Annotated in this window: 93 protein-coding genes (2 of these 93 cut by a window edge); 35 read left to right on the top strand and 58 right to left on the bottom strand. The window is 63.6% G+C overall.

From position 1 onward, the window contains the following. The 3 genes in view from CLU88_RS03410 to CLU88_RS03400 are tightly spaced (at most 13 nt apart) and all read right to left on the bottom strand, a layout consistent with a single transcriptional unit that may run on beyond the window. Window positions 1-463: the 5' portion of an ABC transporter permease gene (locus CLU88_RS03410; RefSeq protein WP_099655394.1), read on the bottom strand. It extends 515 nt beyond the left edge of the window; only the first 463 of its 978 coding nucleotides appear in the window; the start codon lies at window positions 461-463; its stop codon lies beyond the left edge, outside the window. Continuing rightward, window positions 460-2,004: an NAD(P)/FAD-dependent oxidoreductase gene (locus tag CLU88_RS03405; protein ID WP_099655393.1), complete on the bottom strand. Its 1,545-nt coding sequence runs from the start codon at window positions 2,002-2,004 to the stop codon at window positions 460-462. Before CLU88_RS03405 ends, CLU88_RS03410 begins: the two co-directional genes overlap by 4 nt. A gap of 13 nt (window positions 2,005-2,017) precedes the next feature. Continuing rightward, the gene (locus CLU88_RS03400; protein WP_099655392.1) at window positions 2,018-3,004 is read right to left on the bottom strand and encodes a LysR family transcriptional regulator; all 987 of its coding nucleotides are present in this window, start codon (window positions 3,002-3,004) and stop codon (window positions 2,018-2,020) included. 158 nt (window positions 3,005-3,162) lie between these two features. On the opposite strand from CLU88_RS03400, the gene CLU88_RS03395 reads away from it, so the two are divergent. Together CLU88_RS03395 and CLU88_RS03390 are read left to right on the top strand one after the other, a co-directional pair. Continuing rightward, window positions 3,163-3,759: a YigZ family protein gene (locus CLU88_RS03395; protein ID WP_099655391.1), complete on the top strand. Its 597-nt coding sequence runs from the start codon at window positions 3,163-3,165 to the stop codon at window positions 3,757-3,759. A gap of 80 nt (window positions 3,760-3,839) precedes the next feature. Then, window positions 3,840-4,055 (top strand): YjfB family protein, encoded by a 216-nt coding sequence (locus tag CLU88_RS03390; protein ID WP_099655390.1) that lies wholly within the window; start codon window positions 3,840-3,842, stop codon window positions 4,053-4,055. Between the two features lie 76 nt (window positions 4,056-4,131). Here the strand turns inward: CLU88_RS03390 and CLU88_RS03385 are convergent, their stop codons facing one another. The 4 genes from CLU88_RS03385 to CLU88_RS03370 form a co-directional block, all read right to left on the bottom strand. Next, window positions 4,132-5,280, bottom strand: a complete 1,149-nt coding sequence (locus CLU88_RS03385) for an FAD-binding oxidoreductase (RefSeq protein ID WP_099655389.1) — start codon at window positions 5,278-5,280, stop codon at window positions 4,132-4,134. A 14-nt stretch (window positions 5,281-5,294) separates the two neighbouring features. Further along, window positions 5,295-6,851 (bottom strand): amidase, encoded by a 1,557-nt coding sequence (locus CLU88_RS03380; RefSeq protein WP_099658620.1) that lies wholly within the window; start codon window positions 6,849-6,851, stop codon window positions 5,295-5,297. A 19-nt stretch (window positions 6,852-6,870) separates the two neighbouring features. Beyond that, a complete protein-coding gene (locus CLU88_RS03375) occupies window positions 6,871-7,854 on the bottom strand; it encodes a tripartite tricarboxylate transporter substrate binding protein (RefSeq protein WP_099658619.1) in 984 nt (327 codons plus the stop codon). A gap of 74 nt (window positions 7,855-7,928) precedes the next feature. Next, entirely contained in the window at window positions 7,929-9,350 is a 1,422-nt protein-coding gene (locus CLU88_RS03370; protein ID WP_099655388.1) for a D-serine ammonia-lyase, read from the bottom strand. A 92-nt stretch (window positions 9,351-9,442) separates the two neighbouring features. Between CLU88_RS03370 and CLU88_RS03365 the strand changes: the two genes are divergently transcribed. From CLU88_RS03365 to CLU88_RS03345, 5 genes are all read left to right on the top strand, one after another. Then, window positions 9,443-10,402, top strand: a complete 960-nt coding sequence (locus CLU88_RS03365) for a LysR substrate-binding domain-containing protein (RefSeq protein WP_099655387.1) — start codon at window positions 9,443-9,445, stop codon at window positions 10,400-10,402. 151 nt (window positions 10,403-10,553) lie between these two features. Then, on the top strand, window positions 10,554-10,841 hold the full coding sequence (locus CLU88_RS03360; protein WP_099655386.1) for a DUF6150 family protein: 288 nt from the start codon (window positions 10,554-10,556) through the stop codon (window positions 10,839-10,841). Window positions 10,842-11,160: 319 nt separating this feature from the next. After that, window positions 11,161-11,748: a chromate transporter gene (locus CLU88_RS03355; protein ID WP_099655385.1), complete on the top strand. Its 588-nt coding sequence runs from the start codon at window positions 11,161-11,163 to the stop codon at window positions 11,746-11,748. Then, window positions 11,745-12,350 (top strand): chromate transporter, encoded by a 606-nt coding sequence (locus CLU88_RS03350; protein WP_099655384.1) that lies wholly within the window; start codon window positions 11,745-11,747, stop codon window positions 12,348-12,350. Before CLU88_RS03355 ends, CLU88_RS03350 begins: the two co-directional genes overlap by 4 nt. A 35-nt stretch (window positions 12,351-12,385) precedes the next feature. Further along, entirely contained in the window at window positions 12,386-13,366 is a 981-nt protein-coding gene (locus tag CLU88_RS03345) for a hypothetical protein (RefSeq protein WP_099658618.1), read from the top strand. A gap of 30 nt (window positions 13,367-13,396) precedes the next feature. On the opposite strand, the gene CLU88_RS03340 is transcribed toward CLU88_RS03345, so the two are convergent. The 3 genes from CLU88_RS03340 to CLU88_RS03325 form a co-directional block, all read right to left on the bottom strand. Next, the gene (locus CLU88_RS03340; protein ID WP_099655383.1) at window positions 13,397-14,563 is read right to left on the bottom strand and encodes an ABC transporter substrate-binding protein; all 1,167 of its coding nucleotides are present in this window, start codon (window positions 14,561-14,563) and stop codon (window positions 13,397-13,399) included. Between the two features lie 201 nt (window positions 14,564-14,764). Continuing rightward, window positions 14,765-15,514: a 23S rRNA (guanosine(2251)-2'-O)-methyltransferase RlmB gene (gene rlmB / locus CLU88_RS03335; protein WP_099655382.1), complete on the bottom strand. Its 750-nt coding sequence runs from the start codon at window positions 15,512-15,514 to the stop codon at window positions 14,765-14,767. Between the two features lie 308 nt (window positions 15,515-15,822). Continuing rightward, the gene (locus CLU88_RS03325; RefSeq protein ID WP_099655380.1) at window positions 15,823-16,518 is read right to left on the bottom strand and encodes an ABC transporter ATP-binding protein; all 696 of its coding nucleotides are present in this window, start codon (window positions 16,516-16,518) and stop codon (window positions 15,823-15,825) included. Between the two features lie 72 nt (window positions 16,519-16,590). Here CLU88_RS03325 and CLU88_RS03320 point away from each other — a divergent pair, with 72 nt between their 5' ends. Beyond that, window positions 16,591-17,208: an arylesterase gene (locus CLU88_RS03320; protein WP_199173410.1), complete on the top strand. Its 618-nt coding sequence runs from the start codon at window positions 16,591-16,593 to the stop codon at window positions 17,206-17,208. A gap of 143 nt (window positions 17,209-17,351) precedes the next feature. Here CLU88_RS03320 and CLU88_RS23200 read toward each other — a convergent pair whose 3' ends face one another. The 4 genes from CLU88_RS23200 to CLU88_RS03300 all read right to left on the bottom strand — a co-directional run bounded on the left by CLU88_RS23200 (window position 17,352) and on the right by CLU88_RS03300 (window position 20,369). Then, on the bottom strand, window positions 17,352-17,531 hold the full coding sequence (locus tag CLU88_RS23200) for a hypothetical protein (RefSeq protein ID WP_099655378.1): 180 nt from the start codon (window positions 17,529-17,531) through the stop codon (window positions 17,352-17,354). Window positions 17,532-17,588: 57 nt separating this feature from the next. Next, window positions 17,589-18,407, bottom strand: coding sequence for a DUF2189 domain-containing protein (locus tag CLU88_RS03310; protein ID WP_099655377.1), 819 nt, complete (start codon window positions 18,405-18,407; stop codon window positions 17,589-17,591). A gap of 140 nt (window positions 18,408-18,547) precedes the next feature. After that, a complete protein-coding gene (locus tag CLU88_RS03305) occupies window positions 18,548-19,801 on the bottom strand; it encodes a PLP-dependent transferase (protein ID WP_099655376.1) in 1,254 nt (417 codons plus the stop codon). Window positions 19,802-19,868: 67 nt separating this feature from the next. Further along, window positions 19,869-20,369, bottom strand: a complete 501-nt coding sequence (locus tag CLU88_RS03300) for a BON domain-containing protein (RefSeq protein ID WP_099658617.1) — start codon at window positions 20,367-20,369, stop codon at window positions 19,869-19,871. A gap of 202 nt (window positions 20,370-20,571) precedes the next feature. Between CLU88_RS03300 and CLU88_RS03295 the strand changes: the two genes are divergently transcribed. The 4 genes from CLU88_RS03295 to CLU88_RS03280 all read left to right on the top strand — a co-directional run bounded on the left by CLU88_RS03295 (window position 20,572) and on the right by CLU88_RS03280 (window position 24,891). Next, entirely contained in the window at window positions 20,572-22,257 is a 1,686-nt protein-coding gene (locus CLU88_RS03295; protein WP_099655375.1) for a SulP family inorganic anion transporter, read from the top strand. Window positions 22,258-22,326: 69 nt separating this feature from the next. Next, window positions 22,327-23,103 (top strand): GGDEF domain-containing protein, encoded by a 777-nt coding sequence (locus tag CLU88_RS03290; protein ID WP_099655374.1) that lies wholly within the window; start codon window positions 22,327-22,329, stop codon window positions 23,101-23,103. 10 nt (window positions 23,104-23,113) lie between these two features. Then, on the top strand, window positions 23,114-23,956 hold the full coding sequence (locus tag CLU88_RS03285) for a MinD/ParA family protein (protein WP_099658616.1): 843 nt from the start codon (window positions 23,114-23,116) through the stop codon (window positions 23,954-23,956). A 176-nt stretch (window positions 23,957-24,132) separates the two neighbouring features. Next, window positions 24,133-24,891, top strand: coding sequence for a sulfurtransferase (locus tag CLU88_RS03280; RefSeq protein ID WP_099658615.1), 759 nt, complete (start codon window positions 24,133-24,135; stop codon window positions 24,889-24,891). A 76-nt stretch (window positions 24,892-24,967) separates the two neighbouring features. Here CLU88_RS03280 and CLU88_RS03275 read toward each other — a convergent pair whose 3' ends face one another. The 3 genes from CLU88_RS03275 to CLU88_RS03265 form a co-directional block, all read right to left on the bottom strand. After that, window positions 24,968-25,855 (bottom strand): pirin family protein, encoded by an 888-nt coding sequence (locus tag CLU88_RS03275; protein WP_099655373.1) that lies wholly within the window; start codon window positions 25,853-25,855, stop codon window positions 24,968-24,970. A 100-nt stretch (window positions 25,856-25,955) separates the two neighbouring features. Next, a complete protein-coding gene (locus tag CLU88_RS03270) occupies window positions 25,956-26,510 on the bottom strand; it encodes a flavodoxin family protein (RefSeq protein WP_099655372.1) in 555 nt (184 codons plus the stop codon). Between the two features lie 81 nt (window positions 26,511-26,591). Next, a complete protein-coding gene (locus tag CLU88_RS03265; RefSeq protein WP_099655371.1) occupies window positions 26,592-27,293 on the bottom strand; it encodes a pirin family protein in 702 nt (233 codons plus the stop codon). Between the two features lie 106 nt (window positions 27,294-27,399). On the opposite strand from CLU88_RS03265, the gene CLU88_RS03260 reads away from it, so the two are divergent. The 5 genes from CLU88_RS03260 (at window position 27,400) to CLU88_RS03240 (ending at window position 32,368) form a co-directional block, all read left to right on the top strand. Then, complete coding sequence (locus CLU88_RS03260) at window positions 27,400-28,338, top strand: LysR family transcriptional regulator (RefSeq protein WP_099658614.1); 939 nt, start codon at window positions 27,400-27,402, stop codon at window positions 28,336-28,338. Window positions 28,339-28,425: 87 nt separating this feature from the next. Then, window positions 28,426-29,547 (top strand): NAD(P)/FAD-dependent oxidoreductase, encoded by a 1,122-nt coding sequence (locus CLU88_RS03255; protein ID WP_143225936.1) that lies wholly within the window; start codon window positions 28,426-28,428, stop codon window positions 29,545-29,547. Next, window positions 29,544-30,533 carry a tRNA glutamyl-Q(34) synthetase GluQRS gene (gene gluQRS / locus CLU88_RS03250; protein WP_099655370.1) on the top strand — a complete coding sequence of 330 codons (990 nt, stop codon included), beginning with the start codon at window positions 29,544-29,546 and terminating at the stop codon, window positions 30,531-30,533. Before CLU88_RS03255 ends, gluQRS begins: the two co-directional genes overlap by 4 nt. A gap of 14 nt (window positions 30,534-30,547) precedes the next feature. Next, window positions 30,548-31,285 (top strand): tRNA (guanosine(46)-N7)-methyltransferase TrmB, encoded by a 738-nt coding sequence (gene trmB / locus CLU88_RS03245; RefSeq protein WP_233205569.1) that lies wholly within the window; start codon window positions 30,548-30,550, stop codon window positions 31,283-31,285. Between the two features lie 33 nt (window positions 31,286-31,318). Then, window positions 31,319-32,368 carry a GGDEF domain-containing protein gene (locus CLU88_RS03240; protein WP_099655368.1) on the top strand — a complete coding sequence of 350 codons (1,050 nt, stop codon included), beginning with the start codon at window positions 31,319-31,321 and terminating at the stop codon, window positions 32,366-32,368. 101 nt (window positions 32,369-32,469) lie between these two features. Here CLU88_RS03240 and bla read toward each other — a convergent pair whose 3' ends face one another. Continuing rightward, entirely contained in the window at window positions 32,470-33,375 is a 906-nt protein-coding gene (bla, locus tag CLU88_RS03235) for a class A beta-lactamase (RefSeq protein WP_099658612.1), read from the bottom strand. Window positions 33,376-33,512: 137 nt separating this feature from the next. Between bla and CLU88_RS03230 the strand changes: the two genes are divergently transcribed. After that, the gene (locus tag CLU88_RS03230) at window positions 33,513-34,442 is read left to right on the top strand and encodes a LysR family transcriptional regulator (protein WP_099655367.1); all 930 of its coding nucleotides are present in this window, start codon (window positions 33,513-33,515) and stop codon (window positions 34,440-34,442) included. Window positions 34,443-34,525: 83 nt separating this feature from the next. Here CLU88_RS03230 and CLU88_RS03225 read toward each other — a convergent pair whose 3' ends face one another. From CLU88_RS03225 to CLU88_RS03210, 4 genes are read right to left on the bottom strand one after another with little or no spacing between them, the layout of a single operon-like run. After that, window positions 34,526-35,149, bottom strand: coding sequence for a TetR family transcriptional regulator (locus tag CLU88_RS03225; RefSeq protein WP_099655366.1), 624 nt, complete (start codon window positions 35,147-35,149; stop codon window positions 34,526-34,528). Window positions 35,150-35,160: 11 nt separating this feature from the next. Beyond that, on the bottom strand, window positions 35,161-36,585 hold the full coding sequence (gene adeC, locus CLU88_RS03220; RefSeq protein WP_099655365.1) for an AdeC/AdeK/OprM family multidrug efflux complex outer membrane factor: 1,425 nt from the start codon (window positions 36,583-36,585) through the stop codon (window positions 35,161-35,163). 1 nt (window position 36,586) lies between these two features. Beyond that, window positions 36,587-39,748, bottom strand: coding sequence for an efflux RND transporter permease subunit (locus CLU88_RS03215; protein WP_099655364.1), 3,162 nt, complete (start codon window positions 39,746-39,748; stop codon window positions 36,587-36,589). 21 nt (window positions 39,749-39,769) lie between these two features. After that, window positions 39,770-40,990 carry an efflux RND transporter periplasmic adaptor subunit gene (locus CLU88_RS03210; RefSeq protein ID WP_099655363.1) on the bottom strand — a complete coding sequence of 407 codons (1,221 nt, stop codon included), beginning with the start codon at window positions 40,988-40,990 and terminating at the stop codon, window positions 39,770-39,772. 171 nt (window positions 40,991-41,161) lie between these two features. Here CLU88_RS03210 and CLU88_RS03205 point away from each other — a divergent pair, with 171 nt between their 5' ends. Then, window positions 41,162-41,815 carry a TetR/AcrR family transcriptional regulator gene (locus CLU88_RS03205; protein WP_158235572.1) on the top strand — a complete coding sequence of 218 codons (654 nt, stop codon included), beginning with the start codon at window positions 41,162-41,164 and terminating at the stop codon, window positions 41,813-41,815. Window positions 41,816-41,874: 59 nt separating this feature from the next. On the opposite strand, the gene CLU88_RS03200 is transcribed toward CLU88_RS03205, so the two are convergent. Beyond that, window positions 41,875-43,479 carry an HD family phosphohydrolase gene (locus CLU88_RS03200; RefSeq protein WP_099658611.1) on the bottom strand — a complete coding sequence of 535 codons (1,605 nt, stop codon included), beginning with the start codon at window positions 43,477-43,479 and terminating at the stop codon, window positions 41,875-41,877. 112 nt (window positions 43,480-43,591) lie between these two features. Here CLU88_RS03200 and CLU88_RS03195 point away from each other — a divergent pair, with 112 nt between their 5' ends. From CLU88_RS03195 to CLU88_RS03185, 3 genes are read left to right on the top strand one after another with little or no spacing between them, the layout of a single operon-like run. Further along, window positions 43,592-44,608: a rhodanese-related sulfurtransferase gene (locus CLU88_RS03195; RefSeq protein ID WP_099655361.1), complete on the top strand. Its 1,017-nt coding sequence runs from the start codon at window positions 43,592-43,594 to the stop codon at window positions 44,606-44,608. Further along, complete coding sequence (locus CLU88_RS03190; RefSeq protein ID WP_099655360.1) at window positions 44,605-45,300, top strand: glutathione S-transferase; 696 nt, start codon at window positions 44,605-44,607, stop codon at window positions 45,298-45,300. Before CLU88_RS03195 ends, CLU88_RS03190 begins: the two co-directional genes overlap by 4 nt. A gap of 14 nt (window positions 45,301-45,314) precedes the next feature. Next, window positions 45,315-46,547 carry a GGDEF domain-containing protein gene (locus tag CLU88_RS03185; RefSeq protein ID WP_099655359.1) on the top strand — a complete coding sequence of 411 codons (1,233 nt, stop codon included), beginning with the start codon at window positions 45,315-45,317 and terminating at the stop codon, window positions 46,545-46,547. A gap of 301 nt (window positions 46,548-46,848) precedes the next feature. On the opposite strand, the gene CLU88_RS03180 is transcribed toward CLU88_RS03185, so the two are convergent. The 8 genes from CLU88_RS03180 to CLU88_RS03145 form a co-directional block, all read right to left on the bottom strand. After that, window positions 46,849-47,385 carry a disulfide bond formation protein B gene (locus CLU88_RS03180; RefSeq protein WP_099658610.1) on the bottom strand — a complete coding sequence of 179 codons (537 nt, stop codon included), beginning with the start codon at window positions 47,383-47,385 and terminating at the stop codon, window positions 46,849-46,851. Between the two features lie 160 nt (window positions 47,386-47,545). Beyond that, entirely contained in the window at window positions 47,546-48,670 is a 1,125-nt protein-coding gene (locus CLU88_RS03175; RefSeq protein WP_099655358.1) for a sulfate/molybdate ABC transporter ATP-binding protein, read from the bottom strand. Window positions 48,671-48,695: 25 nt separating this feature from the next. Continuing rightward, entirely contained in the window at window positions 48,696-49,598 is a 903-nt protein-coding gene (gene cysW, locus CLU88_RS03170; protein WP_099655357.1) for a sulfate ABC transporter permease subunit CysW, read from the bottom strand. Then, complete coding sequence (gene cysT / locus CLU88_RS03165; protein ID WP_099655356.1) at window positions 49,595-50,464, bottom strand: sulfate ABC transporter permease subunit CysT; 870 nt, start codon at window positions 50,462-50,464, stop codon at window positions 49,595-49,597. The genes cysW and cysT overlap by 4 nt, the downstream gene beginning before the upstream one ends. A gap of 27 nt (window positions 50,465-50,491) precedes the next feature. Then, window positions 50,492-51,496, bottom strand: coding sequence for a sulfate ABC transporter substrate-binding protein (locus CLU88_RS03160; protein ID WP_099655355.1), 1,005 nt, complete (start codon window positions 51,494-51,496; stop codon window positions 50,492-50,494). A 231-nt stretch (window positions 51,497-51,727) separates the two neighbouring features. Beyond that, the gene (locus CLU88_RS03155; RefSeq protein WP_099655354.1) at window positions 51,728-52,324 is read right to left on the bottom strand and encodes an alpha/beta hydrolase; all 597 of its coding nucleotides are present in this window, start codon (window positions 52,322-52,324) and stop codon (window positions 51,728-51,730) included. 69 nt (window positions 52,325-52,393) lie between these two features. Beyond that, window positions 52,394-53,035: a peroxiredoxin gene (locus tag CLU88_RS03150; protein WP_099655353.1), complete on the bottom strand. Its 642-nt coding sequence runs from the start codon at window positions 53,033-53,035 to the stop codon at window positions 52,394-52,396. Window positions 53,036-53,437: 402 nt separating this feature from the next. Next, window positions 53,438-55,195, bottom strand: coding sequence for a methyl-accepting chemotaxis protein (locus tag CLU88_RS03145; RefSeq protein WP_099655352.1), 1,758 nt, complete (start codon window positions 55,193-55,195; stop codon window positions 53,438-53,440). A gap of 408 nt (window positions 55,196-55,603) precedes the next feature. Between CLU88_RS03145 and CLU88_RS03140 the strand changes: the two genes are divergently transcribed. Beyond that, window positions 55,604-56,833, top strand: a complete 1,230-nt coding sequence (locus CLU88_RS03140) for a nucleoside recognition domain-containing protein (RefSeq protein WP_099655351.1) — start codon at window positions 55,604-55,606, stop codon at window positions 56,831-56,833. A 101-nt stretch (window positions 56,834-56,934) separates the two neighbouring features. On the opposite strand, the gene CLU88_RS03135 is transcribed toward CLU88_RS03140, so the two are convergent. The 6 genes from CLU88_RS03135 to sbcB all read right to left on the bottom strand — a co-directional run bounded on the left by CLU88_RS03135 (window position 56,935) and on the right by sbcB (window position 63,516). Beyond that, window positions 56,935-57,930, bottom strand: coding sequence for a ZIP family metal transporter (locus CLU88_RS03135; protein WP_199173407.1), 996 nt, complete (start codon window positions 57,928-57,930; stop codon window positions 56,935-56,937). 67 nt (window positions 57,931-57,997) lie between these two features. Continuing rightward, window positions 57,998-58,621: a superoxide dismutase gene (locus tag CLU88_RS03130; protein ID WP_099658608.1), complete on the bottom strand. Its 624-nt coding sequence runs from the start codon at window positions 58,619-58,621 to the stop codon at window positions 57,998-58,000. After that, on the bottom strand, window positions 58,504-59,199 hold the full coding sequence (locus tag CLU88_RS22665; RefSeq protein WP_143225935.1) for a hypothetical protein: 696 nt from the start codon (window positions 59,197-59,199) through the stop codon (window positions 58,504-58,506). The genes CLU88_RS03130 and CLU88_RS22665 overlap by 118 nt, the downstream gene beginning before the upstream one ends. A gap of 129 nt (window positions 59,200-59,328) precedes the next feature. After that, on the bottom strand, window positions 59,329-60,642 hold the full coding sequence (locus CLU88_RS03120) for a protein kinase (RefSeq protein ID WP_099655349.1): 1,314 nt from the start codon (window positions 60,640-60,642) through the stop codon (window positions 59,329-59,331). A 39-nt stretch (window positions 60,643-60,681) separates the two neighbouring features. Beyond that, the gene (locus CLU88_RS03115; RefSeq protein ID WP_099655348.1) at window positions 60,682-61,926 is read right to left on the bottom strand and encodes a cystathionine gamma-synthase family protein; all 1,245 of its coding nucleotides are present in this window, start codon (window positions 61,924-61,926) and stop codon (window positions 60,682-60,684) included. 144 nt (window positions 61,927-62,070) lie between these two features. Further along, window positions 62,071-63,516, bottom strand: a complete 1,446-nt coding sequence (sbcB, locus tag CLU88_RS03110; protein WP_099655347.1) for an exodeoxyribonuclease I — start codon at window positions 63,514-63,516, stop codon at window positions 62,071-62,073. Window positions 63,517-63,800: 284 nt separating this feature from the next. Between sbcB and CLU88_RS03105 the strand changes: the two genes are divergently transcribed. Then, a complete protein-coding gene (locus CLU88_RS03105) occupies window positions 63,801-65,192 on the top strand; it encodes a lytic murein transglycosylase (RefSeq protein WP_099655346.1) in 1,392 nt (463 codons plus the stop codon). Window positions 65,193-65,281: 89 nt separating this feature from the next. On the opposite strand, the gene CLU88_RS03100 is transcribed toward CLU88_RS03105, so the two are convergent. The 6 genes from CLU88_RS03100 to dnaE form a co-directional block, all read right to left on the bottom strand. Then, window positions 65,282-66,628 carry a sigma-54 dependent transcriptional regulator gene (locus CLU88_RS03100; protein ID WP_099655345.1) on the bottom strand — a complete coding sequence of 449 codons (1,347 nt, stop codon included), beginning with the start codon at window positions 66,626-66,628 and terminating at the stop codon, window positions 65,282-65,284. Continuing rightward, window positions 66,625-68,541 carry an ATP-binding protein gene (locus CLU88_RS03095; protein ID WP_099655344.1) on the bottom strand — a complete coding sequence of 639 codons (1,917 nt, stop codon included), beginning with the start codon at window positions 68,539-68,541 and terminating at the stop codon, window positions 66,625-66,627. The genes CLU88_RS03100 and CLU88_RS03095 overlap by 4 nt, the downstream gene beginning before the upstream one ends. 166 nt (window positions 68,542-68,707) lie before the next feature. Further along, window positions 68,708-70,018, bottom strand: coding sequence for a dicarboxylate/amino acid:cation symporter (locus CLU88_RS03090; RefSeq protein ID WP_099655343.1), 1,311 nt, complete (start codon window positions 70,016-70,018; stop codon window positions 68,708-68,710). Window positions 70,019-70,582: 564 nt separating this feature from the next. Beyond that, a complete protein-coding gene (clpA, locus tag CLU88_RS03085) occupies window positions 70,583-72,928 on the bottom strand; it encodes an ATP-dependent Clp protease ATP-binding subunit ClpA (RefSeq protein WP_099655342.1) in 2,346 nt (781 codons plus the stop codon). Between the two features lie 59 nt (window positions 72,929-72,987). Beyond that, window positions 72,988-73,356, bottom strand: coding sequence for an ATP-dependent Clp protease adapter ClpS (gene clpS, locus CLU88_RS03080; protein WP_099655341.1), 369 nt, complete (start codon window positions 73,354-73,356; stop codon window positions 72,988-72,990). Window positions 73,357-73,510: 154 nt separating this feature from the next. Next, window positions 73,511-77,047, bottom strand: a complete 3,537-nt coding sequence (dnaE, locus tag CLU88_RS03075; RefSeq protein WP_099658607.1) for a DNA polymerase III subunit alpha — start codon at window positions 77,045-77,047, stop codon at window positions 73,511-73,513. A gap of 183 nt (window positions 77,048-77,230) precedes the next feature. Between dnaE and CLU88_RS03070 the strand changes: the two genes are divergently transcribed. Further along, the gene (locus CLU88_RS03070; protein WP_099655340.1) at window positions 77,231-78,031 is read left to right on the top strand and encodes an outer membrane protein assembly factor BamD; all 801 of its coding nucleotides are present in this window, start codon (window positions 77,231-77,233) and stop codon (window positions 78,029-78,031) included. Here CLU88_RS03070 and CLU88_RS03065 read toward each other — a convergent pair. Continuing rightward, the gene (locus tag CLU88_RS03065) at window positions 77,994-80,090 is read right to left on the bottom strand and encodes an ATP-dependent DNA helicase (protein WP_233205360.1); all 2,097 of its coding nucleotides are present in this window, start codon (window positions 80,088-80,090) and stop codon (window positions 77,994-77,996) included. The two genes, CLU88_RS03070 and CLU88_RS03065, sit on opposite strands and share 38 nt — an antisense overlap. A gap of 262 nt (window positions 80,091-80,352) precedes the next feature. Between CLU88_RS03065 and CLU88_RS03060 the strand changes: the two genes are divergently transcribed. Continuing rightward, window positions 80,353-81,150, top strand: coding sequence for a PP2C family serine/threonine-protein phosphatase (locus CLU88_RS03060; RefSeq protein WP_099655339.1), 798 nt, complete (start codon window positions 80,353-80,355; stop codon window positions 81,148-81,150). A 130-nt stretch (window positions 81,151-81,280) separates the two neighbouring features. Here CLU88_RS03060 and CLU88_RS03055 read toward each other — a convergent pair whose 3' ends face one another. The 5 genes from CLU88_RS03055 to CLU88_RS03035 form a co-directional block, all read right to left on the bottom strand. Then, the gene (locus CLU88_RS03055; RefSeq protein ID WP_099655338.1) at window positions 81,281-82,000 is read right to left on the bottom strand and encodes a hypothetical protein; all 720 of its coding nucleotides are present in this window, start codon (window positions 81,998-82,000) and stop codon (window positions 81,281-81,283) included. Further along, the gene (gene zapE / locus CLU88_RS03050) at window positions 81,997-83,094 is read right to left on the bottom strand and encodes a cell division protein ZapE (RefSeq protein ID WP_099655337.1); all 1,098 of its coding nucleotides are present in this window, start codon (window positions 83,092-83,094) and stop codon (window positions 81,997-81,999) included. Before zapE ends, CLU88_RS03055 begins: the two co-directional genes overlap by 4 nt. Window positions 83,095-83,213: 119 nt before the next feature. Further along, a complete protein-coding gene (gene lpdA / locus CLU88_RS03045; protein ID WP_099655336.1) occupies window positions 83,214-84,641 on the bottom strand; it encodes a dihydrolipoyl dehydrogenase in 1,428 nt (475 codons plus the stop codon). A 102-nt stretch (window positions 84,642-84,743) separates the two neighbouring features. Beyond that, the gene (odhB, locus tag CLU88_RS03040) at window positions 84,744-86,006 is read right to left on the bottom strand and encodes a 2-oxoglutarate dehydrogenase complex dihydrolipoyllysine-residue succinyltransferase (RefSeq protein ID WP_099655335.1); all 1,263 of its coding nucleotides are present in this window, start codon (window positions 86,004-86,006) and stop codon (window positions 84,744-84,746) included. A 60-nt stretch (window positions 86,007-86,066) separates the two neighbouring features. Then, complete coding sequence (locus tag CLU88_RS03035) at window positions 86,067-88,943, bottom strand: 2-oxoglutarate dehydrogenase E1 component (RefSeq protein ID WP_099655334.1); 2,877 nt, start codon at window positions 88,941-88,943, stop codon at window positions 86,067-86,069. Between the two features lie 257 nt (window positions 88,944-89,200). Between CLU88_RS03035 and CLU88_RS03030 the strand changes: the two genes are divergently transcribed. Together CLU88_RS03030 and CLU88_RS03020 are read left to right on the top strand one after the other, a co-directional pair. Beyond that, on the top strand, window positions 89,201-90,271 hold the full coding sequence (locus CLU88_RS03030) for an AI-2E family transporter (protein WP_099655333.1): 1,071 nt from the start codon (window positions 89,201-89,203) through the stop codon (window positions 90,269-90,271). An 826-nt stretch (window positions 90,272-91,097) separates the two neighbouring features. Further along, window positions 91,098-91,478, top strand: a complete 381-nt coding sequence (locus CLU88_RS03020) for a PilZ domain-containing protein (RefSeq protein ID WP_099655331.1) — start codon at window positions 91,098-91,100, stop codon at window positions 91,476-91,478. A gap of 88 nt (window positions 91,479-91,566) precedes the next feature. Here CLU88_RS03020 and CLU88_RS03015 read toward each other — a convergent pair whose 3' ends face one another. Continuing rightward, window positions 91,567-93,258 carry a long-chain fatty acid--CoA ligase gene (locus CLU88_RS03015; RefSeq protein WP_099655330.1) on the bottom strand — a complete coding sequence of 564 codons (1,692 nt, stop codon included), beginning with the start codon at window positions 93,256-93,258 and terminating at the stop codon, window positions 91,567-91,569. A gap of 208 nt (window positions 93,259-93,466) precedes the next feature. Beyond that, window positions 93,467-97,564: an ATP-dependent RNA helicase HrpA gene (gene hrpA, locus CLU88_RS03010; RefSeq protein WP_369827585.1), complete on the bottom strand. Its 4,098-nt coding sequence runs from the start codon at window positions 97,562-97,564 to the stop codon at window positions 93,467-93,469. Window positions 97,565-97,910: 346 nt separating this feature from the next. Between hrpA and CLU88_RS03005 the strand changes: the two genes are divergently transcribed. The 3 genes from CLU88_RS03005 to argA all read left to right on the top strand — a co-directional run bounded on the left by CLU88_RS03005 (window position 97,911) and on the right by argA (window position 101,737). Continuing rightward, on the top strand, window positions 97,911-98,156 hold the full coding sequence (locus CLU88_RS03005; protein ID WP_099655328.1) for a hypothetical protein: 246 nt from the start codon (window positions 97,911-97,913) through the stop codon (window positions 98,154-98,156). Continuing rightward, window positions 98,149-100,275 carry a peptidase M41 gene (locus CLU88_RS03000; protein WP_233205359.1) on the top strand — a complete coding sequence of 709 codons (2,127 nt, stop codon included), beginning with the start codon at window positions 98,149-98,151 and terminating at the stop codon, window positions 100,273-100,275. The genes CLU88_RS03005 and CLU88_RS03000 overlap by 8 nt, the downstream gene beginning before the upstream one ends. 115 nt (window positions 100,276-100,390) lie before the next feature. Further along, window positions 100,391-101,737 carry an amino-acid N-acetyltransferase gene (argA, locus tag CLU88_RS02995; protein ID WP_099655327.1) on the top strand — a complete coding sequence of 449 codons (1,347 nt, stop codon included), beginning with the start codon at window positions 100,391-100,393 and terminating at the stop codon, window positions 101,735-101,737. A gap of 112 nt (window positions 101,738-101,849) precedes the next feature. Here the strand turns inward: argA and CLU88_RS02990 are convergent, their stop codons facing one another. Further along, on the bottom strand, window positions 101,850-102,716 hold the full coding sequence (locus CLU88_RS02990; protein ID WP_233205358.1) for an HDOD domain-containing protein: 867 nt from the start codon (window positions 102,714-102,716) through the stop codon (window positions 101,850-101,852). A gap of 171 nt (window positions 102,717-102,887) precedes the next feature. Then, complete coding sequence (locus tag CLU88_RS02985; protein ID WP_099655325.1) at window positions 102,888-103,835, bottom strand: LysR family transcriptional regulator; 948 nt, start codon at window positions 103,833-103,835, stop codon at window positions 102,888-102,890. 227 nt (window positions 103,836-104,062) lie between these two features. Here CLU88_RS02985 and CLU88_RS02980 point away from each other — a divergent pair, with 227 nt between their 5' ends. The 3 genes from CLU88_RS02980 (at window position 104,063) to CLU88_RS02970 (ending at window position 107,357) form a co-directional block, all read left to right on the top strand. Next, a complete protein-coding gene (locus CLU88_RS02980; protein WP_099658604.1) occupies window positions 104,063-104,677 on the top strand; it encodes an FMN-dependent NADH-azoreductase in 615 nt (204 codons plus the stop codon). Between the two features lie 308 nt (window positions 104,678-104,985). Next, window positions 104,986-106,077 (top strand): ABC transporter substrate-binding protein, encoded by a 1,092-nt coding sequence (locus CLU88_RS02975; RefSeq protein ID WP_233205357.1) that lies wholly within the window; start codon window positions 104,986-104,988, stop codon window positions 106,075-106,077. Then, window positions 106,077-107,357 carry a GGDEF domain-containing protein gene (locus CLU88_RS02970; protein ID WP_099655324.1) on the top strand — a complete coding sequence of 427 codons (1,281 nt, stop codon included), beginning with the start codon at window positions 106,077-106,079 and terminating at the stop codon, window positions 107,355-107,357. Before CLU88_RS02975 ends, CLU88_RS02970 begins: the two co-directional genes overlap by 1 nt. Window positions 107,358-107,456: 99 nt before the next feature. On the opposite strand, the gene CLU88_RS02965 is transcribed toward CLU88_RS02970, so the two are convergent. The 3 genes from CLU88_RS02965 to CLU88_RS02955 all read right to left on the bottom strand — a co-directional run bounded on the left by CLU88_RS02965 (window position 107,457) and on the right by CLU88_RS02955 (window position 111,980). Beyond that, complete coding sequence (locus CLU88_RS02965) at window positions 107,457-109,799, bottom strand: bifunctional diguanylate cyclase/phosphodiesterase (RefSeq protein WP_099658602.1); 2,343 nt, start codon at window positions 109,797-109,799, stop codon at window positions 107,457-107,459. Between the two features lie 187 nt (window positions 109,800-109,986). Next, window positions 109,987-110,784, bottom strand: coding sequence for a MetQ/NlpA family ABC transporter substrate-binding protein (locus tag CLU88_RS02960; protein ID WP_099658601.1), 798 nt, complete (start codon window positions 110,782-110,784; stop codon window positions 109,987-109,989). A 104-nt stretch (window positions 110,785-110,888) separates the two neighbouring features. Further along, window positions 110,889-111,980: a DUF6817 domain-containing protein gene (locus tag CLU88_RS02955; RefSeq protein WP_099655323.1), complete on the bottom strand. Its 1,092-nt coding sequence runs from the start codon at window positions 111,978-111,980 to the stop codon at window positions 110,889-110,891. 304 nt (window positions 111,981-112,284) lie between these two features. Between CLU88_RS02955 and ybaL the strand changes: the two genes are divergently transcribed. Then, a complete protein-coding gene (gene ybaL / locus CLU88_RS02950) occupies window positions 112,285-114,021 on the top strand; it encodes a YbaL family putative K(+) efflux transporter (RefSeq protein ID WP_099655322.1) in 1,737 nt (578 codons plus the stop codon). Between the two features lie 7 nt (window positions 114,022-114,028). Here the strand turns inward: ybaL and CLU88_RS02945 are convergent, their stop codons facing one another. Together CLU88_RS02945 and CLU88_RS02940 are read right to left on the bottom strand one after the other, a co-directional pair. Next, on the bottom strand, window positions 114,029-114,676 hold the full coding sequence (locus CLU88_RS02945; protein ID WP_233205356.1) for a DUF1566 domain-containing protein: 648 nt from the start codon (window positions 114,674-114,676) through the stop codon (window positions 114,029-114,031). 160 nt (window positions 114,677-114,836) lie between these two features. Further along, window positions 114,837-115,343, bottom strand: the 3' portion of a protein-coding gene (locus CLU88_RS02940; RefSeq protein ID WP_099655321.1) for a methionine ABC transporter permease. It continues 159 nt past the right edge of the window; only the last 507 of its 666 coding nucleotides appear in the window; the start codon falls outside the window, past its right edge — the gene reads right to left on this strand; the stop codon is at window positions 114,837-114,839.

Raw genomic sequence — 115,343 nt, 5'->3', positions numbered from 1 at the left:
ACACCATGATGAGCATCAGCGCCACCCAAAACGCAGGCAATGAGAACCCCACAATGCTGCCCGCCATGAGCCCTTTGGACAGCGGATGCTCGGGCCGCATACCCGCCCACAGCCCCAGCGGCACGCCCAGCACCACCGCCAGCAGCAAGGCGGCCACGGCCAGCTCCAGCGTGGCGGGCAGGCGGTGCAGGATAAGGCGCACCGCGTCTTCCTGGTACACAAAGCTCTTGCCCAGCTCGCCACGCACGGCGCCTTCCACAAACGCCAGGTACTGCTGCCACAGGGGCTTGTCCAGCCCCAGGCGGGCAATGGCCGCCAGGCGTTCGGCCTGGTTCATGTCGTCGCCCACCAGGATGTCCACCGGGTTGCCAATGGAGTGCAGGCCCACAAAGACGATCATCGTCATCACCCACACCACCAGCGCGGCCTGGGCCAGGCGGCGCAGCAGCCAGCCCAGCGTCATGCCTGTGCCACCGGTTCAGCCGCACCGGCTGGCACGGCTTCGTCGTAGGGCGGGAACTCAGCGGGTGTCCATTCCGTGCCGTCCAGCTCGGGCTCGGCATAGGCCTGCATGGCGCTGTAATGGGTTTGCACGTCCTGCGCCAGCAGGCCTGCCGCCAGCCCACGGGCCAGGCGCTGCGCACCATCGCTGATTTGCGGAATGTCGCCAGCGCCCGCGCCTTGCGACAACGCTGCGGCGTAGTTGAAGCAATGCACGCGCTCCAGCCCCGGCAAGGCTCCCGGCGTGCGCGGCTGGAACTCAAACACCGGCCCCAGGTCGGGCGAACCCGCCAGCTCGGCATCTGGCACACCATCGACTGGCGTGAACCGATCACCCCAGGTGCGCACATGGGGTGCCAGCCGCGCAAACTCAGGCCGCTGGCCCCAGTCGGTGCGAAAGCCGGTGCAGAAAATCACAAAGTCGGCGGCCAGTGGGCCTTTGCCGGTGTCGATGCGCAGCACGCCGTCGCTGCGCTGCTGCACGCCGGTCACGGGGGTGTTCAGGTGGAAATGCGCGTTGGTATGGCGCGATACCCGCAGTGTGCTGCCATGGGGTGGCGGCACTTGCGAGATGTTGATGTACCGCCGAAAGCGCCACTTCCACTCGTCAGGCAGGGCCCAGAAGCCCTGGGACATGCCGGGGTTGCCTGCCCCCTTGCCTTTGTTGACGCGCGGCAGCTCGGCGCGGCGGATCAGCAAATCCACGCGTGCAGCGCCATGCTCCAGCGCCGTGGCGGCGGCGTCCATGGCCGACGAGCCACCGCCAATCACGGCCACACGCAGGCCGCGCAGTGCTTCTCCATCCCACTCGTGTGAGGAATGCACCCAGCGCTCACGCGGCACCTGGGTGGCCCAGTCGGGCAGCCAGGGGCCACCCAGGCCGTCGCGCCCGGTGGCCAGCACAGCATGGCGGGCCAGCACGGTGTAGGGCCGGGGCGCTGCGCCAGGGGTTTCGTCCCGCAGGCTCAGTTGCACCACGCCGTCGCCACGCGGTTGCACATCTTGCAAATGCTGGTGGTTGCGCACATCCAGGCCCAGCACCTGGCGGTACCAGCGCAGGTAGTCGGCCCATTGCAGGCGCGGAATTTTGTCGAGTGCTTGCCACTGCTCCAGGCCAAACTGGGCCTCGAACCAGGCGCGGAAGGTCAGCGCGGGCAGGCCCAGCGCAGGGCCCGTGAGCTCTTTGGGGCTGCGCAGGGTTTCCATGCGCGCCGTGGTGGCCCAAGGGCCCTCAAAGCCAACGGGTGCCTTGTCAAAAATGCGGGCTTGTACCCCCAGGTTGCGCAGCGACGCAGCCAGCGCCAGCCCGCCCATACCGCCGCCAACGATGGCCACGTCCAGCACCTCTTGCCCATCGACCGTGCGCGCAGGCACCCAGGGCTTGGCGGGCAGGCACAGCCACTGCAGATCTTGGCGCAGCCGTGCCTCCAGGGCCGGCAAACCAAGGGCGTCGCCAGACACGGCGGTCGTGGCGGAGGGTTCAGAGGGGGACGGTAATGTCATAGGGTCGTCACAGTCAAAAGTTGTCGGTCAATTCAAGCGCCGCTGGCTTGCCTTGCAGCAGCCGCGCCTGCTCCGCAGCGCTGTGCTGCACAAATCCCGGCACGGCCTGGGCGGCCAGCAGCAGCGCGTTGGCCAGCGCCTGCACGGGCTCGCTGATGGGGCGGCCCGCAGGCACCACCACGCCAAAGTCAAACGGTATGGACAAGTCCAGTGGCCGCACCACCACCCCTTCGGCGGGCGCGCCCATCGCGGTCAGCGGCTCCAGCACCGCCACGCCCAGCCCGGCGCGCACCAAGGCCTGGGCGTTGATGGAGGAGTTGGTTTCAATGAAGGGCTGCTGCAGCGCGGCATCTGCTGCGCCCGCAGCCTGGGGCCACACTGCGTTGAGCCGGTGGCGCAATCGGTAGGGGTTGCTCATGGTCACGATGCGGCGCTGCGCCAGGGCCGCCAGTGGCACCACGGGCAACGCGGCCAACGGGTCATTGGCCGCAATCACTGCTACGCAAGGCGCCTGGCCCAACCACAGCACCTGCAGGCCCTTGTGTTCCAAAGGCAGGCTGCTGGCGCCCAACTGCACCACGCCGTTAAGCACGTCTTGCACCACCTGTTCGGGCGCCGCCGAACGCAGGCGCACCGGCGTCACTCCGTTGCGGGCCTCCAGCGCCCGCAAGGCCTGCGGCATCAAGCCCACGGCCAGTGCCGAGGTAGCAGCCAGCACCAAGGGTTGCGCGGCACTGCCCCGCGCGATGTCTGCAGCGCGGGCCCGGATGTGCCGCAAGCCCCCCAAGGCGCGCTCCACATCGCCATACAGGAGGTAGGCCTGCTCGGTGGGGGTGACACGGGGGCCACTGCGCACAAACAGGGCGTAGCCAATCTCCGCCTCCAGCTCTTGCACCAAACGCGTGATGGCGGGCTGGGAGCGGTCGAGCAAGCGGGCGGCGCCTGTCACGCTCCCGGAGGTCATTACAGCCGCGAAGGCTTCAAGTTGGCGAATTTCCATAGCACATGAATAAGATTTACGCATCATGATGCATCAAGCATGCCAAATACAAATACTAAAACCGCATGTGCATATGCGAAGAAGTGCGCTGTGGTGTTCCGCCCGCCCGCAGCGGCACCAGCGGGGCAGGCGTGGTGGCGCTTTACACTCAGGCCCCCATGCCCCAGACTCTGGCCGCCCCGGCCCACAGCGAACTCATCATCAAGAAAAGCCGCTTCATCGGCTGCGTGCAGCCCATGCCTGACCGGGCCAGTGCGCAGGCCGTAGTGGATGCGCTATGGAAGCAACACCCCGGCGCGGCCCATGTGTGCTGGGCACTGCTGGCTGGCGGGCAGTCGGCTGCGGTAGACGATGGCGAGCCCAGCGGCACGGCCGGTCGCCCCATGCTGGACGTGATGCGCCACCAGGACCTGGAAGGTGTGCTGGCCACCGTGGTGCGCTACTTTGGCGGCGTGAAGCTGGGCGCTGGAGGCCTGGTGCGGGCCTACACCGACTGCGTGGCCCAGGCGCTGCTGACCGCCCCCAAGGTGGTGCTACAGGCCATGGCCACACTCGAATGCAGCGTGCCCTATTCGCTAGAGGGGCTGCTGCGCCGCGAAATTGACGCGGTTGGGGCGGAGCTGCTGCGGGTGGACCATGGTTCACTGGTCACACTGCAGTGGCGGCTACCGAAAAGCCAGGCCGCTGCTTGCCAACAGCGCATCAATGACAGTGGCCAAGGCCGGGTGGGATGGATTGAAGCCCGCGAGATGTAACAACGCACCAGCCCCCTCAAAAAGAGCTCAATACCGAGCACCTACCTGCCGATAACCAACCACTAACCCAAGGAATCACCATGGACGTGGCACTAACCAACAGCATTGTCAGCACCGCCACTTCGCTGGCCAGTGCCAAAACATCAGATGCATTGAACATGGTGGTGCTCAAAAAAGCACTGGACATTCAGGCGACATCGGCCAGCACCATGCTCAATGCCATGCAGCAATCGATGCCGCAGCCCGCCCTGGCCACCAGCGGCACACTGGGCACCCAGGTCAACACTTTTGCCTGAGCGCGCTGCGCCAAGCAAGGCGTAACGCAAAAAGGGGCCACAGGCCCCTTCCCCCATTCTTGGCACAGTGTCAAGGCTAGCGCAGGCGCGCGGGTGACAGGCCTTCAACGGAGACACCTTCGCGGACCAGGCTGTCGGCCAGTGGCTCGGCGCGCAGCAGTTGCCGTGCCAGCAGCGATGCACCTGCGGCGCTTTGAATGCCGTAGCCGCCCTGCCCGGCCAGCCAGAAAAATCCCGGGGCATGGTTGTCCCAGCCAATCACCATGTCCCCGTCAGGCACGAAAGAGCGCAACCCAGCCCAGGTGTGGGATGGGCGGCGGATCTGAAAGGTGGTTTTCTCTTCAATGTGGTAAATGCCTGTGGCCACATCCAATTCTTCAGGCACCACATCGTGCGGATGGGTCGGGTCGGCGTTAGCGGGGGAGCCCAGCAGCTGGCCCGCATCGGGTTTGAAGTAAAAGCTCTCGTCCACGCTCACCACGGCGGGCCATTGGTGCGCATCCATCCCCTCGGGCACCGCAAAGGTGAAAGCGGTGCGCCTGCGCGGCTCCAGCCCGATGGGGGGCACGCCCGCAAGACCGGCCACCACATCGGCCCAAGCGCCCGCAGCATTGACGATGGTTTTGGCCTCCAAGACTCTGCCATCGGCCAGCGTGACTTGCCAAACATCGCCCTGGCGTTGCAAAGCTGTGACCTCTGCGTGGGTCAGCACCTGCCCGCCCCGCTGGCGCAGCCCCCGCAAGTAGCCCTGGTGCAGGGCGTGCACGTCAATGTCGGCGGCTTCGGGCTCGCTCATGCCTGCAGCCACGGCTTCGGGCTTGAGGCAGGGCAGTTGGGCCAGCAAGGCCGCCTGCTCCACCCACTCGACGTTGGGCGAGGCAGCCCGGGCCTCGTCATAGGTCTGGCGCAGCAAGTCCAGCTGGTCCGGCCCTGCCACATACACCACCCCACGCGGCGAAAGGATGGGGTCGTCACCAAATTCCGGCGGTGGCGCGTCGTAGAACGCGCGGCTGGCCCGGGTCAGCGCCTGGATGTTGGGCGTGCCGTAGGTGGCCATGTACAGGGCCGCTGAGCGCCCCGTGGTGTGGTAGCCGGGCTGGGATTCGCGCTCGAGCAACAGCACGCTCGCGCCCTGCCCCTCTTCTTGCACCAACTGCCAAGCCACCGAAGCACCCGCAATGCCTGCACCGATGACGATGTAATCTGCCTTTTGTAGGGTTTGCATGGTCTGCCCCCCATTCAAACCGCAGACACCAGCGCAGCCGAGGCCGCACGGTCGTCGCGGGGCAAGCTGCGCGCATCACGCGGGTCGGGCGCCCCTGTGGCGATAGAGGTCAATGCGGGCTCGGCACGGGTGGCCCGCAGTTTGGCCAAATCGGGCCTGGGGCGTGCCAGCCCGGCAATGCCCTTGAAGGCTTTTTCTAGCGCGTGCCCCACGCCCAGCGTGTGCCGGTCTGCTCGGAAGCGCCCCACGATCTGCAAGCCAAACGGCATGCCCTGCGCATCCAGCCCGCAAGGCAGGCTCAGCGCGGGGTGCGTGGTCAGCGTGGTGACATAGGTCAGCGCCAGCCAGCGGTAGTAGTTGGCCTGTGGCTCGCCGTTGATGTGGCTGGCAAACAGTTGCGTCCAGGCAAATGGGGAAACCGGCGTGGTGGGCGCCAGGATCACGTCGTAGTGCTCATACAGCTTCTGAAACCGCGCCAGGATGCGCGTCTGCTCCGCCTGCGCCCAGGCGCTGTCCAGCAGCGTCATGGCAGCACCCATTTCGTAATTGGCGCGGGTGTTGGGGCCCAGGCTGGCAGGGTCGCGTTCGTAAGCATCCCGCGTGCTGGCCACAAAGGCTTCAGCGCGCAGCACATCAAAGCAGCGGTGCACGTCGCCCAGGTCCACGTCAATGGCATCGCAGCTCGCAAACAGGTGCTTCATGGCCTGCACTTTGTTGCGGAAGACGCTGCGGATGCCGTCGTCCACCGCACAGGCACCAAAGTCCTCGGTATAGGCCACGCGCAAGCGGCTCAAATCTACGGTTTCGGGCAGCAGGAAGCTGCTCGGGTCCAGCGGGTAGCTCAGCGGGTCGCCCGCCGACATGCCTGCTGTGGCGGCCAGTTGCAGGCAGGCTTCTTCCACCGTGCGGCCCATGGGGCCGACGACCGAGATGGGCGTCCAGCCCAGCAGCTTGCGCGAGCTGGGCACCACACCCGGCGAGGGCCTGAACCCCACCACGCCGCAGATGGATGCGGGAATGCGCAGCGAGCCGCCTGTGTCGGACCCTGTGCACACGGGCAACAGGTCGCAGGCCAGCGCAGCCGCAGAGCCGCCCGACGAGCCGCCTGCGTTCAAATTGGGGTTGAAAGGGTTGCCCGTGGCCCCCCACACCGTGTTGCGCGAATTGGCACCCGCTCCCATTTCAGGAATGTTGGTCTTGCCTGCCACGATGGCGCCCGCCGCACGCAGGCGGGCCACCAGCACGTTGTCCTGCGCGGGGATATGGTCGCGGTAAATCTCCGAGCCGTAGGTGGTCAGCAGGCCAGCTGTGGCTTCAAGGTCCTTCACGCCCAACGGCAAGCCGTGCAACAGGCCCAGTGGTTCGCCGCGCAGCACCGCTTGCTCAGCCGCCTTGGCTTCGGTGCGGGCACGGTCGTAGCAAGTGGCCGTGATCGCGTTGATGTGGGGGTTGATCGCCTCGATGCGCTCGATGCAGGCCTCCAGCAATTCAACGGGCGACACCTCGCGGGTGCCGATGCGCTCGCGCAATTCGTTCGCGGTTAGCTCAACCAAAGGGCTGTGTGTGGTCATGTCAGGCGTGTCGCTTTCTTCAGTCTGCTGTGATGCTGGCACGCTGGGCAATGGCGCGCATCAAGGGCAGCTCTTTGTCAATCAATTCGCCCAGGGCTCTGGACGAGCCATAGGCGGGCTCAAAGCCCATGCTCAGGAGCTTATCGCGGGTTTCCGGGTCAGACACCACCTGTGCCAGCGTCAGCTCCAGGCGCGACTTGACAGCTGGTGGCAGGCCACGCGGCGCCACCACGGCCAGCCACGTGTCCATGTCCAGGCCGGGATAGCCGCTCTCCGCCAGCGTAGGTACCTTAGGCAGCAAGGACGTGCGCTTGGCGGTGGTGACGGCAATGGCTTTGACCTTGCCGTCCTTGAGGTGCGGCAAGGCGGCTGAGACCGTGTCCACGGTGAAGGGAATTTGCCCGCCAATCAAATCCGTCATGGCTGGGGCGCTGCCCTTGTAGGGCACGTGCTGGATCTTCACGCCCGCAGCGTGGAAGAACATTTCACCCGCAAACTGCGAGGTGGTGCCCGCGCCAAACGAACCATAGGAGTACTTTTCAGGCGCGGCCTTGAGCGCTGCCACAAACTGCTTCACATCGGCCACCGGCACATCTTTGTTGGCCAGCAGGATCAGGCCCGTGCGGCCGGTGATACCGATGGGCTCAAAGCTTTTGACAGGGTCGTAAGGCAGCTTGGGGCGCACCGCAGGGTTCACCGTGAAGGTGGTGCCCGAGCTGATCAGCAGCGTGTAGCCGTCCGGGGCCGCCTTGGCCACATAGGCGGCGCCAATGGTGGTGCCACCGCCGCCTTTGTTGTCTACCACCACGTTCTGGCCCAGCTTGTCGCCCAGCTTCTTGGCAATCACACGGCCCAGCACATCGGTGGCACCGCCTGCAGGAAAGGGCACCACCAGCGTGATGGGTTTGGTGGGATAGTTGCCCTCTTGCGCCATGGCGGGGGCCCATGCTGCAGCCCCCATGGCACACATCATGGCGGACAAAAGCAGCTTCTTGCGGTTCATGGCGTTCTCTCCAAAGGTCACAAAAGTAAAGGAAAAAGTAAAAATCAAGTGATCGAAACAGGGGGCGCACCCCATCAAAACGGCAGCGTGCCGCGCCCTGCCAGCACAGCGCGCCCGCGCTGCACAAAGCCCTGGTACTGCGCATCGGGCACCAGCAGCCCACCGGTGGTCCACACCAGGTGCGTGGCCTGGTGCAGCACAGCATCCACGCCCGTGCGGCGCAACCAGGCCTGCCCGGCCGTGGTTCCCACCAGCATGCCGGGGCCGCTGAAGCCCGCAGCTGCAGACGGCTCGATGCGTTCATTCAAAGCATCCAGCACCTGCACCAGGTGCGCAAACAAAGTGTCGTCGGCCACGGTGAACACACCCGACAGCAAGGGCTGCATCAGCGCTGCGGCCAGCAACGAGGCGCGCGGCACGGCCAAGCCGTCGGCTTCGGTGCGGTTGCTCAGGCCCCAGTCGTACACCGACGGGTGCTGCCCTGGGCCCTGCGTGGCATCTGCCAGCATCTGCACCATGAAGCATGGCGACTGCACGGGCTCGGCAAAAAAGCAGTGCACGTGTGGCCCCAGCAGTTGGCGCAAGCCAAACGCAATGCCCGCAGGCGCACCGCCCACACCGCAAGGCAGGTACACGATGAGCGGGTGCTCTGCATCCACCGTCATCCCTTGCTCTGCCAGTTGGGTCTGCAAATGCAAGGCCGCAGCGCTGTAGCCCAGCAACAGCGAGAAAGACTGTTCATCGTCCACAAAATGGCACGCCGGGTCGGCGCTGGCCTGGGCGCGACCTGCCGCCACGGCACGCTCGTAGTCGCCCTGGTGCTCCACCACCTGCACACCCCGCTGGCGCAAGCGGTCTTTTTTCCATTCTTTGGCGTCGGCCGACATGTGCACGGCAGCCTTGAACCCCAGGGCCGATGCCACCACGCCAATGCTCAACCCCAGGTTGCCCGTGGAGCCCACCGCCACCTGGTAGCGCCCCAGTACCTCGCGCGCGGCCGGGGTCGCCAGGGTGCGGTAATCACCGCCTTCCTCAACCAACCCGTGCTGCAGCGCCAGTTGCTCGGCAAACTCCAGCACCTCGTGCATGCCGCCCCTGGCTTTGATGGAGCCCGCCACAGGCAAACGGTGGTCAGCCTTGATAAACAAGCGCCCTTGTCCCTCGGCCATTCCGATGGCGGCCTGCAGAGCATCGGCGGGCAGCAAGGGCGACTCCACCTGGCCCGCCGTCTCAGCCAACTCGGGAAACACCTGCGCCAGCAACCCGGCAAAGCGGGCCAACCGGGCGGCGGCTGCTTTCGTATCATCCAGACTAATGGTTCTCCCTAGTGCCGAAAGCACGGGCGCAGGGTGGGCCTGCACAGCGGCATTGGTCCAAAGCGCAGGCTGGGCGTTGCGCAGGCGTGCTGACAGCAAGGCATCTACCGCAAGGATAGGGTTCTGGCGAAGGTCTGCGGGCAAGGAAGGCACTGCAGGCGGGCACTCAAGGGATGTCATGCGCACTTGTGTCATTGTTAACTGACTGCATTTTTAGTGGGTCACGCCGCTGTCACAACGCATTTATATTGAGAAAGACATTAGTATTAATAATGGACATTCGACTCTCCCCTTCCCTGCTGGCCTGGCTGCGCAGCTTTGATGCCGCTGCACGCCATGGCAGCTTCACCAAAGCTGCGGCAGAGCTGTGCATCACCCAGGGTGCGGTCAGCCAACAGGTGAAACAACTAGAAGAATGGCTGCGTCGTCCGTTGTTTTTGCGCACGCCGCGGGCCCTGGTTCCCACACCCGAGGGCAAATGGCTGGCGGTGGTGCTGCGCGAAAGCTTTGACGCCATTGAAAGCACGCTGGCGCAAATGCGCCAGCCAGCAGAGGCCACCACCGCAACGCTGAGTTGCTCCCCCTCGTTCGCCATGAGCTGGCTCACCCCTCGGCTGGGCGACTTCTTTCGCCAATACCCCCGCACCGGGCTGCGCGTGTTTGGCGAATTCCATACGCTGGACCGCACCCGCATGGTGCGCGACGGCATCGAAGCAGCCGTGCGGTTTGACCTGGGCCTGTATCCCGACCTGAATGCCTCGGTGTTTCTGGACGAATGGCTCATTCCCGTGGCCAGCCCCGACTTCCTGGCGCGCCACCCCACCATCCACACCCCCGAAGACCTGCGCAGCGACTGGCTGCTGCACGACAGCAGCGCCTGGGAAGGCGCCGAGACCTACGAAGAATGGCAACACTGGTTCACCCAAAGGGGTGCCACGCCGCCCCCATGGGCGGGCGGGCAGCAATTCAACCTGTCGCAACTGGCCCTGGGGGCGGCGCTGGCCGGACAAGGCATTGCCATGGGCCGCGCGGCGCTGGTGCTGCAAGACGTGAAGGCTGGTCGGCTCGTGCCGCTGCTGGGCCGCAGCGTGCTGTCTCGCGCCGCCTACTCGTTTGTCACCTCCAGCCACCCCAGCCCCGCCATGCAACAAGTGCGCGATTGGCTGGAAGAAGAAGCCAAGCGCTTTTGCACTGAGCGGGAGATGCTGCTGCCTGCGGTGCAGGGACCATGAGACCTCAGGGACATGCACACCGATAAAGCATCAAGACGTAACGCCTGTCTGCCAGGGCTGATTTGGCTGGCATTTTTGGATACCCTCGGGCCCCAACACGGCGAGCCTGCGCAGGGGTCGCCAGACCGCATACCACCAACAAGGGACTGACATGGCGCAAATACTGGTTGTGAAATACGAGAGCCAAGCCGATGCCAAGGTGTTTGAGGCCCCCTATGAAAGCCAGGCGGATCTAGCGGTGCTGGAAGTACCCTACGAGCAGCAAGCCACGGGCGACGCCGTATGGCATCTGGTGAACTACGAAAGCCAGGCGACCTTCAAGATCTTCAAGGTCAAATACGAGGCACAGGCCGATTTGCGCATCTTCAAGGTGAAGTACCTTGAGCAAGCAGGCTGGCGGGTGCAAGAGCACAAGCTGCAAGGCACCTTGGGTAAGTAACAAGCCCTGCGGATCGGCGGAGCTAAGTTGTTGCTCCACCCGCGTTCTCGGTGCGCCCCACGCACTGCTCCGTATTGCTTGGCATGCACCAACGCGTGCCCCGCCCTTTCCGGTCTGCGATGGCAAGGCCCGCCTGGCGCAAGGCGGCCGCGCGTACCATGGCGTACTGAGAATCACCCTGCAGCAAGCGGTGCGGACTCTGCCGCCCCGGCAGGTGCCGGTTTCGCACAGACACTTGCGGGATGCCCCAGTGATTTACTCCTGATTTGATAGCTGCTAGCGCTTTTAAATAAAGCGCTGGCGGCAGTTTTTATGCTAAATGCCATTTATGACCGAAGCCGCCGACGCCAGCGCACGCCCACAGCCCCGCAACTGCTCTGACCTGTTTTGGTCCTTTACCTGGTTGGCGCTGCAGGGCTTTGGCGGCGTGCTGGCCGTGGTGCAACGCGAGCTGGTCGACAAAAAACGCTGGATGACCAACGAAGAGTTTGTCGAAGACTGGGCCGTGGCGCAGATCATGCCGGGCCCCAATGTGGTGAACCTCTCCATCATGATTGGCGAGCGCTACTTTGGCTGGCGCGGTGCACTGGCGGCGCTGGCGGGCATGCTGGCGTTTCCGATGGTGCTGGTGTTGGCCCTGGCCGTGGTTTATGCGCAGTTTGCCGATCACCCTGCGGTGGCAGGCGCGCTGCGCGGCATGGGCGCGGTGGCGGCTGGGCTGATTGCAGGCATGGGCCTGAAGCTCTCGTCCACGCTGAAAAAGCATCCCCTGGGCTTGTGGGTGTGCGTGGGGTTGGCGGCCCTCACGGTGGTGGCCATGGCGGTGCTGCGCTGGCCCCTGTTCTGGACACTGCCCACCGTGGGCTTGCTGGCCTGCGTGCTGACCTGGAGAAAGCTCACCCCATGACATCCACCGCACCCGCCTTGGCCGCGCTGTCTGCGCTCGACTGGTTTCACCTGTTCATGTACTACATGTCCCTGTCGTTGCTGGCCGTGGGGGGCGCCATCAGCACGGCGCCAGACATGCACCGCTTTTTGGTAGACCGCAACGCCTGGCTCACCGACACGCAGTTCAACACCTCCATCGCCATTGCCCAGGCCGCGCCCGGCCCCAATGTGCTGTTCATCGCCCTGCTGGGCTGGAACGTGGGCCTGAATGCAGGCGGCCCGGGCATGATGGGCTGGGCCCTGGGCCTGCTGGGCATTGTGGTGTGCATGGTGGGCGTGATGTTGCCCAGCAGCGTGCTGACCTGGCAGGCCACGCGCTGGGGCCACCGCAATCGCAACCGGCGCAGCGTGCGGGCCTTTAAACAAGGCATGGCGCCGGTGGTGATTGGTTTGCTGCTGGCCACCGCCTGGGTGCTGACACGCACCCAGGGTTCGTCACTGCACAACTGGCCCTTGTGGGCCCTGACCGCCATGGCCGCCCTGCTGGTGTGGCGCACCAAGCTCCACTTGCTGTGGATGCTGGGGGCCGGGGCGCTGCTGGGCGCCATGGGCTGGGTGTAGCAACGGCGCCCCTCCCGCAAACGGATACCGCCATCATGATCGTCCCTGACTTTTGGGCTGAAGCCCGCCTGCAACAGCCCCTCGGCAAGCGCCAAGCCACAGTGCGCCGCTGGGGATGGTCTGACACCAGCGAGGCCGACGCGCAAGCGATGGCCGATGCACGGGCCGCGCAGGCCATGGCGGACCTGCAGGCTGGCCACACCGTGGCGCGGCGCGAGCGCAAGCAGGCCTACAACGGCGCGCAGGGCCTTCCCATCCGCGAAGAGGTGCTGGCGCGCCACGGCAGCACCGTCATCACCCGCAATGCCTATGGCGCCCATTGCCTGAACACGCCGGATGTGGTGTTTGCCGATGTGGACTTTGCCACCCAGGCGCCTGCGCGACTGACCTGGCTGCTGTTTGCGCTGCTGGCGCTCGCCGTCGTAGTTACCACCCGAGCCTACGTGGGCGGCTGGGTTTGGCCGATGGCCGTGGTGCTGGGTGGGCTTGTGTCGGCGCCTGCGGCCCAAGCCTTGTACCGGTTGTGGATGGGCTACCAAGGCGGGCACGAGGCCTTGGCACGCAAAAAGCTCAAAGCCTTTGTGGCCGAGCACCCAGATTGGAACCTGCGGCTGTATCGCACACCCGCGGGCCTGCGCCTGCTGGTCACGCACACCGTGGCAGAGCCCGCCGACGGATTGGTGCAGGCCTTTTTTGCCCAAGTGCAGGCCGACCCGATGTACGTGCGCATGTGCAACAACCAGCATTGCTTTCGCGCCCGTGTGAGCGGCAAACCCTGGCGCATGGGCATCGACAGCCCCATGCGCCCCCGCCCAGGCGTGTGGCCGGTGCGGGCCGAAGCCATGCCCCAACGCACCGCCTGGACGCAGGCATACGACCGCAAAGCCCAAGCCTACGCCGCCTGCCGGTGGCTGGGCGATGTGGGCAGTGGCACGGTGCACCCCGAGGTGCAGCCCGTGGTGGCACTGCACGACGAGCTGAGCCAGGCCCTGCAGCCGAACATGCCACTGGCTTGACGGCCAGATTGGACAGTGGCTGCAACAGGCTTAGCTGATGCGGCGGGCGTTCTCTGCGTAGACGGCCAGGTACAACGCGTCAGAGCCCACAAAAGGCGCCTTGCCACCAAAGCCCACGCTGAAGTCACCAAACGACAGCGCACGGATATTGGCCAAGCCACTGCGCAGGCGGTCACGGGTGGGCTCCTTGCCCGCGTTCTTCAGGCCCTCGATCATCACTTGCGCGTTCAGCCAGCCTTCCAGGCTGCTGGTGCTGTTGAGGTGAGCAGGGTTGGCTCCCGTGGCCTTCATCGTGGACTGGAACTTGCGCACCACCACCGATTTTTGAGAATTGGCGTCGGGGAACACCTGCACCAGCGCCAGCCCGCGGGTGGCGGCAGCCAACTTGGGCAGCTCGGACGACACCACGGCCACAGACAACCCTGCCAACGGCACGCCCTGGGCCTTGGCTCGAAACGCCAGCACAAACGCCGTATTGGCCGTGCCGGTGGTGGCCAGCAGCACTGCACCGGGGCGGTCTGCGGCCACTTTGTCGGCCAGATCGGCCGCATTTTTGCCATCGACCGCCAGGGCAAATTCACCCGAACGCTCGACCTTGGCATCGTCCAGCGCCTTGGACATGTCCTTGAGCACTTCCTTGCCAAAGGGGTTGTCCAGGTACACCACGGCAATGCGCTTGAGGCCCATCTCCACCACTTGCTTGACCAGGCGCAGGGATTCTTCGCGGTAGCTCGGGCGCAGGAAAAACACGTTGCGCTGCTCGGCCGAGCGCAGCGACGTGGCGCCCGTCACCGGCCCCACGGTGGGAATGCCCTTGCTTTCCACCATGGGCAAAATGGCAGCCGTGTTGGCCGTGCCCAAGGGCGAAATCAGGGCGAAGATGGACTGCGCTTCCAGCATGCCCGTCACGTTCTGTGCGGTGCGGCTGGCCACATAGGCGTCATCCTTCACATCCAGGCGAATTTCACGGCCATGCACGCCGCCTGCGGCGTTCACCTCGGCAAAGGCGGCTTTCATGCCTGCCACTTGCTCAGAGCCTGCAATGCCCAGCGGGCCGGTGAGTGCGATGGAGCAACCCAGCGTGACATGCTTGGCAGACAGGGCCTCTTCTGCCGCCAGAACGGAGTGAGACCAGGCGGGCAAACCCGCAGCAGCCACAGCTTGGGTGGCTCGCAAAAGAAAGTGACGACGACTCATGTGCAGTTAGCCTGGATAGTGCAAAACGGCCCAGAGTAACCAGAAGATCAACGAATGAGAGTCGACTAGGCGACAATTCGTTACACAACCCACACAATGTGAAAGATGGTGAACAGGGGTTTCGGGACATGGGTCAGGCACGCCCCGCGCTGCGGGCGGCCTGCAGGGGCGTCGCCCTTGTCGCCCTGCCCCGCCGTCACATCAAAGCGATCGCTGGCGCAGTGCCTCGTACAGGCACACCCCACTGGCCACAGACACGTTCAGGCTCTCCACCGCCCCCTTCATGGGGATGCTGACCAGCTCATCGCAGGTCTTGCGGGTGAGCTGGCGCATGCCGTCGCCCTCGGCCCCCAGCACCAGGGCCACGGGGCCCTTGAGGTCGACCTGGTACACGGTCTTGGGCGCATCGTCACTGGTGCCAATGCACCAGATGTTGCGTTCCTTGAGCTCGCCCAGCGTGCGGGCCAAGTTGGTGACCATGAAGTAAGGCATGGTCTCTGCCGCCCCGCTGGCCACCTTGGCCACTGTGGCGTTGATGCCCACCGCATGGTCCTTGGGGGCGATGACGGCATGGGCACCCGCGCCATCGGCCACGCGCAGGCAGGCGCCCAGGTTGTGCGGGTCGGTCACGCCGTCCAGTACCAGCAGCAGGGGCTGCTCGATGCCTGCGGCTTCCAGGTTCTCCAGCAGTTCGTCCAGCGAGGTCACCTGCGCCACGGGCTCCACCCGTGCCGCCACGCCCTGGTGGCCGTGGCTGCCCGCGAGCTTGGCGATGCGGACGCTGTCGGCTTCGATCAGGCGGGCACCGGCTTCCTTGGCACGGTCCAGAAACTGCCGCATGCGCGCGTCACGGCGTGTGGACTCGTAATAAATCTCGATGATGGATTGGGGCGCCGTCTTCAGGCGCACACCCACGGCGTGAAAGCCGAAAAGAACTTTGGGGGAGGACATGCAGGGATTATCGTTGCGCGGCCACCAGTGTCCCAAGTTGGAAGTTCGTTAATGAAATAAAGAAGCCGAAATCTTCGTCAGGCAAGGCGCAAATCACAGCGATAGCCGTAGCTATCGCGAGGATTTGCAGCGCAGCGTGGCGGCGATTCTCGGCGTCTTTATGAAACGAATCTCCAACTTGGGACGCTTGGCGCCCCAGCCGCAGGCAGAAAAACTGCCAAGGGCTTGTGTCATACGACCCAATTGCTATCAATTCAATAGCTGCTAGCGCTTATTCAATAAGCGCTAGCAGCCAATTTTCTTTGAAATCAATCCTCAACCACCCGCCCGGCGTCGATGGTGATCCGCCGCCCGCACTGCGCGGCAATCCCCCGGTCGTGGGTCACCAGCACCAGTGTCGTGCCCTGCTCGCGGTTGAGCTCAAACATCAGCTGCATGATGGATTCGCCTGTGGCGAAGTCCAGGCTGCCCGTGGGTTCGTCGGCCAGCAGCAAGGCCGGTTGCACCACAAACGCACGGGCCAAGGCCACGCGCTGCTGCTCACCGCCCGAGAGCACCTTGGGGTAGTGCCCCAGCCGTTGCCCCAGGCCTACGCGCTGCAGCATCTCGGTGGCGGCCTTGCGGGCATCGCGGCGCTCGGCCAACTCCAGCGGCAGCATCACGTTCTCCAGCGCCGTGAGGTTGCCCATGAGCTGAAAGCTCTGAAATACAAACCCCACCTTTTGTGCCCGCAGTGCGGCACGGTCGTCTTCGTTCAGCACAAACAGATCGTGGCCGTCCAGCCGCACGGTGCCCCGCGTGGGGGTGTCCAGCCCGGCAATGATGGACAGCAAGGTGCTCTTGCCCGAACCCGACGCGCCCACGATGGCTGCGGTTTCCCTGGGCGCCAGGCGGAAATCGATATCCCGCAAAATGTCGAGCGTGCCGGTGGAATCCGTCACCGACTTGAACACATGCTCCACCGCAATAATGGGTGTCACGGGCGATGAGGGGGATTCGGACATGAAAGGCTCTTTACTTTGATTCGCAATCTGCATCGGCGTCACTTTATCCTGACCACGGCCTCCGCCCTTGCCATGGGGATTTCCAGCCCGGGGGTTTTTGCCCAAGGCGCCCCCAAAGCGGCGGCAGGCAAGCCCGCCGTGATTTTGGTGGTGGGCGACTCATTGAGTGCGGAATACGGCCTGCCACGCGGCAGCGGCTGGGTGGCCTTGCTGGAAAAACAATTGGCGCAAGAGAAGATCAGCGCCAAGGTCATCAATGCCAGTGTGAGCGGTGAGACCACCTCGGGCGGCCGCTCGCGCATTGCCGCACTGCTGCAACAGCACCAGCCCAGCCAGGTGGTGATTGAGCTGGGCGGCAACGATGCGCTGCGTGGCCTGCCGCTGCAAAACACACAAGACAACCTGGGCTTCATGGCCCAGTCGGCCCAAAAGGCCGGGGCAAAGGTGCTGTTGATAGGCATGCAGGTGCCGCCCAACTACGGCACCGACTATGCCAACCGCTTTGCAGCGGTGTTTGAGGGGGTGGCCAAGGCGCACAAAGCGGCGGTGGTGCCGTTCTTTCTCAAAGGGGTGGCCGATGGCGCAGACCCTACGCGCTTGTTTCAGGCCGACCGCATCCACCCCAAGGCCGAGGCCCATCCACAGATGCTGGCCAATGTGTGGCCAGAGCTGAAAAAGCTGCTGCGCTGAGCGCCATGGGCAGGCACTGACAAGCAAAAACAGAGAGCCCGTGCGCTGCCTTTTTTGGAAAAGGCAGCGCACGGGCTCTTTAGTGGGTCATTCCATTGCCAGGCTTCTGAGTGGGACATCAGCCAAGCCATGAATGCCCGCCATTAACTGGCCGTAGGGTCCGCCGGTGCAGAAGGCGCTTGAGCGGCCTGGTCACCGGCATCTGGCCCAGCGTGCGGATCGTCAGGCCGGCGCTGTGTTTTGGCTCTCAGCTTCTCTTCTTTCTTTTGTTTCTTAGCGAGTTCGCGCTGGCGTTTTTCGTATCCGTAGTTAGGTGTTGCCAAGGTGTTTGCTTTCTGAAGTAGAGGTCCACTGTAACAGCTAGCCCCGCGCGCTGAGCCTCAAACCGGCTCTGGCGCCGCGTTCGTATCGACTGACAAGCGTTTCACCGCCGCCCGGTAAGCGTGCCAACTGGCATGCCCCAGCAAGGGCCCAACCAGCACCAAGGCCACACTGCCCGCCCACAGCGATGCCGCCACCAAAACAGTGATCAAAGCGCCCCACAACACCATGGCCAAGGGGTTCTCCAGCACTACGCGCATGCTGGTGATGCCTGCGGTCAGTGCATCGGTGTCACGGTCCAGAATCATCGGAATGGACACCACCGAGGTAGAGAACACCAGGGCAGCAAACACCCCGCCCACCACGGCATACACCGCCACAAAACTCCAGTTTTCGGGGTTGAACACCGCCTGCAAGACCCCGGTGGTCGACGGCATGCCTGTGTTGAAGAACACCGCAAACACCACCAGCGATGCCCGCCCCCAGAGCAGCTCCAGCACCACCAGCACCAGTACCAGCATGCCCATGCTGCCCATGTGGCTGTCCCAGCAGGTCAGGGATTCGCTCAGCTGCGGCGCCAGCCCGGCCTCACGCCTGCGGCTGGTGTCGTACAGGCCCATCGCCAAAAAAGGCCCCAGCAGCAAGCAGCCGCTGGCAATCGACATGGTGTACTCCGGTTTGGTGCGAAACACCCACCCCAACACCAAGGCCATGAACCAGAAACACAGGCCGTAGAACACCGCAATGCCGGGTGCGGCCTTCAAATCGTGCGCGCCGCGCGCCAGCCAGCGAAAAGGGTCCGCCAGCGTCAGCGGCTGCAAGGTGATGGGCGCCGTGTCGCGGGCGGTGGAGACCTCAGTAACGGATGTGTCGGGCATGAGGAGTGCAGCGAAGTGGAAAGACCCACCCCACACAAGGCGGGGAGCGAAACAGACGCCACCACACCGTAATCCAGCCCACCACCGCGCGCCACTGAGGAAACTACCACCCCGCCCTGCGCGTTTTCAATGCGGCCTGCTCAACCTGCGTGCGCAGTGCGCTCCATCACCGCCAGGGCTTGAAGCAGGTCCTGGCGCAAATCTTCAGCAGCCTCCAGCCCAATTGCAAACCGCACCAGCGTGCCAGGTTGCAGATGGGGCGTGGCCCCCTCGCGCATGCTGCGCAGGTGGTAAGGCACCACCAGGCTCATAGGGCCGCCCCAGCTGTAGCCCAGCTTGAACAGCTGCAAAGCATCGCAGAAAGCATCCACCTGGGCTTGGCTGTAGCGGGCGTCCACCATCACGCTGAACAAGCCCGCCGCAGCGCCCTGCCCCGCCTGGGCTCCGCCACACAAGGCCTGCCAGTGGGCATGGCCAGGCGAGCCAGGCAGCGCCGGGTGCAGCACCTGCGCAATGGCCGGTTGCGATTGCAGCCAGGTGGCCAGTTCACGCGCAGAGCGGTCGTGGGCGGCATAGCGCAACGCCACGCTGGGCAGCGAGCGCAAAACGGCCTCCACATCGTTCAGCCCCACCCCCAGCCCCAGGCGCATGTGGGTGAGCTTGATCTTCATGTGCAAAGCCGCCGAGCGGGTCATGACGCTGCCCATCAACACATCGCCCCCGCCACTGGGGTACTTGGTTAGCGCATGCGCCGAGATGTCAACCCCCAGGCTGCCATCCCCCAGCAAATCAAACGGCGCAAAAGCCAGCCCCGCGCCCCAAGTGTTGTCGAGCGCCGTGGTCACGCCCCGGGCCCGGCAAATACGCACCTGTTCGCACAGGTCCGGGAATTCCATGGTCACAGACCCTGGGGCTTCCAGCCACACCAAGCGTGTCGAAGCGGAGATTCGCCGGGCCAGGTCCTCAGGGTCCAGTGGGTCGTAAAACGCATGCGAGATGCCGTAGCGTGCCAGCTCGACGGCCGCGAAATCCTTGCCAGGCCCGTAAGCGTTGTCCGGGATCAGCACCTCGTCGCCCGTTTTGAGCAACGCCAGATTCACCGAGGCAATGGCAGCCAGCCCACTGGGCACCAGCACGCATTCGCGCCCACCTTCCAGGGTGCACAAGCGCTCTTCCAAAATGAAGGTGGTGGGGGTGCCGTGCAGGCCGTAGGTGTAGCCCGTCTTGTCCTTCCACTCGCGGCTGCGCATGGCAGCCACGTTGGGGAAAATCACGGTAGAGGCCTTGAACACCCCCGGCTGGGGGGCCGCAAAATCTGCGGGCGGCTGGTAGCGGTGGTGAACGATCTGGGTGGAAATATCAGGGGCGCGGTCTTCTTGCTTCATGCCGCGCATGGTAGCGCTTCAGCACCTTGGCCCAGGGCCTCGTCAACGGAGGCACTGGGCGTCGGGTATGCAAGCATCAGCCTGCAGAAACCACCAGCAGGTTGGTCACCGAAGTCACGCCCTTGACGCTCTTGGCAATGGTTTGGGCGCGGTCCTTGGCGGCCAGGCTGGGGGCGGGGCCATTCAGCGTGACGGCGCCCCCCTGTGTGTCCACATTGATCTTGATGGCGCTCAGATCAGGGTCTTTGGCCAGCCCCGCAGACACCTGGGCCGTGATGGAAGCGTCGTCCACCTTCTCCATCGCGGTGTTGGCAGCTTGCTTGGCCGAATCGCCCAGGTCCTTCGCAGCCACTTCGGCCCGTTCAGCGCCCTTTTCCACTTGCACTTCGGCCTTTTGCATGGCGGCTTCGGACTTAGCTCGGGCATCGGCGGCGGCTTGCTCTGTCTTTTCTACAGCGGAATCCAGGCGTTGGCCCACGGTGGGCTCTTCGGTTTTGCTGCAGGCCATCAGGCCCAAGGCCAGCGCGCTGACGGCCAACATCGACGCCACGCGGGTGGCTTTGGAAGTCACACCCATGGTCTGGACGGTGGGTTGGTTCATCTCGGTGGTTTGCATCAGAAATCTCCTTGCGGATAAAGACATGGCTGAACTGTAGGCAGCTGGCCTGCCCCGTCGGGTCAGACGGCTCGCAAAGGCGTGTAGGACAAAACACTGCAATCCCAGCGCGCTTTGTCACGCCCAGCCATCTCCAAAGGCCCCACAGCGCGACAATCACTGCATGCCTCGCATTTCTTTCAGCTCCTGGTTGCCTTTTCTAGCGTGGCCCCGGCCCAGCGCTGCGTTGCTGCGCGGCGAATTCTGGGCGGGCATGACGGTGGGCCTCATGCTCGTGCCCCAGGGGGTTGCCTATGCAGCGCTGGCGGGCATGCCGCTGGTCACGGGCATTTATGCATCGCTGTTGCCTGCCTTGGTGGCGGTGCTGTTCAGTGCCTCCACCCGGCTGGGCGTAGGCCCCACGGCACTGACGAGCCTGCTCATTGGCGCATCGCTGACCGGGCTGGCCGAGGCCGGCAGCGCCCAGTGGGTGCAAATGGCCGTGTGGATTGCACTGCTTTGTGGGGCCTTGCAGTGCGTGATGGGCTTGGTGCGCTTTGGCTGGGTGGTCAATGTGGTCACCTCGCCCGTGCTCAGCGGCTTTACACAGGCCGCTGCCTTGCTGATTTTGTCTTCGCAGCTAGGGGCACTCACCGGCTTGCGGGCCGACTTCAGTGCGCTGCTGCACACGCCTTCTCTGGGGCTTTTTGACCTGACGGCGGCGGCATTCGGCTTGGGCGCTGTGGTCGCGCTGTGGCTGGCCAAGCGGCTCAAACCCACCTTTCCGGCCGCCATCGTGGTGGTGGGCCTGGCGGGCGGCATCAGCTGGATCAGCGGCTACGCCGATGCGGGTGGCGCAGTGGTGGGGCACCTGCCGCAAGGGTTGCCAAGCTTGCAGTGGCCCGGGCTTTTGCCTTGGACAGACTTTTCTTCGCTGCTCATGCCTGTGCTGGTCATTACCCTGGTGAGCTTTTTGGAAACCGCCTCCAGCGCCAAGGTCGAGAGCCAGCGTTCCAGTGAGCGTTGGAACGAAAACCAGGACCTGATTGGCCAGGGCCTGTCCAAAATCAGCAGCGGGCTGTGCGGCAGCTTTGCCACCAGCGCATCGTTTTCTCGCTCGGCCATCAACCTGTATGCAGGCGCGCAAAGTGGTTGGGCCACCGTGTTTTCCATCCTCGTGGTGCTGGTGGTGCTGTTGTGGCTTACTCCGGCGCTGTACTACGTGCCGCAATCGGCCCTGGCGGCCATTGTGGTGACGGCGGTGTTCAGCCTCATCAAACCAGCCACCTTCACCCGCCTGTGGCGGACGTCGCGGGTGGAGTCGGTCATCGCATTGGTCACCTTTGCCTTGACCCTGGCCACCGCACCACGCATGTATTGGGGTGTTTTGGCCGGTTTGGTGATGAACCTGTGCCACTTTCTGTACCAGCGCCTGCACCCCCGCATCATCGAGGTAGGCCTGCACCCGGACGGTAGCCTGCGCGACCGCCACTTGTGGAACCTGCCCCCCCTGGCGCCCGAACTGCTGGCGCTTCGCATGGATGCAGAGCTGGACTTTGCCTCTGCAAGCGCCCTGGAGCGCTGGGTGATGGAGCACTTGAGCGCCCACCCCGAGATCAAGCACCTGTGCCTGATGGCCCAACCCGTCAACCGCATTGACGTGACCGGCCTGGAAACCTTTGCCCAACTGCATGCACAGATGCTGGCGCGGGGTGGTTGCCTGCATGTGAGTGGACTCAAGTTGCCGGTCGAGGCGGCACTGCGCAAAGCGGGCCTGCTGCCAGCGGCCGCCGGGTTGGTCACCTACCGCACCGATGCCGATGCCCTTGTCGCCCTGCAGCAACTCCCACCCCGGGTAACACCTCTGTGATCGTGCAGAAATTGCAATCGCACGACCGACCCCGCTGATACACTCAATCAACTTTAGAAGCAACCATTTGTGTCTGACTCGGCGGCCCCTCACCTCGTAGACCTGCGCGATCTGCGCCTGGATACTGCCCATGCCCTGGTTGCCCAAGTAACCGGCAGCAGCGCAGCGCCCAGCCTGGACCGTTCACACCCCCGTCAATACCTGCAAAGCGTCATCGATGGCCTGTGCGAACTTTCGCTGAAAGACCCGCTGACGGGCTTGGCCAATCGGCGCCATTTTCGGGCCGTGCTGGAGCGCGAGATCGACCGCGTGACCCGTTCAGGTGAAGCCGCCTTGCTGTTGATGCTGGACATCGACCACTTCAAAAAGGTCAACGACACCCACGGCCACCTGGCTGGCGACATGGTGCTGCAGTCTGTAGCGCGCACCTTGGCAGCTTGCGTGCGCCCCATGGACACCCTGGCCCGATACGGTGGCGAGGAATTCGCCGTGGTGCTACCCGCTTGCCAATCTGCGTTTGGCACCGTGGTGGCCGAGCGCATCCGCCGCGCTGTGGCCAACACACCGATTCGCATTTCCCCGTCGATTGAACTCAACGTCTCCGTGAGCATTGGCGGGGCGTTTGCCCTTCAATGGATTCGCTCCACCACATTGCTGTGGATTGACCGCGCCGATCACCAGCTCTATCAGGCAAAATCGGCCGGACGCAACTGCGTGAGCATCGAGGAGCAGCCCGACAGCACGGTCAGTGCCGAAGAGAAGAGCTTGTTGTTTGGCCCGCTGTATTCACCTTCTGGCTGGGGCGATCTTCCGCCTCCCCTGGATGCAACAGGCAGCGCCTACTGAAAGTTAGATGATGAGCGACGCGCTGTCCCCCCAACCCACTACACCCAACGCCACGCCGCAGCAGGCTGCTCCTGCGGCGGGTGCACGCATCATCGCCGTTACCAGCGGCAAAGGCGGTGTGGGCAAAACATTTGTGTCCGCCAACCTGGCCGCAGCGCTGACCCGCCGAGGCCAGCGCGTGCTGGTGCTGGACGCTGACCTGGGCCTGGCCAACCTGGATGTGGTGCTGAATCTTCACCCCAAGATCACACTGCACGATGTGTTCACCGGCAAAGCCAGCCTGGACGAAGCCGTGATCAAGGCGCCCGGCGGCTTTTCTGTGCTGCTGGCAGGCTCGGGCATGGTCGAGTACTCGCGCCTCACGCCCGAAGTGCGCAGCCAGTTTCTGAACGTCATCCAGGCGCTGACCCCACAGTACGACGTGGTGCTGCTGGACACTGGCGCGGGCATTTCCGATGTGGTGCTGTTCTCCATCTCCCTCGCCTCTGAAGTGCTGATCGTGGCCACGCCCGAGCCCACCTCACTGACGGACGCCTACGCCGCCATCAAGGTGCTGGCGATGCAGCAAAAGCGCCAGCATGTGCGCATCGTGATCAACCAGGCGGCACGCCCTGGCGATGGCCGCGCCATCACCAGCCAGTTGCAACAGGTGCTGGACCGTTTTGTCAGCACCCAATCGGGCCGCCCGGTGCGGCTGATTCACATGGGCGACATCCCAGCCGACCCCTCGGTGCGCGACGCCGTGATGCGCAGGCAACTGCTGCTGCTGAACACCCCAGGCTGCCCCGCGGCCCTGGCGATCTCGCAACTGGCCAATAAGATCGAAACCGCGCTGCTGACGCAGACTGCATAGTCCGGCGCCAGCCTACGCGCTGGCCGGGTGGAGTTACTGCGGCCTGCGCTTGTTGGCATACAGCCCTTTCCCGCGGGCTCGCTCTGGCTTAGTGGCCAATGCCCATGGCGAAGTGCGATAGAGCTCAGCAAACCTCTTTCAAGATTCACTTTCGTACCCAACACCCGCCTTTTGCCGTGACTGCTGTCCTCAACATCTCCTGCTACAAGTTTGTGCCCCTTCCTGACGCAGAGGTGCTGCGCGAGCAGTTGCACGCCCGCGCAGTGGCTTTGGGCTTGAAGGGCACGATTTTGTTGGCCGAAGAAGGCATCAACTTCTTTTTGGCGGGCGATGCCGCTTCTGTGCGGGGCTTTGTCGACACCCTGCGTGGCGACGAGCGGTTTGCGGATCTGGACCCCAAGGAGAGCTGGTCAGACACGGTGCCGTTTCGCAAGATGCTGGTCAAGGTCAAGCGCGAGATCATCCGCATGGACCACCCCACCATCCGCCCCGCGCAAGGCCGCGCCCCGGCCGTTGCCCCCGCGACGCTGCGCCGCTGGCTGGAGCAAGGCCACGACGACGATGGCCGCGAAGTGGTGACCCTGGACACCCGCAATACTTTTGAGGTGGACGCAGGCACTTTCGACAACGCGATTGACTGGCGCATTGGCAAGTTCACCGAGTTTCCCGCAGCACTCCAAGCCCACAAGGCCGCCCTGCAAGACAAGACCGTGGTGAGTTTTTGCACCGGGGGTATCCGCTGCGAAAAAGCCGCCATCCTGATGCAAGAGGAAGGCCTGGAGCATGTGTACCAGCTCGAGGGCGGCATCCTCAAGTACTTTGAGCACACCGATGGTGCGCATTACCACGGCGGCTGCTTCGTGTTTGATGAGCGGGCTGTATTGGCCACCGACCTCTCGGCACCAGAATCGGCCGATATCGCTATCAAAAAATGAGCTGCTAGCGCTTTATCAGAAAGCGCTAGAGGCATTTTTTGGCAAAAAACAATTGACTGTGTGAGACACACGCCCGTCAGGGCTTGAAGCGGTGTGCTGGCAAGGGGATGAATTCTGTCTCACCAGGCACCTGCCCCATGCGTTGCGCTTCCCAGTCGCTGGCGGCCTGCACGATCCGCTCCTTGCGGGACGAGACAAAATTCCACCAGATATGGCGGCGTTCCGCCAAGGCATCGCCGCCCACCAACATGCAGCGCACGGGCGCAGAACCCGCACGCAAGGCCAGGGGGCGGTCGGTGGGCAAGACCGCCATGGTGTGCGGCTCCAGCGTCTCATCGGCCACAGCCACGGCTGCGTCCACCGCATACAGGCCCAGCTCCTGCGCCATGCCTGCAGGCAGCCTCAATTGGCCGTTGGCAGGCAACTGGATGTCAAGGTACAACGCCGGGGCCAAGCTGGCCACAGGCGACTGCGCCCCCCAGGCCTGCCCCACCAGCACCCGCACCGTAGCGTCGTCCACTTGCAACTGCGCAATGGCATCGGCAGGCGTGTGCACAAAACTTGGGGCAGCTTCCTCTTGCTCCGGTGGAAGCGCCGCCCACAGTTGAATGCCGTGGTTCACATAGGTGGCGTTGGCCAGGGAGTCCGGGCGGCGCTCGGAATGCACGATGCCGCGCCCTGCAGTCATCCAGTTGATGGCGCCCGGCTCAATCTGCTGCACGCAACCCAAACTGTCGCGGTGCAGGATGGCGCCCGAAAACAGATAAGTCACCGTGGCCAAGCCGATGTGCGGATGGGGGCGCACATCGTGCTCGGACTCCGGCACCACCGTGGCCGGGCCAAAGTGGTCAAAGAACAAGAAGGGCCCCACCGACTGGCGCGCCATGGCAGGCAGCAGCCTGCGCACTTTAAAGCCGCCGCCCAGGTCTTTGTCATGGGGGTGGATGCGTTCAATGGAAGTCATGGCGGCCCTTTAGTTCAGAGGTGAGGCGTTGCGTTGAGGCGGAGTACGGTGGCTGGGCGGCACCACGGCCGCCCAGCCACGCACTCACGTCAAAGACGAATCAAGCCTTGAAACGCGCCGCGATGTCGGCCACGCGCTTGCCGAACAGCTTGGCGGTGTCCAGGTCACCCTGGGGGATTTCAGCGACGGAGGCATCGGAGGGAGACTGCACCAGCAAGCCCACCGAGCCGCCCAGGTTGTTCACATCATTGCGCGTAGCGGCTTTGGCATTGGCAGGCATCAGGCCCAGGCTCACCCACAGGCCGCCGTGCTGCGACGCCAGGGTCTGCAGGTACACCAGCGTCACTTGCTTGTCGCCATTGAAGCTGGCGCTGTTGGTGAAGCCGGCAAACACCTTGTCTTGCCAAGCGCGTGAAAACCAGGCTTTAGACGACGCATCGGCAAACTTTTTGAACTGCCAGCTGGGGCCACCCATGTAGGTGGGGGTGCCAAAGATGATGGCATCGGCAGCATTGAGCGTGTCCCAGCCCCCTTCGGGCAGGTTGCCGTCGGCATCAATGGCCAACAACTGGGCGCCAGCCCCTTCGGCCACCAGTTGCGCCACGCGCTGGGTGTGACCATAGCCGGAGTGATAAACCACAACGATTTGAGACATGAAAGCTCCTGTGATGAAAAACGACTGACAACGAAACAAACTTCAAAGCGGGCCCTGCGCAATGAAGGGCCCATGCAGGCGTCAACCCTCCAGGTCGAACACCAGCACCTCAGCGTCCTGCCCTGCGGACAGGGTGACAAACGGCTCGTCCACCAGCATGGCGGCATCACCGGTGCGCAGGCATTCTCCATTGGCCTGCACTTGCCCGCGCACCACGTGCACATAACCCTTGCGCCCGGTCTTCAATGGCAAGGTGGCCGTTTCTGCGCCGTCAAAAAGGCCAGCATACAGCGATGCATCGGCGTGGATCGTGACAGAGCCCAAGGCTCCGTCAGGCGACGCCACCAAGCGCAAGGCCCCGCGCTTTTCAGCCGCAGAAAACCCGGTTTGCTCATAGCCTGGCGCAATGCCGCGCACATTGGGCTCAATCCAGATCTGCAGGAAGTGCGTGGTTTGCCCCTCGGCATGGTTGAACTCGCTGTGCATCACGCCCGTGCCCGCACTCATGCGCTGCACGTCGCCCGGCGGAATGCCTTTGACATTGCCCATGCTGTCTTTGTGGGCCAGCTCACCAGAGAGCACATAGCTGATGATTTCCATGTCGCGGTGGCCATGGGTGCCAAAGCCGGTGCCAGGGGCAATACGGTCTTCGTTGATGACGCGCAGGTTGCCAAAACCCATGTGCTGCGGGTCGTAGTAGCCTGCGAATGAAAAGCTGTGGAACGACTGCAGCCAGCCATGGTCGGCGTAGCCTCGGTCTTGGGATTTACGAACAGTCAGCATGGGGATTGCTCCTTTCAATGCCTCCACTGTAGGCCTCGCCTGCGGCCTTCTGGCTCTGATCGATTGATGGCATCATTCAAAATGCTTGAACAAAAATAAGCCCACCATGCAAAACGCACGCGATGTCCTGACCCCGGACAGCTTGACCATGCTGCAAGTGATTGCCGAGGCGGGCAGTTTTGCCGCCGCAGCGCGCCAACTGGGGCTGGTGCCCAGCGCACTCACCTACCGGGTGCGGCAGATTGAGGATGCGCTGGATGTGCTGCTGTTTGACCGCAGCGCCCGGCAAGCCAAGCCAACCGAGGCCGGGGCCGAGTTGCTGCGCGAGGGCAATCGCCTGTTGCAAGACATCGATGCGGTGGCCAACCGCGTGCGCCGCGTGGCCACGGGCTGGGAGCCACAGCTCACACTCTCCATCGACGGCGTGATCTCCCCCCACACCATGCTGGAGCTGGTCGATGCGTTCTACGCCATGTCGCCCCCCACCCGGCTCAAGCTGCGCGACGGCATCATGACCGGCACCCGCGAGGCTCTGACCTCTGGGCGGGCCGATCTCGCCATCGGCGTGTCTGGCATGGCCTCAGATGTCGCGGGTTTGCAGCAAGAGTTGTTGGGCGACTTGCTGTTCATCTATGTCGTGGCCCCACACCACCCCCTGGCCAACATGCCCGAGCCGATCACCGATGCCGTCATGCTGCGCCACCGCGCCGTGGCCGTGGCCGACTCGGCCTTGCGGGGCGGCATGACCATGGGCTTGCTGGGCGGGCAAGACGTGCTGACAGTGGACACCATGCAGGCCAAGGTGCAGGTGCAATTGCGGGGCCTGGGTGGCGGCTTTTTGCCCGAACCCATGGTGCGCCCCTATGTGGAAGCAGGCCGCCTGGTGGCCAAGCGCGTGGCGCGCCCTGAGCGCTATGTGCGGCTGCACTACGCATGGGGCGGCCCTGGCTTCACTGCGCCGGGGCGGGCCTTGCAATGGTGGCTGCAGCAACTGCAAAGCCCCGCCACGCGCAAGGCTCTGCTGGAAAACCACCACCATTTCTGACCCGAAACACCCTGGCACGCGTGTAGAGTGGGCCTTGTTGGATTTCATTGTCGACCGTCTTCTTACGCTGTCACCGAAAGGCAACCCATGAGCAAAACCACCCCTCGCCCCGCCAAGCGGCCCCGACGCACCGACACATCCTCCCCGGCCACAGCCGCCACCCCTGGCCGAGGCGCTCGCCACTTCGCCATCATTGGCGCAGGCATGGCAGGCATTGCCTGCGCCCGCACCTTGGTCCAGGCTGGCCACCAGGTCACAGTGTTTGAGCAGGCTGCCGCCCCCGGCGGGCGCACGGCCACCGTCGATAGCGCCTTTGGCTCGTTTGATGCTGGCGCCCAGTACTTCACGGTGCGCGACCCGCGCTTTGCGCGCGCCATCGACACCGTGCCCGGCCTGTGCAAGCCCTGGAGCGCCAACAACGTGCGCGTGCTGGACGCTTCGGGCCGCGTCACCTCGCCCGGGCTGCTGTCGCGCGAAGCGCACTGGGTGGCCAGCCCCGGCATGCAGTCGCTGGTGGCCACCTGGGCCCAGCCGCTGGAGCAAGCCGGGCGCGTCCAGCTGAACGCGCAAGTCCATCGCATTGAAAGGGATTCGTTGAACCCCACCGGCTGGCAGGTGCGCACCGAGGGGCCCGGCGGATCACAGCATGTGTACGCAGGCTTTGATGCCGTGCTGCTGAGCCAGCCCGCCACCGCATCGCAAGCCTTGCTGGCCAAGTCGGCCATTGACAGCACCTTGACCCCATCGCTGGCCAAGGTCGCCATTGCGCCCTGCTGGACACTGATGCTGGCCTACCCCCAGGCAGTGCGCCCGGATCTGGCTACGTTGGGCCCCCAATGGAACGTGGCCCGCAGCACCCACCACCGCATTGCCTGGCTGGCGCGTGAATCGTCCAAACCCGGCCGAGGCTCTGTTGAGCGCTGGACGGTGCAGGCCAACCCCGCCTGGTCGGCAGAGCACCTGCAAGACAGCGAGGCCCGCGTGCAGGCCAAGCTGCTCAAAGCCTTTGCCGAAGTGACCGGCCTGCGCGCCGAGCCTGCCCACGCCGCCCTGCAGCGCTGGACCTATGCCCAAACCACCCATGCACTGGGCAAAAGCCATGTCTGGGATGCCAGCCTGGGGCTGGGTGCCTGTGGTGACTGGTGCCTGGGACATCGCCTGGAAGACGCTTTCATCTCCGGACTGGAGCTGGCGCTCGCCGTGAAATGACCCTGGCTGGAGGCACGAACGCTGCAAATGCCCGGGGCTATGTGGGGCGCTTTGCGCCCTCGCCCACCGGGCCATTGCATGCGGGCTCTTTGGTGGCCGCATTGGCCAGCTGGCTGGATGCGCGCGCCGCCCAAGGCCAATGGCTGGTGCGGCTGGAGGATATCGATACCCCGCGCTGCATCCCCGGGGCCGACCAGACCATCCTGCACCAATTGGAGCGCTGCGGCCTGCACCCCGATGCCCCGCCGGTTTGGCAATCACAACGCGGCGCGCTGTACCAAACTGCACTGGACGCCCTGTGCGCCCAGGGGTTGGCCTACCCCTGCGCCTGCTCGCGCAAAGAAATTGAAGAAGCCCACACCGCACGCGGCCATGCCAAAGAGCGGCATGCAGCGCTGCCCTACCCCGGCACCTGCCGCACCGGGCTGCATGGGCGCCCGGCCAGGGCATGGCGCTTCCACACGGAGAGTTTTATCGAAAAACGCCCTCCAGGGCTCGCAGAAAAAGCGCAAGAAGCTATCAATTCAATAGCATCCAACACGCTGATCTGGCATGACCGCAGGCTGGGCCAGCAAGCCCAGGATGTTTGCCAAGCCGTGGGCGACTTTGTGCTCAAACGGGCCGATGGCCTGTGGGCCTACCAGTTGGCCGTGGTGGTCGACGATGCCGAGCAAGGCATCACCCACATCGTGCGGGGCGAGGACCTGGCCGACAACACGCCGCGCCAAATCCTGCTGCAACAAGCACTGGGCCTGCCCCCCCCCACCTACCTGCACACCCCGCTGGTGCTGGGTGCCAATGGCGAAAAGCTCTCCAAACAAAACGGTGCAGCGGCACTGGACCTGAGCGACCCACTGGCCGCACTGCGCCAAGCCGCGCAGGCCCTGGGTTTGCCTGCGCTGGCACATCCACACAACATTTCTGTAGCAGATGCCTTGGCGCTGTGGGCCAAGGCCTGGCCGCGAATCTACAATGGCGCATCGTGATCGAACAGAACAATATTTCCCTTGACGCAGAGCCCACCGCTTTGCCCACGTCCACAGCGGGCGCTGCCCCCGCTGGTGTGGCCTATCCCAAAACCATCAAGAGCTTCGTGCGCCGCGCTGGCCGTACGACCACAGGCCAGGCCAAGGCCTTTGAAGACCTGGGCCCCCGCTTTTTGCTGAACTACCAAGCCGCGCCGCTGGATGCCCCCGCCGCCTTTGGCCGCGCCGCACCTTTGATCCTGGAAATCGGTTTCGGCATGGGCGAGGCCACCGCCCACATTGCCCGCGTGCGCCCCGATGACAACTTTCTGTGCTGCGAAGTGCACGAACCCGGCGTGGGTGCGCTGCTCAAGCGCATTGGCGAGCACGACATCACCAACATCCGCATCCTCCAGCACGACGCCGTGGAAGTCATTGACCACATGCTGCCCCTGGGTACGCTCGATGGTGTCCATGTCTTTTTTCCAGACCCCTGGCACAAGACCAAGCACAACAAGCGCCGACTGATCCAGTCGCCCTTGGTGGCCAAGCTGGCCGCCCGCCTCAAGCCCGGTGGCTACCTGCACTGCGCCACCGACTGGCAGCCCTACGCAGAGCAAATGCTTGAAGTGCTGGGCCAGGAGCCCTTGCTCGTCAACACGGCCGAAGGCTACGCCCCGCAACCTGCGTACCGTCCACTCACCAAGTTCGAAAACCGCGGCTTGCGTCTGGGGCATGGGGTGTGGGATATCGTGTTCACACGCCGCAATTAATGCCCTGACACGGCTGTACGTACTTCCTTGACTATGAAGCCCATACTGCAACACCTGGTTGAAATGACCGGCCACCGCGATCACTTGCGGCTTGAAGTGTCGGTGCTCTCCACCCTGCAAAAGCTCAGCAGCATCAAGGAAGTGCGGGCGCTGGAACTCTTTACCGACCAGGGCGAGCCGCACATCCGGCCACGCACCTGGGTACAAGAGGGGCAGCTGGTATCCACCGACTCCGAAGCCGCAGCAGACCCCCGCAAGGAGCCGCTGGAACGCTACCCCGAGCTGTTTGAATGCGTAACCAAGCAAGGCGACAGTGCCCTGGCCAACCCACGCCCCGGTCGCCACACCCTGTGGCTGCCGGTGTGGATGCATGAAAAGGTCAGCACCTGCCTGGAAATCACGCAGTCGCGCCCCTTCTCGGCTCACAAGCTCGATGTGCTCAAAGGCGTGTTCCTGGTCTACCAGAACTACCAGAGCCTGCTCGACTACTCCGAGCGCGATGCGCTCACAGGCCTGTTCAACCGCAAGACGTTTGACGAGCAATTTGCGCGCACCGCCTCGCCAGGCCTGAGCAGCAACCGGCCCAAGAACGCGGAGTCCATGATTGGGGAAGAAGTGCTCACCCAAAGCGAGCCGGTGCAGAACTGGCTGGCAGTGGTGGACATTGACCACTTCAAGCTGGTGAATGACCGGTTTGGCCACTTGTACGGCGACGAAGTGCTGATCCTGATTGCCAACATCCTGCGCACGTCTTTCCGCTCGCATGACCGCATCTTCCGCTTTGGCGGCGAAGAGTTTGTGGTGCTGCTGCGCAACACCACCCTGAGCAAAGCCCACAAGGTGTTCAATCGCTTCCGCGAGACGGTGCAAGAGCACCACTTCCCGCAAGTAGGGAACGTCACGGTGAGCCTGGGCTTTGTGGGCACTTCGCGCGGCTCCCCGGTGGAAATCCTGGGCCAGGCCGACCAAGCCCTGTACTACGCCAAAGAACACGGCCGCAACCAGGTTCGGTTCTATGAAGACCTGATTGCCTCAGGCGAGCTGGCCACCAAGGTGGCCAACGACGACGTAGAGCTGTTCTGATCGGCGGGCCCGTTTGGGCTCGCCTTGGTCCTTTTCACTTTCCACGCTCTGCACCCGCCCGGCAGGACAACACCCGCTGCGCTTGGCAGTGCTTTGGGCCCTTACACGGCTGACGCCGCCAATGCGGCCAAGGCGCTGCGCGCCACCTCGGCAATGGCGGCCTCGCGTTGTTCGGGCTTGGCCTTGGACTGCGTGAGGTAGCAGGTCAGCAGCACGGGCGCACCACCACCCTGGGGCCACAGCACGCCGATGTCGTTGGTAGTGCCGCTGCTGCCCGCCGTGCCCGTTTTGTCCCCCACCCTCCAGCCCGGTGCACCTGCCCGCAGGCGCTTGTCGCCCGTGCTTGTTTCTACCAGCCAGCGCTGCAGCGTGGCGCGAGACGCGGGCGTGAGGGCATCGCCCAGCACCAGCTTTTGCATGGTCTGCAGCATGGCCAGTGGCGTGGTGGTGTCGCGTGGATCGCCTACAGCGGCTTCGTTCAGCGTGGGCTCGTTGCGGTCCAGCCGCGTGACCGTGTCGCCCAGGGTGCGCAGGTAGGCCGTGAGCGCGCTGGGGCCACCATGGCGTGCCAGCAGCAGATTGGCGGCGGTGTTGTCGCTCAGGCTCACGGTGGCAGAGCACAGCTCGCCCACCGTCAGGCCGCCACCGGCCCCGGCCTTGGGGCCACTCACCGGCGAATAGTCCACCACCTCGCTGGCCGGGTACTGCACCCGGGCATCCAAGCGCTCTTTGCCCTGGTCAACCAACGCCAGCATCCAGCCCGCCAGGGGCAGCTTGAAGGTGCTGCACATGGCAAAGCGCTCGTCCTGCCTCCAGCCCAGCGCCAGGCCGCTGCCCGTGTCCAGCAGGGCAGCGCCCAGCCGCCCTTGCGCGTTGCGCTCGATCTGGGTCAGGGCCTGCTGCCACTGCTGCGCCACGGCCGCACCGGGTGTGCGCGCTGCAGCACAACCCCACAGGGGCATCAGTGCAGCCGTTGCCAGCCCCCAGGAAAACTCTCGTCTTTGCATCGCCATCATTCACCTCGTTTGAGAAAGATGCGAACGATACGGGGGATGCAACGCACCCACCAGCGGCAATAATTGCACCCAGCCCCCAGAAAAACTTATGCATACCCTGCACCTGCGCCAGCAGTTGCCACCACGCCATGCACTTGCCTCTGAACGCCCTGCGTGCCTTTGAGGCATCTGCCCGGCACCTGAACCTGACCCGTGCGGCGCAAGAGCTGCATGTGACGCAAACAGCGGTGAGCCAGCACATCCGCAACCTGGAAGAACGCCTGGGCAAGCCCTTGTTTCGGCGCCTGCCGCGTGGCCTGGCCTTGACCGACGAGGGCCAGGCGCTGCTGCCCACCTTGAGCGACGCCTTTGCCCGCATGGAAGCCGCGCTGGAGCAGATCCGCGACACCCGCCCGCGCGAAGTGCTGACAGTGGGCGTGGTGGGCACCTTTGCCGTGGGCTGGCTGCTGCCCCGGCTGCGGCATTTTCAGCAAAGCTGCCCGTTTGTGGACTTGCGCCTGCTCACCCACAACAACCGGGTCGATATGGCGGGCGAAGGGCTGGACTACGCCATTCGCTTTGGCGACGGTGCCTGGCACGGCACGCATGCCGAACGCATTTTGCAAGCCCCGTTGTCGGCCATGTGTACGCCCGCCCTGGCCCAGGGGCTGCAGCAACCCGCCGACCTGGCCCGGCTGCCCCTGCTGCGCAGCTACCGCGCCGACGAGTGGACCGCCTGGTTTGCAGCGGCGGGCCTGCCCTGCCCGGTGCTGCGGGGCGCGGTGTTTGATTCGTCCCTGACGCTGGCCGAAGCCGCCGCCCAAGGCGCCGGGGTGGCCCTGCTGCCGGTGGCCCTCTTCACACGCGAGTTACAGCAAGGCCGGCTGGTGCAACCCTTTGCGCTGGAGCTGCAGCGCGGCGCCTACTGGCTCACCCACCTGCAGTCGCGCAGCGCTACGGCTGCCATGCAGGCGTTTGCACAATGGCTGCTGGCGCAAGCCCATTCGGCCAGCGCAGGCCTGCCCGCGCCCGATGCGGCGGTGCCTGAAGCAAAGCAGGCGCCCTTTGAAGACCATTAACCAAATAGGCCTCTAGCGCTTGACAAATAAGCGCAAGCAGCTACGCTTTTGATAGCAAAACATCTTTGAAAGGCTGTGGCCCGTCAGCCCACAAACACCCCTGCCAAGTGCGTCTGCAGTGCGCTGGCACCCACGGTTGCCAGGCCAAACGCCCCTGGTTGGCGCAACCACTGCTGCATGAGTCCCTCCACCAAAGCGAACACGCCCAGGGCCGCCACCGCAGGCTCAATGCCGGGGCGCAGCGCGCCTTGGGCGGCGGCCTGGGCCAATGCGTTTTGAAAGCACAGCAGGCCCGCCTGGCGGTGGGCCTGCTGCACCTCCACCAACCGCTGGTGGCCCTGCCCCACGCTCCACGGCCCCAAGATGCACAGCAAGCGCTGGGCTGGCACGGAGGCCTCCAGCCAGGCCAAAGGCGCTGTGCCCAGGCGCACCAGCGCCTGCCGCAACGCCAAAGGGCTGCCCGCCTGCACGGCACTGGGCAAGGGCCGCACCACCTGCCAGGGCAGCTGCGTTTCGTCCAGCAACGCCTCCAGCAAGTCGCTCTGGTCCCTGAAGTGCCAATACACCGCACCACGCGTCACGCCAGCGCGGTGGGCCACCTCTTGCATGGCGCTGTGCGCCCAGCCACGCTCCGCAAAAAGCTGCGCGGCAGACTCCAGAATGCGCTGGCGGGTGGCCTGCGCCTGTTCCTGCGTTCTGCGGGCCATGGGGGCGTGCGCTACAGGGTGGACGCACTGCCCGACCAACCGCCCCCCAGCGCCTTGTACAGCGTGACGCCATTGGTCAGCTGGGCCAGGCGGGTGCCGATCAGGGTCTGGCGCGCGCCGTACCACGAGCGCTGGGCGTCCAGCACATCCAGGTAGCTGTCCACGCCCCGGTCAAACCGGGCTTGCGACATCTGCAGCACCTCGCCACTGGCCTGCACCAGGGCATTTTGGGCCTGCAGCTGGTCGCCCACGGCGCTGCGCTGGGCCAGCGCATCGGCCACTTCGCGGAAGGCGGTCTGGATGGCTTTTTCGTACTGCGCGAGCGCAATGCCCTGCGCGGCTTTGGCGCTGTCCAGGTTGGCCTGGTTGGCACCGCCATCAAAAATGGGCAGGCTGATCTGGGGGATGAAGCTCCTGCTGCCCGAGCCCGCCTTGAACAGGCTCGACAAGTCCGCACTGCTGCTGCCCGCCGTGGCGGTGAGGCTGATACGCGGGTAGAACGCAGCACGCGCCGCCCCGATGTTGGCGGTGGCGGCCTTGAGCTGGTGCTCGGACTGCAACAAATCGGGCCGGCGCAACAGCAGATCGGACGGCACCCCCGCAGGCAGCGTGGGCAAGGCGTTCAGCGTGTCGGCCAGCACCTGGGGCGCCAGCGCCTCGGGCACGGGCGTGCCCAGCAGCAGCGCCAGAGCGTTGCGGTCTTGCGCGACCTGGCCGGTGTAGCGGGCCACATCCACGCGGGCGCTTTCCACACTGGTTTGCAGCTGGCGCAGCGTCAGGGCTGAGGCAGCGCCCAGCTCAAACCGCGTCTGGGTGAGGCGGTACGACTCGCTTTGGCTGCGCAGGGTCTCTTGCGCCAAAGCCAGGCGCTCCAGGTCGGCAGCCCAGGTGAGGTAGGCGGTGGTCACCTCGGCCACCAGGCTGATGTGCGTGGTGCGGCGGGCCTGCTCGGTGGCCAGAAACTGCTCCAGCGCCTGGTTGCTGAGGTTGCGCACGCGGCCAAACAGGTCCAGCTCATACGCACTCACGCCCAGGTTGGCGCTGTACTGGTGGCTGGTGATGGCCGTGCCTGCTCCCGACAAGCTGGCCGGGGTGCGTGCTGCTGTGCCGCTGCCCGTGGCGTTCACCGCGGGCAGGGTTTGCGCATCTTGCACGCGGTATTGGGCGCGGGCCTGTTCGATGTTGAGCACGGCCACACGCAGGTCGCGGTTGTTCGCCAGGGCCAGCTCAATCAGGCTGCGCAACTTGGCATCGGCAAAGAACGTGCGCCAGTCGACGTCGGCGGTGGCACCGCTTTGTGGGGTGCCGTCGTCGGCCGCATCCGGGTAGGCCGCAGGCACGGGCGCAGCGGGCTGCTCATAGGTGGGGGCCAGGTTGGCACAGCCGGTCAGCACCAGGGCGGCGGCCAGCAGGGACAAGGTCAGGGAACGGGGCATTTCAGTGGCCTTCCGACAAAACAGGGGTGGCAGCGTGCACATTCGCACCAGAGGCGGGCTTTTGGCGCCCAAACAGCTTTTGCACGATCACGAAGAACAGCGGCACGAAGAAGATGGCCAGCACCGTGCCGGTGACCATGCCACCCACCACGGCCGTGCCCAGCGCGTTTTGCGCACCGGCGCCCGCGCCCTTGCTCAGCATCAGCGGCAGCACACCCAGGATGAACGCCAGCGACGTCATCAGGATAGGCCGCAGCCGCATGCGTGCCGCCGTGATGGCCGACTCGACCAGCGAGTGGCCCTGCGCATACAACTCCTTGGCAAATTCCACGATCAAGATGGCGTTTTTGGACGCCAGCCCCACCGTGGTCAGCAGCCCGACCTGGAAGTACACATCGTTCATCTTCCACGTCAGCACCGCGCCCGCCAGCGTGCCCAGAACGCCCAGCGGCACCACCAGCAGCACCGAGAACGGAATCGACCAGCTCTCGTACAGCGCCGCCAGGCACAAGAACACCACCAGGATGGACACGGCATACAGCAGCATGGCCTGGCCGCCCGCCTCGCGCTCCTGGCGCGACACACCCGTCCACTCAAAGCCAATGCCCGCGGGCAACTCGGCCGCATGGCGCTCCACCAAATCCAACGCCTGGCCGCTGGACATGGCGCCTGGCAGGGCCATGCCCAGGATTTCCACCGAGGGCACGCCGTTGTAGCGCTCCAGGCGGGGCGAGCCGGTGATCCACCCCGAGGTGGAGAACGCGCTGAACGGAACCATGGTGCCGCTGCTGTTGCGCACAAACCATTTGCCAATGTCCTCGGGCGCCATGCGGTGCGGCGCATCGGCCTGCAAGAAGACCTTCTTCACCCGGCCCTTGTCCAGAAAGTCGTTGACATAGCTGCTGCCCCACGCCACCGAGAACGTGTTGTTGATGTCGGCCATCGACAGGCCCAGCGCGCCTGCCTTGTGCTCGTCAATGTCCAGGCGGAACTCGGGCGCGTCTTCCATGCCATTGGGGCGCACGGCCACCAGGCCCTTCTCTTGCATCAGCGCGCCCAGCAGCTGGTTGCGTGCGGCCATCAGGGCGTCGTGGCCCAGGTTGGCGCGGTCTTGCAGCATCAGGTCGAACCCGCTGGCGTTGCCCAGCTCAGACACCGCAGGCGGCGCAAACGCGAACACCGAGGCATTGCGGATTTGCGAGAGTGCACCCATCGCCTTGTTGGCCACGGCCTGGGCCTTGAGGCCCGGCGCCGTGCGTTCGCCCCAGGGCTTGAGCTTGACGAAGGCAAAGCCCGTGTTCTGCCCACTGCCCGCAAAGCTGAAGCCCGCCACGGTGAAGATCGAGTCCACCGCGTCTTTTTGCTCTTCCAGAAAGTGGTGCTGTACCTGGTCCAGCACCTTTTCGGTGTTGCTTTGCGTGGTGCCCGGCGGCAGTTGCACGATGGCAAACAGCGTGCCCTGGTCTTCCTCAGGCAAGAAGCCTGCGGGGATTTTGGTGAACACAAAGCCTACGGCCACCACCAAAATGGCGTAGCCCACCATCCAGCGGCCACCGCGCTTAAGCATGCGCTGCACCAGGCTTTGGTAGCCACGGTTGCTGCGGTCAAAAGCACGGTTGAAGGCGCCAAAAAACCCTTTTGTGGCCAACCCGTGCCCCTTGGGAATGGGCTTGAGCAACGTGGCGCACAAGGCGGGCGTGAGGATCATGGCCACCAGCACCGACAGCGTCATCGCCGACACGATGGTGACGGTGAACTGGCGGTAGATGACGCCCGTGGAGCCACCAAAGAAGGCCATGGGCACAAACACGGCGGCCAGCACCAGGGCCACCCCCACCAGCGCGCCGGTGATCTGGCCCATGGATTTGCGCGTGGCTTCCAGGGGCGACAAGCCCTCTTCGCTCATTACCCGCTCTACGTTTTCGACCACCACAATGGCATCGTCCACCAGCAGGCCAATGGCCAGCACCATGGCCAGCATGGTCAGTGTGTTGAGCGAATACCCAAACGCAGCCAGCACGCCAAAGGTGCCCAGCAGCACCACCGGCACCGCAATGGTGGGGATGAGCGTGGCGCGGAAGTTCTGCAAGAACAGGTACATCACCACAAACACCAGCACCACGGCCTCGACCAGGGTTTTGACCACATCCTGGATGGAGATGCGCACAAACGGCGTGGTGTCGTAAGGCTTGATGACCTTCATGCCCTGCGGGAAGAACTTGCCCAGCTCAGCCAGCTTGGCGTCCACCGCCTTGACGGTGTTGAGCGCATTGGCACCGGTGGCCAGCTTGATGGCCAGGCCCGCAGCGGGCATGCCGTTGAAACGGGCCACCGTGGCGTAGCTTTCGCCGCCCAGCTCAATGCGCGCCACATCGCTCAGGCGCACAGCGGCGCCGTTGGCCTGGGTGCGCAGCAAGATGCCTGCAAACTCATCGGCCGTCTTCATGCGCGTTTGCGCCGTGATGGTGGCATTGAGCTGCTGGTTGGCCGTGGATGGCAGGCCGCCGAGCTGCCCGGCAGACACCTGCGCGTTCTGCGCCTGGATGGCGTTCTTCACGTCCAGCGGCGTCAGGTTGAAGCTGTTGAGCTTGCTCGGGTCCAGCCAGACGCGCATCGCGTATTGCGAGCCAAACAGCGTCGTGTCGCCCACGCCTTCTACGCGGCTGATCGGGTCTTGCACGTTGGCAGCTACGTAGTCGGACAAGTCCGAGCCGTTGAGCTTGCCGTCTTCCGACACAAAGGCCAGCACGTTCAGGAAGTTGTTGGCCGACTTGGTCACGCGCACGCCCTGCTGCTGCACCTCTTGCGGCAGCAGCGGCGTGGCCAGGGCCAGCTTGTTTTGCACCTGCACCTGGGCAGTGTCGGGGTCGGTGCCGTTCTCAAACGTCAGCGTGATGGTCACGCTACCCGAGGACTCACTGGTCGAAGCGATGTAAGAGAGCTTGTCCAGCCCCTTCATCTTCTGCTCGATGACCTGGGTGACGGTGTCTTCCAGCGTTTTGGACGAAGCGCCTGGATAGGTGGCCGAGATGGCGATGGCGGGCGGCGCAATGGTGGGGTATTGGGCGATGGGCAGTGTCAGCACTGCCATCACCCCTGCCAGCATCGTGATGATGGCAAGCACCCACGCGAAGATGGGGCGGTCGATGAAAAAACGGGCCATGGGATTCTCTTTGCGGGGTGTTCAACGGGCGCTGGAGGGGGCAGCTTCGGCGCTACTCGCGGCGGCCATCTTCTGCACGGCTTCCGTCTTTTTGAAGGCGGCGGGGGTGTAGGGCTGGGTTTGCACCGGCTGGCCAGCACGCGCTTTTTGCTGGCCTTCCACCACCACGGTGTCGCCCGCCTTCAGGCCATCCGTCACCAGCCACTGGTCACCCACGGCGCGGTCGGCAGTCAGGCTGCGCTGCTGCAACTTGCCTTCTCCATCCACCACAAAAACATAGGGCTTGCCGGTGGTGTCGCGGCCCACAGCGGGCTGGGGCACCAGCAGGGCTTGCTCCAGCACGCCCTCTTCCAAAACGGCGCGGGCATACATGCCCGGCAGCAAGTCGGCACGGGGGTTGGGGAACTCGGCGCGCAGCGTGACAGCGCCCGTGCTTTGGTCCACCGTCACGTCCGAGAACTGCAGCTTGCCGGGCTGCGCGTACACGCTGCCGTCCTCCAGCACCAGGCGCACTTTGGCGGTGCCACTCTTGAGCGTGCCCGCATCCATCGAGCGCTTGAGCGCCAGCAGCGTGCTGGTGGACTGCGTCACGTCCACGTAGATCGGGTCCAGCTGCTGCACCGTGGCCATGGCACCGGCCTGGTTGGCCGTGACCAGCGCGCCGGGCGTGACGCTGGAGCGCCCGATGCGCCCGCTGATGGGCGAGGTGATGCGGGTGTAGTCCAGGTTGATGCGCTGGGTTTGCAGCGTGGCGCGGGCGGCGCTGACCTCGGCCTCGGCCTGCAGCAGCGACGCGGCAGCGTCGTCGGCATCCTGTTGGCTCACGGCCTTGATGGCCGACAGCTCCTTGAAGCGCCCGGCCTTCAGGCGCACCGTGACCAGGTTGGCCTCGGCCTTGGCCAGGGTGGCCTGGGCGCTATCGACATTGGCACGGTAGGTGGCGGGGTCGATCTGGTAGAGCACATCGCCCGCCTTCACATCGCTGCCTTCCTTGAAGCGGCGCTGCAGCACCAGCCCGGTGATCTGGGGGCGCACCTCGGCAATCAGCGCCGGCGCCACACGGCCAGGCAGCTCTGTGGTCAGCGGCAGGCGCTGGGCTTGCACGGTGATGACCCGGACCTGGGGCACGCCCCCCTCGCCAGTGGCCGGGGGCTGGGGCGCTTCGCCGCAGGCGGCCAGTGCCAGGGCGGAAACGGCGGCTAATACGGCCACGGGTCGTTGAATAGCAGGATGCAAGCGCATGAACAAGGCTCCTCGGCCCAGGCGCTTTGGCACGCCCGACCTGACAAATTGAAAACACGATTTAACTGTACCGAACGGTACGGTATTGCCGATTATCAAGTTGACACATTCAGTCTGTCAAGCAAAAATGGACTCATCGGTACGGTTAAGCGTTATTCACAGGAGTACGGCATGAAAGTTCGCACGGAAGCACGCCGCGAGGCGATTCTGGAAATCGCCTCGCAGGTCTTTCTGGAGTTCGGGTTTGAGCGCGCATCCATGGCCGAGATCGTTCGCCGCATCGGCGGCTCCAAGTCCACCATCTACGGCTACTACCCGTCCAAGGAGGCGTTGTTCCAGGCCGTGACGCAGGCTGCGGGCGAACAGCACATCCAGGCGTCTTTTGCAGAGCTTGCTGCGCACGACATGCAGCAAGGCATTGCCGAGGTGCTGGGCCGGTTTGCCGAAAAACTGGCCCACTTCATGTGCAGCGCAGAGCTGATTGCCACCCACCGCATGGTGCTGGCCGAGGCCGGACACTCCAACATGGGCGAGCTGTTTTACGAGGCGGGCCCCAAACGCGGCATGGGGGAAATTGCGGCGTTCTTCGCCCGCGCCATGGAGCACGGCCACCTGCGCCCGGAGGCCCCCATGGTGGCCGCGCAGCAGTTTGGGGCGCTGGTGCAGTGCGAAATCCAGCTGCGCTGGTACTACAAAGACCTGCCACCTCTGCCGCCCGAGGAGATACAGGCCCTGGCCGACCGCGCTGTGGCAACCTTCTTGCGCGCCTATGCGCCGCAGGCGGCAGGCAGCAAGCCCAAAGCCAAGAGTAAAAAGACGGCCTAGCGCTTTACCTACAAGCGCCAGCAGCTATATATTTAATAGCAATCGGCATGCAAAACCCGTCACATGTCGCGCTGCGCAGGCTCCAAAAACTCCTGCGCGTAGCGCAGGTGCACGCCCTCGGACACGAACACGTCGAACAGGTCCGGGTCGATGTGCCCGCCATCGCGCATCTTGGCCATGATGCCCAGCGCCTGCGACAGGCTCATGCCGCTCTTGTAGGGCCGGTCAGCGGCCGTCAGGGCTTCAAACACATCGGCAATGCCCATCATGCGGGCCTGCACTGACATCTGGTCGCGTGTCAGGCCCTTGGGGTAGCCGCGCCCGTCCATGCGCTCGTGGTGGCCGCCCGCGTATTCGGGCACGTTCTTGAGGTGGCGCGGCCAGGGCAGCGTCTCCAGCATCTTGTTGGTGGCCACGATGTGGTGGTTGATGATGTCGCGCTCGGCCTGTGTCAGCGTGCCCGAGCGGATGGTGAGGTTCTCGACCTCTTCGGCCGTCAGGAAGCTGGTCTGCAGCCCCTGCGGGTTGCGCCACTGGCGCTGTGCACCTAAGTCGCGCACGCGCCGCTGGTCTGCCGCCGACATGGCCTCCCCCCCAATATTGGCCTTGCGCAAAAAGTCACGGTCGGCGTCCAGCGCGGCCAACTCTTGCTGCAAGGTCTGCTGCGCCTGGGCTTCGGCCGCCGCATCGGCTACTGGGCGCAGGGCCAACTGGCGCCGCAGTGCGGCCAGCTCGGCATCGCGCTTGAGCACTTCAAAGCGCGTGTCCACCGTGCCAATGCGGTCGTACAGCGTCTGCAGCTTGGTGGCTTTGTCCACCACGTGCACAGGCGTGGTGATCTTGCCGCAGTCGTGCAGCAGCCCGGCCATCTTCAGCTCGTAACGGTCGCGGTCGGTCATGGCAAAGTGGGCCAGCGGCCCGTCTTGCACCGCGTGGGCGGCTTCGGCCAGCATCATGGTCAGCGCGGGCACGCGCTGGCAGTGGCCGCCGGTGTAGGGCGACTTTTCATCGATGGCCAGGTTGATGAGGTTCACAAACGACTCGAACAGGCGCTCGAGCTGCGACACCAGCAGCCGGTTGGTGAGCGCAATGGCGGCCTGAGAGGCCAGCGACTCGGCCAGGCTCTGGTCGGCCTGCGAGAACGCCATCACCTCGCCCGTCTCCGGGTCGCGCGCGTTGATGAGCTGCAGCACGCCAATCAGCTCACGGTCGTGGTTCTTCATGGGCACCGTCAGGAACGACTGCGAGCGATACCCCGTGCGCGCATCAAAAGCGCGTGTGCCGGAAAAGTCGAAGCCCTGCTCGCTGTAGGCATCGGCAATGTTCACTGTGCGGTCGTGGATGGCCGAGTGCGCCGCCACCAGCGAGTCATTGGGGGCCCCATCGGTGGTGCGCAGGGGCAGCAACGGCAGGTCAATAGGTTTGCCCGTGGTGCCCCCCAGGCGTATGCCCAGCGAGTCGGTGCGCAAGATCTCGAACTTCAGGGCCGACTGGTCTTCCGTCACGCTGTACAGCGTGCCGCCATCCGCCCCGGTAATGGTCTTGGCGGCTTCCAGGATGTTCTCGAGCAGCCGCTCAATGTGCCGCTCGCGCGACAATGCCGCCCCAATGCCATTGAGCTGCTCCAGCCGGCGAAAAAGATGGATAGTGGATTCCTTGCTCATGCGATTCACCTGGCGGCAGCGTTGGTAACCCGACATCGTAACGAAAGGTGACGGCTATCATCCTCCGGTTCATCCATCTTCGCCACCTACTCGCGTTCTACCCGCCCATCTCGTGGACCCGGTCACTCCCCGCTTCATCACCGCCGCCCTCTACCAGTTCGTCGACTTGCCCGACTTTGCCGCACTGCAAGGGCCCCTGCAAAGCCTGTGCGAGGCCCACGGCGTGCGCGGCATGCTGCTGCTGGCGCACGAAGGCATCAACGGCACCATCGCAGGCACCCCGGCAGGTGTGCACGCCGTGCTGGCCTGGCTGCGCAGCGACAGCCGCTTCGCCGCCCTGCAGCACAAAGAGGCGCCCGCCAGCACCCTGCCGTTCTACCGCATGCGTGTGCGGCTTAAAAAAGAGATCGTCACCCTGGGCGTGCCTGGCCTGAACCCCGCGCGCAACGCGGGCACCTACGTCAAGCCCAGCGACTGGAACGCCCTCATCGACGACCCGGCCGTGGTGGTCATTGACACGCGCAACGACTACGAAGTGGGCATAGGCACCTTCGAGCGCGCCATCAACCCGCACACCAAGAGCTTTTCCGAGTTTCCGGACTGGGTGGCGCAACAATCGCAGCCCGGCGGCGTGCTGGCAGGCAACCCCAAGGTGGCCATGTTTTGCACTGGCGGCATCCGCTGCGAAAAATCCACTGCCTTCCTCAAGTCGCAAGGCTTTGATGAGGTCTATCACCTCGAAGGCGGCATCCTCAAATACCTGGAGACCGTGCCTGAGGAGGCCACCCGCTGGCAGGGCGACTGCTTTGTGTTTGACGAGCGGGTCTCCGTAGGCCACGGCCTGGTGCGTGGCCCGCACCAGCTGTGCCGCTCATGCCGCATGCCGCTGGGCGAAGCCGAATTGGCACACCCGCACTACGTGCCAGGCGTGAGCTGCCCCTATTGCCACGGCACCCGCACGCCCGAGCAAGAACGCGCCCTGGCCGAGCGCGAGAGGCAAATGCAGCTGGCGGCCCAGCGCGGCCAGGAACACATCGGCGCACGCCAGCCCGGCAGCTCTGCACGGCCGAGCACGCAAGAAGTCAAAGAAGGCAAAGACGACGCAGGCGGCAGGGAAGACGCTGCATGACCGCCCTGCCCGTTCTCTACTCCTTTCGCCGCTGCCCCTACGCCATGCGCGCCCGACTGGCCCTGGCGGTGAGCTGCCAGGCGTGCGAACTGCGCGAAGTGGTCCTCAAGAACAAGCCCCAGGCCCTGCTGCAAGCCTCACCCAAAGGCACCGTGCCCGTGCTCGTGCTGCCAGATGGCCAAGTGCTGGAGCAAAGCCTGGACATCATGCTCTGGGCCCTGGCGCAACACGACCCCGACGGTTGGCTGTCCCCCATCGAAGGCTCGCTGGCCGACATGCAGGCACTGATCGCCGAATGTGACGGCCCCTTCAAACAGGCGCTGGACCGCTGCAAATACCCCAACCGCTACCCCGGCGCCGACGTGAGTGCCGCGCGTGCCACCGCCGTGGCTTGGTTGAGCGTGCTGGACACCCGCCTGGCCACCCGCCCCCACCTGTTCGGCCATCGCGCGGCCTTGGCAGACATGGCCATCGCACCGTTTGTGCGCCAGTTTGCGGGCATTGATGCAACGTGGTGGCAAGCGCAGCCCTGGCTCCATTTGCAGGCATGGCTTGCGCATTGGCAGGCCAGCGAGCTGCTGGAGAGCGTGATGCACAAGCTGCCTGCGTGGGTAGATGGGACGGAGGGGGTGCTGTTTCCCCATCCTGTGGCAACTTTCGCCCCCAGCGACAGCGCCGGGTTCCATCACTGACCAGTCACGCCGAGATGGTTGCATACGTTCTCGTTGGCATGCTGTGTGCACACCTGCTGTGCTTCTCCGTCATGTTTTTGCTCATCAGCAAACGCCTGCACGGCAAGAAGATGGGCATGGACTTTTTTGCCCTGGGCAACCTCCTGCTGGGATTGGCCTATGTGCTCCAGCTGGTGGAGGGCGGCCCCGCCTGGAGCGTGATGAGCGTGGTCAACCACACCCTCACACTGGCCTCTCCCATTGCCTACGGGCTCGGGGTCATGCGGTTTTTTGGCTACCCCGCCCCCCTGTTGCGGCCGTTGATTGCATTTGCCATCGCGTACGCCACCTTGCAGGTGCTGGTGCAGTGGAGCTTGGGGCCTGTGGCGCGCTACGCCTTGCTGTCAGGAATGTCGGCGCTGCTGTTCCTGGTGATGGCGCTGACGGCCCTCTACGGTGTTCGCACGTTTGCCAAACATTTGCATTGGGAGATGGCATTTTTTGCGATCCTGATCGGCGGCATCTGTGTACTCAACGCCATCAAATGCGTGAAGGTTCTGGAGGGTGGCCTGGACGCATTGCAAATGGACAGCCATTTCCAGATGGTGTTCTACATCTACATGTCGTCCCTGGCCACCGTGGTGCCGCCCTCCATCGTTTGGCTGGTGCTGCGGCGCCTGACCGATGATTTGAGCCACATGGCAGCGCGTGATCCGATGACGCAACTGCTCAACCGCAGAGGTCTGTCCGAAGCGCTGGACCGGTATTTCAATCTCCGCCAGGCGACTCCGGCCTTCTTGATGCTGTTGGATGTCGACCATTTCAAACGCATCAACGATACCCATGGCCACCAGATCGGAGACGCCGTACTGTGCCGCGTAGCAGAAGTGCTGCGCACCACAGTGCGCCGTGGCGATCTGACAGGCCGTATCGGCGGCGAAGAGTTTGTCGCCATCTGCACAGGCAGTGACGGTGCGGGTGTCCTGCAACTGGCAGAGCGTGTGCGCAAGGCGGTTGAAAATCAAACCATCGAAATCAGCGGCTCTGACCAACCGCTGCGCTGCACGGTCACGATCGGGGTTTCAGGCGATTTCTCCAGCCTCCCGGAACTGGAGGGCGCCATGCGGTCCGCCGATGCAGCGCTTTACCGGGGCAAGGCCGCAGGACGCAATCGGGTTGAGTCGGCTGGCACTTCCGCCCCCTTTCTGACTCCGGGCGCAAGCCCATTCACTGCGGGCCAGATGGAAGCGGCAAAAGCAGCGGAATAGCCCAGACTGCCCCCGTGCACATTGGTGGCACCGTGTGCCCTTGACAGCCCGCAACTACAGGCAGCGTGCCCGCGGCATTGCAAAGCTGGTCGTTGGCACCAGGCCTGCGAAGCAGCTCAACCAGCCAGGCATTGGCGCCGCTGACAAACCAGCCTCCCTTCTCGACCCGCCTGCTGTCCACCGCTGCAATGCCAGCCCAGGCTCACCCATCAGCACGCGGAAGGATGCCGTTGAGCGTGCGGACAAAAACAAAAGGCGCTCTACAGAGCGCCTTTTGCCAAGTCGGTACCCGCCAGACTTTTCAAGCCGCCGAGTACCCTGCAGCACTGCGGCGGTCCCCCTTGAAGCCGCGCACCAGCAAAGCCAGCAGCACCAGCCCAAAGCCGACAAAGCAGATAAACGACCAGTTGGCGATGGAGCCACCCAGGAAGGTCCAGTCAATGGCGGTGCAGTCGCCCGAGCCACGGAAAATCATGGGAATGGCGCGGCCGATGGGGTAGTTTTCGATCATGCCGTAGAAGTCACGGCCGCAGGTGGCGACTTCGGGCGGGTACCACTGCAGCCAGCTTTGGCGGGCGGCAACGAAGGCGCCGAAACCCGAGGCCACCACGGCCAGAACAGTCCAGCCCATCCACCAGCCTTTTGCGCCCCTGGCGCTTGCCAATGCGGCGAAGACAGCTACCAAAATAAGAGCATACCGCTGCACGATGCACATGGGGCAAGGCTCCAGGCCCACCACGTGCTGTAAGTACATGCCAAAGGCCAGCATTGCCACGCAGGCCACGCTGATCAGTGCCAGCACGCGGCGCGGGGCCTGATCGATCCAGTTCAACACCATCATTCTTATCCTTGTGGCGTATGGTCCTTCAATCGCCTAACGTCGTTGGGGCGCCTTGCCGTGCCAAAGCACTGCCTGCGGCGCCTCGCCTAGTTATGCGGTCGAATCCCCATCCGCTGAAAGCCACTGCATCGCGAGCAGCTTTCCTAAGAAAACCGGCTCAGATCCCCGCAGCGTGATCCAAAAATACGCGGGCGCGGCGCGGTGTCACCACCAGCGTTTCGCCCTCTTTAAAGCCCTGCTCCTTGAACTGCTGCGCAGGGATCTGCGCTTCGATCAGGGAGTCTGGGGACGCATTGTCCGCTGGTTTGTGGTCTTGGGAGGGAATAAGTTCCAACCGTGCGATGGGGCCCACCACAATGGCGCGGCTCAGCTGGGCCACGATGCCACGGGGGCGGCCTTCGGCGTCCAGCCCGGCGCCCGGTGAGTAGCGCTCCACATCCAGGTCGTGCGGGCGCACGTAGGCAAACGCCTTGGCGTTTTGTGCCTGGCTGTGCTCGGGCGAGTCGATCTGCATGCCGTCCAGGTGCACCAGCCCTTCGTGGGCGCGGCCGTGGAACAGGTTCACATCGCCCAGGAAGCCATAGACAAACGGGCTGGCGGGCTGGTCCCACACCTGCTGGGGCGAGCCGCTTTGCTCGATGCGGCCCTGGTTGATGACCACCACGCGGTCGGCCACTTCCAGGGCTTCTTCCTGGTCGTGGGTCACGAAGATGCTGGTCACGTGCAGTTCGTCGTGCAGTCGGCGCAGCCAGCGGCGCAGTTCCTTGCGCACCTTGGCATCCAGGGCGCCGAAGGGCTCATCGAGCAGCAGCACCTTGGGCTCTACCGCCAGGGCGCGGGCCAGGGCAATGCGCTGGCGCTGGCCGCCGGACAGCTGCGAGGGGTAGCGGTCGGCCAGCCAGTCGAGCTGCACGAGCTTGAGCAGGTCCATCACCTTCTGCCTGATCTGCGCTTCGCTCGGGCGCTCGCCACGGGGCTTCACGCGCAGGCCAAAGGCCACGTTCTCAAACACGGTCATGTGGCGGAACAGTGCGTAGTGCTGGAACACAAAGCCCACGTTGCGCTCGCGCACATGCACGTCGGTGGTGTCTTCGCCGCTGAAATGGATGGTGCCGACGTCAGCTGTCTCCAGCCCCGCGATGATGCGCAGCAGCGTGGTCTTGCCACAGCCCGAGGGGCCCAGCAATGCGATGAGTTCGCCGGAGGCAATGTCCAGGCTCACATCGCGCAGGGCATGGAAGTCGCCAAACTGCTTGCTGACGTTGCGGATTTCAATGCTCATGGTGTTTCTTCCTTCAGCAGGCGATTCAACGGGCGGCGTCGGCAGGACGCTCGGGCGGCAGGTCGGTCGCCGCCTTCATTGCCTGTTCGTTGCGGTGTTCGGCAACGGTCTTGATAACGAGGGTGACCAGGGCCAGCAAGGCCAGCAGCGAGGCTGCGGCAAACGCCGCCACCGACTGGTATTCGTTGTAGAGAATCTCAACGTGCAGCGGAATGGTGTTGGTCTGCCCACGGATGTGGCCGGACACCACCGACACGGCACCAAACTCGCCCATGGCCCGTGCGTTACACAAGATCACGCCGTACAACAGCCCCCACTTGATGTTGGGCAGCGTCACATACCAAAAGGTCTGCCAGCCCGTGGCCCCCAGCACAATGGCGGCTTGCTCCTCGTCGTTGCCCTGTGCCTGCATCAGCGGAATGAGTTCGCGGGCGATGAACGGAAAGGTGACGAACACAGTGGCCAGCACAATGCCGGGCACGGCAAAGATGATCTTGATGTCATGCGCCTGCAGCCACGGGCCAAACCAGCCCTGCGCGCCAAACATCAGCACATAAATCAAGCCCGCCACCACGGGCGACACCGAGAACGGCAGGTCCACCAGTGTGGTCAAGAACGCCTTGCCCTTGAACTCGTACTTGGCAATGCACCAGGCCGCCGCCACGCCAAACACCAGGTTCAGCGGCACGGCAATCAGCGCGGTGATCAGCGTGAGCTTGATGGCCGACCACGCATCGGGCTCACGCAGACCTTCCAGATACGCGCCAAAGCCTTTGCGCAGCGCCTCAGCAAACACCGCAGCCAGCGGCAGCACCAAAAAGAGCAGCATGAAGGCCAGAGCGAGGGCGATGAGTGTGTAGCGCACCCAGGGCGCCTCGGTCGTGCCCGCTTGCGCGCGGCGAATGGTTCGGGAGTTGCTGCCGCTCATGCTGGTGCCCCCGTGTGCCGGCGTTGCCAGGCCTGCAATGCGTTGATGACCAAAAGCAAGATGAATGAGATCACCAGCATGACGACGGCTACGGCGGTCGCGCCTGCGTAGTCGTACTGCTCCAGCTTGCCGATGATGATGAGCGGCGTGATTTCAGAAACCATGGGCATGTTGCCTGCGATGAAGATGACCGAGCCGTACTCGCCCACCGCCCGCGCAAACGCCATGGCAAAGCCGGTGAGCAGCGCAGGGGTGATGGAGGGCAGGATGACCTTGGTGAAGGTCTGCAGGCGCGTGGCGCCCAGGCAGGTGGCGGCTTCTTCCAGCTCCTTCTCGGCGTCTTCCAGCACGGGCTGCACGGTGCGTACCACAAACGGCAGGCCGATGAAGATGAGCGCAATCACGATGCCCGCAGGCTTGAACGCCAGCTGGATGCCCATGGGCTCCAGAATGCTGCCCACCCAGCCATTGCCCGCCAGCAAAGCCGTGAGCGAGATACCCGCCACAGCGGTGGGCAGCGCAAAAGGCAAGTCCACCAGCGCGTCCACGATTTTCTTGCCCGGAAACTTGTAGCGCACCAGCACCCAGGCGATCAGCAGGCCAAACACCAAATTGACCAGCGCCGCCAGGAACGAGGCGCCGAAGGTCAGCCGGTACGACGCCATCACACGCGGCGCACTGATGGCGGCCCAGAACTGCTCCCAGGTGAGCGTGAAGGTTTTGAAGATCAGTGCCGACAGCGGGATCAGCACGATGATGCTCAGATAAAACAGGGTGTAGCCCAGAGACAGCCCGAAGCCGGGCAGCACGCGTTTGGGCGCACGCCGACCGGCCGGGGCTGCGGCCACAGCATTCGCAGTGGTCATATGAAGAGGTAGTGAGGTGCGCGGGCCTTACTTGGCACCCGGGGTGTAGAGCTTGTCGAACTGACCGCCGTCGTTGAAGTGCACTTTTTGCGCTTCGGTCAGCGAGCCAAAGTACTTGGCCACGGTGAATTGCTTGAGGGGCTTGAAGGTGTCGGCGTATTTCTTGAGCACGGCCTCCGAGCGGGGGCGGATGGCGTGCTTGGCGGCAATTTCCTGGGCCTCTTCAGAGTACAGGTAGTCCAGGTAAGCCTTGGCCAATGCGCCGGTGCCCTTCTTGGCCACAGTGCGCTCGACCACTGCCACGGGGTTCTCGGCCACCACGCTCACCGACGGGTACACCGCATCGACCTTGCCCGCGCCAAACTCACGGTCGATCGACACGACTTCGGACTCGAACGTGATCAACACATCGCCCTGGTTGCGCTGCAGGAAGGTGGCCGTGGCATCGCGCCCGCCCTTGGCCAGCACGGGCACGTTCTTGTAGAGCTTGCCCACAAATTCGGCGGCCTGCGCCTCGGTGCCGCCCTTTTCACGCACGGCGCCCCACGCGGCCAAGTAGGCGTAGCGGCCGTTGCCGCCCGTCTTGGGGTTCACCACGATCACCTGCACGCCGGGCTTGATGAGGTCTTCCCAGTCCTTGATGTTCTTGGGGTTGCCGTTGCGCACCAAGAACAGCATGGTCGAGGTGGTGGGCGATGCGTCGTGCGGGAACTTCTTGGTCCAGTCTTTCGCCACCACGCCGCTGTCGGCCAGAAACTGCACGTCGGTGGTGGTGTTCATGGTGACCACGTCAGCCGCCAAGCCGTCGTTCACGGCACGCGCCTGGGCGCTGGAGCCTGCGTGCGACTGGTCCACCTTCACGTCTTGCCCCGTGGTCTTCTTGTAGTGGGCGATGAAGGCGGCGTTGTAGTCCTTGTAGAACTCACGGGCTACGTCGTAAGACACATTGAGCAGCGCGTTCTGGGCGCCAGCCACGCCACTGACAGTCAGGGCCAAAGCAGCCAAAAGGGTCTTGAGTTTCAAAGAAGTCATGTCGCGTCGCTCAAAAAAGCTGAAGGTGTCACATTGTGTACAACAGCCTCTTAAAACTCAAAAGAATATATTCTTTTAAATTAATCAAACTGTGGAATATAGAAAAGCGTACAGCCGGTGCACCGTGACGCGCCCGGGGCCTGTGGAGCACACTGCGCCACTGTCGCCTCCCAGGGTTTAGACAAAATATGCCCCTAGCGCAATCAGATAAAGCGCTAGCAGCTATTCATTTCATAGCAAATTGGCAGCCGCAGACTCGGGTACTTGGGCAGGCGATGCAGACCACTCAGTACCCCCGCCACCCTGGTCCGTCAGCGATTGCAGCAGCGCCCGGCCCAAAGGCCATTCGCCGTGCCCGGATTCCACGTTGATATGGCCTGCGTTCTGCATGCGCACAAACTCGCTGCCCCATGCTCGGGCGTAGGCACCGGCCAGGCGAATCGGGCAGTACGGGTCATTGCTGCTGGCCACCAGAATGCTGCGGTACGGCAACGCTGCGTAAGGCACAGGGGCAAAGTCACTGAGGATGGCACGGCGTTCGGGGTCTGCCGGGGCCACCAGCAGCGCACCGCGCACCCGCGCCGCAGCCTCGGGCCCCATGTGGGTAGTGGCAATGCAGCCCAGGCTGTGCGCCACGATCACCACCGGCTGCTCCTGCGCCAGCACGGTTTTCTCCAGCTGCGCGACCCAGGCGGCACGGGTGGGCGTGATCCAGTCGTCTTGCACTACACGGCGCGCCTCAGGCAGGCGGTCTGCCCACAGGGTTTGCCAGTGCCCGGGGCCGGAGTCGCGCCAACCGGGCACGATGATGATGGGTGTGGAGGTCACAGCGTGAACTACCCCGGCCACTTGCAGCCGCCTTGAAAGGCGGGCCACAGAGGCGACGGAGCCCTTTATTTACTTGTTGGGCTGAGGGGTGATGCGCAGGTAGGGGCGCACGGCTTTGAAACCCTTGGGAAAGCGCTGCGCGATCTCGGCCGGGTCTTGCAGGCTGGGCACGATGATCACGTCGTCGCCATCTTTCCAATTGGCGGGGGTGGCCACCTTGTGGCTGTCGGTGAGCTGCAACGAGTCAATCACACGCAGGATTTCGTCAAAATTGCGCCCCGTGCTGGCCGGGTAGGTGAAGGTGGTGCGAATCACCTTCTTCGGGTCGATGATGAACACGCTGCGCACCGTCACCGTGGTCGAAGCGTTCGGGTGGATCATGTCGTACAGGTCCGCTACCTTGCGGTCCGCATCGGCCAGGATGGGAAAGTTCACCGTGGTGTTCTGCGTATCGTTAATGTCGTGCACCCACTTCTGGTGCGAATCCACGGGGTCCACACTCACCGCAATGGGCTTGACGCCACGCTTGGCAAACTCGCTGGCCAATGCCGCTGTTTTGCCCAATTCGGTGGTGCACACCGGCGTGAAATCGGCAGGGTGCGAGAAAAGCACCACCCAGGAACCACCCGCCCATTCGTGGAAGCGGATCGGGCCAGCGGTGGATTCCTGTGTGAAGTCAGGGGCGGTGTCGCCCAGGCGCAGCGTGGTCATGCAAAGCTCCTTCGTGAATGGAGCCTGATTTTGGGACTGCGTCTATAAAACCCAAACGAATATATAGCTTTTACTTAATCACCAAATGATCTTTTGATTTGTGTGCACAAGGAGATGACTGGGCAAAGAAGTGGAGCCTTTGAATATCAATTTCACCATTTCAAAATGATTGGAGAAGCTGATTTTCTTGATATTCATCAAGTCTGCTTGTGTGGGGAATTCACCATGGCAGCCAGCCCCTCTGCGCGCTGACACGCCCCTCTGCCCGTACCCACGGCCCATCTGGAGGCGAAAACAAAAAAGCACGCCCTCAGGCGTGCTTTGGTAGCGGCTGGCGCGATGGCGGCAGGAAGGCAATGCCCTCCCCCGCGCCCTTTCACGTCCAACTCCGCTCAGCTCAACTTAGAAGCTCTCCCACTCATCATCATTGCCCCCGGCCTTCGCTGCCTTGGGCGCTGGCGCTTGAGGGGCAGCCAGGCTCGCCGCTGGCTTACTTTGGGCTGGTGCTTTGGCCGTTGTCGCCTTGGGCTTGCTCAGCGCAGGCCGGGCCGCACTGCTGCCAACGGGCTTGAAGCTACTGGTGTTGCCTGGACGCGGGGCGTTGTAGCTGCTGCTGGCATCGTGGGCCAGTTTGAACACCGCCACGGCGTTGACCAGCTCGCTCGCCTGGCTGTTGAGGCTGCTGGCCGCTGCTGCCATTTCTTCCACCAAGGCCGCGTTTTGCTGGGTCGCCTGGTCCATTTGCGTCACGGCTTCGCCCACTTGGCCTACCCCTGCGCTTTGTTCGCTGCTGGCCGCGCTGATTTCTCCCATGATGTCGGTCACGCGCCTAATGGCCGTGACGACTTCGGTCATGGTGCTGCCTGCTTTGTCTACCAGCAGGGTGCCTTGTTCTACCCGCTCTACGCTGGCCATGATCAGGCTCTTGATTTCTTTGGCCGCTTCTGCGCTGCGTCCTGCCAGGTTGCGCACTTCGGTGGCTACCACCGCAAAGCCTCGCCCTTGTTCGCCTGCACGGGCGGCTTCCACGGCAGCGTTCAGCGCCAGGATGTTGGTCTGGAAGGCGATGCCGTCGATCACGCTGATGATGTCTGCAATCTTGTTGCTGCTGGCGTTGATGCCTTTCATGGTCTCCACCACTTCGGCAACCACTTCTCCGCCTTGGGTGGCAACGGTCGATGCGCTCATGGCCAGTTGGTTGGCGGTGCGGGCGTTGTCTGCGTTTTGGCGCACGGTGGAGCCGAGCTCTTCCATGGAGGCTGCGGTTTCTTCCAGGGCGCTGGCTTGTTGTTCGGTGCGGGCGCTCAGGTCGTTGTTGCCCGAGGCAATCTCGGCGCTGGCCGAGGCTACGCTTTCTGAGTTCTGGCGCACGACGGAGACGGTGCGCACCAGGCTTTGCTGCATGCGTTGCAGGGCTCCGAGCAACTGGCCGGTTTCGTCGGTGGAGGTGACTTCGATGTGGGCGCTGAGGTCGCCTGCGGCCACTTGGTCGGCCACTTCTACGGCGCGGGACAGGGGGGCGGTGATCGAGCGGATGAGCCACAGGGCGGCGGCAATGGCCAGGGCGATGGCCAGCGCGGCCACGATCAGCAGGGTGTTGCGGGCTGTGGCGTAGGTGCTTTCGGAGACTTTTTTGGCTTCGGCAGCACCATCGGAATTCAGCTTGACGAGTTTGTCCAGCATTTCACCGCTGGTCACATACAGCTTGGCGGACTCGCCTTCAACGATTGCCTTGGCCTGGTCGTTTTCGTTCTTGCGCGAGTGGGCCAGTGCCGTGTCATTGACGCTGATGTATTTGGCCCAGTTGCTGGCAAATTCTTCGTAGAGCTTCTTCTCTTCAGGGCTGCTGATGAGAGCTTCATACGTCTTTCGCAACTGGGCCATTTTTGCGCGGCCTGCCAGCAGTTGCTGGTCGATCTTGGCCATGGCGGCCTCGTCGGTGTTCATGATGTGGGTCAGCACAATCAAGCGCAGTTCGGAGGTTTGCGCATCGATGCTGTTGACCACCTCTACACTGGGCAGCCAGTTGTCACTGATGTCTGCTGTGGCCGCGCGCATGGCAGACAGCTGGGCCATGGCGGCAACGGCCAAACCCACCAGCATCAACACCAACAACGCAAACGCGCCAGACAGGCGGGTGGAAATCTTCAAGTTTTTCATGGAACCCTCTTTTAGACGACTTGAAACCTTGCGTTCATCATCCTGTGCCAGCTTCGACGCATGCATCACATGCCCCAAAACCGCGCTGTTGGCGAAGACCGCGACGCTCCTTGGCTACTAGGCGCTTGAGCTTGCAGCTCGCAACGCCGTCGGGCAATCTCATTTTTGCGATTACGCCCGAATTTGCTGCCAGAAGCAACAACGCGAATTTATCACAAAATCAGCAAAAATGATAAAAACAACCAAATTTTGATTTCAGGCAAATCCGAGAGTTGGCCCATGTTGCTTGCCACACCCACGCACAGCCGCAGCCAGCCCGGGCTTGGAACCTCCCTTAAACTGCCTCGCATATCGCTGCGCCCGGCCCTTCCCAGCAGCCTCTAAATCCAATCCTTCCGATCACTTCACATGCTCAACACCCTTTGGCTGGGCTTTTTCCTGACAGCAGCCATTGCCGCGCTGGCCCAGTGGCTTCTGGGTGGCCAAGCCCAGGTGTTTGCGGCCATGGTCGAGTCGCTGTTTGCCATGGCCAAGCTCTCGGTGGAGGTGATGGTGCTGCTGTTTGGCACGCTCACGCTGTGGTTGGGCTTTTTGCGCATTGCAGAAAAGGCCGGCATTGTGGATGTGCTGGCGCGCTGGCTGGCGCCCCTGTTTGCCCGCCTGATGCCCGAGGTGCCACGTGGCCACCCTGCCCTGGGCTTGATGACTTTGAACTTTGCCGCCAACGCCCTGGGGCTGGACAACGCCGCCACCCCCATGGGGCTCAAAGCCATGCGCGCGCTGCAAGAGTTGAACCGCGAGCCCGCAACGGCCACCAACGCGCAGATTCTGTTCCTGGTGCTCAACGCCTCATCGCTCACGCTGCTGCCCGTCACCATCTTCATGTACCGCATGCAGCAAGGGGCGCACGACCCTACGCTGGTGTTTTTGCCCATCTTGCTGGCGACCTCGGCATCCACCCTGGCGGGGCTGCTGGCCGTGGCCGTGGTACAGCGGCTGCCGCTGTGGCACCCGGTGGTGCTGGCGTATTTGCTGCCGGTGGCGCTGGTGCTAGGCGGCTTCATGGCGCTGCTAAGCACCCTGAGCGCAGCGGCGCTGGCGCAGTTGTCCTCGCTGCTGGGCAACCTCACGCTGTTTGGGCTGGTGGTGGCGTTTGTGGCGATTGGCGCCTGGCGCAAGGTGCCGGTGTACGAAGCCTTTGTGGAGGGCGCACGCGAGGGCTTTGATGTGGCCAAAGGGCTGCTGCCCTACCTGGTGGCCATGCTGTGTGCGGTGGGCGTGCTGCGGGCATCGGGGGCGCTGGGGTATGCGCTGGAGGGGATTCGCTGGTGCGTGAACACCCTGGGGGTGGATGCACGGTTTGTGGACGCGCTGCCGACCGCACTGGTCAAGCCGTTTTCAGGCAGCGCGGCGCGGGCCATGCTGATCGAAACCATGCAGACACAGGGCGTAGACAGCTTTGCCGCGCTGGCTGCGGCCACCATCCAGGGCAGCACCGAAACCACGTTTTACGTGCTGGCGGTGTACTTTGGGGCCGTGGGCATTCAGCGCGCCCGGCACGCCGTGGCCTGTGCGCTGGTGGCCGAGCTGGCCGGGGTGGTGGCGGCCATTGCGGTGTGCTACCAGTTTTTTGGTTGAAGGCCCACTACGATTCAAGCCAAATTGGCCTGTAGCGCTTACCAATCAAGCGCAAGCAGCTATTAAATAAATAGCATTCATCGCCACGCTGATGTGAGACATCACCCCAGCGCGGTGTCCAGCAGCATCATCAGCACAAAGCCCCACATCAGCCCGCCCGTGGCCCAGGCCTCGTGCCCCTTGCGGTGGGATTCGGGAATGATCTCGTGGCTGATGACAAACAGCATGGCCCCCGCAGCAAAGCCGAGGCCCCAGGGCAGCAGGCTGGCCGAGTGGCTGATGACCACCGCCCCCAGCACGGCCCCCAAGGGCTCGACCAACCCCGAGGCCATGCCCAGCCCCACGGCCAGCGTGCGCCGGTAGCCCGCAGCCAACAGCGCCACGGCCACCACCAGCCCCTCGGGCACATCCTGGATGGCAATGCCGGTGGTCAATGCACCGGCGCGCAAGGCATCGCCGCCAGCGTAGGCCACGCCAATGGCCAGCCCTTCGGGCAGGTTATGCAGCGCAATCGCAAACACAAACAGCCAGGTGCGCCGCAGCGTGCGCGAGGCCTGGCCCTCCACCCCTTTGATGAAATGCTCGTGCGGCAGCCACCGCTCCAGGCACAGCAGTGCCGCAGCGCCCAGCAAAATGGCAGCGCCTATGGTGCCCCCAGCAGCCCAGCCCCCAGCACCCGCCGCGCGGGCGGCTTGCAGGCCCGGCAAGATCAGCGAGAACGAGCAGGCCGCCAGCATGACGCCCGCGCCAAAGCCAAACAAGGTGTCTTGCACGCGGGCAGACAACTGCTGCGAGAACCACACCGGCACGGCCCCCAGCGCAGTGGCCAAGGCCGCCAACAGCCCGCCCAGCAAGGCATCTCGCACCAGTGGCTGCGTGGCCACCATGCGCCAGCCATGCAAGGCCAGCACCACCGCCCCCAGCAGCACGATGCCCAAGCCCAGGCGCTGGCGCCAGTGGCCCTGCCAGCGCAGATAGGCGGGTTGCACGGTGCCATCACCGCCCTCCCCGGCCGCCCCCGCCTCCACATAGGCTGGGGCGGGGCTTGCAGCCACCGGTGCTTGGGATGGCGCGTGGGAAGCATGCGGTATAGACATGGTGGTGGTCTCGCAAAAGGTCAGAAGACGGGCGCGATGGCAAGGGCCATGCAAAAGCGGGGCCCTCTCAGGCCCGCGCCTGCGCGTAGCGGCGGGCCACCTCGGGCCAGTCGATGACGTTGTAGAAAGCGGCGATGTAGTCGGCGCGCCGGTTCTGGTAGTGCAGGTAATAGGCGTGCTCCCACACGTCCAGCCCCAGGATGGGGGTGTTGCCCGACATCAGGCCAGACATGAGCGGGCTGTCCTGGTTGCCCGTGCTCTCCACCACCAGCATGCCCTGCGGCGACACACTGAGCCAAGCCCAGCCGCTGCCAAAGCGGCTGATGGCAGCCTTGGTGAAGGCGTCTTTGAACGCATCAAACCCGCCCAGCTCTGCGTCGATGGCACGGGCCAAATCGCCCTGGGGCAAGCCACCGCCGGTGGGCGACATCACGCACCAGAACAGACTGTGGTTGGCATGGCCGCCGCCGTTGTTGCGCACAGCGGGCTGCAGCGCCTCGGGCAGCAGCACCAGGCGCGACACCAGCTCGTCAATCGGCAAGTCGGCATGCGGTGTGCCTTGCAACGCGGCATTCAGGTTGTTGATGTAGGTCTGGTGGTGACGCGTGTGGTGGATCTCCATGGTGCGGGCATCCACATGCGGCTCCAGAGCGTCGTAGGCATAGGGCAATGGGGGCAGTTCGTAGGGCAAAGGGGTCTCCTCAAAAGCGATGAAAAGTGAGAGGGGGATGCGTCGCAACGCAAAGAAGGCGTGTGGGTGGGCCACAGTGCCCACGGAAGCTCAATGCGTGCGCGTGTGGGGATGGGGTGGCTGGCCTGCAGCAGGCGCACTACATCGGCCTGCGGGCCGTGCTGGGCCACATGGCGCAGCAGTGCAGCGTGTGTCTCGCGGCTGTGGCGCCAGGCGGCTTGCTGCAGCGCGGGCGTGGCGGTGGGGTCTGCCATCCAGGCCAGCAGCGTGGCGTGGGCGTGGCACAGCAGGCGTGCGGACTCACCGGGTGCTGCCGCCTCCTGCGAAAGATCGGCCAGGTTCAGGTGCGAGACCACCAATGCGGCCACGCAATCGTCCTCACGGCCTGCGGGTGGTTGGTGTGCAATGCCCAGCGCCACAGCCAGGGCCTGGCGTTGGTAGCCGAGCGCCATGCGCCATTGCTGCATCTGCAAGGCAGCGCCTGCGCGGCGCATGAGGCGCTCCCAATCGGCCAGCGTGGCGCTGGTGGGCACTGGGGCCCATGGGAGGGCTGAAGAAATCGAGGCTTGGAGGTCCATCACGCAGCTCCTGTTGGAGCCTTTTGCGTTGGACGGGGTGTGGCGTACTCAGGCAGTTAAATGATAACGATTCTCAAAAACAATGTCTACGGCAGGGCGTTAGCCACCCGCCGCATTTCGGCAATCTATTCAGTCCTGCGGCGCACTCAACTCCCACGCGCCCAGCTGCTTGCTGGTGGCCACCAGGCGCGACACCAGCACCTTGATGAACGCCTTGTCAAAGCGCGACTGCAGATCGGCAGAGGCTTCCATCAGCGAGGGGTTGCGCACCTTGAGCACCAGCACATCCGTCTCGGCCACAGCGGTGGCGCTGCGGATCTTGTGCTCGGGCTGCAAGTACGTCATTTCGCCCAGCGTCACACCCGGGCCCAGCGTGCTCAGTTGCCAGCCCTCCCGGGTGATGCTGACGCGCCCCTCCACCAGCACGTAGAACGAGTCGCCGGGCTGGCCTTCAAACAGGATGACTTTGCCCTTGGGGGCCCAGCGCCAACGGCCCAGGCGCATCAGCTCCCACAGCGCCACGTCGTGGAAGTCCGCAAAAAACGGCAGGGCCCGCAGCAGCGCAAAGCGCTGCGCTTCAGAGTCTTGCGAGCGCTGAGCGGGCAGCGCGTGCTGCACGGCCAGCAAGGCGTTGGCAAAGTCAGCCCACGTGGCAAAGCGGTCTTGGGGTTGCTTGGCCAGGGCGCGCAGTAGCACGGCGTCCAGGTGCTCGGGCAAATCGGTGCGCAGCAGGCGCGGTGCGGTGGGCGCTTCGTGGGTGATGCGGTAGAGCGTGGCGAAGTCGGTTTCGGCATCGAACGGGCGGCGCCCGGTTAGTAGCTCGTACACCACCACGGCCAGCGAGAACATGTCGCTGTGGTGCGTCAGGTCCTGCTCTTGCACCTGCTCGGGCGACATGTACGAGGGCGAGCCCACCAACCCGGCCAGTTGTGTGGCATCGCTGCGCACCGCCAGGGCAGCGCCAAAGTCGGTGAGTTTGACCTCGCCCTCCTGGGACAGCAGCACGTTGGCGGGCTTGATGTCGCGGTGCACCAGGCCTTCGCGCTGTGCATGCTCCAGTGCGTTGCAGCACTTGTAGGCAATGTCGAGCACCTGGGCCACGGGCAGCAGGGTGTCGGGCGTGGTGAAGGCCGACAGGGGCTGGCCGTCCACATACTCCAGCACCAGGTAAGGCTGGGTCGCCTGCTCGTCCGCATCGAGCAGGCGAACGATGTTGGGGTGCCGCAGCCGGGCCGTGAGCATCACCTCGTTGCGCAGCAGCTTGCGGTAGCGCTCGGCATCGTCGGGCTTGCGCAGCAGGTGGGCATGCACCTCTTTGATGGCCACCTGGCGGCCCTTGAAACCGTCCACCGCCAGGTACACCACCCCGGTAGCGCCCCGCCCCAGTTCGGCCTGCACCTGGTACTTGCCAATGTGAAAGGGCAAATCGGTGGGATGGCTCATGGGGTCAGCCTGCGGCAAGTGGTGTGAATCAAGGGGCGATCAGCCCGCCAGGGCCTGCTCAAAATCGGCCAGCAGGTCTTGCGCATCTTCCAGACCCACCGACAGGCGGATCATGCCGTCGCCAATGCCCATGTTGGCGCGCACCTCGGGGCCCGCCTCCCAGAAGATGGTGTGGGCCACCGGAATGATGAGCGTGCGCGTGTCGGCCAGCCCCGTGGCCTTGATGGGCAGGCGCAGGCGGTTGCACAGCGGCAGGCACTGGGCGGCGTCCTTCAGCTCGAACGACAGCAGCCAAGAGCCGGACTTGAAGTGCTTGCGCGCCTGCTCGTACTGCGGGTGCGAGGGCAGCAGCGGGTAATGCACCTTGGCCACGGCCGGGTGCTGCTCCAGCCACTGGGCCAGGGCCAAGGCCGTGGCACTGGTGCGGTCCATGCGCAGGGCCAGGGTTTCTGCGCCCAGCGCGATCTGGTGGGCGCTGTGCGACGACAGCGTGCCCCCCATGTCGCGCAGGCCCTTTTTGCGCACCTGCTGCAGGCCCCAGCCCTTGGCATCGCCCTTGCGATAGGCCGCGAAGATGTTGGGGTATGTGGCCCAGTCAAACAAGCCCGTGTCGGTGATGGCGCCGCCCAGCGCATCGCCGTGGCCACCGATGCTCTTGGTGAGCGAATTCATCACCAGCCCAGCCCCCACGGTGGCGGGCTGAAAGAGGTAGGGCGAAGCCACGGTGTTGTCCACCACGTACAGCAGGCCTTTGCTGCGGCACAGTGCGCCGATGCCTTCGAGGTCAGGGATTTGCGTGCCGGGGTTGGCAATGGTCTCGACAAACACCATGCGGGTGTTGGGGCGCACGGCGGCTTGCACCTGGGCGGTGTCGGTGGCGTCCACCGTGGTCACTTCCACGCCCAAGTCGGCCAGCGTGCCAAACACGCTGTTGGTGTTGCCAAACACAAACTTGCTGGCCACCAGGTGGTCGCCTGCCTTGAGCAGGGTGAGAAACACCGCGCACAAGGCGGCCATGCCGGTAGAGAAGACGATGGTGCCCACGCCGCCTTCCATTTGGGTGATCTTGGTCTCCAGCGCTGCCGTGGTGGGCGTGCCCTGGCGGGCGTAGTTGAAGCCCCCCTTGGCCGTGCCCTGGAAGACCGCAATCAGGTCTTCGACCGTGTCGTAGCCGTACTGCACCGACGAATGGATGGGCTGGTGCACGGCCCCCTTTTCTGCGCCGCCCCAGCGGTCGGCGTGAACGATTTGCGTGGTGAAGTTGGGTTTGTGCGGTGTCGTCATAAAAGCGTGCAAAGAGAGTTCTGTGTGCAAAGCCCAGCGGCCGATACTGGCGCGCCGTGATGCCAGCGCACCCGTAGAACTGGCTCTGCCAGGCCACTGGGTGCGCCCCCTGAGGGGGAAGGCGCGCAGCGCCTCAGGGAGGCTCTACCGTTCAGGCGCAATGTGTTCGGCGTAATCGTACAGCGCACCCAGGATGTCCTGCGTGCGATCGTCGTCGGCGGTCTCGGAGAGTTGGTCGATTTCGGTGAACAGCTGCTCTACCGTGCGCGCCCCGCCCTGCCCATCAAACAGGCAGGCGGCGCGGTGGGCTTCCCAGCGCTCCTGCTCTTCTGGCGTGAGGGTTTGCGGAAAGTTGCGCGCCCGGTAGCGCCAGACCAGCTCGGCCAGGCGTGGGTCATCAAAGCCCGTGCGGGCCGTGGCCAGCTTGGCGCCTGACATTTCGCGCAGCTCGTTCAAATAGCGCCGGTCGTTGTTGCCCACAAAGCCGCCATACAGGTCCTGGTCCACATCGGGCGTGGGCTCGGCAGGCCGGGCAAACACGGCGGGCCAGATGCCGCTCATGTCGGGCAGGCTGCGCGCCACCTCGGCATGCTCTGCCGCCTTCGCCAAGTCAATGCCCCAGCGCTGCGCCAGCGCGGGCGTGAGGGTGTTCACATTGCCCACCACCATGGGCGACTTGTTGAGGTGGATGGTTTTGATGGGCAGGCGCGTGACGCCTTCGGGCAGGTCAGCAGCGCGGGTGAACATGCGCAGGCGCAGGTCGTCCACATTCAGCGCGGCCAGCTCGCGCGGGTCGTGGGCCAGGTCCCAGGCGATCAGCTCGTTCTTGTTGGTGGGGTGGCTGGCCAGTGGCCACATCACGCCCAGGCAGCCGCGCTCGGTCGGGAACATGCCCGACACATGTAAGAAAGGCCGCGCCGTGATGGCCGTGGCGGGCAGGCGCAGCTCGGTGGCCACGCGGTCTTTTTTGTGCAGCGCCAGGGCAAAGTCAAACAGCTTGGCGTTGTGCTGGCGAATCAGGCGCGCCAGCGCAATGGTGGCGCGCACGTCCGACAGCGCATCGTGCGCGGCCTCGTGCAACAGGCCGTTGGCTTTGGAAAGGTGTTCGAGCTTGAAGCTGGGTGCGCCGTCTTCCTTTTTGGGCCAGTGGATGCCGTCGGGCCGCAGCGCGTAGGTCATGCGCACCACGTCCAGCAAGTCCCAGCGGCCGCACTGGTTTTGCCACTCGCGTGCATAGGGGTCGATGAGGTTGCGCCAGAACATGAAGCGCGTGATCTCGTCGTCAAACCGGATGGTGTTGTAGCCCACACCGATGGTGCCGGGCTGGGCAAACTCGGCCTCAATGCGGTGGGCAAACTCGCGCTCGGGCAGGCCTTTTTCCAGGCAGAGCTGGGGGGTGATGCCGGTGATGAGGCAGGACTGTGGGTCGGGCAGGTAGTCGTTGGCCGGCTGGCAGTAGATCATCAGCGGCTCGCCGATCTCGTTGAGGTCGGCATCGGTGCGGATAGCGGCGAACTGCGCCGGGCGATCGCGCCGGGTGTTGGCACCAAAGGTTTCGTAGTCGTGCCAGAGAAAGGTGTGTGAAGCCATGGTGGTCGCAGTGAAACGGTCGCAATACAGTTGCTGAAGCGGTCGCAGAGGGCAGGCGCGGTGCAATCCGCGCACCAGGCCCCAGCCAGTGCAGGGGCTTGGCGAAAGCGCCAACTGTAACCCGATTTCAAACCATTTTGGCACCTAGCGCTTATTGGATAAGCGCTAGCAGCTATAAAACATATAGCAGATAACCCGTATTGCACGCCCGCCATGCACACACAGCGATACATCCCGAAGGCATGCACGGGGCCGCAGCCCAAGGCAACGCGGGACAATGCTGCATGCACCGCACACACCTTACTTCCTTGGCGGCCCAGGCCGCTGGACGCACCCACCCAGCGCGCCTGGGCTGGACGGCACTGGCCTGCGCACTGGCCTTCACACAAGCACTGACGGGCTGCGCCAGCGGGCCAGGCAGCGCCCCCAACCTTGCCACGGCGACAACCACCGTGACGCCCCCCGTGCCAACCCCAACGCAAGCAGCAGCCCAGCCATCGGCCCAGTCGGCCACGCCCCTGAATGTTGCCGACGCAGAACACGCGCAGGGCTTTGCCCGCTGGCGCGAGGCATTTGCGCCCCAGGCGCTGGCCGCAGGCATACGCCCCGAGACCGTGCGCGACGTGCTGGGCCAGGCCCAGTGGCAGCCCCGAGTGATCGAGCTGGACCGCTCACAGCCCGAGTTCAACCGCACCCCTTGGGCGTACCTGGACAGCGCCGTGTCGCGCCAGCGCGTGACGCAAGGGCAAGCACAAATGGCGGCGCACCGCGCACCGCTGGAGGCGGCAGCCAACCGCTACGGCGTGCCCGCCAGCATCCTCACCGCCTTTTGGGGCATAGAGAGCAACTACGGCGGCAATTTCGGCAACTTCCGCGCCGTGGATGCACTGGCCACCCTGGCCTACGAAGGCCGGCGCCAGGCATGGGCGCAGTCTGAGTTGCTGGCCGCGCTGCGCATCATCGACCTGGGCGACATTGCGCCCGAGGCCATGGTGGGCTCTTGGGCAGGTGCCATGGGGCACACGCAGTTCATCCCCTCGGTGTTTCTGGCCCACGCTGTGGATGCCGATGGCGACGGGCGCCGCGACATCTGGGGCAGCATCCCGGACGTGCTTGCGTCCACGGCCAAATTTGTGGCGGCCGAAGGCTGGCAGCCGCGTGAAACCTGGGGCACCGAGGTGCGCTTGCCAGCAGGCTTTGACCATGCCCGGGCCGAACTGACAGTGCGCCAAAGCACTGCCCAGTGGGCGGCAGAGGGTTTGCAAACCCTGTCTGGCAGCCCACTGCCAGACATGGCATCGGCCGCCGTGCTGGAGCCTGCGGGCGCACGCGGCCCGGCGTTCTTGGTGGGGCAAAACTTTCGCACCATCCTGCGCTACAACAACTCCACCAGCTACGCACTGGCCGTGGCCCTGCTGGCCCAGCGACTCGATGGTGGCCCCGGCGTGGTGGCCGACTGGCCGCGCGACCTGCAACCCCTGTCGCGCGAGCAAACGCGCCAATTGCAGACGGCACTGAACGCACGCGGCTTTGACACCGGCACGCCCGACGGGGTGCAAGGCCCCGCCACCCGCGCCGGGCTGCGCAAGTACCAACAAAGCCAGGGCCTGGTGGCCGATGGCTATCCCACGCTGGAGCTGCTGCAGGGCCTGGTGAACAGCACGCCTGCCAAGTAAGCAGCGAAGGAGCAGCACGGCCCTGCCCCCCTTTGGTCCGATCTGCAGGGCTGGTGACAGGACACCAGGGCACCAAGGCTACAGGGCGATCAAGTGCCCAGGCCGTATTTGCGAATCTTGTCGTGCAAGGTGGTCTTGGGCACCCGCAGCGCTTCGGCCGTGCGGGCCAGGCTGCCACCCTGCTGGCGCAGGGCTTCGGCGATCAGGGTGCGCTCAAAGGCCTCCACCGTAGCCGCCAGCGCCTGGGGCTGTGCTGCGTCACCGGCATCGCACGCCGCCCCGGCAAAAGGCGCTGCGCCTGCAGCAATGCCCAGCACAATGCGCTCGGCCACGTTGCGCAGCTCGCGTACATTGCCGGGCCAGTGGTAGCCCAGCAGCTGGTGCAACTGGCCTGCGGGCAGATCGGGCACTGGGCGCTGGTGGCGGGCGGCAGCACCCATCACAAAGTGCTCCAGCAGCAGCGGCACGTCTTCGCGCCGCTCGCGCAGCGGGGGCAAGTCCACGGTGGCAACGCTCAGGCGGTAGTACAGGTCTTCGCGAAATTTGCCCTGGCGGCACAGCTCCAGCAAATCCACTTTGGTCGCAGCCACCACGCGACAGTCGATGGGGATGAGCGCGTTGGAGCCCAGGCGCTCCAGCACGCGCTCTTGCAGCACGCGCAGCAGCTTGATCTGCATGGCCAGGGGCATGCTTTCGATTTCATCGAGAAACAGCGTGCCGCCACTGGCGTGCTCAATCTTGCCGATGCGGCGCTTGCCCGCCCCGGTGAAGGCCCCGGCCTCGTTGCCAAACATTTCGCTGTCAAACAGCGTATCGGGCAGCCCGCCGCAGTTGATGGCCACAAAGTGGCCTTTGCTGCGCGGGCTGGCGTCGTGCAGGCAACGGGCGGCCAGCTCTTTGCCGGTGCCGGTTTCGCCGTGGATGAGCACATCCACCGTGCTGGCCGCCAGGCCCGCCAGCACCTCGCGCAGGCGTTGCATGTTGGGCGCACGGCCCATCACCAGGCGCTCGATAGCATCGCGCTGCGCGAGCTGGCTGCGCAGCTGGCGCACCTCCAGCACCAGGCGGCGCTTGTCGAGGGCGCGGCGCACGGCACCCACCAGCTGCTCGGGGGCAAAGGGCTTTTGGATGAAGTCGTGCGCGCCGTCCTTCATGGCCTGCACAGCCATGGAGACATCGCCATGGCCAGTGATGAGCACCACGGGCAGCTCCGGGTCCATGCCCATCAGCTCTTGCAAAAAGGCCATGCCGTCCATCTTCGGCAAGCGGATGTCGCTGACCACCACACCTGGGTAGTCACGCCCCAGGCGCAACCGGGCCAGCTCGGCGCTGGGGGCGCTTTCGGTGGCAATGCCTTCAAGTTGCAAGGCTTGTTCGCAGCCCAGCACGATGTCGGGGTCGTCCTCAACGATGAGGACCTTGAGGTCGGGGGTCATGGGCGGTCTGGAGCGGTATCAGCGTCTGGGCGAGGGGCTGCGGGCAAGGCCAAGTGGAACACAGCGCCGCCGTCAGGGTGGTTGGCCCCACTGAGCGTGCCGCCCGATTCGCGCACGATGCCCGCAGACAAGGCCAGCCCCAGGCCCAGCCCGTCCCCCGAACCCTTGGTGGTGAAAAATGGCTCGAACAGATGGGCCAGTGCCTCTTCGGTGAGGCCCGGGCCCAGGTCACGCACCTGCACATGCACCTGCTCGCCCCCCGTTGAGGCCAATTGCTCGCAGCGAATTTCGACACGCAAAGTGGCACACCCTGCCATCGCATCCAATGCGTTGTTGATGAGATTGACCAGCACCTGCTCCAGGCGGTTGCCATCGCACCAGGCCACAGGCTCTGGCTCGGCCATGTCCAGCTGCACCTGGGCGCTGGTCTGCTGGATGCGCGGCTCCAGCACCGCCAGCGCGTTGGTCAGTGCAGCGCGCAGTGGCACGGGCCGTGGCTCGCCGGTCGATTTGCGGGCAAAGGCCCGCAGCTCGCCCGTGATGCGGCCCATGCGGTCGGCCAGTTGGGCAATGCGCTCCAGGTTGACGCGCACCGTGGGCAAATCGCCCCGCTCCAGAAACCGCACGCTGTTGCCCGACAGGGTGCGCAGCGCCGTCAGCGGCTGGTTCAGCTCGTGCGCCACACCGGCAGACAGCTGGCCAATCACCGCCAGCTTGCCCGCCTGCACCAGTTCGTTCTGCGCGGCGCGCAGCGTGCCTTCGGCGCGAATGCGTTCTTGCACTTCAGACTGCAGGCGCTCGTTGGTGCGCGACAAATCGGCCGTGCGCTGCTGCACCTTGCGCTCCAGCTCATCGTGTGCGGCCTGCAGCGCCTCGCGCGCAGCCAGGCGGTCGCGCAAACGGTCGCGCTCGTGGCGACGGCGCTGGTTGAACATGAACCCCAGCAGCGCAACAAAGGCGGCACCGATGGTGGCGATCAGGGCGTCGCTTTGCGCCGCCTCATCGGCCCGCGCCAGGTGCGAGAACACCGTGAGCGTCCAGGGGGTGCCGGGCAGCGCGCGCGACTGGGTCAGGAAGCGGCCCGTCACCGGGTACACCGAGGCCATTTCGGTGCCCTCGCGCGCCACGCGCACCAGCCGCGCGCCCTGGTCCAGGTCGCTCAGCACCTTCATGCCCAAGGGGGTGAGTGCCTTGCGGTTGTATTGCAAGGTCTGGTCAAAAGCCTTGCGTGTAGCTTCGTCCAGCGGGCGCAGCGCGGTGAACTTCCAGTCGGGCACCGAGCCCAGGATCACCACGCCGTTTTCATCGGTCACGATGACCGGCGCCTCGACGGTGGACCAGGATTGCTCCAGCTGGTCCAAGCTGACTTTGGTGACGGCCACCCCCACGGTGCGGCTGCCATCCAGCAAGGCGGACGCCAGGTAGTACCCCGGCTCGCCCCGGGTCGTGCCAATGCCAAACAGGCGCCCAGTGCCGGTGCTCAACGCGTCTTGAAAGTAAGGCCTGAACCGCAGGTCCTCACCCATGAAGCTGTCAGGCCTGCGCCAGTTGCTGGTGGCCACCACCTGGCCCTGCAGGTTGATCACATAGATGGAAAGCGTGCCAGCGCGCTCATTGAGCTGCTCCAGGTAGGCATTGACGCTGTCTGCACGACGAGGCAGCGATGTGTCTGATGGGGTGGACAGAAGCGACAACACGTCTTTTTGCAGCTCCAGCGTGCCGGGCAGAAAGGCGTATTTGCTGATCTCACGCTGCAGGCTGGCGGTGTACAGCTCCAGCCGGTGCAAACCCGTGGCCTGGATCTGCGCCTGCCCCATGCGCTGGGCCAGCAGGTAGGCCATGCCCCCGCAAAGCAGCACACCGCCCAAAAGCAGCAAAACGGTGAGACGGCGCAAGGATCGTGGCGATGGCATGAAGGGGTGAAATGGTAGCAGTGCAGGTGCTGCACGCAGGGCACGGCGGTGGTGGCAAAGCCATGGACACGCCCAACAAAAAAGGACTGGCACAGGCCAGCCCTTCAGATGCGATGAGAACCTGAGCCAACAGGTGGCGGCCGCGTTGCTACAGCCGCCTCTGTCGTTACGTTGCAGGCTGGGCGGCGGCCTCGTCGTCACCAACGGCAGGAATCATCTCCTCGCGCTCGGCCAAGGTGTCGGGGACGGGGTCAATGGCTTTCTCCCACTTGGCCACCACCGCCGTGGCAATGGCGTTGCCCATGACGTTGGTGAGCGTGCGCCCCATGTCCAGGAAGTGGTCAATGCCCAGAATCAGCAGCACACCGGCTTCAGGGAGATGGAACATGGGCAGCACCGCCGCCACCACCACGAGCGAAGCGCGTGGCACACCGGCAATGCCTTTGCTGGACACCATGAGCACCAGCAGCATGGTGATTTGCGTGGACAAAGGCATGTCAATGCCATAGGCCTGGGCAATGAAGATGGCTGCAAACGTGGTGTAGATCATGGAGCCATCCAGATTGAAGGAATAGCCCAGGGGCAGCACAAAGCCCGTGACCTTGGGTTTGACGCCAAATTTTTCCAGTTGCTCCATCAGCTTCGGATACACGGATTCGCTGCTGGCGGTAGAGAAACCAATGAGCATGGGCGTGCGGATCAGCTTGAGCAGGCGGAACACATCGCGCCCCAAGACCAGGTAGCCAGCAAACACCAGCACCACCCACAAGGCCGCCAGGGCCAGGTAGAAGCTGAGCATGAACTTGCCAAACACCCCCAACATGCCCAGACCCTGGGTGGTGATGGCGCCAGCCACCGCGCCGAACACGCCCACGGGGGCAAAACGCATCACGTAGTCGGTCACCTTGAGCATCACATGGACCACCTCGTCCAACGTGGCCACCAGGGTGCGTGCGGCCTGGTTGTGCAAGTGCCCCAGCGCCATGCCAAAGAACAGCGAGAACACCAGGATCTGCAGGATGGCGTTGTTGGCCATCGACTCCACAATGCTCTTGGGGAACACCTGGGTGATGAAGTCACGCAGGTTCAAGGCACCGGTCTTGAGCTGTGTGGCGGTGCCCACCTCGGGCAAAGGGATCGACAACGAACTGCCCGGCTGGGTCAGGTTGGCAATGACCAAGCCCAGCGCCAGGGAGATCAGGGATGCCCCCATGAACCACGCCAGAGCGCGCGTACCAATGCGCCCCACGGTGCGCGAATCGCCCATGGTGGACATACCCGCCGCCAGGGTCGCAAACACCAGGGGGGCAATGATCATCTTGATCATGCGCAGGAAGATGTCGGTCAGCAGGCCAAAGTAGCCTGCGATTTCCTTGGCAGCCTCAGGCGTGGGCGCCCAGGTGTGGCAGGCGTACCCGACCAATACCCCCAAAACCATGGCCAGGATGACCATCGTGGTCAAACGATTGAGTTTCATGCGATCTTCTATGGATTGAAAAAGGAAATACCCCGCGATGCGGCGTTTCCTGGTTCAGAAATCGCCGCACTCAAGGAATGGGCTAAGACTGCATTGCAAATAGTGCGAACGGCACACACGCACCACAACGCAAGCTGTGGCGAGACCCCGTCAGGCGATTTGGGCAATCGCGCACCCCAGGGGATGGACGGACCTTCCCGATCAGACGGATGGGACCACCGTGGGTGGCATGTTGCATGGCTTGTCTCCGATGGGTAACTGGCCACGTCTCGCGCAGCCTGCCCTAGCCTTTGCATGCAATGTGCCAATGCCTGCTACCGATCCAAGTCATTGATTTGCAAAGACAAAGCACATGGCGGCCGCCCAAAGGCATTCGAAAAACCGAACAACAAAACGCACCACCGTCCGAACCATCGAACAACCGCGCAGATCGGAGTGCATCCATCACCCCGCACAACGGGTTGCACCATGCGGGCAGGGGCGAGGCAAAAAAAAGCCGACCCATCGGGTCGGCTTGTGGAGGAGCAGGACACAGATGCCCGTGCGGCACCTGCGTCTACCGGGTCAATCGGCGGTCGCTTCCTCAGGCTCTGCAGGCTCCGCCTTGGCTGAGCGCTCCTTTTTCGGCAAGGGCTGGATGTCCAACAAGACTTCGGGTGTCTCCACACCTTTTTCGTCGGTCTTGGTTTCGATATCCACCGTCAAGCGACCACCTTCCGTCAGGCGACCAAACAACAACTCGTCGGCCAGCGCACGGCGAATGGTGTCCTGGATCAGGCGCTGCATGGGGCGAGCACCCATCAAAGGATCGAAGCCCTTCTTGGCCAGGTGCTTGCGCAACTGGTCGGTGAAGGTGACCTCCACCTTTTTCTCTGCCAACTGGGTTTCGAGCTGCAGCAGGAACTTGTCCACCACGCGCAGGATGATCTGTTCGTCCAGCGCCTTGAAGTTGACGATCGCATCCAACCGGTTGCGGAACTCAGGCGTGAACAGGCGCTTGATGTCGCCCATTTCGTCGCCCGCCTGGCGCGGGTTGGTAAAGCCAATGGTCGCCTTGTTCATGGTCTCGGCGCCCGCGTTCGTGGTCATGATGATGAGCACGTTGCGGAAGTCGGCCTTGCGGCCGTTGTTGTCCGTCAGCGTGCCATGGTCCATGACCTGCAGCAGCACATTGAAGATGTCCGGGTGCGCCTTCTCGATCTCGTCGAGCAGCAGCACCGCGTGCGGCTTCTTCGTGATGGCTTCGGTGAGCAGGCCACCCTGGTCGAACCCGACATAGCCCGGAGGCGCGCCAATGAGGCGGCTCACAGCATGGCGCTCCATGTACTCCGACATGTCGAAGCGGATCAGCTCGATCCCCATGATGTAGGCCAATTGCTTGGCCGCTTCGGTCTTGCCAACGCCCGTGGGGCCGCTGAACAGGAACGAGCCAATCGGCTTGTCGCCCTTGCCCAGGCCCGAGCGCGCCATCTTGACCGACGACGCCAGCACTTCGAGTGCCTTGTCCTGGCCAAACACCACGCTCTTGAGGTCGCGCTCCAGTGTCTGCAGCTTGCCACGGTCGTCGTTGGAGACGTTGGCAGGCGGAATGCGCGCGATCTTGGCCACGATCTCTTCGATCTCGGCCTTGCCGATGGTCTTCTTGCGCTTGCTGGGCACCATGATGCGCTGCGCAGCACCCGCCTCGTCGATCACGTCAATGGCCTTGTCGGGCAGATGACGGTCGTTGATGTACTTGGCACTCAACTCCGCTGCAGCCTGCAGGGCCGCCGCGGCGTACTTCACGCTGTGGTGCTCTTCGAAGCGCGACTTCAGGCCCTTCAGAATGTCGATGGTTTCTTGCACCGTCGGCTCGACCACGTCCACCTTCTGGAAGCGGCGCGACAGCGCGGCGTCTTTCTCGAAGATGCCTCGGTACTCGGTGAACGTGGTGGCGCCAATGCACTTGAGCTGCCCGCTGGACAGCGCAGGCTTGAGCAAGTTGGACGCATCCAGCGTGCCACCCGAAGCCGCACCCGCACCAATCAGGGTGTGGATTTCGTCAATGAACAGCACCGCGTTGGGCTTGTCCTTGAGCGCCTTGAGCACGCCCTTGAGGCGCTGCTCAAAATCGCCACGGTACTTGGTGCCTGCCAACAAAGCGCCCATGTCCAGCGAGTACACGACGGCCTCGGCCAGAATTTCCGGCACATCGTTTTGCGTGATGCGCCATGCCAAGCCCTCGGCAATCGCCGTCTTGCCCACGCCTGCTTCACCCACCAGCAGCGGGTTGTTCTTGCGGCGGCGGCACAGGATCTGAATGGTGCGCTCCACCTCGTAGTGGCGGCCGATCAAGGGGTCGATCTTGCCGTCCTTCGCAGCCTGGTTCAGGTTCTGCGTGTACTGCTCCAGAGGAGAGGCTTTTTCGGACCGTTCGCTACCGCCCTCTTCGCTTTCTGCAGGGCTTTCGGCCTTGGTGGGCTCTGGCGGCTCGCCCTTTTTGATGCCATGGGCGATGAAGTTCACCACATCCAGGCGCGTAACACCCTGCTGGTGCAGGTAGTACACGGCGTGTGAGTCCTTCTCGCCAAAAATGGCGACCAGCACGTTGGCACCGGTGACTTCCTTCTTGCCATTGCCCGTGGACTGCACGTGCATGATGGCGCGCTGGATCACGCGCTGAAAGCCCAGCGTGGGCTGGGTGTCCACCTCGTCGGTGCCAGCCACCTGTGGGGTGTTGTCTTTGATGAAGTTCGACAACGAGGACCGCAGGTCATCGATGTTGGCCGAACAGGCACGCAGCACTTCGGCGGCGCTAGGGTTATCAAGCAGTGCAAGCAGCAGGTGCTCCACGGTGATGAATTCGTGGCGTTGCTGGCGGGCCTCGACAAAGGCCATGTGCAAGCTGACTTCCAGTTCTTGGGCAATCATTTGAGAACTCCTTTGTGCTTGCGGGGTAGGAATAACTTTAGTTCAGGGTCAAAGACCTGTTATTCAACAGGCTCACTGACACATTGCAAGGGGTGGCCCGCTTTTGCGGCGGCATCCAGCACCTGCTCCACCTTGGTGGCAGCCACGTCGCGCGAATAAACGCCGCAAACGCCTTTGCCATCGAGATGGATCTTGAGCATGATTTGGGTGGCCTGCTCACGGTCTTTGCTGAAGAATTCCTGCAGCACCACAATGACAAACTCCATGGGGGTGTAGTCATCATTGAGCATGACCACCTGGTACATCTGCGGGGGCTGGGTCTTTTGGGTGCGCCGCTCAAGCACGACCGAACCGCCGTCATCCCGCGCTGGCCGAGAAACAGGCGGCGCGGTGGGGGGAGAGGGTGGTTTTGTTGCCATGAAATTCATTCTAGCGATCCCGAAGCCCGGTTGTCGCCTAAGAAATCTGATGATTGGCGTCTATTTTTCAAGGCCTGGCTGCAAATATTGCGGCGGCCCGTCCAGCGTGCCGCCGTCCTTTTCAAAAGGATCACCTCACGGTGAATCACCGCCCCAATCACGGCTATTCGTACACCACCGTAGTGGTGCCGCTGCCAGCCTGCGCACTCCAGGCGGCCAGCGCAGCATCAGTGGGGAAAAACCGGCTGCCCTCACCCAGTTGCAGCTCGGCAACGGCCCCTCCGGCATCAGACTGGCAACGCACGCCCATGCGAACGCGCAGCCCATGCAAAATGTCGCCCGACTCAGTTTCCTCCTTGTGGGGCGGAAACTCTGACACCAAACGGCGTACATCCGGCTGGGCGTCGCCCATAGCAATGTGCAGGTATTTGCCAAAACGGCACCGTGCACCGGCCAGGTCCCACACCTGCTGCACCTTCACGCGCAGCCCGCCGCTGAAGTGGTCCATTTGCAGGCGCCCCATCATCACCACGAACTCGTCTTCCTTGAGTTGATTGCGGTAGGTGTTGAGCAGTGCTTCGTCTGCCGAGGCTTCGATCATTCCCGACTTGTCGTCCAGTTTGAACAGGCCCAGCTTGCCGCGCTGGCCATTGATGACCCGGAAATCACTGATGATGCCTGCCAAGACCTGCGGCTCACGGCTGTCCAGCAACTCATCGATCTGGGTGCGCACAAACTTGCGCACCTCCCCCGCCACCTCATCGAACAGGTGGCCTGAGAGATAGAAACCCACCGCTGTTTTTTCCTGGGTCAGTCGCTCTTTGATGCCCCAGGGGATTGCGTCCACCAAATCGGGCTCTTGCGTGCTGGAGCCATGGGCGTCGTCGCCCATCATGTCGAACAGACCACCTTGGTTCACGTTGGCCAGCGTGGCCGCAGCAAAGTCAAAGGCGCGGTCAATCGACGCCACCAGCGAGGCCCGGTTCATGTTCATCGAGTCAAAGGCCCCAGCCTTGATCAGTGCCTCCAGCGTGCGTTTGTTCAGCCGACCTTTGTCTACGCGCACACAAAAATCGAACAAACTCTTGAAAGGCCCCTTGGTGTTGCCCTGTGGCCCCTCTCCGCGCCCTTCGCGCGCGGCCACCATGGCCTCGATGGCTTGTTGACCCGTGCCCTTGATGGCGCCCAACCCGTAACGAATGACCTTGTCGGTCACTGGCTCGAACCGGTAGAAGCCGCGATTGACATCAGGCGGCTCAAAGCTCAGCCCAAAGTTTTTGCAAGCATCTTCGTACAACACCTTGAGCTTGTCGGTGTCGTCCATTTCAACGGTCATGTTGGCGCAGAAAAACTCAGCGGTGTAGTGCACCTTGAGCCAGCCGGTGTGATACGCCAACAGCGAATAAGCAGCAGCGTGCGACTTGTTGAAGCCGTAGCCCGCAAACTTCTCCATCAAGTCGAACACTTCGTCAGCCTTGTCCTGGCTGATGTTCTTTTCCGCAGCCCCCTTGCGAAAGATCTCCCGGTGCTCGGCCATTTCCTCGGCCTTCTTCTTGCCCATAGCACGGCGCAGCATGTCGGCGCCGCCCAGGCTGTAGCCACCCAACACCTGGGCGGTCTGCATCACCTGCTCCTGGTACACCATGATCCCGTAGGTTTCGGCCAGCACCGGCTCGACCAACGGGTGGGGGTACTCCACCGGCTCCTTGCCGTGCTTGCGGTTCACGAAGGTGGGGATCAGGTCCATAGGACCCGGGCGATACAGCGCATTGAGCGCAATCAAGTCCTCCAGACGGCTCGGGCGGGCTTCTTTGAGCATGCCCTGCATGCCCCGGCTTTCAAACTGGAACACGGCCTCGGTCTTGCCTTCGGAAAAAAGCCGGTAGGTGGGGCCGTCGTCGAGCGGAATGTTCTCGTAGGCAAAGCCCTCCTGGCCCTTGTGGCGCTTCATGATGAACTCGCGCGCAATCTCCAGGATGGTGAGCGTCGCCAGCCCCAAAAAGTCGAACTTCACAAGGCCAATGGCCTCCACATCGTCCTTGTCGTACTGGCTCACGGCCGACTCGCTGCCGGGCTGCTGATACAAAGGACAAAAGTCAGTGAGCTTGCCCGGCGCGATCAACACGCCCCCGGCGTGCATGCCGATGTTGCGCGTCATGCCTTCGAGTTTTTGCGCCATCTCGATGACGGTTTTGACGTCTTCTTCCTTGCGCACACGCTCGTAGAGCATGGGCTCCAGTTCCAGCGCGTAGTTGTTTTTGTCGCCCTCTTTCTTCACCTCGGGCGGGTACTGCAAGGTGTAGGACATGCCCGGCTTGCCAGGCACCAGCTTGGAGATGCCATCGCAGAAGGTGTAGCTCATGTCCATCACCCGGCCCACGTCGCGGATCGCGGCCTTGGCGGCCATGGTGCCGAACGTTGCAATCTGGCTCACGGCATTCTTGCCGTACTTTTCCTTCACGTAATCGATCACCCGGTCACGGTTGCCCTGGCAAAAGTCGATGTCGAAGTCGGGCATCGATACCCGCTCGGGGTTCAGGAAACGCTCAAACAGCAGGTTGTATTCCAGCGGATCCAGATCGGTGATCTTGAGCGCATAGGCCACCAGCGAGCCCGCACCCGACCCCCGGCCCGGCCCTACAGGGCAGCCATTGGCCTTCGCCCACTGGATGAAGTCGCCCACGATGAGGAAGTAGCCTGGGAACCCCATCTTGAGGATGGTGCCCAGCTCAAATTCCAGTCGCTCCACGTAGCGCGGGCGCTCCTTGTCGCGCTTGGCCTCGTCAGGGAACAAGTGTTTGAGGCGCGCTTCCAGGCCCTCAAACGATGCGAAGCGGAAGTACTCTTCTGCAGGCATGCCGTTGGGCGTGGGAAACGCTGGCAACTGCGGTTTGCCCAGCACCAGGGTAAGGCTGCACCGCTTGGCTATTTCTGCGGTGTTGGCGAGCGCCGACGGCACATCCGCGAACAATGCCTGCATCTGCTCAGCAGACTTGAAATACTGCTCGCGCGTAAAACGCCGTACCCGTTTCGGATTGGCCAGAATTTCCCCACCAGCGATACACACCCGGGCCTCATGGGCCTCGTAGTCCTCGGCGGTCAAAAACTGAACGGGATGCGTGGCCACGACAGGCAAGTTCAGCCGAGCGGCCAATTGCACGGCAGCCACCACATGGCTTTCATCGTCCACACGGCCTGCGCGCTGCAACTCAACGTAGAACCGGTGGGTGAAAATACCCGCCAACCTCAACGCCAGGTCGGCAGCGCCCGCCTCGTCGCCCTTGAGCAAAGCCTGGCCCACAGGCCCCGCCTGCGCACCTGACAAAGCGATCAGCCCATCCGACAACTCCTGCAGCCACGCCCAGGTGGACACCGCCAGATTCTTGACAATGTTCTTGGTCCAGGCGCGTGCCAGCAATTCCGACAGATTCAGGTAACCCTGCTTGTTTTGCACCAGCAGCAGCAACCGTGTGGGGTCCGCGCCCGCCTCACCCTCCAGATATATTTCGGCGCCCAGCACCGGCTTGACACCCTTGCCGCGCCCTTCTTTGTAAAACTTGATGGCGCCGAAAAGATTGTTGAGATCGGTGATGGCAAGGGCGGGCTGCCCGTCTGCCGCTGCGGCCTTGACGACCTCATCGATGCGGGTGGTACCGTCAACGACGGAGAACTCTGTGTGCAGGCGCAAGTGAACGTACATGCCCTCCATTGTAGAAAGGCGCCCACGCTTCCATTCGCCAGCGCCGAGGAATTTGAGGGGACAAATGAGGCCATTACAATGCCGCTTCAATCTGTGGCCCCCGGCAGGAGGATTGCATTGGCAGTCCGCCCCGCCCCACTCGTGGAAGACTAGGTTCTTCTAATTGCCTGAAAGCTGCTTGCGATGCGTCTTGCCCCACTGCCTCTTTGCTCTGTCCTGCTAGCGTCCCTGGTGCTGGCCGGTTGCTCCAGCACCCCGGAAGACAAAACCGCCGGCTGGAGTCCGAACCGCATCCACTCGGAAGCGAAAGATGAAATGAGCAGCGGTGCCTACGACAAGGCCGTGCCGCTGCTGGAGAAACTCGAAGGCCGGGCCGCTGGCACCCCCCTGGCGCAGCAAGCGCAATTGGACAAGGCCTACGCCCAATTCAAGGGAGGCGAAAAAGCCCAGGCCATCGCTACCCTGGATCGCTTCATGAAGCTACATCCCGCCAGCCCCGCGCTGGACTACGCGCTGTACCTGAAAGGTTTGGTCAATTTCAATGACAACCTGGGTCTGTTCTCCTGGATCTCTCGCCAGGACCTTTCAGAACGCGACCAAAAGGCGGCCAAGGACTCCTTCGAGTCTTTCAGTGATCTGGTCACCCGCTTTCCCGAATCCCGCTATGCGCAGGACTCTCGCCAGCGCATGACCTACATCGTCAACTCGCTGGCCCAGTACGAAGTGCATGTGGCACGTTACTACTACGAGCGCGGCGCCTATGTGGCAGCCGTGAGCCGGGCACAAGTTGCACTGGCCGACTACAAGGATGTCCCCGCACTGGAAGAAGCGTTGTACATCCTGGTTCGCTCTTACGATGCCCTGGGCATGACCCAACTGCGCGATGACGCTCGCCGCGTCATGGCCACGTCTTACCCCCAAAGTAGCTATTTGCGCGAAGGTGGCTTCAAGACCAAGTCAGATCCTTGGTGGAAGTTCTGGTGATCTCGGCCAGCGCCTGCAACGCCTCTTGAAACGATTCGGAGGTTTCCAGGCGCCGCATGGGCGGCAGCACCGCCACCAACCGCTTGCCGTAGCCCTTGGTCAGTAAGCGTGGGTCGCACACCACCAAAATGCCATGGTCCGACTCGCGCCGGATCAACCGGCCAGCACCCTGCTTGAGGGCTACAGCCGCCTCGGGCAAAGCGTAAGTTTGAAACGCTCGGCCACCCGCTGCCTCAATGCGCTGGGTGCGCGCCTCTACCAGCGGGTCCCCCGGTGGAGGAAAAGGCAGCTTGTCGATGACCACCAACTGCAGCGCATCGCCGGGCACATCAAAGCCCTCCCAAAAGCCCATGGACGCGATCAGGATGCAGCCTTTTTGCCCCTGCGCCTCGCCCGCCCGAAAACGCTCCATCAATCTGCGCTTGGGCCACTCGCCCTGCACCAGCACCTCTAGCAGTGCCCCATGCTTGGCCAGTTGTTCACGCAGCGTGGATGCGATGACGCCCAGCGCCCGCAGCGTGGTGGTGAGGATGAGGGTTCGTCCGCCCAAAGTCGCTGCAGCCTGGGCTGCCAAGGCGGCTACCGACGGGCCGTGCTGGGGAACTGACGGCGAAGGAAAGTCCTGCGGCACAAAAAAACCTGCCTGGGTGCTGTAGTCAAACGGGCTCTCCACCCGCAAGATGCGAGCGCCCTCCAGCCCGCAATGCTTCACAAACCAGGACAACTCGGCATCGTGCCCCAGCGTCGCTGAAGTAAACACCCAGGCGCGTGAGGGGCCCCGAGCTGGCGCAGGCCATCCATCCTCATCCACCGCTTCTTGCGCGGTGGCCAGCAAACGGGTGCGCATGGCTTCGGCAATGTCCAGCGGCGACTCCACCAAGCGCAAGCCGCCTCCCGCCTCCAGCCAGCGCACATAGCCCTCCGGGCAAAGCCCCTGAAACCTGGACAACCGCAACAGCAGCGCCGCCCCCCGCTCGGCCAGCCGGGCCATATCTGGTGCGACCTCACTGAAGGCCTCAACAGCGTTCTGCGCCTGTGCGCACACCTGCTCCAGCCCCTCCATGGCCGCTTGCCAGCGTGGCAGATCCAGGCCCTCTGGCGCACCATGCCACCAGCCGCGCCTGGATGGCATTGTCCCGTCTGCCCCGGCGACTGCGCTCCATCGGCGCGCGGCCTCTTCCAGCGCAGCGTGCAGGCCCAACCAATCAGCAAAGCCCCTCGCATGCTGCAACCCTGCAGCCAGCACATCACGCGCAAATTCCTGGATTTGCCCGGATGTCAGTTGCATCCCCAAAAACTGCACACCGGTGTCGCTCAGTTGGTGTGCTTCGTCAAAAATGACCACGCGCACCGAGGGCAGCAGCTCGGCAACGCCCGACTCTCGCACAGCCACATCGGCAAAGAACAGGTGGTGATTGACCACCACCACGTCAGCCGCCATGGCTTCTCGACGCGCCAGATTCACATGGCACTCTTTGGCGCTGGGGCACTGCGAGCCCAGGCAGTTGTCACGGGTGGAGGTGACCAGTGGGATCACTGGCGAGCGCTCATCCAGGCCCGTGAGTTCAGACAGATCACCCGAGCGGGTGCTGCGCGACCAGTCTTCGACCTTCGCCAGCACCCGCACCATTTGTCCACCTTGCACGGCCATGTCGTGGCGCGCCAGCGCCATGCGGTGCAGGCACAGGTAGCTGCTTCGCCCTTTGAGCAATGCGATGCGCGCCGGAATCCCCAAAATCTCCAGCAATCTGGGGATGTCGCGCGAACAAAGCTGATCCTGCAAAGCCTTGGTGGCCGTGGAGACCAAAGCCCGCTCGCCACTGAGCAACACGGGCACCAAATACGCATAGGTTTTGCCAACGCCCGTGCCTGCCTCTACCACCAATGCGCCACCTGACTCAATGGCGCCAGACACCGCCAGCGCCATCTGAACCTGCCCCGCGCGCGGCCGATACAAAGGGTCCGCCCGGGCCAGCAAGCCATCGCCCACGAATACGGACTCCACCACCGCGCCCAAAACCGAAGGGGAAGACAAAGGCGCAGCGGAGTCCTGTGGCATGGCTCAACAAAAAAAGTGGAAAGGCTGAAGACACTGGGGCATTCGAAACATGCCCAACGCAGCGGCCGCGCAAGCGGAGCAAAAATCTCCAGACCCCGCACCGCCCTGCGCAGCCTGGCGCCACAACACAAGGCATCCCAAACAGTGCGCAAAGCTGTGCGGCAGCCCCGCCATGGCAAAAACGCCACAGGCAGGCGGATAATACGCGGCTCAGCGCTTCATAATGACCGGCAGCGTTCTACCACGCACCACAATCCCCAGCATGACCAAAGCGTTCCGTCTCATCGCATCCACCGGCATCCACAAAGGTGACCGGGAATACCAGCAAGACCAGGTGGCCTTGATTTCACACAATCGGCACAACGGCTGTGTTTTGGGCGTGGTGGCCGATGGCATGGGCGGGCGCAGCGGGGGCCGCAAAGCCTCCGACCAGGTCATGATGACGGCCCGTCAGCTGTTTGAGCGCTACTCCCCAGAGACAGACGACCCTGCCGCCATGCTCAAAGCCATGGTGGAAGAGGCCCACATCGTCATCCGGCTGACGGCCATTTCAGCCGAGCAAGAGCCTCACAGCACCATCGCTGCCTTCCTCATCAACCCCCGTGGTGACTGCCACTGGGTGCACGCAGGCGATTCGCGCATCTACCACTTTCAAGGCGGGCGGCTCATCCACCGCAGCAGCGACCACTCTTATGTGCAGGCCCTGGTAGACCGGGGCGAGCTGACCGAAGCCGAGGCCAACAACCACCCTCACTCCAACATCCTGGTGGGTTGCCTGGGCACCGAGAGCGATCCACCCGCAACACCCCACATGATTTCGCAACTGCGCCCTGGCGATGTCCTGCTGGCATGCAGCGACGGGGTCTGGCACTACTTCTCGCCCACCGAACTGGCCTCGGTGGTGGAGTCCTTGTCGCCACGTGAAGCCACGGAGTTTTTGATTGAAAAAGCCCGCTCACGTGCCCGTGGGGGCGGCGACAACCTGTCGTTGGTGATTGTCAAGATCGAAGCCTTGGCTGAAGAGAAAAAGCACGCCAGGCTGGTAAGCACCACCCCCTGATTCCACCCCAACCGTCACAGCCACCCAACGGCCCGGCCAGCTCTCTGGCGGGCCGTTTTGCTTTGCGTCGCTCAAGGCAGGGCCATCAGCAAGGGCCACCGGTCATTCGGCCCCGCCCAATGGCTCACCTTCACGGTGGCGTGGGCAAAGATGCTGCGGGCTTGTGCCCATCCGCGGCGGATTGGGCCTGCTCTTTGTCTCGCCGGGCCCGGCGCGCCTCTGAGGCTTTTTCCGCATCCAACTGCCGTTGGCGGGCCTTGGCTGCGCGCTCGGCACTTTCTTTTTCACGGGCTGATTGCTCAGCGGCCTGCGAAGACTGGCGAGCCCGCTGCTGGCTGGCCCTTTCCTGGGCCTCACGGTCACGCAGCACCACCGTGCCTGGAGATTTCTCTCGGGCCGCTGGCTTCCCCCCCTGGGGTGGGTTGCGCACCGTGGCAGAAGCTGCAGACGCAGCGCCTGCAGGCCCTGCGGCATCGGCAGCAGAAGACTGCTTGTCTTCAATCTGGCGCAGACGCTCCTGGGCCTTTTCCTTGCGCTCCGCATCGTTGATTTGCACCTCTTGGGCCCGCAGCCGTGTTTCCACCTGACGCCACTCGTTGCGGGCATCGCGCAAGCAATCCTCCACAGCAAAGAGGCGGTAGCACTTCACCTCTGTCTGCTTGCGCTGTGCTAGGTTCTGCTTGCGCTCTTGCTCGATACCCGAACGCTGTGCCGCCCGCTGAGCGGATGCTGCGCGCAACGCCTCATGCGGGGAAAGGTCTGCTTCACGAGGCTGGGCTGCCGCCTGGCCTGCAGACAACACGGCGACGCACGCCGCAAGGCCCCATACCGATGCAATGGTCTTTTTCATGTCAGCCCCGTATCCACCAAACGCCGCTCCAAGTCCAAAAATTCTTTGGACTGCATTTCGTTGAGCCGCGACACTGTGCGCGGAAATTCATGGGCCAAAGGGCCCTCGGTGTACAACTGCTCAGGAGCCACTGCGGCTGACAGGATGAGCTTCACCCGCCGGTCGTACAGCACATCCACCAGCCAGGTAAAGCGCCGTGCGGGCGACGCCATGTTCACTGGCATGTAAGGCACGCCCGACAACAACACCGTGTGGAACTGCGTGGCGATCTCCAGATAGTCGTTCTGCGAACGTGGCCCACCGCACAGGGTCTGGAAGTCAAACCAGACCACCCCGCCCGCCTTGCGCCGCGCGCGGATCTCGCGGGCTTCGATGTGCAGCACCGGGTCTTCGTCGTGCACCTCGGCCAGCTGGTTGAAGGCATCGTCCATCGCCGCGTCGGCCTCAGGGCCCAAAGGCGTGTGGTACAGCTTCACATGCTCCAGCGTACGGCGCCGGTAGTCGGTGCCGTTGTCCACGTTGATCACCTGCATGCGCTCATTGAGCAGCGCAATCGCCGGAAGGATGCGGTCACGGTGCAAGCCGTCTGGGTAAAGACCATTGGGCTCAAAGTTCGAGGTGGTCACAAACCCCACGCCGTTCTCAAACAACGCCACCAGCAGGCGGTGCAGGATCATGGCATCCGTGATGTCGGCCACGTGGAACTCGTCAAAGCAGATGAGCTTGTAGCGTTTGGAGATGCGTTCGCCCAGCACATCGAGCGGGTTCACCGTGCCTTGCAGCGCCGCCAACTCCCGGTGCACTTCCCGCATGAACTCATGAAAGTGCAGACGCACCTTGCGCTTGAGCGGCACCGCATTGAAAAAGCAGTCCATCAAAAAGCTCTTGCCCCGCCCCACCCCGCCGTACATGTACACGCCCTTGGGAATGTCCGGCCGGTTCACCAGCTTTTTGAACGCATTGGAGCGTTTGGCCTTGTAGGCGCTCCAGTCGTCGGCACAGCGCTGCAAAGCATCGACCGCACGTAGCTGTGCTGGATCGCTTTGAAAACCCTTGGCGGCCAGCTCGGCCAGGTACGCCTGTTTGACACTCACGGTGTTGATGCCTCAGAAAAGGCTAACCCCCGCGATGGCGCGAGGGTTAGCTATTAAATCAATAGCTGCTAGCGCTTATATATAGAGCGCTAGAGGCCATTTTGACTGAAACTCTGGAATCAGAAGTTCAGCGTGCGCTTGTCCACCGCCAGGGCTGCTTCCTTGGTGGCTTCGCTCAAGGAGGGGTGGGCATGGCAGATGCGCGCGATGTCTTCGGCGCTCGCCTTGAACTCCATGGCCACCACGGCTTCAGAGATCAGCTCGGAGGCCATCGGGCCCACGATGTGCACGCCCAGGATTTCGTCCGTGGCTGCATCGGCCAGGAACTTGACCATGCCCGTGGTATCGCCCAGCGCGCGGGCGCGGCCGTTGGCCAAGAACGGGAACGTGCCAGCCTTGTACTTCACGCCGTCGGCCTTGAGTTGTTGCTCGGTGCGGCCCACCCACGCGATCTCGGGGCTGGTGTAAATCACCCAGGGGATGGTGTTGAAATTGACGTGGCCGTGCTGGCCAGCAATGCGCTCGGCCACAGCAACGCCTTCTTCCTCGGCCTTGTGCGCGAGCATCGGACCCCGCACCACGTCACCCACAGCCCACACGCCAGGCAAGTTGGTCTTGCAATCGCCGTCCACCACAATGGCACCGCGCTCGTCCAGGGCCAGGCCCACGGCTTCGGTGTTCAGGCCAATGGTGTTGGGCACGCGGCCAATGGAGACGATCAGCTTGTCGGCGTCCAGCGTCTGGGCTTCGCCCTTGGCGTTGGTGTAGGCGATGCTCACGCCCTTCTTGCCCGTCTTGATCTCGCCAACCTTCACGCCCAGCTCGATCTTCAGGCCTTGCTTGTCGAAAGCCTTCTTGGCTTCCTTGGCAATCTGCTCGTCCACCGCGCCCAGGAAGGTAGGCAGGCCTTCCAGAATGGTCACGTCAGCACCCAGGCGGCGCCACACCGAACCCATTTCCAGGCCGATCACGCCAGAGCCGATCAGTGCCAGCTTCTTCGGCGTGGCACCAATGCGCAGCGCGCCGTCGTTGGACAGCACCAGCTCTTCGTCAAACGGCGTGCCAGGCAGCGCACGGGCGTTGGAGCCGGTGGCGATGATGATTTGCTGGCCAACCAAGGTTTCTTCAGCGGCACCCGCCACCTTGATCTCGTAGCCGCCTTCGGTGGCTTTGACAAACGAACCGCGGCCATGGAAGAAGCTGACCTTGTTCTTCTTGAACAGGTACAGGATGCCGTCGTTGTTCTGCTTCACCACGGAATCCTTGCGGCCAATCATCTTGGTCACATCGATCTTCACATCGGTGGCCGTGATGCCATGGTCGGCAAAGTGCTTGTTGGCATGCTCGAAGTGCTCAGACGATTGCAACAGCGCCTTGGAGGGGATGCAGCCCACGTTGGTGCAAGTGCCGCCTGGCGCGGGGCCGCCCTTGTCGTTCTTCCATTCGTCGATACAGGCCACGTTTTTGCCCAGTTGGGCTGCGCGGATGGCGGCGATGTAGCCGCCGGGGCCGCCACCAATCACGATCACATCAAATTGCTTGCTCATAGGAAATCTCTTTGATTCAGTTGAAGAAAAACCCACCGATGAGAGCGCCGCGCAGTGCTTGCGCCCAGGCTTCACAGGTGGGTTTCAGGTCTCAGGGCTCGATCAGATGTCGAACAGCAGACGCGATGGGTCTTCCAGCGCTTCCTTCATGGCAACCAGGCCCAGCACGGCTTCACGGCCGTCGATGATGCGGTGGTCGTAAGACATAGCCAGGTAGTTCATCGGACGGATCACGATCTGACCGTTTTCGACCACGGCACGGTCCTTGGTGGCGTGCACGCCCAGGATGGCCGACTGTGGGGGGTTGATGATGGGGGTGGACAGCATGGAGCCGAACGTACCACCATTGGAGATGGAGAAGGTACCGCCGGTCATTTCTTCAATGCCCAGCTTGCCATCCTTGGCCTTTTGGCCAAATTCAGCGATCTTCTTCTCGATGTCTGCAAAGCTCATCTGGTCTGCATTGCGCAGGATGGGCACCACCAAGCCACGGGGCGAACCCACGGCGATACCGATGTCGAAGTAGCCGTGGTAGACGATGTCGTTGCCATCGACCGAGGCGTTCAGCACAGGGTACTTCTTGAGGGCATGCACAGCCGCCTTCACGAAGAAGGACATGAAGCCGATCTTCACGCCGTGTTCCTTGGTGAACGCGTCCTGGAACTTCTTGCGCATGTCCATCACGGGGGCCATGTTCACTTCGTTGAACGTGGTCAAGATGGCGTTGGTGGATTGCGACTGCAGCAGACGCTCGGCCACGCGGGCACGCAGACGGCTCATGGGCACGCGCTGCTCGGGGCGATCGCCCAGGCTAGCGGGCGCAGGAGCGGCCACCTGAGGCAACACCTTCGTGGGCACACCGGTGGGAATGGCGCTGGGTGCAGCCGCAGCTGGCTTGGCACCACCGGCCACAGCCGCCAGCACGTCACCCTTGGTCACGCGGCCGTCCTTGCCAGAACCAGCCACATCGCCTACCGACAGATTGTTGTCGGCCAGCAGCTTGGCTGCTGCAGGCATGGCCACATCGGCCTTGGAACCACCGGTGACTGCAGCGGCGGCGGCCACAGGTGCAGCAGCGGGTGCCGCGGGGGCTGCAGCTGCCGGAGCAGCTGCGCCCGCCTTACCTTCGGTGTCGATGCGGGCGATCAACTGCTCAGCCACGACGGTAGCGCCGTCGCCTTGAACAATCTCAGACAGCACGCCAGACGACGGTGCTGGCACTTCCAGCACCACCTTGTCGGTTTCGATTTCGATCAGGATTTCATCGGCAGTGACGGCCTCGCCTGCTTTTTTCTTCCACGTCAGCATGGTGGCTTCGGCCACGGATTCGGACAGCTGAGGGACTTTGACTTCTACGATAGCCATATCAATTCTTTCGGGAATGGGGTTTTGTTCTGACAGTTTTTAAAAATGGGCTGGCTGGCCTTACTTGGTCAGTACAAAACCCTTGAGCTTGGCAAACGCGCCGTCCACCAGAGCCTTTTGCTGCTCTTGGTGCAGGTGCGAATAACCCACGGCAGGCGATGCCGAAGCAGCGCGGCCGGAGTAACCCAGCTTCTGGCCTTCGAGCATGTTCTCGTGGATGTTGTGCTGGATGAAGAACCAGGCACCCTGGTTCTGTGGCTCGTCCTGGCACCACACGATGTCGGTCGCGTTGGGGTACTTCCTCAGCTCGGCAGCAAAAGCCTTGTGCGGGAAGGGGTACAACTGCTCGACACGGATGATGACCACATCGTCGGCTTCCTTCTCGGTACGCTTCTTGACGAGGTCGTAGTAGACCTTGCCCGAGCAAGCGATCACGCGCTTGACCTTGGCGGCCTTTTTCTCGATAGCGTCATCCTGTTCAGGAATCACCGTCTGGAACCCACCCTTGGTGAACTCAGACAGCGGCGAGGTCGCATCCTTGTTACGCAGCAGCGATTTGGGCGTGAAGATGATCAGCGGCTTGCGCAGATCACGCACCATCTGGCGGCGCAGCACGTGGAAGATCTGGCTGGCCGTGGTGGGCTGCACGATCTGCATGTTGGCATCGGCGGCCAGTTGCATAAAGCGCTCCAGGCGTGCAGAGCTGTGCTCTGGACCCTGACCTTCATAGCCGTGGGGCAACATCATGGTCAGACCATTGGCACGGCCCCACTTCACCTCGCCAGAGGCGATGAACTGATCAATCACAACCTGTGCACCGTTGGCAAAGTCGCCAAACTGGGCTTCCCAGATCACCAGGCTGTTGGGGTCAGAGCCAGCGTAGCCGTACTCAAAGCCCAACACGGCTTCTTCGGACAGGATCGAGTCGATCACGACAAACGGAGCCTGGTTCTCGGCCACGTTTTGCAGCGGCACGTAGGTGCCGGTATCCCACTTTTCGCGGTTCTGATCGTGAATCACGGCATGGCGGTGCGTGAACGTGCCACGGCCCGAGTCTTCGCCCGACAGGCGCACAGGGTAGCCGCTGGCCACCAGCGAAGCAAAGGCCATGGTTTCGCCCATGCCCCAGTCCACATTCACATCGCCACGGCCCATGGCTGCGCGGTCGTCGTACACCTTCTTCACCAACTGGTGGGGGGTCACTGTGGCAGGAATGGTCGTCAGCTTTTCGGCCAAGCGCTTCCACTCTGTCAGAGGGATGGCAGTGTCACCAGCGTCAGTCCACTTCTTGCCCAGGAAGGGCGACCAATCCACAGCGTACTTGCTCTTGAAGTTGGTCAGCACAGGGTCCACCGTGTGCTTGCCGGCATCCATGGCAGCGCGGTAGGCCTTGACCATGTCTTCGCCCAGCGTAGCGCCCAGGCCCTGAGCCGCCAGCTTGTCGGCATACAGCTTGCGCGTGCCGGGGTGCTGGGCAATCTTCTTGTACATCAGCGGCTGGGTCAGTGCAGGGGTGTCCTGCTCGTTGTGGCCCAGTTTGCGGAAGCAGGTGATGTCCACCACCACGTCCTGGCGGAACTCCATACGGAACTCCAGCGCCAGTTGGGTGGCCAACACCACGGCTTCTGGGTCATCACCATTGACGTGCAGAACCGGGGCCTCGACCATCTTGACGATGTCGGTGCAATACACGGTCGAGCGCATGTCGCGTGGGTCGGACGTGGTGAAACCGATCTGGTTGTTGATGATGATGTGCACCGTGCCGCCAGTGGTGTAACCACGGGTCTGGGCCAGCGCCAGAGTTTCCTGGTTCACACCTTGGCCGCCGAAGGCGGAGTCGCCGTGCACCAGCACGGGCAGCACTTGGCTGCCCTTGGGGTCGCCACGGCGGTCCATGCGAGCGCGCACTGAGCCTTCCACCACAGGGTTCACGATTTCGAGGTGGGAAGGGTTGAACGCGAGCGACAGGTGCACCGGACCACCGGCTGTGGACACGTCCGAGCTGAAACCTTGGTGGTACTTCACGTCACCGGCAGGCAATTCTTCGGGTGCGGTGTGGTCGAACTCGGCAAACAAGTCCTTGGGCATCTTGCCCAGGGAGTTCACCAGCACGTTCAGACGGCCACGGTGGGCCATACCGATCACGATTTCCTGCACGCCCTTGGCGCCAGCAGACTGGATCAGTTCGTCCATGGAGGCAATGAAGCTCTCGCCACCTTCCAGGGAGAAACGCTTTTGGCCCACGTACTTGGTGTGGAGGAAGCGTTCCAGGCCTTCGGCCGCAGTCAGGCGGTCCAGAATCTGGCGCTTCTTGTCGGCAGTGAAATTCGGTTTGCTGCGGATGCTTTCCAGCTTTTGCTGCCACCAGCGCTTCTGGTTCTGGTCCGATGTGTACATGTACTCGGCGCCCAGCGTGCCGCAGTACGTTTCGCGCAGCGCATTGAGCAGCTCGCGCAGGGCCATTTTGTCTTTGCCGAAGAACGTGTTGCTGGTGTCAAACACGGTTTCTTGGTCGGCATCGGTGAAGCCGTAGAACGACGGCTCCAGTTCGGGAATCTGTGGGCGCTCAGTGCGCTTGAGGGGGTCCAGGTCGGCCCAGCGTTGGCCAACGTTGCGGTATGCGGCGATCAGCTGTTGAACGGCAGTGCGCTTGCGGCCCATTTCGGCGTCGGCGCTGGCGACCACCACTTTGGTGCCACCGGCCTTGGCGCGCTCGGCAAAGGCATTGACCACAGGCAGGTGCGGAACGTCCTTGGCATTGCTACCGTCTACCGCAGGAACATGCTGCAGCGCATCAAAATACTCGCGCCAGTTGTCAGGCACGCTGCCAGGGTTGGCAAGGTAGTTTTCGTACATCTCTTCAACATAGGGCGCATTGCCGCCGAAGAGATAGGTGTTGCCTTGGTAGGCTTGATAGACGGATGTCGTATCGCTCATATTCCGCTGACCTCCGCTTTCCTTGGGAAAGCATTAGCTGGTTAAGAAACCTTCCGCGACACGGCTGAACCGATTGGCGGATGCGACTGTGGCTGGGGAAGGGCCTAGGGTTGCGGGCGCCATTGTGCCACCGAACACGGCATTAACCAAGATCAAGCCCAAAGGCGTCCCGGCGCGCCAGCCCATTCATCAGCAACGGTGTCGTACATTGCGGGTTTTGCACTTGTGCTTTTGATCACCCTGCCCCCAAAGGCTCTATGACCCAACACCCGCTCCAGCAAAAAACCTTTCTGCTTTTGCTAACGCTCGTCACCGTTGCGTTTGGCGCCATCCTCTGGCAATTTCACGGTGCGATCTTCTGGGGCATGGTGCTGGCCATTCTGTTTGCCCCATTGCACCGCAAAATGCTGCGGCGCATGCCCCGGCGCGAGAATCTGGCTGCCCTGTGCACCCTGGGCCTGTGCTTGGTGGTGGTGATCTTGCCCATGTCGCTGATCACGGTTTCGCTGGTCCAAGAGGCCAACGCCATCTACGAACGGCTGCGCTCTGGGCAACTCAATTTTGGTGCGTACTTCCAGCAAATCGTCGCGGCCTTGCCGACCTGGGCCGTCGGGCTGCTGGAGCGTCTGAACCTCACCAGCGTGGCCCAGATTCAACAAAAGCTGTCGTCTGTGGCCGTACAGGCAAGCCAAATCATCGCCACCCAGGCTGTCAGCATCGGACAAAACACCCTGGAGTTTCTGGTGGGCTTCGGCATCATGCTGTACCTGCTGTTTTTCCTGCTGCGTGACGGACGCAGCCTGGCGCTGCGCATTGGGCAAGCCACCCCTCTGGACAACGAGCACAAGAAACAGCTCGTCACCAAATTCACCACCGTCATTCGCGCCACCGTCAAGGGCAACATCGTGGTGGCTGCATCACAAGGTGCCTTGGGTGGCTTGATCTTCTGGATTCTGGGCATCCAGGGCCCCGTGCTGTGGGGCGTGCTGATGGCCTTCTTGTCCCTGCTGCCCGCCGTGGGCGCTGGCCTGATCTGGGTGCCCGTCGCCATCTACTTTCTGGCCACTGGCGCGGTTTGGCAGGGGGTCGTGCTCACGCTGTTTGGCGTGTGCGTGATCGGGCTGGTAGACAACATCCTGCGCCCCATTTTGGTCGGCAAAGACACCAAAATGCCCGACTACGTGGTGCTCATCTCCACATTGGGCGGGATGGCCATGTTTGGGCTGACAGGCTTCGTGATTGGCCCCACCATTGCAGCCCTTTTCATGGCCAGCTGGGATTTGTTCGCTTCTTCAGAAGAAAGCCAGCAAGCCCCACCTGCCGCCTGAGACTCACTCAGAGCGGCTAACTAAACTCCCCCGGCGTCGTTGCCTCGCCTTGTCGTACTGCCTGCGGCGAAACGCCTAGCCAGAGCCGCTTCGCTTAGCTTTGTTAGCTGCTCTCAGTCCCTGTGACCACCGCCATGCCCACGCCCGTGGCCACGGTGGTCATCATGGTCCCCTCGGTCGTGGCCACGACCACGCCCAGGCCGCTCGTCGTGGTGGTCATTCCGATCCCCGCGGGACGGGCCGCCATAGTGGGGGCCACGGGGCGGCTGACGACGGGGCGGCTCCTGCACAAAGTACACGGGCTGGCCACAGGCGTTGTAGCGCGCGCAGTGCTTCCCCCAGTTCTTGGCATGCCCAGGCGGTACGTACATGTAAATAGGCGCACGCTGAACCGGCATTTGGGGACGGTGGATGATCACAGGCTCGGCATAGATCAATGCCGGGGGCGCTGCATTGCCAATCTGGATGCGGCCATAAACGCCTGGAACGATCTGCCCATCCACGGTCGCATTCACGTAGGCCTGTGCGCTTGCACCACCCGCAGCCAGCAACAACGCGATAGATACGCCAACGACGGGCCCTGTGCGGCTGAAAAAACCCATGATTTACTCCAATGATTTCAATGCATCCCGTTTGTAACCAGCTCTGAGGCAGGGCATGGCAAAAGCCCTCCTTTTTTTGTAACAACAGGGACTTTAGTGGCCTTCTGAGCGCGCTGGCCACTTCTGTGCAAAGGCCCAGGTTCCATACAACCCTGGGAAAAGTGCTGGAGGACGGTAGAGCTTTGCATTAGGATGGTTCGACCCCTAGGCCCAGGAGACCGCACATGCCCCACGAACGCCGCCACTACGTGCGCGTGCAATTTGACGCACCAGCGCTGTTGACCATCGCCACCGCAGCCTTCAGCGTGCAAGTTCTTGACCTATCGCTCAAAGGCGCACTGGTGACCCTGCCCGACAACGCCATGGTGCCCGCAGGCATGCCCTGCCAGCTCACGGTGCCGCTGGCAGAAACTGGCGACCACATCTCCATGACCGCCGGCATTGCCCATGTGGACGGCAACCATGCTGGGCTGCTGTGCCGAAGCATTGACCTGGACAGCGTCACCCACCTGCGACGCTTGATTGAATTGCAGCTGGGTGACCCCGCCCTGCTGGAGCGAGACTTGGCAGAGCTGATCCAGGTCTCGGTCAGCTCAGGCAACTGACCCACTTCACACCTGACAAGCGCTTGCCATTGGCTCTGGCAAACCCGTCATTTCACCCAACGCCAAGGCAAGAGCAGCGCGAGCCTCATCAACTCGGCGCTACCTCACGCTCTTGAAGGGTGCGCCACATCACCTTGCCGCTGCCGCTCTTGGGCAGCGCATCCACAAACTGCACAATGCGCGGCACCTTGTAGACCGCCATGTTCTCGCGGCACCAGTCCATGATCTGCTGCTCGGTTGTACCTTTGTGCGATGCGCGCAGCACCACTACCGCCTTCACCGTCTCCCCCCGATAGCTGTCCTTGCTCGCGATGATGCAGGCCTCCTGGATGGCAGGGTGGCGGAACATCAGCGCCTCCACCTCGGCAGGCCACACCTTGAAGCCGCTGGCGTTGATCATGCGCTTCAAGCGATCGGTCAGAAAAAAGTAGCCCTCTTCGTCCATGCGCCCCAGATCACCTGAGCGAAAGAAACGCTTGCCCTCGAACTCGATAAAAGCCGACGCTGTGGCATCCGGTCGCTTCCAGTAGCCCTCAAACACCTCGGGGCCGTGGATGATAATTTCGCCCTGCTCACCCACAGCCAGCTCCTGCAGCGTGTCGGGGTCGATCACCCGTGCATCGGTGCTCATGAACGGAATGCCCAGGCACTGCTGCTTGGGGTGGTCGGGCGGGTTGGAATGCGATGGCGCCGCCGTCTCCGTCAGGCCGTAGCCTTCTGCGTACCGCAGCCCATACTGCTCCAGCAGACGCTGCGCCACCGCTTGCGGCATCGCAGCCCCACCGCCGCCGATGTAGACCAGGCTCGACAAGTCGTAGCTCGCAAAGTTCGGACTGCCCAGCAAGTCAATGACCATGGTGGGGATGTTGGTCCAGTTCGTCACCTGGTAGCGCGAGATCAGGCGCCCAGCCAGGTCCCGGTCCCAGCGCGGCATGACCACGATGGTGGCAGCACTGTAGATGGATGCGTGCATCACACTCACCATGCCAGTGATATGAAACATGGGCACCACGGCCAGCGTCACGTTGTCCACCGAGCCCGTGCCCCACAGGCTGCTGGCCACAGCGTTGTGCATGATGCTTTTGTGCAAGTGCATGCATCCCTTGGGCAAGCCCGTGGTGCCGCTGGTGTAGGGCAGCAGCGCCAGGTCATTCGGCCCCACCACCAGCTCAGGCGGCGCATCGGCACAGGCCAGGGCCTCCGTCCAGTCATGGGCCTGGCCTCCGTCCAGCACTGGCAAGGGGTGGCGCGTGCCCAGCCATTCGCGCCAAGCCTCAGGCGGAGCATCGGCGCCCGCCACATCCACATCAAACGCATCACTGAACTGCGCGACCACCAGGTGCGCGAGGCGCTCAGCGGGCGGCAGCGCGTTGCTGGCTTTGGCCAGTTCTGTCGCCAAGTCGCCGGTGGTGAAGGCTACCTTGGTGTCCGGGTCGGTGATGTAGTGCTTCAGCTCCTCAGCCCGGTTCATCGGATTGACGGGCACCACCACCGCATTGGCCCGCAAGATGGCAAAGTGAGCCATCACCAGTTGCGGGCAATTCTGCATGCACAGCACCACGCGATCACCCCGCTGCACGCCCAACGCAGCCAGCCGGGCTGCCATGCGCTCGGCGCCCTCCATCAACTGCCGATAGCTCAGCGACCGGCCAAAAAAGACCAGGGCCGCCTTGTCTGGATAGCGGCGCGTGCTGATCGCCAAGTTGTCCCACAGAGAGGTTGATGGGAGAGTGATGGACTTGGGCAGACGATGGGGCCAGAACTGGTAGTGAGGGCGCATGGATTACAGATCTCCTTGAGCCTTCAAGCCTAGAGGCCTCGCCAGCGGGGAGCAATGGGGGATGCCCCGCGCCTGCGTCGCCAAGGTGACCGCAAGCGATACTGCGGCCTGCGTCAGCACTTGCCGCACGCGCGCACTGCGGTCTTCGCTGTGGTCAAACAGTGGCGAAAAGCAGAGCGCCCCCAGGCCACAGAAAACCGACGCAAGATCAGCTCTGTATCTGCGCCCACAGCTTGTCCAGCCGCTTCACGCTCACCGGCTGGGGCGTGCGCAGCTCTTGCGCGAAGAAGCTCACACGCAGCTCCTCCAGCAGCCAGCGCAGCTCTTGCATGCGCGCATCGACCACACCCTTGCGCTCGGCCACCAGGCGCCAATAGCGCTGCTCTTGCGGGCGCAGCTCGGCCAGCTTGGCGGTATCGCGGGCGGGGTCGGCGCGGTATTTGTCCAGGCGCAGGGTGATGGCCTTGAGGTAGCGGGCGTAGTGGGCCAGCTGCGCCCAGGGGGCCACGGCGATGAAGTTCTTGGGCACCAGGCGTTGCAGTTGCTGCAGGGCGTCCGTCGTCGCGTCAGGTGCGTTTTTGGTGTCTTTGATCTTGCGGGCGGCAGCCGCGTATTCGGTGAGGATGGTGGCTGCCAAGCGGGCGACTTCGTTGGCGATCAAGGTCAGGCGCCCTCGCCCTTCTTCCACGCGGCGTTTGAAGTCGAACTCATCGGTGGGCAGGGGGTCGAGCAAGAAGGCGCGGTCCAGCGCCACGTCGATGATCTGGGTGCGCAGCTCTTCCTGCGTCCCCAGCGGCATGTAGGCCACGGCCATCTTCTGCAGGTCGGGGATGTTCTTTTCGAGGTACTTGAGCGCGTCCTTGATCTGCAGCGCAAACAGACGGCGCAGGCCCGCGCGGTGTTTGGCGGCGGCCACTTCGGGCTCGTCGAAGACCTCGATGGTGACACCATCGCCGCCATCAATCAGCGCCGGGAAACCCACCAGCGTCTGCCCGCACTTCTTGATCTCCATGAGCTCAGGCAGCTCACCAAACGTCCAGGTCGTGTAACGCTGGCCTGCCGGGGCTGATGGCGCAGCGCTCGCCGGTTTTGCCGAGACGGAGTTTGCGCCTTTTACTCCTGATTTGATAGCTTCTTGCGCTTTATTATCAAGCGCTGGGGGCATATTTGATTCAGATTTCTCGCTGTGTGCAGCCACAGCACCCAACTTGAGACCTGCCAGCGCCTGGAACGCACCGCGCGCCTTGGCACCCCATTCGGCCTTGAGGGCGCCCAGGTTGCGGCCATGGCCGAGCTGGCGGCCATGTTCATCGACCACGCGGAAGTTCATGAACAGGTGCGGGCTGAGCATGTCGAGCTTGAAGTCTGCGCGCTTCACGTCGAGCGAGGTCTCATCGCGCACCTGCTTGAGCAAAGCGTCCGTCAGGCTGCCGGTGCCAAAACGCTCGGGCGCGTTGAACAGCTCAGCCAGCCGCGTGGCCGACTCGGGCAGCGGCACGAAGCGGCTGCGCGGGCGCTGGTGCAGGCTTTTGAGCAGGGCCTGGATCTTGTCCTTGAGCATGCCGGGCACCAGCCATTCACAGCGCTCGTCACTCACTTGGTTCAGAACAAAGAGCGGAATGGTCACGGTGATGCCATCGCGCGCATCGCCGGGCTCGTGCAGATAGCTGGCAGCGCAGTCCACGCCGCCCAGGCGCACGGTCTTGGGAAACGCATTGGTGGTGATGCCTGCGGCCTCGTGGCGCATCAGCTCGTCTCGGGTGAGCTTGAGCAGCTCGGGCCGCTTTTTACTTTCCTCGCGGTACCAAGCCTCAAAGCTGTGGCCGCTGCACACCTCGGGCGGCAGTTGTTGGTCGTAGAAGGCGTAGATGAGCTCATCGTCCACCAGCACGTCCTGGCGGCGCGACTTGTGCTCCAGCTCTTCGACCTTGGCGATGAGCTTTTGGTTGGCGGCCAGGAAGGGCAGCTTGGTCTCCCAGTTGCTGCCGACCAGGGCCTCGCGGATGAAGATCTCGCGTGCGGCGTAGGGATCGACCTTGCCGAAGTTCACACGGCGGTTGTTGTAGACCACGATGCCATACAGCGTGGCGCGCTCCAGCGCCACCACCTCGGCCGACTTCTTTTCCCAGTGCGGGTCCAGCAGCTGCTTCTTCAGCAAATGGCCGCCCATCTGCTCCAGCCACTGCGGCTCGATGGCGGCAATGCCCCGGCCGAACAGGCGCGTGGTCTCGACCAGCTCCGACGCGATGATCCAGCGCCCGGGCTTCTTGTTCAGGTGCGCGCCAGGGTGTTTGTAGAACTTGATGCCCCGCGCGCCCAGGTACCAGTCTTCCTCGTCACTCTTGGCGCCCACGTTGCCCAGCAGCCCGGCCAGCATGGACAGGTGCAGTTGCTCATAGCTCGCAGGCTGGGTGTTGATCTGCCACTTGTGCTCGGTCACCACGGTGAGCAGCTGGGTGTGGATGTCGCGCCACTCGCGCAGGCGGCGGATGCTGATGAAGTTCTGGCGCAGCAGCTGCTCGTACTGGCGGTTGCTCAGCTTGTGGGTAGCGGCTGGGGCGGCAGTGGCTGGAGCAGGCGCTGCCGCAGGGCTGCCACCGCCACTGCGCTGCGCCACGGGCAAAAAGGCCTGTGATGGCGCCTTGTGCGCGGCCATGGCCTTCTGCGCGCGGGCCGATGGCAGGCTCGGCGCCCCGCCACGGGCCTCGTTGATCCACTTCCACAGTTTGAGGTAGCCGCTGAACTCGCTCTTGTCGTCGTCGAACTTGGCGTGAGCCTGGTCGGCCTGTTGCTGGGCTTCCAGCGGCCGGTCGCGCACGTCCTGCACGCTCAGGGCACTGGCAATCACCAACACCTCATCGAGCGCCTTGCGATCGCGCGCCTCGATGATCATGCGGCCCACTCGGGGGTCGAGCGGCAGGCGCGACAGCTCCGTGCCCATGGGGGTCAGCTCGTTGGCATCGTCCACCGCACCCAGCTCGGCCAGCAACTGGTAGCCGTCGGCAATCGCACGGCCCGAGGGCGCCTCGATGAACGGGAACTGCACCACATCGCCCAGGTGCAGCGACTTCATGCGCAGGATGACGCCTGCCAGAGATGAACGCAGGATTTCCGGGTCGGTAAAACGCGGGCGGCCGTTGAAGTCGGCCTCGTCGTACAGGCGAATGCAGATGCCGTTGGCCACCCGGCCGCAGCGGCCCGCTCGCTGGTTGGCGGCGGCCTGGCTGATGGGCTCCACCAGCAGCTGCTCCACCTTGCTTCGGAAGCTGTAGCGCTTCACGCGCGCTGTGCCTGCGTCAATCACGTAGCGAATGCCCGGCACGGTGAGCGAGGTTTCGGCCACGTTGGTGGCCAAAATGATGCGGCGGCCCGTGTGGCCATCAAAAATGCGGTCCTGCTCGGCCTGACTGAGGCGCGCAAACAGCGGCAGCACCTCGGCGTTGCGCATCACGGGCTGGTGCGAGAGGTGTTTGCGCAGGTGGTCGGCAGCCTCGCGGATCTCGCGTTCACCGGGCAAAAAGACCAGGATGTCGCCCGCCGCATTCCCCTGCCACAGCTCGTCCACGCCATCGGCAATGGCCTCGTTCAGGCCGTAGTCGCGGCTGTCTTCAAACGGGCGGTAGCGTTGCTCCACCGGGAAGGTGCGGCCCGACACCATGATGACCGGCGCTGGCCCCTTGGCGCTCTCGAAATGCTTGGCAAACCGGTCAGCATCGATGGTGGCCGAGGTGACGATGACTTTCAGATCAGGCCGGCGCGGCAGGATCTGGCGGATGTAGCCCAGCAGGAAGTCGATGTTGAGGCTGCGTTCGTGCGCCTCGTCGATGATGATGGTGTCGTAATTCTTGAGCAGAGGGTCGGTCTGCGTCTCGGCCAGCAAGATGCCGTCGGTCATGAGCTTGACGGAGGCATCGCGGCTGAGGCGGTCCTGGAACCGCACTTTGAAGCCCACCACGTCCCCCAGTGGCGTTTTCAGCTCTTCGGCAATGCGCTTGGCCACGCTGCTGGCGGCAATGCGGCGTGGCTGGGTGTGGCCAATCAGCTGCCCTTTCTGTCCCGGCTTGGCATTGCATTTGCCACGGCCCAGCGCCAGCGCAATCTTGGGCAGCTGGGTGGTCTTGCCCGAGCCGGTTTCGCCGCACACGATGATGACCTGGTGCTGGGTGATGGCCTCCATGATCTCGTCGCGCTTGCCCGACACGGGCAGGGATTCGGGGAATTCGATGCGCAAAGGGGCTGCGGACTGGGCAGCAGGCGGGGCGGAAGCGGGGGAAGACTCGGACAAACGCGGATCAGAAGAAGACATAGCCCCGCATTATCGGCAGCGCGCCCCTGTGCCAAGGCGCCCTGCCCTTCCGTTTTGTGCGTTTGGCGCGACATTTTTAGCCCCGCTCGGGCCATTTGGCTTGCAGGCGAGGCACCGCGCCGCCACAATCGCGCCTTCTTTCAAGCAAAGCCAGCCACCCCGGTTCGGCGCTGAAAGCCCTGGAGGTCCCGATATGTCTGCCAACTTCTTCGCACACACCTGACCACAGTCCACCGCCCCGGCTGGACTGTGCACACTCAGTTCAGCCAAGGCTCAGCGCTTTACTTTGCGCTCCACAAGCCCTGGCTATATCGCCGGGGTTTTTTGTTTGTGGAACGCACAACGTATGAGTGCAAAAAAACTGTCTCGGGCCTACGCCCAGGGTGAAATCAAAAAGCTGCGCCGCATGAAGCAGCCCCTGGTGCTGAAACTCGAAGCCTCGGGCCCGCCCCGAAACCCTGTGGCCGCCGCCATGGCCCAACGCAGCCTGTCCAGTGCAGCGGGCAAGCACATCCGAACCCGTGGGGCACAGCGCCGTGCGGACAACGTCGCCTTGCGCAAGGCGATTCAAAACCAGATATTCAATGACTGAAACGAATCCGTACTCCAACGGGTCGCTCTTGCACGGAGCCCACGGGCTGCAGGGGCGGCTCACCCAGGGCTTCGGCCCTCACCAGCCCGCAGGGGCTGCGCAGGCAAAGGCAGGTGCTGCGGCAGCCCAAGCTGTCCAGAGTCCATCCGACCCATCTGGCCAGCCCGTCTCGCACAACCCACCCACCACAGCCACGCTGGCCTTGCGCCAGCAAACCCTGGCCCATGCCGTCGTGCAGCTCAAATCAGAGTTGTTTGGCATCGACGAGGTGATTGACCGTGTCATCGACGCCATCCGCGCCTGGTACGTGCTGCCACAGCTTATCAGCCGCCCGGTCATCGTCTGCCTGTGGGGACTGACGGGCACGGGCAAAACCCAGCTCACGCGGCGCCTGGCCCAGCTGCTGGGCTTTTACGACCGCTTTGTTGAAGTGCAGATGGATGGCTTCAGCCACGGCGCCAGCTACCGCAGTTCCACCATCTCGGGCATGCTGGGTGACTCCGGCATCCACGAAGGCGCACCGGGCATGCTGGTGCTGGACGAGTTCCAGCGCTTTCGCACGGTGGACATCAAAGGTGGCGACGTGAAGGTAGAGCGCTACCAGGACGTGTGGACGCTGCTGTCAGACGGGCGCCTACCACCGGCGCTCAGCGCGCTGTCCAACATCGAACGCAAGCTGGCCGATGCCCAGTACGACGCGGAGCGGGCCGAAGATGACGAAGACGAAAAACGCGCGGGCAAGGCGGCCTACCGCTTTCAGCTGGACGCGTGGGACGCGCAGGAACTCAAACGCATGCTCAAGCTGCAAGAGCCTCTGGGCGAGATCATGCAGTGGCCGCCCGGCAAGGTGCAGTCGCTGTACACCCGGTTCCAGCAGTCCAGCCAAGCCTGGGAGACGGACTACAGCAAGCTGCTGGTGTTTGTCTGCGGCAACCTGGACGAGATGTACCACGAGACCGCACAGCGGGTGGAAGACTGCGACACCGACGCCGATATATTTCACCGCCTGACCCGCAAGCTCTCGCTCATCGACGTGAAAAAGGCGCTGGGCGAGCGCTTCAAGCCCGAGCAAATTGCGCGACTGGGCAATGAGCATGTGATCTACCCCTCGTTCAGCAAAGCCACGTACGAGCGCCTCATCCAGAACCTGTGCCACCGCTACGTGCACGACATTGCGGCCCAATGCGGTGTGCAGTTCCACATCGGGCAAGACCTGCGCGATGAGCTGTACGCCAACGCAGTGTTTCCGGCGCAAGGCACGCGGCCGCTGTTTTCTTCGGTGCACGCCATCCTCAGCGCCAACTTGGTGAATGCAGCGCTGTGGGTGCTGGAACAACAATTGCCCCTGGCCCAGACGTTTGCCATTGGACTGAGCCCAGACAAGCGTGAATTGCGGGTGTCCGGGCGGGACGCCTGCGGAGCCGAGCAAGAGAGCCGCTTTGCAGTCTCTTTGGAGCTGAACCGGCTCAAGCAGCGGGCCAATGCCGATTTTCGGGCGCTGCTGGCGGTGCACGAGGCGGGCCATGCACTGGTGTACTGCCTACTGTTTGGCCAGGCGCCGCAAGAGGTCAAGATCAACATTGCCTCGTTCGAGGGCGGCTACAACAGCTTTGCGGGCCTGAAGGTCACCACGCGGCAAAACGCGCTGGACATGATGTGCGTGGGCCTTGCTGGGCGCGTGGCCGAAGCCATGGTGTTTGGCGAGATGGCCTGCACCACGGGCGCCGAGCAGGACTACAAGCAGGTCACGGCGGAAGCCGCCCGCTATGTCAGGCACCTGGGTTTTGATGGCCGCATCAGCCGCACCGATGTGACGCTGGAAATGGACAACCACATCAACACCGATGTGGCGCCCAGCAACGCTGCGATTGAAGCCCTGCTGCAAACGCAGTACCAGCGTGCGCAAGCACTGCTGAGCGAACACCAGGCAGCGCTCAACGCCCTGGTCAGTGCGCTGATGGAGCAAGGCATGATCGTCCAGACCGAGATGCAGCAACTGCTGTGGGCCCAAGGGCTTCAGATTCGCACCAGTGCCCCGGTGGGGGTCGATGAAACGCTGGTGCTGGAGCCCTTTGCGCAGCGGCTGGCCCAATTTCAGGGCCAGTGCGCGGCGCAATGAGCGGTTTGTCACGCACAAACTTGCTTTGCATGCTTATGATGCGCGACTTGGCGACCCAGAGCGGTCGCCTTTCGCCGTCTGCCATGCTCCCACCCTGAGGCCCCGTCCCACTGCCATGTCCGCTGTTTTCAACTTCACTTTCGTGCCCTGGTTTCGCTCTGTGGCGCCTTACATCCACAAGTTTCGCAACCAGACCTTTGTGATCGGGCTGACGGGTGAGGCGATTGCGGCGGGCAAGCTGCACAACATTGCGCAAGACTTGGCGCTGATCCAGGCCATGGGCGTCAAGATCGTTCTGGTGCACGGCTTCAGGCCCCAGGTGAACGAGCAGCTGGCCGCCAAGGGGCATGCGGCCAAGTATTCGCACGGCATCCGCATCACCGATTCGGTGGCGCTGGACTGCGCCCAGGAAGCCGCAGGCCAACTGCGCTACGAAATTGAAGCCGCCTTCAGCCAGGGGCTGCCCAACACGCCCATGGCAGGCGCTACGGTGCGCGTCATTTCGGGCAACTTCCTCACCGCACGGCCCGTGGGCATTGTGGATGGGGTGGATTTTCAGCACTCAGGCCTGGTGCGTAAGGTGGATGTGGCGGGCATCACCCGCACACTGGACATGGGCGCGCTGGTGCTGCTTTCGCCCTTTGGCTTTTCACCCACCGGCGAGGCCTTCAACCTGAGCATGGAAGAAGTGGCCACCAGCGTGGCGATTGAGCTGCAGGCCGACAAGCTGATCTTCTTGACCGAAGTGCCTGGCATCCGCATGCAGCCCGGCGAGCCCGAGAGCGAAGACAACCCCATCGACACCGAGCTGCCACTGGCCGCAGCCCAGGCCCTGCTGGCGCAGTTGCCCAGCGCCCAGGTACCGTCAGACACCGGCTTTTACCTGCAGCACTGCGTCAAGGCCTGCAAAGCCGGGGTGGAGCGCAGCCACATTCTGCCGTTTGCGGTGGACGGGTCGTTGCTGCTGGAGGTGTATGTGCACGATGGCATCGGCACCATGGTCATCGACGAAAAGCTCGAAGAACTGCGCGAAGCCACGATTGACGATGTGGGCGGCATCCTGCAGCTGATTGAACCGTTTGAAAAGGACGGCACGCTGGTCAAGCGTGACCGCACCGAGATCGAGCGCGACATTGCCACCTACACCATCATCGACCACGACGGCGTGATTTTTGGCTGCGCCGCGCTGTACCCCTACCCCGAGGCCAAGACAGCCGAAATGGCTGCGGTCACCGTATCGCCCCAAAGCCAGGGCACGGGCGACGGCGAAAAGCTGCTCAAGCGCATCGAACAGCGCGCCCGCGCCATGGGGCTGGAAAGCATTTTTGTGCTGACCACCCGCACCATGCACTGGTTCATCAAACGCGGCTTCCAGCCCGTGGACCCCGACTGGCTGCCCGATGCCCGCAAGCGCAAGTACAACTGGGACCGCAAGAGCCAGGTGCTGGTGAAAAAGCTGTAAACGCCCTTCTACGCCCCCAAAACCGAAACGGCCTGCGTTACACAACGCAGGCCGTTTGCTTTGGCGGGCCCGCCGCCCATGCCTCCCCGCCAGGCAAGGTGGGGCGAAGCGGCTACTGCATCACGCCTTCAAAGGCGGCATACAGCTCGTCAATCCAGTGGTCCAACTCGTCCTGCGTTACATGCAGGTGCTCCATGCAGGCCTGGCCATGTTGCTGCCACTCGCGCGTGGGTGAAAGGTTTTCGTGGTGGTTGACCAAAAACTCAGCCAGCAAGCCCAGGGCGACCAAGTGCCGCACGGTCGCGTCAAACCGCTCATCGTTCAGGCAGGCAAAGTCGTGGTGCAACCAGATGGCCTGCGCCACCTCGGGCGGCAGGTGCCAGGTGCGCGCCACGATGGCACCCATCACCGCGTGGTCGGTGCGGTGGGATGCGTTTTCGGTCTGGGTGAAAGTGCGGTCTTTGCGGGCCAGGGCTTCGGTCACGGTGCCGGCGTAGCCTCGCACCGCCTTCACCAGCACGGGCATGCCCACATGACAAAACAGCCCAAAGCTGTAGCCCAGCCCTGGATCAAAGCTGTAGAGCTGGCGGCCAATGTGCTCGCAGGCAATGGCCTTGCGCTGCGAGCTTTCCCAAAAATGCTCCAGCAGCGGCGTGCGCACATGCAGCGCATTGCGGGTAATGAAGGCAGATAACAACTCCACCGAAGGTTGCAGGCCCAGCACCGTCAGGGCCACGCCCACGGTTTGCACGGGTTGCGCCAGGGCATAAAGGGGGCTGTTGGCGGTGCGGATCAAGGCAGCAGCCATGGCAACGTCCGAAGACGCCAACTGCTCCATGGCGGCGGAGTCCAGCTCGGGCGCGGCAATGATCTCTTGCAGGCGCACCAGTGACTCGGGGCATGGCGGAATCACAATCGCCCGCACGCTGGGATGCGCCCGGGCCTTCTGGATGTCTTGGTCGATCAAATGAGAGGTCACGGCAGGTTGGCGTGCAGACACCGAAGCGGACATGGAGACGCCCTTCGATACGGTTTCAATTGGTTGCATTGTGCCGCCAAAACAGCCCCACGCCACGCAATAAGACCCAGAACAACGCTGGCAACAATCCGCTTGCCAAGCCCCTCATGGCGCGGCAAGCGCAGCCCCCGCTCAGATACCGGCGCCCTCCAGGCCCTGCAAATCGGCACGGGTGGCCAGGCTGTTGCGCCCCGGCATGGTCTCGCCCAGGTAGTCCAGAAAGCGCCGCACTGCAGGCGACAGACCCCGGCGCGAGGCAAACACCGCGTGCACGATGGCTGGCGGTGGCGCCCAGTCGGGCAGCACGCGCACCAGGCGGCGCTCGCGCATTTCCTCCTGGCACATGTAGTCGGGCAACCAGCAAATGCCCGTGCCCGCCAGCGCAGCGAACTTGAGCGTGAGCAAATCGTCAGCCACATAGCGCGGTGTGTAGTGCACCACCTGGTGCACACCGCCTGGGCCAATCAGGCTCCAGGTGGCGCGACCGTCGGGGGCGGACATGGCAATGCTGTCAATGCGGGCGAGGTCCTCCAGGGTTTGAGGGGTGCCTTGGCGGATCAGCAAATCCGGGCTTGCCACCAGCACCTGCGTGGCCCGGTCCAGCCGTTTGACGACCATGCTGGCACTGTCCTCCAGCGAAGGGCGCACCCGCAGCGCCACGTCGATCCCCTCCTCCACCACATTCACCGCCCGGTTGCTCACCTGCATCTCCACCCGCACCAGCGGGTGCTGCGCCAAGAACGCGGGCATCAGCTCGGCCAACACAGTTTGGGCCAGCGTGACGGGGCAGCTCACGCGCACCGTGCCACGCGGTTCGGTTTGCACCTGGGCCACGGTGTCGGCTGCGGCCTGGGCCGATTCGCGCATGGCCTGGCAGTGCCGCAAATAGGCCTCGCCCACCTCGGTCAGCGAGAGCTTGCGCGTGGTGCGCTGCAGCAGGCGCACACCCAGGTGGGCTTCCAGATCAGACACCCGGCGCGAAAGGCGCGACTTGGGGATGCCCAGGGCCCGCCCGGCGGCCGCAAAGCCACCGCGCTCGACCACCTCGGCAAAGTACAGCATGTCGTTCAGGTCTTGCATGGGCCAGCCGTCCACAAGGGTTGAAAAGCACAGGAATCAAGCGCAGGGAGCATGTATTGCGGCTTGCAAAGTCACGCGCACAGCCCCAATGCACTCACTCCGATTGTTCCATTTTTAGAACAATCTATCGCATTTGCGGCAGCTTATCAATCTTTGTGAGCCCCATCACAATTCACCCATGGCCGCAAAGTCTGGCGGCATCCACCATCGACATCACGGAAAACACCATGCAATTGCTTCACATCGACTCGTCTATCGCCGGCGCCGCCTCGGTTTCTCGCCAGCTCACTGCCCAGGTGGTGGATGCCTGGAAGGCCAGCCACCCCAACACCCAGGTGAGCTACCTGGACCTGGTGGCCAGTGCCCCCAACCACTTCACCATGGACGCCATGGCCCCCCGCACCGGCCAGACCGATGGCCTGAGCGAAGCCCAATTGCGCGAAAACGCTGTGTCCGAACAACTGGTGAGCCAGTTCCTGGCGGCAGACGTGGTGGTGATTGGCGCCCCGTTCTACAACTTCGGCATCCCCACCCAGCTCAAGGCCTGGATTGACCGCCTCGCCCAGCCCGGGCGCACCTTCAAGTACGGCGCCAACGGCCCCGAAGGTCTGGCCAAGGGCAAGATCGTGATCATTGCCTCGGCCCGTGGCGGTGTGTATTCCACCAGCGAAGGTGGCCGCGCCATGGAACACCAGGAAAGCTACCTGCAAACCGTGATGGGCTTCTTTGGCGTGACCGACGTGCGCTTTGTGCGCGCTGAAGGGGTCTCCATGGGCCCTGACGCCAAGGCCCAGGCGTTGGCCGCTGTGGCCCAGCAAATCAGCACGCACACCGCCGCCTGACCGGCCCGAAACAGCGCGCAGTGCCCCTGCGCACAGCGCTCTGCAGCCCCGGCTTCCTGGCAACGCACCATGCGTGCCCAGAAAGCCGGGGCTTTTTTGCGCCCACTGCAGGATTGCAAACAATCTTCAAGTCTGCCCAGTGGCTGACTCACGCCGAGACATTTGTGTACTAATGTAAATTCGGTATGACACGCTCCAGGCACTTTGGCATGTTGGCGTGCGGTTTTCAGGGTGACCCGAGGTGCTTTGGCCCGTCAACGGCTGCAAAGGCGTCTTGGTAGCCCTTCTGGGACTTGAGATTGGCTTGTATGTTTCTGCGTCGATGGCTGCTGTGCTGCATGTGCTGCCTGCCGCTGTGGGCGCAAGCGCAAACGATTGCGTTCATCAATCCGGGCAAGAAAGACGAGCCTTTTTGGCGCACGGTGAGCGAATCCATGCACGCCGCATCGCGCAGCCTGGGAATGCGGCTGGAAGAGCAGTTTGCCGAGCGCCAGCACCTGAGCGTGTTCAACATCGCCAAAGCCATCGCCGCACGCCCCGCCGCAGAGCGGCCGGACTACGTGATCCTGACCAACGACTACGGCACGGGCCCGGAGCTGCTGCGCATTTTTGACGGGACGGGCATTCGCAGCTTCATGGCGTTCAGTACGCTCACCACCCCAGAGCGCGTGCAACACGGAGGCCCACGGGAGCAGTTCAAGGACTGGATCGGCTCGCTGGAGCCCCGCGCACAAGACGCAGGCTACCTCACCGCCCAAGCGCTGATGGCCAAAGGCCGCGCCATGCGCGCCCATGGCCCCGACGGCAAGCTGCACCTGCTGGCCATTGCCGGAGACCGATCCACCAACTCGTCCATCCAGCGCAACGAGGGCATGCAGCGCGCTGTGCGGCAAGCCCCCGATGTGGTACTGGAGCAAACCGTGTACGCGGGCTGGTCACGCGCCAAGGCGCAAGAGCAAATGGGCTGGCTGCTGCAGCGCCACCCCCAGGGCCGGCTGGTGTGGACCGGCAGCGACCTGATGGCCTTTGGCGCCATGGATGCACTCCTCGCCGCTGGCGCTGGACAGCCGGGCCGCACCGTCTGGTTCAGCTCGGTCAACACCTCACTGCAAGCGCTGCAAAGCCTGCGCAGCGGCCAACTGGCGGCGCTGGCGGGTGGCCATTTCATCGCCGGTGCCTGGGCGCTGGTGATGCTGTACGACTACCACCATGGCCGCGACTTTGCGAGCGAGGGGCTGGAGTTGGAGCGCCCCATGTTCACGCTGTTCACCCCGGCCATGGCCCACCGCTACCAGCAGCGCTTTGGCCAGGGGTTTGATCGGCTGGACGTGCGCCCCTACAGCAAGGTGCTCAACCCCACCGTTCAACGCTACCAGTTCGGCGTTGCCCAGCTGCTTTGATGCCCCACATGCCCCAGCGCCCGTTCCGATCCATTGCCAGTGTGCTCATCCGCCGCACCATCGTGCTGGCGGTGCTGTGCATGTTGCTGGTGTTTGGCGTGCAAAGCTGGCTGCTGCGCGCCCAGCACCAAAAGCAGTTTGAGATGGCGATCAACGATGTGGCCAACACCAGCGTGCCGCTGCTGGCCGTGGCGCTGTGGGACATAGAAACCCAGGCCATTGCCGCGCAACTGCAGCGCATTGCCCAGAAGCCAGAGATTGGCTACGCACGCCTGCAAGCAGCGGGTGGCCAGCGCTTTGAGGCAGGCAACCCCGCCCTGCTCGCCCAGGGGGTGTCGCGCCAGATTGTCATCCCGCCACCCCAGCCCGCCCAGGGTGCGCCAGCACTGGGGGTGCTGGAGCTCACAGGCAACCCCGACTACCTGTGGCAAGGGCTGCGTGCCGAGGGGCTGCGCATTTTGCTGGGCTACAGCCTGCTCACCGCAGGCATTTGCGCGCTGATGGCCTTCATGCTCAAACAGCTGCTGCAAAAGCCGCTGTCGACCGTGGCCGAATTTGCCAACGACGTTTGCCCCCGCCACCTGACCACCCCGCTGCGGCTGAACCGCCCGCCCCAGGCCCACAGTGATGAAATCGACCAGCTGGAGACGGGCGTCATCAAACTACAGACAGCGCTGCAACAGCACATCCACAACCTGGATGACCTGGTGGCCGAGCGCACCGAGCAGCTAGAGCGGCTGCTGGAGGAGATTCGCCACCTGTCTGTCACCGATGGGCTCACAGGCACCTTCAACCGGCGCGCGCTGCAAGACAGGCTGCCCGCAGAAATCGACCGTGCCCAGCGCTATGGACGGGCTTTGTCGGTGATCTTCATGGACATCGACCACTTCAAGCAGTTCAACGACACCCATGGCCATGCCCTGGGCGACGAGGTGCTGCGCAATGCGGCCAGCCATGTCAGCGCCAGCCTGCGCCATGGGGTGGACTGGGTGGCGCGCTACGGTGGTGAAGAGTTTGTGGTGGTACTGCCGGAAACCGAGCTGGACGCCGCCATGGCCACCGCCCAGCGCCTGTGCCGCAGCCTGCCCGAGCAGCCCCTGGAGTCAGCGCGCATGGCACGCCCTGCCGGGGGCAGCGTGCCGCCGCTGACCATCAGCGCCAGCTTTGGGGTCACGACCTACCGGGCGGGGGAAAACACCAGCGCCCTGCTGGCACGCGCCGATGCGCTGGTGTACGAGGCCAAGTGCCGTGGCAGGCAGCAGGTGGTGGGCCGGGCCTGAGCCGATAGGCGGGGGCAGAAACCGCCATGCAATCACTATCAAAACAATAGCTGCCAGCGCTTTACCTGCAAGCGCCAGGGGCATTTTTGATCCAAACCCTCAAATACAGGCATCCATCGCATCGTGCTCATTCCCCTGCGGGGGCTGCCGGGCTCCGGCACGTTGCAACCACTGCGCCTGCAAGGTCTCGGGCGGCTGGGCTTTGGCAAACAACCACCCCTGAAACCGGTGGCAGCCCATGCCCACCAGCAGGTCAAACTGCGCCTGTGTCTCCACGCCCTCGGCCACCACTTCCAGTTGCAGGGTGCGGGCCAGGGCATGCACGGTGGCGCAAATCTCGCGGTCGTTGGCGTCTTCGCAGATGTCGCTGACAAACGCCTTGTCGATCTTCAGCTCACCCACGGGCAAGCGCTTGAGCTTGATGAGCGATGAATGGCCGGTGCCAAAGTCGTCAATCGACAAAGCAAACCCCATGTGCCGCAAATCCACGGCGGCGGCATACAAGGATTCGTCCAACAGCTCTGACTCGGTGATCTCCAGCACGAAATCAGCGGGTGCGCGCCCGGCCTCATGCACCAAGGCCAGCAGCGACTGGGCAAACTGCGGCTCGCGCAGCTGGATGGTGGAGATGTTCACCGAGATCACCGGCACCACGAAGCCCGCAGCGTCCCACACCGCGGCCTGGCGGCAGGCGGTCTCAAACACCCAGCGTCCCAGCGGCACGATGAGGCCACTGGCCTCGGCAATAGGGATGAACTCATCGGGCGGCACCATGCGCCCGTCCAAGCGCCAACGCATCAGCGCCTCCACCCCCACCAGTTGCTGGCGCCTGTCTACCTGCGGCTGGTACTCCAGGCTCAGCTCACCGGCCTGCAGCGCCTGATGCAAGCGGCGGCGCAATGCCTGGCGGCCCTGTGCCTGTCGGGTGAACTCGTCGATGTAGAAGCGGTAGGTCCCCCGCCCCGTGTCTTTGGTGGCGTGCAAGGCCGTGTGCGCATTGCGCACCAGTGCCAGGGCATCGGGTGCATCGTCAGGGAACAGGCTGATGCCAATGCTGGCCCCCACAAACTGCGCGCCCACGCCCGGCAGCAGCCAAGGCTGCATGAAGCTCTCGACCAGCGAAGCGGCCAGCTGCGCGACCTCGTTGCGGGTGTGCGAGCGCGCAAGCATGACCATGAACTCGTCCTCACCCAGCCGCGCCAGAAAGCCCCGCCCCTGCAGGTGATCGGCAATGCGCTTGGCGGCCTCCACCAGCAGCTTGTCGCCCGTGCGGTGGCCAAAGGTTTCGTTCACGTTGTTGAAGTGGTCCAGGTCCAGCAGCAGCACCGCCACGCACTGCCCGCTCTGGGAGCCCTGCTGCACCGCCAGTTGCACGGCTTGGTCGAGCGCGTCTTCAAAGTAACGGCGGTTGGGCAGGCCCGTCAGCGTGTCGAAGTGGGCGACGTGATAGAGCTGCTCTTCGTTGCGCAAAATGGCCGCCTCGGCCATGCGCAAGCGGTCCAGCAAGCTCACCACAATGGCCTGGCGCAGGGCCGCCAGCACCAGCACCAACAGGCAGCAGCCCAAAATCAAGGCGTACACCACACTGCGCGCGCCAGCCGCCGCAAACAGCAGCCACAGCGTTGCACTGGCCATCAGCATGGTGGCCAGGGGCACCAGGTTCACCACCTGCTCGCAGCGGTGGCGGTAGGCTGCGTCGTTGCTCAGCTCGGCCTGAAAATACCGCGCTCCCCAGCCCAGGGCCAGCGCAGCCAGCGAGAACAAGCCGTTGAACCAGCTGCCCGGCGCCAGCTCGCCATGCAGCGCCAGCAGGTTCCAGTGCATCCAGCTGAGCCCGTAGCACACCATGCCCGCAATGATGAGCCCATGCGAGAGCCGCCAGCGCACCCCCACGCTGGGCACCGCCAGCGCCGTGACACTGGCCGCCGTGAGAAAGCTCACGGGGTACAGCACCATCACCGCGCCCACCAACAGGGTGTTCAGCTCGCCACTGGGCACATACACCACCAGCGTCACGGCCAGCAGGGCCAGCACAGCGCCGCCAAAGTCCAGTGATGCGGGGTAGACCCGGTCGGGCGCAATGCGCTGAAAGGTCACGCGCATCACCGTCAGCGCCCACACGGGCCCTGCGGCCAAAAATAAAGCATCGGCAGGCGAAGGGAACGGGTTCCAGTCCGTGGCCACCTGCACATTCCACATCAACTGCCCCGCCAGAATCAAAAGCGCCCCCAGCAGCAACCCGTTGTGCAGGCTGTGGTCCATCACCGACGCCTGCACCCTGCCCCGCCACGCCAAAAAGGCCGAAAGCGAAAACGCCAGCGTCCAGCTGGCGTTATCGAAAAAAACCTGGGCGGCACGGTCAGATGCCAACAATGCAGCGGCGAACAGCCCTACCGTCAGGGCTGTACAGCCAGCAACCAGCCACTTCTCAGCTTGGGGCATCCGCATCTGCATCGGCAAACAGCTCTCCATTCAGGTTAAGCCATGCGTTTACATAAGCTTACATGATGACAGTGTCCGGGCTTTCACCGCAGCAAGCCAAGCCCCATGGCTGGCTGCCCGCAGGCCCATAAAAAAAGCGGGCCGAGGCCCGCTTTGATTTCCAGATGGGTGCGATCCACCCAGCGGCTTAGAAGCCAGGGATCACAGCGCCCTTGAACTCGGTCTGGATGAACTTGCGCACTTCTTCCGAGTGGTAGGCCTTGACCAGCTTGCCCACCCAAGGCTTGTCCTTGTCAGCTTCGCGCACGGCGATCAGGTTGACGTAAGGGCTCTTGGCGCTTTCCTGGGCAATGGCGTCCTTGCCAGGGTTCAGGCCGGCAGACAGGGCATAGTTGGTGTTGATGGCCGAGGCGTCCAGGTCGTCCAGCGAACGGGGCAGTTGGGCGGCATCCAGCTCCACAAACTTGATCTTCTTGGGGTTGTCGGTCACGTCCAGGGGCGTGGCCTTCAGGCCCGCTTCAGGGCGCAGCTTGATCAGGCCCTTGTCTTGCAGCACCAGCAGCACGCGGCCGCCATTGGTGGGGTCGTTAGGGATACCAAGCTTGGCGCCCGACTTCAGTTCGTCCAGGCTCTTGACCTTCTTGGAATAGATGCCGATGGGGAAGTTGACGGTGTAGCCAGCAGAGACGAACTTGTAGCCACGGTCTTTGACTTGCTGGTCCAGGTAAGGCTTGTGCTGGTAGCTGTTGGCGTCCAGGTCGCCCGAGGCCAGTGCGGCGTTGGGCTGCACATAGTCGCTGAACTCAATGACCTGGATCTTCAAGCCGTCTTTTTCAGCAACCTTCTTCACCACTTCAAAAATCTGCGCGTGGGGGCCGCCGGTCACGCCAATCTTCACAGGCTTGTCCTGGGCCGAGGCGCCTGTCACAAAACCGGCAGCCAGGGCCAATGCGAGGGCAGATTGCAGCAAAGAACGCTTGTACACAGAAACACCTTTCAAATTGATATGTTTCAGATCGTACGCAGCTTCGATTAAAACTCAAAAGAATAAGTTTTAATTATCTTAGCCTTCACTGCATATATAGAGACTCATGCGCCACTGCGCAGCGCCACGTTGTTGAGCTTGTCCAGCCGCTCGGGCCAAGGGCCCCCATTGGCGGCTTGCGAGAGGATGCGCGTCCAGGCCACCCAGGCGTCCCACTGCACCCGCTTGTCCCACGAATTGCCCCAGGCGCTGAACAGGTGCAAGGCGCTAGTGGCAGCCGCCTTGGCATCGTCCTGCCGCCCGGCCGCAAGGTAAAGCTGCGCCAGGACCATTTGCGGCTCGCCCACCCAGGGGTTGTGGCGCACGGCGCTCTCCAGCACGCCGGTGGCCACGTCCAGGTCCACCAAGGGCTGGTCTTGCTGGATGACGGACCAGTACAGCGAGGCGGCCGCTGCCTCGTTGGCGGCAGACAGGTATTGGCTGCAGTGCGCAAACACGGGTGGCATGGGCAGCAGGTCTTTGAGCCCCGGGTGCTGCAGGGCTTTGGCCAGCCCGTTGATCTGGTGCACCATGCGCCCCGTAGGCCGCATGGGCCCGGGCCACAGCGATGCCGCCCAGTGCACGGCCTGCGGGCGGTGCTGCACGTGCGGAAAGCGCGAATAGATGTCGTCTTGCCAGCTGAACCACTGCTCGATGGTGTCGGCCATGCTCACGATGATGAAGGCGGCTACCTCGTACGGGCTCAGGCGGTGCTGAGCGCCGTCCTTGTCCAGCAGCAGGCCGCCGTCGGCCTCCAGCGCGTGGCCCAGCACCTTTTGCACAAACTGCGTGCGCGACTGGGTGCAGAACAAATACACCAGATGCTCTGCCGACTCGCCCACCAGTTCCCGCAGCCGGGCCCGCTCGCTGGCCGGATCGAACTTGACCAGGTCCACAAATGCATTGCCATACACGCTGTGCAGCAGCCCCAGCATGCGCACATCGCGCGGCTGCTGCCACACGGTGAGCGAGCGCGTTACGCCCACCAGGTGGTGCCGGAAGGTGCCCGCCTTGTGCCAGTCTTGCCCCACATTGCGGGCCAGCACGGTGGGCAGCACCGGGGCCAGCTCGGCGTCCTGCGTCAGCCATTCATCGTCCAGCAGGGGCTGGGCACGGGCAAACAAGTCGGCATCAAGGGGGTGAAACGGCAGGGTCATGGCGGTGTGGTCTCCTGGGTTGAAGGCAGTGCGTGGCAACCTGGGCGGGGCCTGTCCACACTTTTGCGACAAGTATGGCGCCACATGCTGGCAGCGAGGCGGGACAAAGGCGTGGGTGTTTTCCCCAAAGGGTGTGGCACGCAGGCCATTTGCAAAAGCCCTTGCGCCGCAGCCCCCTGTGGGCACGCCGGGTTGGTCAGCCCGCCGCTTTGCCTGATACTGACAAGCAACATGGGCAGCAAAGCTGCCACCCCACCCTGTTCCAGCGAGGCCCACCAAGCCCACTCCAACCCAGACACCCGGCATGGACCACAACATCACCCTCATCACCACCATCGCCGCAGGCTTCGGCGGTGCGCTGGTCTTTGGTTTCATTGCCGAAAAGCTGCGTCTGCCCGCGCTGGTGGGGTATCTGCTGGCGGGCATTTTGATTGGCCCGGCCACGCCGGGCTTTGTGGCCGATGTGCACATTGCCTCGCAGTTGTCCGAGATCGGGGTGATGCTGCTGATGTTTGGCGTGGGGCTGCATTTTTCGCTGGGCGATCTGCTGTCGGTGCGCCGGCTGGCCGTGCCGGGTGCCGTGGTGCAAATGACCGTGGCCACGCTGCTGGGCATGGCCATGGCGTGGTGGATGGGCTGGAGCGTGGGCAGTGGCCTGATTTTTGGCCTGTCGCTCTCGTGCGCCAGCACCGTGGTGCTGCTCAAGGCGCTGGAGGTGCGCGGCGTGCTGGACTCGATGAACGGGCGCATCGCCGTGGGCTGGCTGGTGGTGGAAGACCTGGCCTGCGTGCTGGTGCTGGTGCTGATGCCCCCGCTGGCAGGCCTGCTGGGTGGCACCGCCGCCCCGGCCGAAGAAGCACGCCCGCTGTGGATGGCGCTGGGCCAGACCCTGCTGCAAGTGGCCGCCTTCATTGCGCTGATGCTGTTGGTGGGCCGCCGGGTGCTGCCCTGGTTGCTGTGGCAGGTGGTCAAGACGGGCTCGCGCGAGCTGTTCACGCTGTCGGTGATCGCAGCGGCCATTGGCATTGCCTACGGGGCATCGGCACTGTTCAGTGTGTCGTTTGCGCTGGGGGCTTTTTTTGCAGGCACGGTGATGCGCGAATCCTCGTTGAGCCACCGCGCGGCCCAAGAGTCGCTGCCGCTGCGCGATGCGTTTTCGGTGCTCTTCTTCGTGTCGGTAGGCATGCTGTTTGACCCCATGGTGCTGGTGCAGCAGCCCCTGCCGGTGCTGGGCGTGGTGGCCATCATCATGCTGGGCAAGTCGCTGGCGGCGCTGGCGCTGGTGCTGTCGTTTCGGTACCCGCTCAACACCGCTCTGACGGTAGCGGCCAGCCTGGCGCAGATTGGCGAGTTTTCCTTCATCCTGGCGGGGCTGGGGGTCGCGTTGGGCTTGCTGCCTGCCGTGGGCATGAGCCTGGTGCTGGCCGGGGCGCTGATTTCGATTGCGCTGAATCCCCTGCTGTTTGCCGCCATTGCCCCGCTGCAGGCTTGGCTGCTCAAACGCTCAGAACTGGCACGCCGACTGGACCGGCGCGAAGACCCCTATGCCGAATTGCCCATGAGCACCGAGCGCAAATACCTCAAGGGCCAGGTGGTGCTGGTGGGCTACGGCCAGGTGGGCCGCAGCATTGCCAAAGCGCTGGGGGCCGAAGGCGTGCCCTATGTGGTGGCCGAGCAGAACCGGGAGCTGGTGGAGTCTTTGCGCAATGCAGGTCTGGCGGCCGTGTCGGGCAACGCAGCCGAGCCCGAGGTGCTCATCCAGGCCCACATCGCCAACGCGGCCATGCTGGTCATCGCCATTCCAGACACCTTGCATGTGCGCCAGATGGCCGAAACGGCCAGGGCCTTGAACCCGGGCATCGAGATTGTGGTGCGCAGCCACAGCGAAGAAGAATCAGCCCTGCTGCGCGCAGACGGCATTGGCACCGTGGTGGTGCGCGACGAAGCCCTGGCCCAAAGCATGGCGCGCCATGTGCTCGAACGCGTGGCCCCTGCCCCCGCCACGGCGCCCGCCGTGTTGCACCCAGGCGTGCAGCACTGACACAGGGCTACGGCGCTACCCAGGTGCGCACCAGCCGCACGGGCAGCTTGGAGTCTTTACCCACGTCCTTGCGTGCCTCGCCCGTGCGCATGTGCACGGCCCAGCCGTGCAAGTAAGACATCTGGCCTTCGCCCTGGCCTGAGCGGTTCTGCATCGTGTTGCTGTAGGTGTACTGGTTTGCCTGCCCGGCTTTCACATCGGTGGTCGATGTCCAGTGCCACTCGGGCGGCGTTGCGGGGAACAAGGCCGCATCCACCCCGGGTGGCTGGGCCGTTTTGTTCACCAGGTGCTGCAACTCAGGCGCGCGGGGCAGGCGCCAGTCCATCCCTTCGGCCTTCCAGCGTTCATTGGCGCGGGCCCGGGCCTGGGCGCGGTCCAGCATCAAGGGCGTGCCGGTGCAGGTTTTGCCATTCCACTCCATGCCCTCCACACACCGGGCCCAAGCCAGGCGCATGCGCTCGTCCACCACAAAGCTGCCATCGGGCGATGCCACCATGCCCGGCGCAGGCTCTGCAGGGCTTTGGGCCTGTGCATCGGCAACGGGCCATACAACGCCCACGCCCCACGCGCAAAACACCAACAAGGGCCAGGCGGCGCGGGCCTGCTGTGCCAGCCATGGGGCCGGACTTTGGGCGCAGTGGGTCGTGTGTGTCATGGCGCCCATTCTTCCACGCCCTGGCCGCGCAGGCAAAGGGTACTGACTCAACCAGCGCCATCATCAGCCACTACAAACAAAAATAGCTGCTAGCGCTTGAATAACAAGCGCTAGCAGCTATCAAAAAAGTAGCAACCGCTGAATTCGTCGCAGGCAGTCCTCAGCGATGGCTCAGCTTGCGCACCGCCCAGTCACCCAGGCTTTGCACGGCTTGCACAAAGAAGATCAACACCAGCACCACGGCCAGCATGATTTCGGGCAAGAAGCGCTGGTAGCCATAGCGGATGCCCAGGTCGCCCAGGCCACCACCGCCAATGGCGCCGGCCATGGCGGAGTAGCCGGTCAAGCTCACGAACGTGATGGTCAGGCCCGCCACGATGCCGGGCAGCGCTTCAGGCAGCAGCACCTTCCACACAATCTGGTTGGTGGTGGCGCCCATGGCCTGGGCAGCCTCAACGAGGCCGTGGTCCACTTCGCGCAGGGCAGCTTCGACCAGGCGGGCCACAAACGGCGCAGCCGCAATGGTGAGCGGCACCACCGCAGCAGCGGTGCCGATGGACGAGCCCGTCACAAACCGTGTGAGCGGAATGATGGCCACGAGCAAGATGATGAAAGGCGTGGAGCGCACGGCGTTGACCACCCAGCCCACCAGCTTGTTGACCGGGCC

It is taken from the genome of Acidovorax sp. 56 (assembly GCF_002749705.1).
Taxonomy (GTDB): Bacteria; Pseudomonadota; Gammaproteobacteria; order Burkholderiales; family Burkholderiaceae_C; genus Acidovorax.
The sequence above is the reverse complement of the archived record's forward strand: the minus strand, read 5'-3'. Positions and strand labels throughout refer to the sequence as shown.

Coding starts and splice junctions, on each gene's coding strand:
- CLU88_RS03405 (WP_099655393.1), bottom strand. CDS start 2,004: ATGACATTACCGTCCCCCTCTGAACCCTCCGCCACGACCGCCGTGTCT.
- CLU88_RS03400 (WP_099655392.1), bottom strand. CDS start 3,004: ATGGAAATTCGCCAACTTGAAGCCTTCGCGGCTGTAATGACCTCCGGG.
- CLU88_RS03395 (WP_099655391.1), top strand. CDS start 3,163: ATGCCCCAGACTCTGGCCGCCCCGGCCCACAGCGAACTCATCATCAAG.
- CLU88_RS03390 (WP_099655390.1), top strand. CDS start 3,840: ATGGACGTGGCACTAACCAACAGCATTGTCAGCACCGCCACTTCGCTG.
- CLU88_RS03385 (WP_099655389.1), bottom strand. CDS start 5,280: ATGCAAACCCTACAAAAGGCAGATTACATCGTCATCGGTGCAGGCATT.
- CLU88_RS03380 (WP_099658620.1), bottom strand. CDS start 6,851: ATGACCACACACAGCCCTTTGGTTGAGCTAACCGCGAACGAATTGCGC.
- CLU88_RS03375 (WP_099658619.1), bottom strand. CDS start 7,854: ATGAACCGCAAGAAGCTGCTTTTGTCCGCCATGATGTGTGCCATGGGG.
- CLU88_RS03370 (WP_099655388.1), bottom strand. CDS start 9,350: ATGACATCCCTTGAGTGCCCGCCTGCAGTGCCTTCCTTGCCCGCAGAC.
- CLU88_RS03365 (WP_099655387.1), top strand. CDS start 9,443: ATGGACATTCGACTCTCCCCTTCCCTGCTGGCCTGGCTGCGCAGCTTT.
- CLU88_RS03360 (WP_099655386.1), top strand. CDS start 10,554: ATGGCGCAAATACTGGTTGTGAAATACGAGAGCCAAGCCGATGCCAAG.
- CLU88_RS03355 (WP_099655385.1), top strand. CDS start 11,161: ATGCCATTTATGACCGAAGCCGCCGACGCCAGCGCACGCCCACAGCCC.
- CLU88_RS03350 (WP_099655384.1), top strand. CDS start 11,745: ATGACATCCACCGCACCCGCCTTGGCCGCGCTGTCTGCGCTCGACTGG.
- CLU88_RS03345 (WP_099658618.1), top strand. CDS start 12,386: ATGATCGTCCCTGACTTTTGGGCTGAAGCCCGCCTGCAACAGCCCCTC.
- CLU88_RS03340 (WP_099655383.1), bottom strand. CDS start 14,563: ATGAGTCGTCGTCACTTTCTTTTGCGAGCCACCCAAGCTGTGGCTGCT.
- rlmB (WP_099655382.1), bottom strand. CDS start 15,514: ATGTCCTCCCCCAAAGTTCTTTTCGGCTTTCACGCCGTGGGTGTGCGC.
- CLU88_RS03325 (WP_099655380.1), bottom strand. CDS start 16,518: ATGTCCGAATCCCCCTCATCGCCCGTGACACCCATTATTGCGGTGGAG.
- CLU88_RS03320 (WP_199173410.1), top strand. CDS start 16,591: ATGGGGATTTCCAGCCCGGGGGTTTTTGCCCAAGGCGCCCCCAAAGCG.
- CLU88_RS03310 (WP_099655377.1), bottom strand. CDS start 18,407: ATGCCCGACACATCCGTTACTGAGGTCTCCACCGCCCGCGACACGGCG.
- CLU88_RS03305 (WP_099655376.1), bottom strand. CDS start 19,801: ATGCGCGGCATGAAGCAAGAAGACCGCGCCCCTGATATTTCCACCCAG.
- CLU88_RS03300 (WP_099658617.1), bottom strand. CDS start 20,369: ATGGGTGTGACTTCCAAAGCCACCCGCGTGGCGTCGATGTTGGCCGTC.
- CLU88_RS03295 (WP_099655375.1), top strand. CDS start 20,572: ATGCCTCGCATTTCTTTCAGCTCCTGGTTGCCTTTTCTAGCGTGGCCC.
- CLU88_RS03285 (WP_099658616.1), top strand. CDS start 23,114: ATGAGCGACGCGCTGTCCCCCCAACCCACTACACCCAACGCCACGCCG.
- CLU88_RS03275 (WP_099655373.1), bottom strand. CDS start 25,855: ATGACTTCCATTGAACGCATCCACCCCCATGACAAAGACCTGGGCGGC.
- CLU88_RS03270 (WP_099655372.1), bottom strand. CDS start 26,510: ATGTCTCAAATCGTTGTGGTTTATCACTCCGGCTATGGTCACACCCAG.
- CLU88_RS03265 (WP_099655371.1), bottom strand. CDS start 27,293: ATGCTGACTGTTCGTAAATCCCAAGACCGAGGCTACGCCGACCATGGC.
- CLU88_RS03260 (WP_099658614.1), top strand. CDS start 27,400: ATGCAAAACGCACGCGATGTCCTGACCCCGGACAGCTTGACCATGCTG.
- CLU88_RS03255 (WP_143225936.1), top strand. CDS start 28,426: ATGAGCAAAACCACCCCTCGCCCCGCCAAGCGGCCCCGACGCACCGAC.
- gluQRS (WP_099655370.1), top strand. CDS start 29,544: ATGACCCTGGCTGGAGGCACGAACGCTGCAAATGCCCGGGGCTATGTG.
- CLU88_RS03240 (WP_099655368.1), top strand. CDS start 31,319: ATGAAGCCCATACTGCAACACCTGGTTGAAATGACCGGCCACCGCGAT.
- bla (WP_099658612.1), bottom strand. CDS start 33,375: ATGCAAAGACGAGAGTTTTCCTGGGGGCTGGCAACGGCTGCACTGATG.
- CLU88_RS03230 (WP_099655367.1), top strand. CDS start 33,513: ATGCACTTGCCTCTGAACGCCCTGCGTGCCTTTGAGGCATCTGCCCGG.
- CLU88_RS03225 (WP_099655366.1), bottom strand. CDS start 35,149: ATGGCCCGCAGAACGCAGGAACAGGCGCAGGCCACCCGCCAGCGCATT.
- adeC (WP_099655365.1), bottom strand. CDS start 36,585: ATGCCCCGTTCCCTGACCTTGTCCCTGCTGGCCGCCGCCCTGGTGCTG.
- CLU88_RS03215 (WP_099655364.1), bottom strand. CDS start 39,748: ATGGCCCGTTTTTTCATCGACCGCCCCATCTTCGCGTGGGTGCTTGCC.
- CLU88_RS03210 (WP_099655363.1), bottom strand. CDS start 40,990: ATGCGCTTGCATCCTGCTATTCAACGACCCGTGGCCGTATTAGCCGCC.
- CLU88_RS03205 (WP_158235572.1), top strand. CDS start 41,162: ATGAAAGTTCGCACGGAAGCACGCCGCGAGGCGATTCTGGAAATCGCC.
- CLU88_RS03200 (WP_099658611.1), bottom strand. CDS start 43,479: ATGAGCAAGGAATCCACTATCCATCTTTTTCGCCGGCTGGAGCAGCTC.
- CLU88_RS03190 (WP_099655360.1), top strand. CDS start 44,605: ATGACCGCCCTGCCCGTTCTCTACTCCTTTCGCCGCTGCCCCTACGCC.
- CLU88_RS03185 (WP_099655359.1), top strand. CDS start 45,315: ATGGTTGCATACGTTCTCGTTGGCATGCTGTGTGCACACCTGCTGTGC.
- CLU88_RS03180 (WP_099658610.1), bottom strand. CDS start 47,385: ATGGTGTTGAACTGGATCGATCAGGCCCCGCGCCGCGTGCTGGCACTG.
- CLU88_RS03175 (WP_099655358.1), bottom strand. CDS start 48,670: ATGAGCATTGAAATCCGCAACGTCAGCAAGCAGTTTGGCGACTTCCAT.
- cysW (WP_099655357.1), bottom strand. CDS start 49,598: ATGAGCGGCAGCAACTCCCGAACCATTCGCCGCGCGCAAGCGGGCACG.
- cysT (WP_099655356.1), bottom strand. CDS start 50,464: ATGACCACTGCGAATGCTGTGGCCGCAGCCCCGGCCGGTCGGCGTGCG.
- CLU88_RS03160 (WP_099655355.1), bottom strand. CDS start 51,496: ATGACTTCTTTGAAACTCAAGACCCTTTTGGCTGCTTTGGCCCTGACT.
- CLU88_RS03150 (WP_099655353.1), bottom strand. CDS start 53,035: ATGACCACGCTGCGCCTGGGCGACACCGCCCCTGACTTCACACAGGAA.
- CLU88_RS03145 (WP_099655352.1), bottom strand. CDS start 55,195: ATGAAAAACTTGAAGATTTCCACCCGCCTGTCTGGCGCGTTTGCGTTG.
- CLU88_RS03140 (WP_099655351.1), top strand. CDS start 55,604: ATGCTCAACACCCTTTGGCTGGGCTTTTTCCTGACAGCAGCCATTGCC.
- CLU88_RS03135 (WP_199173407.1), bottom strand. CDS start 57,930: ATGTCTATACCGCATGCTTCCCACGCGCCATCCCAAGCACCGGTGGCT.
- CLU88_RS22665 (WP_143225935.1), bottom strand. CDS start 59,199: ATGGACCTCCAAGCCTCGATTTCTTCAGCCCTCCCATGGGCCCCAGTG.
- CLU88_RS03120 (WP_099655349.1), bottom strand. CDS start 60,642: ATGAGCCATCCCACCGATTTGCCCTTTCACATTGGCAAGTACCAGGTG.
- CLU88_RS03115 (WP_099655348.1), bottom strand. CDS start 61,926: ATGACGACACCGCACAAACCCAACTTCACCACGCAAATCGTTCACGCC.
- sbcB (WP_099655347.1), bottom strand. CDS start 63,516: ATGGCTTCACACACCTTTCTCTGGCACGACTACGAAACCTTTGGTGCC.
- CLU88_RS03105 (WP_099655346.1), top strand. CDS start 63,801: ATGCACCGCACACACCTTACTTCCTTGGCGGCCCAGGCCGCTGGACGC.
- CLU88_RS03100 (WP_099655345.1), bottom strand. CDS start 66,628: ATGACCCCCGACCTCAAGGTCCTCATCGTTGAGGACGACCCCGACATC.
- CLU88_RS03095 (WP_099655344.1), bottom strand. CDS start 68,541: ATGCCATCGCCACGATCCTTGCGCCGTCTCACCGTTTTGCTGCTTTTG.
- CLU88_RS03090 (WP_099655343.1), bottom strand. CDS start 70,018: ATGAAACTCAATCGTTTGACCACGATGGTCATCCTGGCCATGGTTTTG.
- clpA (WP_099655342.1), bottom strand. CDS start 72,928: ATGATTGCCCAAGAACTGGAAGTCAGCTTGCACATGGCCTTTGTCGAG.
- clpS (WP_099655341.1), bottom strand. CDS start 73,356: ATGAATTTCATGGCAACAAAACCACCCTCTCCCCCCACCGCGCCGCCT.
- dnaE (WP_099658607.1), bottom strand. CDS start 77,047: ATGTACGTTCACTTGCGCCTGCACACAGAGTTCTCCGTCGTTGACGGT.
- CLU88_RS03070 (WP_099655340.1), top strand. CDS start 77,231: ATGCGTCTTGCCCCACTGCCTCTTTGCTCTGTCCTGCTAGCGTCCCTG.
- CLU88_RS03065 (WP_233205360.1), bottom strand. CDS start 80,090: ATGCCACAGGACTCCGCTGCGCCTTTGTCTTCCCCTTCGGTTTTGGGC.
- CLU88_RS03060 (WP_099655339.1), top strand. CDS start 80,353: ATGACCAAAGCGTTCCGTCTCATCGCATCCACCGGCATCCACAAAGGT.
- CLU88_RS03055 (WP_099655338.1), bottom strand. CDS start 82,000: ATGAAAAAGACCATTGCATCGGTATGGGGCCTTGCGGCGTGCGTCGCC.
- lpdA (WP_099655336.1), bottom strand. CDS start 84,641: ATGAGCAAGCAATTTGATGTGATCGTGATTGGTGGCGGCCCCGGCGGC.
- odhB (WP_099655335.1), bottom strand. CDS start 86,006: ATGGCTATCGTAGAAGTCAAAGTCCCTCAGCTGTCCGAATCCGTGGCC.
- CLU88_RS03035 (WP_099655334.1), bottom strand. CDS start 88,943: ATGAGCGATACGACATCCGTCTATCAAGCCTACCAAGGCAACACCTAT.
- CLU88_RS03030 (WP_099655333.1), top strand. CDS start 89,201: ATGACCCAACACCCGCTCCAGCAAAAAACCTTTCTGCTTTTGCTAACG.
- CLU88_RS03020 (WP_099655331.1), top strand. CDS start 91,098: ATGCCCCACGAACGCCGCCACTACGTGCGCGTGCAATTTGACGCACCA.
- CLU88_RS03015 (WP_099655330.1), bottom strand. CDS start 93,258: ATGCGCCCTCACTACCAGTTCTGGCCCCATCGTCTGCCCAAGTCCATC.
- hrpA (WP_369827585.1), bottom strand. CDS start 97,564: ATGTCTTCTTCTGATCCGCGTTTGTCCGAGTCTTCCCCCGCTTCCGCC.
- CLU88_RS03005 (WP_099655328.1), top strand. CDS start 97,911: ATGAGTGCAAAAAAACTGTCTCGGGCCTACGCCCAGGGTGAAATCAAA.
- CLU88_RS03000 (WP_233205359.1), top strand. CDS start 98,149: ATGACTGAAACGAATCCGTACTCCAACGGGTCGCTCTTGCACGGAGCC.
- argA (WP_099655327.1), top strand. CDS start 100,391: ATGTCCGCTGTTTTCAACTTCACTTTCGTGCCCTGGTTTCGCTCTGTG.
- CLU88_RS02985 (WP_099655325.1), bottom strand. CDS start 103,835: ATGCAAGACCTGAACGACATGCTGTACTTTGCCGAGGTGGTCGAGCGC.
- CLU88_RS02980 (WP_099658604.1), top strand. CDS start 104,063: ATGCAATTGCTTCACATCGACTCGTCTATCGCCGGCGCCGCCTCGGTT.
- CLU88_RS02975 (WP_233205357.1), top strand. CDS start 104,986: ATGTTTCTGCGTCGATGGCTGCTGTGCTGCATGTGCTGCCTGCCGCTG.
- CLU88_RS02970 (WP_099655324.1), top strand. CDS start 106,077: ATGCCCCACATGCCCCAGCGCCCGTTCCGATCCATTGCCAGTGTGCTC.
- CLU88_RS02965 (WP_099658602.1), bottom strand. CDS start 109,799: ATGCCCCAAGCTGAGAAGTGGCTGGTTGCTGGCTGTACAGCCCTGACG.
- CLU88_RS02955 (WP_099655323.1), bottom strand. CDS start 111,980: ATGACCCTGCCGTTTCACCCCCTTGATGCCGACTTGTTTGCCCGTGCC.
- ybaL (WP_099655322.1), top strand. CDS start 112,285: ATGGACCACAACATCACCCTCATCACCACCATCGCCGCAGGCTTCGGC.
- CLU88_RS02945 (WP_233205356.1), bottom strand. CDS start 114,676: ATGACACACACGACCCACTGCGCCCAAAGTCCGGCCCCATGGCTGGCA.